Source organism: Anaerorhabdus furcosa (genome assembly GCF_900167375.1).
GTDB lineage: Bacteria > Bacillota_I > Bacilli_A > Erysipelotrichales > Erysipelotrichaceae > Anaerorhabdus > Anaerorhabdus furcosa.
On sequence record NZ_FUWY01000004.1, the window covers coordinates 1 to 115,343 of the forward strand.

At 32.8% G+C, this 115,343-nt stretch carries 113 protein-coding genes, 2 riboswitches and 1 other annotated feature (1 of these 116 running past the window's edge); of the genes, 17 read left to right on the plus strand and 96 right to left on the minus strand.

The features are described 5' to 3' along the window. A partial coding sequence (locus B5D14_RS12250; RefSeq protein ID WP_078711861.1) for an IS3 family transposase occupies window positions 1-266 on the plus strand: 266 nt, incomplete at its 5' end. Between the two features lie 83 nt (window positions 267-349). On the opposite strand, the gene rlmD is transcribed toward B5D14_RS12250, so the two are convergent. From rlmD to B5D14_RS06965, 22 genes are all read right to left on the minus strand, one after another. Next, window positions 350-1,486: a 23S rRNA (uracil(1939)-C(5))-methyltransferase RlmD gene (gene rlmD / locus B5D14_RS06865; RefSeq protein ID WP_078711862.1), complete on the minus strand. Its 1,137-nt coding sequence runs from the start codon at window positions 1,484-1,486 to the stop codon at window positions 350-352. Beyond that, window positions 1,483-3,321: an NAD(+) synthase gene (nadE, locus tag B5D14_RS06870; RefSeq protein WP_159443750.1), complete on the minus strand. Its 1,839-nt coding sequence runs from the start codon at window positions 3,319-3,321 to the stop codon at window positions 1,483-1,485. Before nadE ends, rlmD begins: the two co-directional genes overlap by 4 nt. Before the next feature lie 458 nt (window positions 3,322-3,779). Then, window positions 3,780-4,322, minus strand: coding sequence for a nucleoside/nucleotide kinase family protein (locus B5D14_RS06875; RefSeq protein WP_078711864.1), 543 nt, complete (start codon window positions 4,320-4,322; stop codon window positions 3,780-3,782). A 3-nt stretch (window positions 4,323-4,325) separates the two neighbouring features. Next, complete coding sequence (locus B5D14_RS12150; RefSeq protein WP_159443751.1) at window positions 4,326-4,499, minus strand: hypothetical protein; 174 nt, start codon at window positions 4,497-4,499, stop codon at window positions 4,326-4,328. Window positions 4,500-4,592: 93 nt separating this feature from the next. After that, window positions 4,593-5,846: a phosphoribosylamine--glycine ligase gene (gene purD, locus B5D14_RS06880; RefSeq protein ID WP_078711865.1), complete on the minus strand. Its 1,254-nt coding sequence runs from the start codon at window positions 5,844-5,846 to the stop codon at window positions 4,593-4,595. Then, the gene (gene purH / locus B5D14_RS06885; RefSeq protein ID WP_078711866.1) at window positions 5,846-7,378 is read right to left on the minus strand and encodes a bifunctional phosphoribosylaminoimidazolecarboxamide formyltransferase/IMP cyclohydrolase; all 1,533 of its coding nucleotides are present in this window, start codon (window positions 7,376-7,378) and stop codon (window positions 5,846-5,848) included. The genes purD and purH overlap by 1 nt, the downstream gene beginning before the upstream one ends. Next, a complete protein-coding gene (gene purN, locus B5D14_RS06890; protein WP_078711867.1) occupies window positions 7,359-7,949 on the minus strand; it encodes a phosphoribosylglycinamide formyltransferase in 591 nt (196 codons plus the stop codon). The genes purH and purN overlap by 20 nt, the downstream gene beginning before the upstream one ends. Next, the gene (purM, locus tag B5D14_RS06895) at window positions 7,946-8,971 is read right to left on the minus strand and encodes a phosphoribosylformylglycinamidine cyclo-ligase (protein ID WP_078711868.1); all 1,026 of its coding nucleotides are present in this window, start codon (window positions 8,969-8,971) and stop codon (window positions 7,946-7,948) included. The genes purN and purM overlap by 4 nt, the downstream gene beginning before the upstream one ends. A gap of 1 nt (window position 8,972) precedes the next feature. Continuing rightward, window positions 8,973-12,680, minus strand: a complete 3,708-nt coding sequence (locus B5D14_RS06900) for a phosphoribosylformylglycinamidine synthase (protein ID WP_078711869.1) — start codon at window positions 12,678-12,680, stop codon at window positions 8,973-8,975. 8 nt (window positions 12,681-12,688) lie between these two features. Further along, window positions 12,689-13,171 carry a 5-(carboxyamino)imidazole ribonucleotide mutase gene (gene purE, locus B5D14_RS06905; protein ID WP_078711870.1) on the minus strand — a complete coding sequence of 161 codons (483 nt, stop codon included), beginning with the start codon at window positions 13,169-13,171 and terminating at the stop codon, window positions 12,689-12,691. 55 nt (window positions 13,172-13,226) lie between these two features. Then, window positions 13,227-13,326, minus strand: a riboswitch (purine riboswitch). A gap of 151 nt (window positions 13,327-13,477) precedes the next feature. Beyond that, on the minus strand, window positions 13,478-13,897 hold the full coding sequence (locus tag B5D14_RS06910; RefSeq protein WP_078711871.1) for a hypothetical protein: 420 nt from the start codon (window positions 13,895-13,897) through the stop codon (window positions 13,478-13,480). A 132-nt stretch (window positions 13,898-14,029) separates the two neighbouring features. Further along, the gene (locus B5D14_RS06915; RefSeq protein ID WP_078711872.1) at window positions 14,030-14,515 is read right to left on the minus strand and encodes a DUF5673 domain-containing protein; all 486 of its coding nucleotides are present in this window, start codon (window positions 14,513-14,515) and stop codon (window positions 14,030-14,032) included. Between the two features lie 13 nt (window positions 14,516-14,528). Then, on the minus strand, window positions 14,529-15,161 hold the full coding sequence (locus tag B5D14_RS06920; RefSeq protein WP_078711873.1) for a lactate utilization protein: 633 nt from the start codon (window positions 15,159-15,161) through the stop codon (window positions 14,529-14,531). 17 nt (window positions 15,162-15,178) lie between these two features. Further along, window positions 15,179-15,865, minus strand: a complete 687-nt coding sequence (locus tag B5D14_RS06925; RefSeq protein ID WP_078711874.1) for a dihydrofolate reductase family protein — start codon at window positions 15,863-15,865, stop codon at window positions 15,179-15,181. A gap of 115 nt (window positions 15,866-15,980) precedes the next feature. Further along, window positions 15,981-16,517, minus strand: coding sequence for an ECF transporter S component (locus B5D14_RS06930; protein ID WP_078711875.1), 537 nt, complete (start codon window positions 16,515-16,517; stop codon window positions 15,981-15,983). A 73-nt stretch (window positions 16,518-16,590) separates the two neighbouring features. Continuing rightward, window positions 16,591-16,703: riboswitch (FMN riboswitch) on the minus strand. Between the two features lie 53 nt (window positions 16,704-16,756). Next, window positions 16,757-19,309 carry an ATP-dependent Clp protease ATP-binding subunit gene (locus B5D14_RS06935; RefSeq protein ID WP_078711876.1) on the minus strand — a complete coding sequence of 851 codons (2,553 nt, stop codon included), beginning with the start codon at window positions 19,307-19,309 and terminating at the stop codon, window positions 16,757-16,759. A gap of 72 nt (window positions 19,310-19,381) precedes the next feature. Further along, entirely contained in the window at window positions 19,382-20,512 is a 1,131-nt protein-coding gene (gene dnaJ, locus B5D14_RS06940) for a molecular chaperone DnaJ (RefSeq protein ID WP_078711877.1), read from the minus strand. 13 nt (window positions 20,513-20,525) lie between these two features. Further along, window positions 20,526-21,821, minus strand: a complete 1,296-nt coding sequence (locus B5D14_RS06945) for a polysaccharide deacetylase family protein (protein WP_078711878.1) — start codon at window positions 21,819-21,821, stop codon at window positions 20,526-20,528. Then, complete coding sequence (gene dnaK / locus B5D14_RS06950; protein ID WP_078711879.1) at window positions 21,781-23,601, minus strand: molecular chaperone DnaK; 1,821 nt, start codon at window positions 23,599-23,601, stop codon at window positions 21,781-21,783. The genes B5D14_RS06945 and dnaK overlap by 41 nt, the downstream gene beginning before the upstream one ends. 13 nt (window positions 23,602-23,614) lie before the next feature. Continuing rightward, the gene (grpE, locus tag B5D14_RS06955) at window positions 23,615-24,259 is read right to left on the minus strand and encodes a nucleotide exchange factor GrpE (protein WP_200804775.1); all 645 of its coding nucleotides are present in this window, start codon (window positions 24,257-24,259) and stop codon (window positions 23,615-23,617) included. Continuing rightward, entirely contained in the window at window positions 24,249-25,274 is a 1,026-nt protein-coding gene (hrcA, locus tag B5D14_RS06960; RefSeq protein WP_078711880.1) for a heat-inducible transcriptional repressor HrcA, read from the minus strand. The genes grpE and hrcA overlap by 11 nt, the downstream gene beginning before the upstream one ends. A 137-nt stretch (window positions 25,275-25,411) precedes the next feature. Further along, on the minus strand, window positions 25,412-25,858 hold the full coding sequence (locus B5D14_RS06965) for a hypothetical protein (protein WP_078711881.1): 447 nt from the start codon (window positions 25,856-25,858) through the stop codon (window positions 25,412-25,414). Window positions 25,859-25,982: 124 nt separating this feature from the next. Here B5D14_RS06965 and B5D14_RS06970 point away from each other — a divergent pair, with 124 nt between their 5' ends. Together B5D14_RS06970 and B5D14_RS06975 are read left to right on the plus strand one after the other, a co-directional pair. Continuing rightward, window positions 25,983-26,627, plus strand: a complete 645-nt coding sequence (locus B5D14_RS06970; RefSeq protein WP_078711882.1) for a DUF2178 domain-containing protein — start codon at window positions 25,983-25,985, stop codon at window positions 26,625-26,627. A gap of 3 nt (window positions 26,628-26,630) precedes the next feature. Beyond that, the gene (locus tag B5D14_RS06975; protein WP_078711883.1) at window positions 26,631-26,834 is read left to right on the plus strand and encodes a helix-turn-helix transcriptional regulator; all 204 of its coding nucleotides are present in this window, start codon (window positions 26,631-26,633) and stop codon (window positions 26,832-26,834) included. Between the two features lie 47 nt (window positions 26,835-26,881). On the opposite strand, the gene B5D14_RS06980 is transcribed toward B5D14_RS06975, so the two are convergent. From B5D14_RS06980 to B5D14_RS07025, 10 genes are all read right to left on the minus strand, one after another. Continuing rightward, window positions 26,882-27,352, minus strand: coding sequence for a GNAT family N-acetyltransferase (locus B5D14_RS06980; RefSeq protein ID WP_078711884.1), 471 nt, complete (start codon window positions 27,350-27,352; stop codon window positions 26,882-26,884). A gap of 35 nt (window positions 27,353-27,387) precedes the next feature. After that, window positions 27,388-28,080: a flavodoxin family protein gene (locus tag B5D14_RS06985; protein WP_078711885.1), complete on the minus strand. Its 693-nt coding sequence runs from the start codon at window positions 28,078-28,080 to the stop codon at window positions 27,388-27,390. Window positions 28,081-28,318: 238 nt separating this feature from the next. After that, entirely contained in the window at window positions 28,319-28,972 is a 654-nt protein-coding gene (locus B5D14_RS06990; RefSeq protein ID WP_078711886.1) for a hypothetical protein, read from the minus strand. A gap of 94 nt (window positions 28,973-29,066) precedes the next feature. Continuing rightward, window positions 29,067-30,257 carry a glycosyltransferase gene (locus B5D14_RS06995; protein ID WP_078711887.1) on the minus strand — a complete coding sequence of 397 codons (1,191 nt, stop codon included), beginning with the start codon at window positions 30,255-30,257 and terminating at the stop codon, window positions 29,067-29,069. 26 nt (window positions 30,258-30,283) lie between these two features. After that, window positions 30,284-31,045, minus strand: a complete 762-nt coding sequence (locus B5D14_RS07000) for an EFR1 family ferrodoxin (protein WP_078711888.1) — start codon at window positions 31,043-31,045, stop codon at window positions 30,284-30,286. A 41-nt stretch (window positions 31,046-31,086) separates the two neighbouring features. Beyond that, complete coding sequence (locus B5D14_RS07005; RefSeq protein ID WP_078711889.1) at window positions 31,087-32,568, minus strand: phytoene desaturase family protein; 1,482 nt, start codon at window positions 32,566-32,568, stop codon at window positions 31,087-31,089. 2 nt (window positions 32,569-32,570) lie between these two features. Beyond that, the gene (locus B5D14_RS07010; RefSeq protein ID WP_078711890.1) at window positions 32,571-33,140 is read right to left on the minus strand and encodes a TetR/AcrR family transcriptional regulator; all 570 of its coding nucleotides are present in this window, start codon (window positions 33,138-33,140) and stop codon (window positions 32,571-32,573) included. A gap of 96 nt (window positions 33,141-33,236) precedes the next feature. Continuing rightward, a complete protein-coding gene (gene coaD, locus B5D14_RS07015; RefSeq protein WP_078711891.1) occupies window positions 33,237-33,713 on the minus strand; it encodes a pantetheine-phosphate adenylyltransferase in 477 nt (158 codons plus the stop codon). After that, window positions 33,710-34,273 (minus strand): 16S rRNA (guanine(966)-N(2))-methyltransferase RsmD, encoded by a 564-nt coding sequence (gene rsmD / locus B5D14_RS07020; RefSeq protein WP_078711892.1) that lies wholly within the window; start codon window positions 34,271-34,273, stop codon window positions 33,710-33,712. The genes coaD and rsmD overlap by 4 nt, the downstream gene beginning before the upstream one ends. Next, window positions 34,270-35,472 carry an FtsW/RodA/SpoVE family cell cycle protein gene (locus tag B5D14_RS07025; RefSeq protein ID WP_078711893.1) on the minus strand — a complete coding sequence of 401 codons (1,203 nt, stop codon included), beginning with the start codon at window positions 35,470-35,472 and terminating at the stop codon, window positions 34,270-34,272. The genes rsmD and B5D14_RS07025 overlap by 4 nt, the downstream gene beginning before the upstream one ends. Window positions 35,473-35,567: 95 nt before the next feature. On the opposite strand from B5D14_RS07025, the gene def reads away from it, so the two are divergent. After that, window positions 35,568-36,134 carry a peptide deformylase gene (def, locus tag B5D14_RS07030; protein WP_078711894.1) on the plus strand — a complete coding sequence of 189 codons (567 nt, stop codon included), beginning with the start codon at window positions 35,568-35,570 and terminating at the stop codon, window positions 36,132-36,134. A 14-nt stretch (window positions 36,135-36,148) separates the two neighbouring features. Then, a complete protein-coding gene (gene rnjA, locus B5D14_RS07035) occupies window positions 36,149-37,957 on the plus strand; it encodes a ribonuclease J1 (protein ID WP_078711895.1) in 1,809 nt (602 codons plus the stop codon). Window positions 37,958-38,054: 97 nt separating this feature from the next. Here rnjA and B5D14_RS07040 read toward each other — a convergent pair whose 3' ends face one another. The 12 genes from B5D14_RS07040 to B5D14_RS07095 all read right to left on the minus strand — a co-directional run bounded on the left by B5D14_RS07040 (window position 38,055) and on the right by B5D14_RS07095 (window position 49,024). Further along, window positions 38,055-38,357, minus strand: coding sequence for a hypothetical protein (locus B5D14_RS07040; protein ID WP_159443752.1), 303 nt, complete (start codon window positions 38,355-38,357; stop codon window positions 38,055-38,057). 687 nt (window positions 38,358-39,044) lie between these two features. Then, entirely contained in the window at window positions 39,045-39,716 is a 672-nt protein-coding gene (locus B5D14_RS07045) for a tRNA (adenine(22)-N(1))-methyltransferase (protein ID WP_078711897.1), read from the minus strand. A gap of 3 nt (window positions 39,717-39,719) precedes the next feature. Further along, complete coding sequence (gene rpoD / locus B5D14_RS07050; protein WP_425351959.1) at window positions 39,720-40,892, minus strand: RNA polymerase sigma factor RpoD; 1,173 nt, start codon at window positions 40,890-40,892, stop codon at window positions 39,720-39,722. Window positions 40,893-41,613: 721 nt separating this feature from the next. Further along, window positions 41,614-43,401, minus strand: coding sequence for a DNA primase (gene dnaG, locus B5D14_RS07055; protein WP_078711898.1), 1,788 nt, complete (start codon window positions 43,399-43,401; stop codon window positions 41,614-41,616). Window positions 43,402-43,415: 14 nt separating this feature from the next. Then, window positions 43,416-44,795 carry a glycine--tRNA ligase gene (locus B5D14_RS07060; RefSeq protein WP_078711899.1) on the minus strand — a complete coding sequence of 460 codons (1,380 nt, stop codon included), beginning with the start codon at window positions 44,793-44,795 and terminating at the stop codon, window positions 43,416-43,418. A 66-nt stretch (window positions 44,796-44,861) separates the two neighbouring features. After that, a complete protein-coding gene (locus tag B5D14_RS07065) occupies window positions 44,862-45,200 on the minus strand; it encodes a hypothetical protein (RefSeq protein WP_078711900.1) in 339 nt (112 codons plus the stop codon). Between the two features lies 1 nt (window position 45,201). After that, a complete protein-coding gene (gene recO, locus B5D14_RS07070) occupies window positions 45,202-45,954 on the minus strand; it encodes a DNA repair protein RecO (RefSeq protein ID WP_159443753.1) in 753 nt (250 codons plus the stop codon). Beyond that, a complete protein-coding gene (gene era, locus B5D14_RS07075; RefSeq protein ID WP_078711902.1) occupies window positions 45,947-46,843 on the minus strand; it encodes a GTPase Era in 897 nt (298 codons plus the stop codon). The genes recO and era overlap by 8 nt, the downstream gene beginning before the upstream one ends. Then, window positions 46,840-47,238: a cytidine deaminase gene (cdd, locus tag B5D14_RS07080; RefSeq protein WP_078711903.1), complete on the minus strand. Its 399-nt coding sequence runs from the start codon at window positions 47,236-47,238 to the stop codon at window positions 46,840-46,842. The genes era and cdd overlap by 4 nt, the downstream gene beginning before the upstream one ends. A gap of 5 nt (window positions 47,239-47,243) precedes the next feature. Further along, window positions 47,244-47,579 carry a diacylglycerol kinase family protein gene (locus tag B5D14_RS07085; RefSeq protein ID WP_078711904.1) on the minus strand — a complete coding sequence of 112 codons (336 nt, stop codon included), beginning with the start codon at window positions 47,577-47,579 and terminating at the stop codon, window positions 47,244-47,246. Then, complete coding sequence (ybeY, locus tag B5D14_RS07090) at window positions 47,576-48,031, minus strand: rRNA maturation RNase YbeY (RefSeq protein WP_078711905.1); 456 nt, start codon at window positions 48,029-48,031, stop codon at window positions 47,576-47,578. Before ybeY ends, B5D14_RS07085 begins: the two co-directional genes overlap by 4 nt. A 30-nt stretch (window positions 48,032-48,061) precedes the next feature. After that, a complete protein-coding gene (locus tag B5D14_RS07095) occupies window positions 48,062-49,024 on the minus strand; it encodes a PhoH family protein (RefSeq protein WP_078711906.1) in 963 nt (320 codons plus the stop codon). 149 nt (window positions 49,025-49,173) lie between these two features. Between B5D14_RS07095 and B5D14_RS07100 the strand changes: the two genes are divergently transcribed. After that, window positions 49,174-49,917, plus strand: a complete 744-nt coding sequence (locus tag B5D14_RS07100) for a prepilin-type N-terminal cleavage/methylation domain-containing protein (protein WP_078711907.1) — start codon at window positions 49,174-49,176, stop codon at window positions 49,915-49,917. A 63-nt stretch (window positions 49,918-49,980) separates the two neighbouring features. Beyond that, window positions 49,981-50,781 (plus strand): tyrosine-protein phosphatase, encoded by an 801-nt coding sequence (locus B5D14_RS07105; protein ID WP_078711908.1) that lies wholly within the window; start codon window positions 49,981-49,983, stop codon window positions 50,779-50,781. A gap of 95 nt (window positions 50,782-50,876) precedes the next feature. Here B5D14_RS07105 and rpsU read toward each other — a convergent pair whose 3' ends face one another. From rpsU to B5D14_RS07150, 9 genes are all read right to left on the minus strand, one after another. Continuing rightward, entirely contained in the window at window positions 50,877-51,056 is a 180-nt protein-coding gene (gene rpsU / locus B5D14_RS07110) for a 30S ribosomal protein S21 (RefSeq protein WP_078711909.1), read from the minus strand. Window positions 51,057-51,119: 63 nt separating this feature from the next. Continuing rightward, a complete protein-coding gene (gene deoC / locus B5D14_RS07115; protein ID WP_078711910.1) occupies window positions 51,120-51,785 on the minus strand; it encodes a deoxyribose-phosphate aldolase in 666 nt (221 codons plus the stop codon). Next, a complete protein-coding gene (locus B5D14_RS07120) occupies window positions 51,772-53,241 on the minus strand; it encodes a UDP-N-acetylmuramoyl-L-alanyl-D-glutamate--2,6-diaminopimelate ligase (RefSeq protein ID WP_078711911.1) in 1,470 nt (489 codons plus the stop codon). The genes deoC and B5D14_RS07120 overlap by 14 nt, the downstream gene beginning before the upstream one ends. Before the next feature lie 8 nt (window positions 53,242-53,249). Further along, a complete protein-coding gene (gene mtaB, locus B5D14_RS07125; protein ID WP_078711912.1) occupies window positions 53,250-54,554 on the minus strand; it encodes a tRNA (N(6)-L-threonylcarbamoyladenosine(37)-C(2))-methylthiotransferase MtaB in 1,305 nt (434 codons plus the stop codon). Next, window positions 54,555-55,274, minus strand: a complete 720-nt coding sequence (locus B5D14_RS07130) for an RsmE family RNA methyltransferase (RefSeq protein ID WP_078711913.1) — start codon at window positions 55,272-55,274, stop codon at window positions 54,555-54,557. A gap of 80 nt (window positions 55,275-55,354) precedes the next feature. Then, window positions 55,355-56,635, minus strand: coding sequence for a uracil-xanthine permease family protein (locus tag B5D14_RS07135; RefSeq protein ID WP_078711914.1), 1,281 nt, complete (start codon window positions 56,633-56,635; stop codon window positions 55,355-55,357). Window positions 56,636-56,793: 158 nt separating this feature from the next. After that, window positions 56,794-58,071 carry an HlyC/CorC family transporter gene (locus tag B5D14_RS07140; RefSeq protein WP_078711915.1) on the minus strand — a complete coding sequence of 426 codons (1,278 nt, stop codon included), beginning with the start codon at window positions 58,069-58,071 and terminating at the stop codon, window positions 56,794-56,796. A gap of 232 nt (window positions 58,072-58,303) precedes the next feature. Beyond that, on the minus strand, window positions 58,304-59,353 hold the full coding sequence (locus B5D14_RS07145; RefSeq protein ID WP_078711916.1) for a helix-turn-helix domain-containing protein: 1,050 nt from the start codon (window positions 59,351-59,353) through the stop codon (window positions 58,304-58,306). A 139-nt stretch (window positions 59,354-59,492) separates the two neighbouring features. Beyond that, window positions 59,493-61,250, minus strand: coding sequence for a diguanylate cyclase domain-containing protein (locus B5D14_RS07150; protein ID WP_078711917.1), 1,758 nt, complete (start codon window positions 61,248-61,250; stop codon window positions 59,493-59,495). 244 nt (window positions 61,251-61,494) lie between these two features. Here B5D14_RS07150 and B5D14_RS07155 point away from each other — a divergent pair, with 244 nt between their 5' ends. Both B5D14_RS07155 and B5D14_RS07160 read left to right on the plus strand, forming a co-directional pair. Further along, window positions 61,495-62,103 (plus strand): TetR/AcrR family transcriptional regulator, encoded by a 609-nt coding sequence (locus tag B5D14_RS07155; RefSeq protein ID WP_078711918.1) that lies wholly within the window; start codon window positions 61,495-61,497, stop codon window positions 62,101-62,103. After that, window positions 62,081-62,749 carry a CatA-like O-acetyltransferase gene (locus B5D14_RS07160; protein WP_078711919.1) on the plus strand — a complete coding sequence of 223 codons (669 nt, stop codon included), beginning with the start codon at window positions 62,081-62,083 and terminating at the stop codon, window positions 62,747-62,749. Before B5D14_RS07155 ends, B5D14_RS07160 begins: the two co-directional genes overlap by 23 nt. 171 nt (window positions 62,750-62,920) lie before the next feature. Here the strand turns inward: B5D14_RS07160 and B5D14_RS07165 are convergent, their stop codons facing one another. The 4 genes from B5D14_RS07165 to B5D14_RS07180 all read right to left on the minus strand — a co-directional run bounded on the left by B5D14_RS07165 (window position 62,921) and on the right by B5D14_RS07180 (window position 66,510). Beyond that, window positions 62,921-63,775, minus strand: coding sequence for a MetQ/NlpA family ABC transporter substrate-binding protein (locus tag B5D14_RS07165; protein WP_078711920.1), 855 nt, complete (start codon window positions 63,773-63,775; stop codon window positions 62,921-62,923). 16 nt (window positions 63,776-63,791) lie between these two features. After that, window positions 63,792-64,457 carry a methionine ABC transporter permease gene (locus B5D14_RS07170; RefSeq protein ID WP_078711921.1) on the minus strand — a complete coding sequence of 222 codons (666 nt, stop codon included), beginning with the start codon at window positions 64,455-64,457 and terminating at the stop codon, window positions 63,792-63,794. Beyond that, complete coding sequence (locus B5D14_RS07175; protein WP_078711922.1) at window positions 64,454-65,470, minus strand: methionine ABC transporter ATP-binding protein; 1,017 nt, start codon at window positions 65,468-65,470, stop codon at window positions 64,454-64,456. The genes B5D14_RS07170 and B5D14_RS07175 overlap by 4 nt, the downstream gene beginning before the upstream one ends. Window positions 65,471-65,507: 37 nt before the next feature. After that, window positions 65,508-65,744 (minus strand) — a binding site (T-box leader). A 49-nt stretch (window positions 65,745-65,793) separates the two neighbouring features. After that, window positions 65,794-66,510 (minus strand): phosphatase, encoded by a 717-nt coding sequence (locus tag B5D14_RS07180; protein WP_078711923.1) that lies wholly within the window; start codon window positions 66,508-66,510, stop codon window positions 65,794-65,796. A 104-nt stretch (window positions 66,511-66,614) separates the two neighbouring features. On the opposite strand from B5D14_RS07180, the gene B5D14_RS07185 reads away from it, so the two are divergent. After that, window positions 66,615-67,835, plus strand: a complete 1,221-nt coding sequence (locus B5D14_RS07185; RefSeq protein WP_078711924.1) for a lipid II:glycine glycyltransferase FemX — start codon at window positions 66,615-66,617, stop codon at window positions 67,833-67,835. 114 nt (window positions 67,836-67,949) lie between these two features. Beyond that, window positions 67,950-69,194: a lipid II:glycine glycyltransferase FemX gene (locus B5D14_RS07190; RefSeq protein ID WP_078711925.1), complete on the plus strand. Its 1,245-nt coding sequence runs from the start codon at window positions 67,950-67,952 to the stop codon at window positions 69,192-69,194. Window positions 69,195-69,204: 10 nt separating this feature from the next. On the opposite strand, the gene ftsZ is transcribed toward B5D14_RS07190, so the two are convergent. Then, entirely contained in the window at window positions 69,205-70,263 is a 1,059-nt protein-coding gene (gene ftsZ, locus B5D14_RS07195) for a cell division protein FtsZ (protein ID WP_078711926.1), read from the minus strand. 12 nt (window positions 70,264-70,275) lie between these two features. Then, window positions 70,276-71,532 carry a cell division protein FtsA gene (locus B5D14_RS07200; protein ID WP_078711927.1) on the minus strand — a complete coding sequence of 419 codons (1,257 nt, stop codon included), beginning with the start codon at window positions 71,530-71,532 and terminating at the stop codon, window positions 70,276-70,278. Window positions 71,533-71,718: 186 nt separating this feature from the next. Between B5D14_RS07200 and rpmB the strand changes: the two genes are divergently transcribed. Continuing rightward, complete coding sequence (gene rpmB, locus B5D14_RS07205; protein ID WP_078711928.1) at window positions 71,719-71,913, plus strand: 50S ribosomal protein L28; 195 nt, start codon at window positions 71,719-71,721, stop codon at window positions 71,911-71,913. 31 nt (window positions 71,914-71,944) lie between these two features. On the opposite strand, the gene B5D14_RS07210 is transcribed toward rpmB, so the two are convergent. The 21 genes from B5D14_RS07210 to sufC all read right to left on the minus strand — a co-directional run bounded on the left by B5D14_RS07210 (window position 71,945) and on the right by sufC (window position 94,250). Then, window positions 71,945-72,553: a thiamine diphosphokinase gene (locus tag B5D14_RS07210; RefSeq protein WP_078711929.1), complete on the minus strand. Its 609-nt coding sequence runs from the start codon at window positions 72,551-72,553 to the stop codon at window positions 71,945-71,947. Then, window positions 72,547-73,191: a ribulose-phosphate 3-epimerase gene (gene rpe / locus B5D14_RS07215; protein WP_078712121.1), complete on the minus strand. Its 645-nt coding sequence runs from the start codon at window positions 73,189-73,191 to the stop codon at window positions 72,547-72,549. Before rpe ends, B5D14_RS07210 begins: the two co-directional genes overlap by 7 nt. Window positions 73,192-73,202: 11 nt before the next feature. Then, window positions 73,203-74,051: a ribosome small subunit-dependent GTPase A gene (rsgA, locus tag B5D14_RS07220; RefSeq protein WP_078711930.1), complete on the minus strand. Its 849-nt coding sequence runs from the start codon at window positions 74,049-74,051 to the stop codon at window positions 73,203-73,205. A 9-nt stretch (window positions 74,052-74,060) separates the two neighbouring features. Then, entirely contained in the window at window positions 74,061-75,749 is a 1,689-nt protein-coding gene (pknB, locus tag B5D14_RS07225) for a Stk1 family PASTA domain-containing Ser/Thr kinase (protein ID WP_078711931.1), read from the minus strand. Next, on the minus strand, window positions 75,746-76,495 hold the full coding sequence (locus tag B5D14_RS07230; protein ID WP_078711932.1) for a Stp1/IreP family PP2C-type Ser/Thr phosphatase: 750 nt from the start codon (window positions 76,493-76,495) through the stop codon (window positions 75,746-75,748). Before B5D14_RS07230 ends, pknB begins: the two co-directional genes overlap by 4 nt. 7 nt (window positions 76,496-76,502) lie before the next feature. Continuing rightward, window positions 76,503-77,537: a dual-specificity RNA methyltransferase RlmN gene (gene rlmN, locus B5D14_RS07235; protein ID WP_078711933.1), complete on the minus strand. Its 1,035-nt coding sequence runs from the start codon at window positions 77,535-77,537 to the stop codon at window positions 76,503-76,505. Window positions 77,538-77,567: 30 nt separating this feature from the next. Next, entirely contained in the window at window positions 77,568-78,782 is a 1,215-nt protein-coding gene (gene rsmB, locus B5D14_RS07240) for a 16S rRNA (cytosine(967)-C(5))-methyltransferase RsmB (RefSeq protein WP_078711934.1), read from the minus strand. A gap of 12 nt (window positions 78,783-78,794) precedes the next feature. Continuing rightward, complete coding sequence (priA, locus tag B5D14_RS07245) at window positions 78,795-80,963, minus strand: replication restart helicase PriA (RefSeq protein ID WP_078711935.1); 2,169 nt, start codon at window positions 80,961-80,963, stop codon at window positions 78,795-78,797. A gap of 106 nt (window positions 80,964-81,069) precedes the next feature. Beyond that, window positions 81,070-82,872: a M56 family metallopeptidase gene (locus B5D14_RS07250; RefSeq protein WP_143254410.1), complete on the minus strand. Its 1,803-nt coding sequence runs from the start codon at window positions 82,870-82,872 to the stop codon at window positions 81,070-81,072. Between the two features lie 12 nt (window positions 82,873-82,884). After that, window positions 82,885-83,331, minus strand: coding sequence for a hypothetical protein (locus B5D14_RS07255; RefSeq protein WP_078711936.1), 447 nt, complete (start codon window positions 83,329-83,331; stop codon window positions 82,885-82,887). Between the two features lie 14 nt (window positions 83,332-83,345). Further along, window positions 83,346-84,374 carry a hypothetical protein gene (locus B5D14_RS07260; RefSeq protein ID WP_143254411.1) on the minus strand — a complete coding sequence of 343 codons (1,029 nt, stop codon included), beginning with the start codon at window positions 84,372-84,374 and terminating at the stop codon, window positions 83,346-83,348. Between the two features lie 8 nt (window positions 84,375-84,382). After that, entirely contained in the window at window positions 84,383-85,162 is a 780-nt protein-coding gene (locus B5D14_RS07265; RefSeq protein WP_078711938.1) for a M56 family metallopeptidase, read from the minus strand. A gap of 11 nt (window positions 85,163-85,173) precedes the next feature. Further along, window positions 85,174-87,417, minus strand: a complete 2,244-nt coding sequence (locus B5D14_RS07270) for a M56 family metallopeptidase (protein ID WP_078711939.1) — start codon at window positions 87,415-87,417, stop codon at window positions 85,174-85,176. Window positions 87,418-87,419: 2 nt separating this feature from the next. Then, a complete protein-coding gene (locus tag B5D14_RS07275) occupies window positions 87,420-87,785 on the minus strand; it encodes a BlaI/MecI/CopY family transcriptional regulator (RefSeq protein ID WP_078711940.1) in 366 nt (121 codons plus the stop codon). 503 nt (window positions 87,786-88,288) lie between these two features. Beyond that, complete coding sequence (locus tag B5D14_RS07280; protein ID WP_078711941.1) at window positions 88,289-88,954, minus strand: YoaK family protein; 666 nt, start codon at window positions 88,952-88,954, stop codon at window positions 88,289-88,291. A gap of 12 nt (window positions 88,955-88,966) precedes the next feature. Further along, the gene (locus B5D14_RS07285) at window positions 88,967-89,503 is read right to left on the minus strand and encodes a 5-formyltetrahydrofolate cyclo-ligase (protein WP_078711942.1); all 537 of its coding nucleotides are present in this window, start codon (window positions 89,501-89,503) and stop codon (window positions 88,967-88,969) included. A 48-nt stretch (window positions 89,504-89,551) separates the two neighbouring features. After that, complete coding sequence (sufB, locus tag B5D14_RS07290; protein WP_078711943.1) at window positions 89,552-90,955, minus strand: Fe-S cluster assembly protein SufB; 1,404 nt, start codon at window positions 90,953-90,955, stop codon at window positions 89,552-89,554. After that, a complete protein-coding gene (gene sufU, locus B5D14_RS07295) occupies window positions 90,952-91,398 on the minus strand; it encodes a Fe-S cluster assembly sulfur transfer protein SufU (protein ID WP_078711944.1) in 447 nt (148 codons plus the stop codon). The genes sufB and sufU overlap by 4 nt, the downstream gene beginning before the upstream one ends. A 10-nt stretch (window positions 91,399-91,408) precedes the next feature. After that, window positions 91,409-92,626 (minus strand): aminotransferase class V-fold PLP-dependent enzyme, encoded by a 1,218-nt coding sequence (locus tag B5D14_RS07300; protein ID WP_078711945.1) that lies wholly within the window; start codon window positions 92,624-92,626, stop codon window positions 91,409-91,411. Continuing rightward, entirely contained in the window at window positions 92,614-93,426 is an 813-nt protein-coding gene (locus B5D14_RS07305; RefSeq protein WP_078711946.1) for a SufD family Fe-S cluster assembly protein, read from the minus strand. The genes B5D14_RS07300 and B5D14_RS07305 overlap by 13 nt, the downstream gene beginning before the upstream one ends. Next, entirely contained in the window at window positions 93,423-94,250 is an 828-nt protein-coding gene (gene sufC / locus B5D14_RS07310; RefSeq protein ID WP_078711947.1) for a Fe-S cluster assembly ATPase SufC, read from the minus strand. The genes B5D14_RS07305 and sufC overlap by 4 nt, the downstream gene beginning before the upstream one ends. 174 nt (window positions 94,251-94,424) lie before the next feature. On the opposite strand from sufC, the gene B5D14_RS07315 reads away from it, so the two are divergent. From B5D14_RS07315 to B5D14_RS07330, 4 genes are all read left to right on the plus strand, one after another. Then, on the plus strand, window positions 94,425-95,396 hold the full coding sequence (locus B5D14_RS07315) for a peptidylprolyl isomerase (protein ID WP_078711948.1): 972 nt from the start codon (window positions 94,425-94,427) through the stop codon (window positions 95,394-95,396). 11 nt (window positions 95,397-95,407) lie between these two features. Beyond that, window positions 95,408-96,259 carry a hypothetical protein gene (locus B5D14_RS07320; protein ID WP_078711949.1) on the plus strand — a complete coding sequence of 284 codons (852 nt, stop codon included), beginning with the start codon at window positions 95,408-95,410 and terminating at the stop codon, window positions 96,257-96,259. A gap of 66 nt (window positions 96,260-96,325) precedes the next feature. Then, a complete protein-coding gene (locus B5D14_RS07325) occupies window positions 96,326-97,435 on the plus strand; it encodes a DUF362 domain-containing protein (protein WP_078711950.1) in 1,110 nt (369 codons plus the stop codon). Between the two features lie 9 nt (window positions 97,436-97,444). After that, complete coding sequence (locus tag B5D14_RS07330) at window positions 97,445-97,840, plus strand: HIT family protein (protein ID WP_078711951.1); 396 nt, start codon at window positions 97,445-97,447, stop codon at window positions 97,838-97,840. 48 nt (window positions 97,841-97,888) lie between these two features. Here B5D14_RS07330 and B5D14_RS07335 read toward each other — a convergent pair whose 3' ends face one another. From B5D14_RS07335 to nifJ, 10 genes are all read right to left on the minus strand, one after another. Then, the gene (locus tag B5D14_RS07335; protein WP_078711952.1) at window positions 97,889-98,566 is read right to left on the minus strand and encodes an ATP-binding cassette domain-containing protein; all 678 of its coding nucleotides are present in this window, start codon (window positions 98,564-98,566) and stop codon (window positions 97,889-97,891) included. A 9-nt stretch (window positions 98,567-98,575) separates the two neighbouring features. After that, the gene (locus B5D14_RS07340; RefSeq protein WP_078711953.1) at window positions 98,576-100,138 is read right to left on the minus strand and encodes an FtsX-like permease family protein; all 1,563 of its coding nucleotides are present in this window, start codon (window positions 100,136-100,138) and stop codon (window positions 98,576-98,578) included. Window positions 100,139-100,243: 105 nt separating this feature from the next. Further along, window positions 100,244-100,987: a tyrosine-protein phosphatase gene (locus B5D14_RS07345; RefSeq protein ID WP_078711954.1), complete on the minus strand. Its 744-nt coding sequence runs from the start codon at window positions 100,985-100,987 to the stop codon at window positions 100,244-100,246. After that, on the minus strand, window positions 100,980-101,921 hold the full coding sequence (locus B5D14_RS07350) for a 3'-5' exoribonuclease YhaM family protein (protein ID WP_078711955.1): 942 nt from the start codon (window positions 101,919-101,921) through the stop codon (window positions 100,980-100,982). Before B5D14_RS07350 ends, B5D14_RS07345 begins: the two co-directional genes overlap by 8 nt. Continuing rightward, window positions 101,914-103,899 (minus strand): glycosyltransferase, encoded by a 1,986-nt coding sequence (locus tag B5D14_RS07355; protein WP_078711956.1) that lies wholly within the window; start codon window positions 103,897-103,899, stop codon window positions 101,914-101,916. The genes B5D14_RS07350 and B5D14_RS07355 overlap by 8 nt, the downstream gene beginning before the upstream one ends. Window positions 103,900-103,912: 13 nt before the next feature. Continuing rightward, window positions 103,913-104,950 carry a lysylphosphatidylglycerol synthase transmembrane domain-containing protein gene (locus B5D14_RS07360; protein WP_078711957.1) on the minus strand — a complete coding sequence of 346 codons (1,038 nt, stop codon included), beginning with the start codon at window positions 104,948-104,950 and terminating at the stop codon, window positions 103,913-103,915. 113 nt (window positions 104,951-105,063) lie between these two features. Next, the gene (locus tag B5D14_RS12255) at window positions 105,064-105,852 is read right to left on the minus strand and encodes a prepilin-type N-terminal cleavage/methylation domain-containing protein (RefSeq protein ID WP_078711958.1); all 789 of its coding nucleotides are present in this window, start codon (window positions 105,850-105,852) and stop codon (window positions 105,064-105,066) included. A gap of 23 nt (window positions 105,853-105,875) precedes the next feature. After that, window positions 105,876-106,883: an LTA glycolipid anchor biosynthesis glycosyltransferase, IagA/BgsA family gene (locus B5D14_RS07370; protein ID WP_078711959.1), complete on the minus strand. Its 1,008-nt coding sequence runs from the start codon at window positions 106,881-106,883 to the stop codon at window positions 105,876-105,878. Between the two features lie 105 nt (window positions 106,884-106,988). After that, on the minus strand, window positions 106,989-107,387 hold the full coding sequence (locus tag B5D14_RS07375; RefSeq protein ID WP_078711960.1) for a hypothetical protein: 399 nt from the start codon (window positions 107,385-107,387) through the stop codon (window positions 106,989-106,991). 87 nt (window positions 107,388-107,474) lie between these two features. Then, window positions 107,475-110,993: a pyruvate:ferredoxin (flavodoxin) oxidoreductase gene (gene nifJ, locus B5D14_RS07380; protein WP_078711961.1), complete on the minus strand. Its 3,519-nt coding sequence runs from the start codon at window positions 110,991-110,993 to the stop codon at window positions 107,475-107,477. Between the two features lie 206 nt (window positions 110,994-111,199). Between nifJ and B5D14_RS07385 the strand changes: the two genes are divergently transcribed. Continuing rightward, window positions 111,200-111,523, plus strand: a complete 324-nt coding sequence (locus tag B5D14_RS07385; protein ID WP_078711962.1) for a hypothetical protein — start codon at window positions 111,200-111,202, stop codon at window positions 111,521-111,523. A 38-nt stretch (window positions 111,524-111,561) separates the two neighbouring features. Here the strand turns inward: B5D14_RS07385 and B5D14_RS07390 are convergent, their stop codons facing one another. The 6 genes in view from B5D14_RS07390 to B5D14_RS07415 are tightly spaced (at most 15 nt apart) and all read right to left on the minus strand, a layout consistent with a single transcriptional unit that may run on beyond the window. Beyond that, complete coding sequence (locus tag B5D14_RS07390; protein WP_078711963.1) at window positions 111,562-111,864, minus strand: PTS sugar transporter subunit IIA; 303 nt, start codon at window positions 111,862-111,864, stop codon at window positions 111,562-111,564. Then, a complete protein-coding gene (locus B5D14_RS07395) occupies window positions 111,854-112,165 on the minus strand; it encodes a PTS sugar transporter subunit IIB (protein WP_078711964.1) in 312 nt (103 codons plus the stop codon). The genes B5D14_RS07390 and B5D14_RS07395 overlap by 11 nt, the downstream gene beginning before the upstream one ends. 3 nt (window positions 112,166-112,168) lie before the next feature. Continuing rightward, entirely contained in the window at window positions 112,169-112,894 is a 726-nt protein-coding gene (locus B5D14_RS07400; RefSeq protein WP_159443754.1) for a MurR/RpiR family transcriptional regulator, read from the minus strand. Window positions 112,895-112,898: 4 nt separating this feature from the next. Beyond that, window positions 112,899-113,435: an RDD family protein gene (locus B5D14_RS07405; RefSeq protein ID WP_078711966.1), complete on the minus strand. Its 537-nt coding sequence runs from the start codon at window positions 113,433-113,435 to the stop codon at window positions 112,899-112,901. Then, a complete protein-coding gene (locus B5D14_RS07410) occupies window positions 113,425-114,732 on the minus strand; it encodes a PTS sugar transporter subunit IIC (RefSeq protein WP_078711967.1) in 1,308 nt (435 codons plus the stop codon). The genes B5D14_RS07405 and B5D14_RS07410 overlap by 11 nt, the downstream gene beginning before the upstream one ends. Window positions 114,733-114,747: 15 nt before the next feature. Beyond that, on the minus strand, window positions 114,748-115,343 hold the final stretch of the coding sequence (locus B5D14_RS07415; RefSeq protein WP_078711968.1) for a family 4 glycosyl hydrolase. Its footprint extends 811 nt past the window's final position; only the last 596 of its 1,407 coding nucleotides appear in the window; its start codon lies beyond the right edge, outside the window; it ends in the stop codon at window positions 114,748-114,750.

Below are 115,343 nucleotides of genomic sequence, written 5' to 3' on the forward strand. Positions count from 1 at the left end.
CGATGTCTAGAAGAGGTAATTGTTGGGATAATGCACCACAAGAATCATTCTTTGCGATATTAAAAACAGAAATGGATTTAAAGAAGTATAGGACTTATGAGGAAATGGCTTTTGCGATAACTGATTATATCAATTACTATAATTACGATCGACCACAGAAACGACTTCATAAGAAGACTCCTTATGAAGTTGATCAGTATCTGACAGATAAAACATTGGTGAAATATCTGCCTGTGATTGTTCCTCAATCAATCATTTATTTATAGTAAAAGCAGATGATTTTTATTCACCTGCTTCATATCTTTTATTCTTGTGTCCTTGACAAGGGGTATAGTTTATTGAATATCTTTTATTTTCTAACCATCAGAACAATGTTTTCGATATGTTCAGTAAATGGAAACATATCTACTGGTTGAATTGTTGATATCACATAACCTCTTTTCTCAAGTACTTTTATATCTCTTACTTGTGTTATTGGATTACAAGATACATACACAATGGTTTTTGCTTTTAAGCTTGCTAGAAGAGTAAGAAAGTTTTCATCAGATCCACTACGTGGCGGATCAATAATTGCTACATCCACATCTTTCATCTCTTGAACATAATCACGCATGAAATATGATACATCTTCTGCATAGAATTTGGCATTCTTAATTTGATTTAGTTTTGCATTGATCATAGCATCTTTAATCGCTACTTTGTTTAGCTCTACTCCTACTACTTCTTTTGCAGAATTAGCAACAATTAGTGAAATGGTTCCAATACCACAATAAGCATCCAAAACAATATCATTCTTATTTATATTAGCAAGTTCAATTGCTTTTGAATAAAGTTTTTCAGTTTGTTCAGGATTAACTTGATAGAATGACTTACTTGAAATTTGAAATTTAACCCCACAGAGTACATCTTCAATATATCCTTTTCCAAAAAGAATTTTCTCTTTCTCTCCCAATACAACACTTGTACGTCTGGCATTAACTTGCGTACAAATTGTTGTGATTTCTGGATGTTTTTGACGAAGCAATTTCATAAACTCTTTACTACCAGGAAACACTTGTTGACCTAAAACAAAAACCAACAAGATTTGATTTGTGTGGTAACCAACCCTTAAGTAAGCATGGCGTAAAACGCCAGTTCCTCGGTCTTCATTAAACGGTTGTATTCTTAACTTACTTGCAATCTCACAAATAGATTTAAGGATATCATTTGCTTTCTCATTTTGAATTAAACAATCCTCAATCGGAACAATACGATGACTATTTTCTTCATAAATCCCACACGTAACTTTTTTTGTCTTACTAAGTGAAAATGTTGCAAATACCTTATGACGATAATAATAAGGATTATCCATACCAATAATTGGCAATACAGTATGTGGTTTAAACAAAGATTTAATTTTTTCTTGTTTGTTTTCAAGTTGTTTTACATATTCTATTCCTTGATATTGACATCCACCGCATTTCTTTGCATATGTACAAATTTTCATTTTTGACCATCCATGTTAAGAATTTTATTTCTTAATTCTATATAACGATTTGAGGGTTGGAATTGAACTTGCGATTCTCTAAAATCATTTCCAAAACTTCCTCTACTAACTACAACAGCTGGTGGAAGTTGCAATCTTTTAAATACTGCTTTTTGCATTGTTTTTATCACCCACTCTAAATCATCAATAAACAACTTTGGATTGTCTAAACCATAATACTTCATCCATTTTCCTATTTCAGTTTGCAATAGATTTCCTTCAAGATAAGATGACATAATTTCTTCTACTTGATAACCTGGATATTCAATGAGTTTTGAGATTAACCAGTCATGGTAAAACCATTTCATAGGATCTAGCTGTGCATCTTTTAATTCAGCAGATGGTGGCATATCCCATTTGATTGACTCACCCTCTATCTGAGGTAATAAATTTAGTGGAACAACTTCTTTACCAAAGTATTTATTTAAACTATATCCTAACTCAAACAACTGAACTTTTGTGCAATCTCCTATTGGAGAAAAAGCACCAATTGAATCACCATACATAGTGCAATACCCTAAAGCAACTTCCACTTTATTTCCATTGTTAATGACAACTCCTCCAACAAGTGATGCAAATGTTGAAAGTAAGTGCCCACGAATTCTAGCTTGTATGTTCTCAAGTGTTAATCCTTGATTTGCACCTTCGTAACCATAATCATGCATTGTATCAATTGTTGCATTCACAACTTTTTCAATCGCACCTTCTCTTATTTCTATACCAAGTCTTTCCGCCATATCTCTAGCGTTATTCTTAGTCATATCGCTATTATATTTAGAAGCCATATTGTATCCAAGAATACGTTCTGGACCTAAGGCATGTACTAAAAGACAAGCATTAATTGTACTATCAAGTCCTCCCGATAAACCAATAACCCATTTAACTTGTGCATTAAACATTTGTTGATCCACTTCTTTTATTGCAGTAGATAATGCTTTAAGAAGTTTATCTTCTGTATGCTGACACTCTTCACTTTGACTTAAATCAACTATTTTACATTCTTCTATAAATGCATCATTGCATCCACCAATACAATTTCCATTTTCATCATAAATCTTACTATTTCCATCAAGTACGCAAATAGATTTGCCCGTATTTTGCATTCCACAGGCATTGGTATAAATAAATGGCACAAACTTACCATGAGTTTTAATGTGTGCTTGAATTTGTTTATCACGAGAACTTTCCTTGTTAATTGTCCAAGGACTTGCAGATAGATTAAAGATAAGATCAACATTTTGTTTTAAATATTCACCCGTAACATCAAATGAATAATCTAAACTCCAAAGGTCTTCACAAATTTCAATTCCAATCTTTACTTCTTTACCACGGATTGTTGTTACAAATGGTGCACAAGTTTTATCATTCAATGCTAATGCACTTTGAAAATATCTTTCTTCATCAAACATGCGATAATTTGGTAATAAATGTTTAATATAGTACATTTGTCCCGCTGTCGACTTTACCCATTCATTGTCCTTACAAAAATAAGCAGCATTATAACGTACAATTCGACCATCTCTACCCTTTTCGCTTGAATTTAAAGCAACATTTCCAAACACAATTCCAATTCCATTTGATAATGCCTTAATACGATCATTATATGAAATACAAGTTTCCATAAATTGATTATCCGTCCACTTATCTTGAAGACAATAACCACCTATACACATTTCTGGAAATACTATAAAATCAGCATGTCGCTCTTTTGCATAAGCAATCATAGAAGCCATCTTTATAAAGTTTTGTTCACATTGTCCTACAACAACATTCATTTGACCTAAAGCTATTTTCATACACCACACCTCCACTCTATTATACATGATTATTAAGTGAAATACTCCACGAATAGTAAGAAGTAAAATCAATTAAATTTCCCTTGTATTTAAGCGTTAAACGCTTATTCTTCCTATGCACTTTACTCGAATTTCCTAAATAATTTTGCTGCAAAAGTTTCACCTAATCGATAGAATCATCAGTGTGAATATGTTAAATTATTTACACGATTACTTGGTACTTCCACTGTATGCCAGAGGAGGTGATGGTATGGACGAAGTTACTAGTTTTTTGGTAGCTATCTTAGTAGGTGTATGTACTCGATACATATGTCTTTGGCTTTATAAGTTCACCAAAAAGTAATCGTGAATGTATTAGAAAAGCAAGGTTGGCAGACCTTGCTTTTCCTTTGTTCAGTATGAACAGTTACTAGTTTTATAAGATTATTATACTTAAATATTATTAGAAGTCAATTACTTTAAACTAACAAATTTATTTCATTTTCAATTATAGTTTTTACAATTGCATCTACTGTTTGATTGCCATCTACAATTAAATCCGCCCCATCAATTCCTAAGCGTCTTGCTTCTTCATATAGAAAATTATTTTTTAAAATTGTATCTAACAAAGTGCTCAAACTTATCTCTTCATTTGGATTATCTCTTTGAATTTTTCTTTCGATACTTAAATCACTTGGTGTATCAATATAAATTGCTGTATCAATATATTTCTTTATTAAATCATGACGATAATCAAAGGGATAATCCAAAAACAAATAATCATAACCCTTCTCTAATTCAAAATTTATTTTCTTCTCAAGTTCAGATAAGTCAAATTCATTTGCATTGGATCCACGACTTACCCATTCTTCAATATCCATGATTTCACTTTTTACATCATAATTACCATCATCAAAATAAATTGCCGCTGATTTTGGAACTTTTTTATATAATTCTTTTGTCACAGTAGTTTTTCCACCACCTGAAACAGAATTAATTGCAATTACTTTTGTTTTTCTCATATTCTATTCGCTCTTAAAATCTTCAATATCCATCCCATTGAAGTGTTCTATAAGATGTTTTAGCTCATCATTTTTCTCAATTATTGATTCTTCTAATAATTTTTCTTTCTTCATTTTTTCTACATCATTCAGTACTTGTTTTGTCATATCAAATTGAACCTTTGGAATATGTTTCATATGATTATCTCCACTTCTAACTACATTATAATACAAATACCTCACATAATAAAAGGTTCAATGTAAACAAAGGGTTGACTCATTGAGCCAACCCTACTTAATACCTTTATTTCCGATATCATGACGATAAAATAATGAATCACATTTTATCTTCTTTATTTCTTCATAAACACAATCTTGTGCATCTTTTAATGTGGCTCCACTTTTTAAAACGAATAGAACTCTTCCACCAGTTGCAATGAGTTGATTCCCTTCACTTGATGTACCCATGTGGAATACGGTTGCATCACATTGATCCAAGCCTTCAATGATTGCTCCTTTTTTATAACTTTCAGGATATCCTTTGTTTGCCATAACAACGCCACAAAAATGCTCATTGCTCCACTCAAGCTTAGTAGGTATACCCTTCATTGTATTGCTCACTACTTCAAACAAATCATTTTGTAAAGCTGGTAATACAACTTCTGTTTCAGGATCGCCAAATCGAACATTGTATTCAATTGTTTTTACTCCATCTTTTGTTAACATACACCCACCATAGAGTATACCTAAGAATGGTTTTCCTTCTAAAACCATAGCATCCGCCATAGCTTGCACTATTTTTTCTACAGCATCATTGTATGCAGATTCAGGGATATGATGAACAGGTGTATATGCACCCATACCACCAGTATTTAATCCTTCATCATGATCAAAAGCACGTTTATGATCTTGAGCAATTTGCATAGGTACTACTAAATTGCCATTTACAAATGCTAATAGTGAGAATTCCTCACCTTCTAAAAATTCTTCAATAACAACACTGCTTCCAGCTTGATCAAATAATTGATTGCACATCATTTCTTCAAGTGATGCACATGCTTCTTCCATTGTTGTTGCAATAATAACCCCTTTACCTGCTGCTAAACCATCTGCTTTTAATACAATTGGCATTTCTTGACGAAGTAAATAAGCTTTCGCATCCTCAAAGTTATCAAAACTTTCATATTTTGCAGTAGGAATATTGTATTTTTTCATCATTGCCTTTGAAAATACTTTTGACCCTTCTAATTCTGCCGCAGCTTTAGTTGGACCAAATATTTCTAGACCTGCTTCATGAAAAGCATCTGTGATCCCTGCACACAGTGGAATTTCTGGTCCCACAAAAGTTAAATCAATTTCATTTTCTTTTACAAATTCAATTAACTCTTCAAAATCATTCGTTTGCAGAGGAACAAGAGTAGCAACATCGCTCATCCCAGGATTACCTGGTGCTACAAATACTTCTTCTACTTGTGGTGATTGTTTAAACTTATAACAAATCGCATGTTCTCTTCCACCACTTCCAATTACGAGTACTTTTTTCATTAGTGTTTAAAATGACGCTTTCCTGTAAAGAGCATTGCGATGTTTGTCTCATTACATTTATCAATCGAATCTTGGTCTTTAATTGAACCACCTGGTTGAATAATACATTCAATTCCATATGTACTTGCTAGTTCCACTGTATCATTCATTGGAAAGAATGCATCTGATGCAAGTGTAGAACCTTTAGCTTTATCACCAGCTTGCTCACATGCTATTTTAGCTGCACCTACACGATTCATTTGGCCTGCACCTACACCCAAAGTTTGACCATCCTTTACAAGTACAATTGCATTAGATTTCACATGCTTCACAATTTTCATACCAAATAAGGCATCAGTAATTTGATTTGCAGTAGGTTGTTTCACAGTTACCACTTGTAAATCTTCTTTAGTTTCAAGTACATCATCTTCACCTTGAATGAGTAATCCACCTGTAACACTTACCATTTTATTTTTTGCATCTTCACCCTCTGTTACAAATGTCATTAAACGAATATTTTTCTTTTGACTTAATATTTCAAATGCTTCTTTAGAAAAACTTGGAGCAAGAATAATTTCCAAGAACATTTGGCTCATATCCTTAGCGCAATCAACATTTACTTCTTCATTAAATGCAACGATACCACCAAAAATACTTACAGGATCTGCCGCATATGCCTTCTTCCATGCATCAGTAATATGATCTGAAATCGCTACTCCACATGGATTCATATGTTTTACTGCTACCACAGCTGGTGTTCCTACAAATTCCTTAAGGATTTGTAAAGTTGCATTTGCATCTTGAATGTTATTGTAAGACAATTCTTTACCATGCAATTGTATTGCAGATGTCATTGCATAACGCAACTTACTTCCATCCGTATAGAAAGATGCACTTTGATGTGGATTTTCTCCATAACGCAATGTTTGTACTAAATCATATCCAAAGATAACCTTTTCTGGATTCTCATCTTCAAATTTATCAGTTAAATATTGTTGAATCATGGCATCATATGCTGCAGTTGTACGGAATGCTTTCGCAGCCAATTTTTGACGAGTATCCAAAGTCGTATCACCTTGATTTGCAATTTCATCGAGTACAGTTTGATAATCATTTACATCAGTTACAACTGTTACAAATTTATGATTTTTTGCAGCACTACGAATCATACTTGGACCACCAATATCAATATTTTCAATTGCTTCCTCATGTGTGAAATTAGGTTTTGAAATTGTTTCTTTAAACGGATACAAATTAACACAAACTAAATCAATTGTTTCAATACCATATTCTTTCATTTGATTTACATGTGATTCTTTATCACGTACACCTAAAAGTCCTCCATGAATTAATGGATGTAATGTTTTTACACGTCCATCTAGCATTTCAGGAAAATGCGTAACTTCATCTATAGCTATTGTTAAAATACCTTCTTCATCAAGAGCTTTTTTTGTTCCACCCGTTGAAATAATTTGATATCCACATTGTACCAATCCTTTTACAAATGGAATCAATCCTTCTTTATTTGATACACTAACTAACGCTCTTTTCATCTTCATTTTCCTCCAACAATTTTCTTAATGTTTCTGGATACAATTGATGTTCGATTTTATGTATTTCACGCTCTGCATCTTCATGAGTCATACCATCTAGAACATCAAAACATTTTTGGGCGATGATTTTACCACCATCCATCTCCGCATTTACATAGTGAATACTCACACCCATAAGTTTCACTCCATAATGGAATGCTTGCCCAATTGCATCTTTACCTTTAAATGCAGGTAACAATGAGGGGTGAATATTAACAATACGATTTGGATAAGCTTCTAACAAACAATCAGCTAGGATACGCATATATCCTGCAAGTACAATCCACTCTACATTTCTTTTCTTGCATTCACTTACGATTTCTCTTTCATAATCATTTTTAGTTGCATAACTTTTTGGATTAAAAACAAAAGTATCAATGTGCTTCGCTTTTGCTTTTTCAATAACTAGCGCATCACTTTTATCCACAACCACTAGTTCAATTGAAGCATTCAGTTTCCCTTCTTCAATACTAGCTTGTATAGCATCAAAATTGGTACCAGTACCTGATGCAAATACGGCTATTTTTCTCATTTGAAAGTTACTCCTTCACCTTCAATAATCTTACCTATTACACTTGGACTTTCTCCATTAACTTTTAGAATTTCCATTGTCTTATCAACATCACTTGGATTAACGACTAAAATCATACCAACACCCATATTGAAGACGTTGTACATTTCATGCTCATCCATATTTGATAATTTTTTTAAGACATTAAATATCGGAAGCACAGTGTATGAACCTTTTTGAATTTCGATTCCTTGACCATTGTTTAAGCAGCGAGGCATATTTTCATAGAATCCACCACCCGTAATATGGGCAATACCATGAACATCGATTTCATCTAACACTGCCTTCACTGGTTTTACATAAATTCTTGTAGGTGTTAATAATGTCTCACCAATTGATTTATCTAATCCTTCGAAAGTACTGTTTAAATCCACTGCATTATCTTTTAAAACAATCTTTCTTACTAATGAGAATCCATTTGAATGAACTCCACTTGATGGAAGTGCTATCACTACATCACCAATTTGTACTTTTTCAGGAGTTATGATCTTAGATTTTTCTACTGCACCTACAGTAAATCCAGCAATATCATAATCATCCTCACCATACATATCTGGCATTTCGGCAGTTTCACCACCAACAAGTGCACAATCAGCTAATACACATCCATCACAAACACCTTTTACGATTTCTTCAATTTGTTCAGGATGATTTTTTCCTACTGCAATATAATCCAAGAAGAATAAAGGAACAGCGCCTTGTGCTAACACATCATTCACACACATCGCAACTACATCTTGACCAATTGTGTCATGTTTATTCATTAACATTGCAAGTTTTAATTTAGTACCAACACCATCAGTTCCACTTACTAGTACTGGTTCTTTAATCTTTAAACTTGATAAATCAAATAAGCCACCAAAGGCACCAATACCACCCATTACACCTAAACGTTCCGTACGCTTGATGTGTTTTTTAATTCTTTCTACTGATTCATACCCTGCTTCTAAATTTACACCTGCATCTTTATATGACTTTGACATCTTAGTCCTCCTTTTTGAAGTAGTTGACACCACTTGCGAAAATATTTTGCTTTTTGTTACCAGGAATATTTTGGAATACACCCTCTACATAACGCTCTGAATGCCCCATTTTTCCTAAAATCTTTCCATCTCTTGAAACAATACCTTCTATTGCATATGTACTACCATTGATATTATAACGAGGATCATTGCTTGCATTACCTTGGTCATCACAATACTGGAATGCAATTTGTCCATAACGAATTAATTCTTCAAGTTTGTCATCACTACAAACAAATTTTCCTTCACCATGACTAAACGCAATCATATGATCACTGTTTACTTCTAAGTCTTGTAACCAAGGTGAGTTATTTGAAGCAACCTGCGTATGTGCCATAAGTGAGATATGACGATTGATATCATTACGATAGAGTGTAGCATCTTCTTTTGTAAGTTGTTGGATTTCACCATAAGGTAATAAACCAGATTTCAACAATGCTTGGAAACCATTACAGATTCCAATTATTAATCCATCTCTATCTAATAAACGATGTACCGCCGCTTTGACTTTATCATTTTGTAAAACATTCACAATGAATTTTGCACTTCCATCAGGTTCATCACCACTAGAGAATCCCCCTGGAATGGCCATGATATGGCAGTGATCTAAAACTTCAACTAAATGCTCTATTGATTGATTAATATCTTTCTCTGTTAGATTTCTAAATACAACAAATTCTCCAATCGCTCCTTCATCTTCAAAGGCACGTTTGATGTCATACTCACAATTGTTTCCAGGGAAGACAGTAATACAAACTCGTGGCTTATCTACTGTTTCTTTTGCTTTAAAACGATTCTTTGTTTCATAGCAATTTGTTCTAACTAATTTTTCATTTCCTTTTGCAAGGCGTGGGTAATATGGATCCATCATGGATGTCCATGCACTTACCACCTCATCATGAGTTAATTCAACTCCATTGATTTTGTATCCTTCCTCAATTGTTTTACCAATAACTTGGTAACGAGAATCCATCAAAGGTTCACATGTTTCAACAACAATTGCTCCTGGTATCATTTTTAAACCATTATGTTTTGTATTCAATTCAAATCCAATCTTATTTCCAAAACTCATTTTCAAACAAGAAGCGATAAATCCACCTTCTTCAACAACATAACTAGAAAGTATTTTTCCTTGTTCAATTTGTTTTGTTATATCATGAAAGATTTCATCGTAACTACTTAAATCAGGATATCCAGTTGAATCAATTGTAGGAAGGTAAATTCCTAGCGTATGATTACTATCTTTAAGTTCACTAGAAACAATGTGATTCATATCTGCTTTAGTACATGCAAATGAAATAAGAGTTGGTGGAACGGTAAGTTCATTAAATGTTCCTGACATACTGTCTTTTCCACCAATTGCTGCTTTATTAAAATAATCTTGAACACTCATTGCTCCTAGTAGTGCCTCAGTAACTCTACCCCACTTACTAGGTTCAAAATTCAAACGTTCAAAATATTCTTGGAATGAGAAATATGTATTCTTGATATGACCTCCAACAGCAACTGTTTTAGCCAATGACTCTAGCACACTATACATTGCACCTGTAAAACAAGAATATTCCATTAAACGAGGGTTAAATCCATAAGTCAAAATTGAACAAGTATTTGTTTTACCATCAAGTACTGGTATTTTTTGTATCGATGCTTGAGTTGGTGTCATTTGATATTTACCACCAAAAGGCATATGAATTGTTGTAGCACCAATTGATGCATCAAACATTTCAACTAAACCTTTTTGACACGCAACATTGCGATCACTTATCGCTTTCAAAATATTTTCTTTTGTACATTCTACATCCACCATTGGATTTTCTTTATCTGCTGTTTGGATGAGTACTTTTGTATTTTGTCTAGCCCCTGCTGAATCAACAAAACTACGCGCAATATTAACAACTTCAGTTTGGTTTAATTTCATAATTAATCGAGGATCTTCAGTTACTTCTGCAACTTCATAAGCCTCTAGATTTTCTTCTTCAGCAAATTGAATAAACTTATCTTTATTTTCTTTCGATACAACAACAGCCATTCTTTCTTGGCTTTCACTAATAGCAATTTCTGTTGCATTTAAGCCTGCATATTTAGTACGAACTTGATCCAAATGAATGACTAATCCATCTGCCAGCTCACCAATTGCAACACATACTCCTCCAGCCCCAAAATCATTGCATTTCTTAATTAATTGTGTGCATTCAGGATTTCTGAATAAGCGTTGTATTTTTCTTTCTTCTGGTGCATTTCCTTTTTGCACTTCACTTGCACAAGTATCCAATGAAGCTTGCGTGTGTTGTTTGCTAGAACCAGTTGCCCCACCAATTCCATCACGACCCGTTCTTCCACCTAGTAGAATAATAATATCACCAGCTACTGGTTTTTCACGCACAACTGCATCCGCTTTTACTGCACCGACAACTGCACCAACTTCTAAATGTTTCGCAACATAATTATCATGATAGATTTCACGAACATATGTCGTAGGTAATCCAATTTGATTTCCATAACTTGAATTACCATGTGCTGATTTCTTACTAATCACTTGTTGTGGTAGTTTACCTTTAATTGTTTTATCCAATGGTAAAGTAATATCACCAGAACCTGTAATACGCATTGCTTGATAAACATAACTTCTACCACTAAGAGGATCACGAATAGCGCCACCAATACATGTAGATGCTCCACCATAAGGTTCTATCTCTGTTGGGTGGTTATGTGTTTCATTCTTAAACTGTAATAACCATTTCTCAGTCTCTCCACCATGATCAACATCAATGAAAACAGAACATGCATTAATTTCATCTGATATTTCTACATCTGGTAATAACCCTTTCAACCGTAAATAACGACTATTAATTGTCGCTAAATCCATTAATGTTTGTGGTTTTTCATCTCTACCACAATGGTGTCTTAACTCCAAATAGCGATTATATGCATTTTGAATCGCATCTTGAAAACGACTTGTTTCAATTTTAACTTCAGTTAAACAAGTTTCAAATGTTGTATGACGACAATGATCAGACCAATAGGTATCTAATACTTTTATTTCAGTTTCTTTAGGATCTCTATTTTCAGATTTAAAATAATCTTGTACTAATTTTAAGTCTTCAAATGACATAGCGAGACCCTTACTCTTTACAAAATCCTTTAATTGGTTTTCATCAAGTTGAATAAATCCACTAAAATCCTCAAGTGGTTTAATCTCTACATTTTGATCAATCGCTAAAATATCCAATTGTTTTTCTCTTGCTTCAATTGGATTAATTAAGTATTCCTTTATTCTTTGTAGTTCACTCTCTGAAAGATCACTCTTTAAAATAACAATTCTTCCTGTTGTGATTTGACAAGTTGATGATGGATTTAATAACTTAACACATTGCACTGCACTATCTGCTCTTTGATCATATTGACCTGGTAATGTTTCTATTGCTATATACTTCATTCCTTTTAAATCAATTACTTCACTTACTTCATCCACCATTACTTCTGAAAACACTGATTTTTTTGCTTTTTCTAAATCATTTTCTTCAATTTGAAATACATCATAAGTAAGAATGATGCGAACCTCATCTACATTAATTTTTAAATTTTCATTGATACTTTTGCAAAGATCAATTGCTTCAACCCTAAACCCTGGTTGTTTTTCTACAAATATACGTCGATTTATCAAAGTCATAATTTTACCTAATCAATCGTACTTTCTAGTACTTTATTTTTCATATCTTCTTTATACTTAACAATCTTATCATGCATGCTTTGATCAAATGCACCAATGATTGTAGCTGCAAGAACAGCAGCATTTTTACACCCTGCTTTACCTACTGCTACAGTAGCCACTGGAACCCCTGCTGGCATTTGCACAATTGATAATAAACTATCTAAACCATCTAATGTTTTTGTTTTCATTGGTATTCCAATTACTGGCAATGTTTGACAACCCGCAATAACACCTGCTAAATGTGCTGCACCACCTGCTGCGGCAATAATTACTTTTAATCCACGTTCATATGCAGCTCTTGCATAGGCAATTGTTTCATCTGGAGTACGATGAGCACTCAAAATTTTAGCCTCATACTCAATCCCAAAATCCTCTAAAATTTGAAGAGTTTCCTTTACATCATCTAAATCGCTTTTTGAACCCATAACTACAGCTACTTGTACACTCATCTTAGTTTCCTCCCTTAACAAGTAAAAAGACATTGAAGTCTACCTCAATGTCTACAAAACAAAAAAACTGTTTTGTAGTCTCACCATTACGGTAGTGAGGTAGAAACTTGTGGACCAATTACCACATTTATACAAAAACAAAAAGAGTTCATGGAAAAAATCCACGAATCAATTAATTGTACTTGAAAGAGAAACAGTATATTTAGATAACAATGTCATCTGCTTACCTCCCCTTCAACACCAAAATCATAACAAATAAACCAATCTTTTTAAAGGAAAATTTGCTTTTTTTCGCATTTTACTAAATCACGCCAATGCTTCTCGATATTTCCAAGCATTTACCCCAAAAAGGATTCCGGCAAGAAATAGTGCAGCCCCTAGTCCTGTATAGAAAAAGGCAATAAATGAATCTGGTGCAAGGTTAAAAGTTCGAATCAATATACCAAAGGTCATCATAAATGCCATAATTAAAAATGATTTTAAATCAAAGAATTTATAAAATAGTTGGTATTTCTCTTCATAATTGATAATTCTATTTGTATGTTTAACAACAAGTTTAGAAAAAATAAGAAACCAAAAGATTAAAAATACACCAATTGATAAGAGTATATTCAATACAGTGATGTGATTAACATAAGTAATCAAACCTATTCTTACAATATTAAAACCTGCAGCCATCCATACAATACTTGCGATAACAAGCAATGTTTGTTTTTTGACTTTCATATCATATCTCCATAATTACAGTGTTTTTCTAATATGAACACTGTTCACTATGAAGTTTACTACCCTATTTATTCACTGTCAAATAGAATGCTCTTAACAATATAAAAAGCCAAATCTTTTTGATTTGACTTATTATTTTTTCATTCTTCTGTATTTTTTACCAATTTTTTCTTTTAATGTTTTTTCTACTAAATCCGCTCTTTTCAAATCAAATACAACTTCAGTTTGAAAATTACCTGATTTTTGTTTTCCATCCTTATAAGAAAAGAAAACAATAAATTTATTTTTTTCTTTTTTATAGTCGTAATCAATCACATCATTAAACGATACATAGTTTCCAATTAAGAAAAATCCATCATCGGTAATTCCATCTTGTAAGAAAATGAACATTGAAATTGCAAAACACATGATAACTGAACGAATCATTTCACCAATATTTCCCCAATAGATAAATATCGTAACAATCGCAAAGATGAGAGCAACAAAGAACATAATTCTTGTGGCTGTAACAAATTTGCCATAAATTCTAACTGTTTTTTGCATACGAACTAATTTGAAACTCAACCAAAATGCAATTGCTAAGAATACACCTGTTAACACTAAATTCATGAAATCCATAAGTACCTACTTTCTAATAACCAAAATCTTCCTTAACAATTATAACATGAATTCTTTCTCTTAGGTGAGATTCTGTTGTGATTACTTTACTACCACATATTCTTTGATGATGAGCACAATCTACACAATGTCCTAGTGTTACACAGGGTGTTGATTTATTTAATCGAACACAGTTAGCAGGTGCTGCAATTTGTTCAACACGTTCGATTGCACTAGGAATATCCTTCACTATTTTATTCCATCCAACAATGACTAAAACACGATCTGGACCAAATGTTAATGCCGCAACACGATTACCATTACCATCAACATTGTATAATTGACCATCCATTGTGATTGCATTTGAACTCATTAAATAGGTATCACAAGTTAAAGCTTGATGAAATATTTCGAAGGCATCTTCAGCATGATAGCGATCAAGATATGTAATCCGATTGTTTTGTTCAAGATAATCAATGATACCCATCTCAAAGAGTGTCATTGAACCACCAACACTTACAACTTCACCATCTTGAATTAACTCATCCACCAAAGTTAGACACTCACTCCCATTTTCAACAACATCTACTTTGAATTTATGACTCTCTAACTTTTCTTTGCACAGTGTTACATGATTTTCTAGTGTTGCCCTTAAATTTTTATCCATTGTTATCACCTCTTTCTCTATTTTAATACTTCATAGCGTAATCTTACAAATGAATTTTCTAATGTTTGTGCTTCAATCAATCGACAACTACTCAACAAATGTAACTGATTACTTGAAGTTATTGACTCACCATCAATTAGCGATGTTGTATCTTTTCCACCTACTAATAATGGAGCAATCACAATATCAAGATAATCAAAGCATTTATGTCTTAAGAAATATCCATTCATTGATCCACCAGATTGAATCGTTAATCGATCTACCTTGTAGTTACTTGCTAATTCATCTAACAGTTTTTCACCATCAAATTTTTCTTGATAGAGTATTGATAAATTATCTAGGTTCATTGCATAAGCAGGATGATTTTTATTTGTTGTAACAATTACTAACTGCTTTAACCAACTGCAAAGGTGAAGAATACCCTTTTCATTCAAATGTGGTTTATTATCGATAATTACAAATGAAACTGGAGATTTAAATTGTGCAACTGCCTTATCATTCATTCCCACTTTTTCCATAACACGACCACTATTTAATGACCACAAATCAGTGCATTGTTCCAAATCATAATACTGCCCAATTCCTTCTTTTACACCCACTATTGTTTTCCAATCTTTGTCAGAATCTAATTCATCACTGTCACCACTTGTAATCTTTCCATCAATCGACATTAACATAAACAAAGTTGTAATTGGTCTTTTCATAACATCACCTCAAGACTATGGTAACAAGATATTTTCAAATTGCAATCATCATTTAAATTATCACAAGCAAAATAAAAATATGCACTCACTTTACATGAATGCATATTCATTCAACTTAACTATTTTTTTCTAGTTTCAATATTCTTAACACTGGTTTATATAAAAGTAATACAAAGATTAAATTCATACATCCTTTAAATAAATTGAATGGTAAAAATGCTGGAATTAACAACTTTACAACCGCTTCCCTTGCAATACCCATATAAAGTGGTGTAATCAAATAATTCCATATCATCATTCCAAGAGTCATCGTAAATACACCAATCACCAACCCAATAATTGCACTTTTAAATGATGGATTTCTTTTGTAAATAAATGCTGCAACACATGCAAAACTACAGCTTGATATTATATTCATGATACATCCAATTACCCCAGTACCACTAACTGTAATCATTTCAATAATAGATACAATTGATGAAATCGCAAGTGCTGCTAAAGGACCATACATAAATCCTCCCAGCGTAATAATTACATCTTTTGGATCATACTTTAAGAATAAAACGATGGGTATCCTTCCTACTACCATCACAACATAAGCAATAGCACAAAGCATCGCCAGTACTGCAAGTTTTTTAACTCTTGAATTCATACATTCTCTCCTCCTAATAGAAAACACCTGAAAAACGATTGTCTTTCAGGTGTTTTATCAAAAGGGTTGATAAACACATCTTCTTTCATCCAGACTTTACTGTCGCCACTGGAATTACACCAGTTCCTGCATATGCTCGCGGGGTTTACCGCCGATTGGGAATTTCACCCTACCCTGAAGACGTTTTGTATTCAAATGTTAATTATAAGATAACGTATAACCAACATCTTTTCAAGCCCTTATTTTTGTTTTATTACATACTCATCATTTTCAACATCAACAAGAAGCGTCTTTCCCGCAAGTGATTGTTCTTTTAAAATTTCTTTTGCAAGCAATGTTTCAATTGAACGTTGAATGTGACGTTTCATTGGTCGAGCACCAAAGACAGGATCAACACCACATTCGATGATTTTCGCTTTACATGCAGTACTAAATTCAACTGCAATATCTTTGTTTTGTAAACGGTGTGCTAATTCTTTCAAGAATTTATCGGCTATTTGTACAAGTACCGTATCACCTAATGCATTGAATACAACTAATTCATCAATACGATTAACAAACTCAGGTTTAAAATACTTACCTACCTCTGTAATATAGTGATTATTTCTAAGTGCTTTATCTGCTTCAAATGCATATTGCGCACCTAGATTGCTTGTCATAATAATTAAAGTATTCTTAAAATCTACCGTTACTCCTTTAGAATCAGTAATACGTCCATCATCTAAAATTTGTAACAAGATATTAAATACATCAGGATGAGCTTTTTCAACTTCATCAAGTAATACAATAGAATATGGCTTACGTCGTACTGCTTCAGTTAGTTGCCCACCTTCTTCATAGCCTACATATCCAGGAGGAGCACCAATTAAACGAGATACACTGAATTTTTCCATATACTCACTCATATCGATACGCACAATCTTTGATTCATCATCAAATAATTGTTGAGCCAATGCTTTTGCCACCTCAGTCTTACCAACACCTGTAGGTCCTAAGAAGAGGAATGATCCTATTGGTCTATTCTCATCTTGAATTTGAGCTTTAGAGCGAAGAATTGCTTCTGTAACAAGTTTTAGTGCTTCATCTTGTCCCATGACTCTTTCTCTTAAAATATCTTCTAAATGTAATAGTTTTTCTCTTTGAGTTGTCATCAGTTTACTTACTTCAATATGCGTCCAACGTGCTACGATTTTCGCAATCATTTCTTCATCAACTATCTCTTTTAACATACGATCGTTATCAATGATTGATGCTTGTTTTATCTTTTCTTCCAATGCTGGAATTTCTGAATACTTCAATTTACCTGCAAGTTCAAAATTACCATCATTTTCAGCATTTTGTAATTCACGTTTTTTACGTTCTAATTCTTCTTTAGCATTTTTAGCATCATCCAAACGTTTCTTTTCATCTTTCCATTTTTCTTCTAAGATTGCATATTCTTCTTTAATCGTAGATAACTCTTTCTTTAATTCTTCCAAACGTTGTTTCGACTTATCACTTTTTTCTTTCTTCAATGTTGTCGCTTCAATTTCAAGTTGCATTTTCTTACGATTTAATTCATCGAGTTCAGTAGGCATCGAATCAATTTCAACACGAATCGATGCACATGCTTCATCAATCAAATCTATTGCTTTATCAGGTAAAAAACGATCTGTAATATAACGGTGTGATAAAGAGGCTGAAGCAATGATAGCTTCATCTAGGATTTGTACACCATGATGCGCTTCAAATCTTTCCTTTAATCCACGTAATATTGAAACTGTATCCTCTACTGATGGCTCATCCACTTGAATTTTTTGAAAACGTCTTTCCAAAGCAGCATCTTTTTCAATGTATTGACGATATTCATCAAATGTTGTAGCACCGATACATTTTAATTCACCACGAGCTAACATTGGCTTCAATAAATTTGCAGCATCCATAGACCCTTCCGTTTTACCAGCTCCAACTAGATTATGAATTTCATCGATGAATAAAATGATATTCCCATCTGCTTTCTTTACTTCATTTAAAACTGCTTTCAATCTTTCTTCAAACTCACCACGATATTTTGCACCTGCAATAAGTGAACCCATATCAAGCTCTATTACTTTCTTATCCTTTAACCCAAAAGGAACATCATTCCCTGCAATACGATGCGCTAAACCTTCAACAATTGCCGTTTTACCAACACCAGGCTCACCAATTAAAACTGGATTATTTTTTGTTTTTCTTGATAAGATTTGAATAATTCTACGAATTTCTTCATCGCGTCCAATTACTGGATCAATCTTACCTGATTTTACATCTTCAACCAAATCTCGCCCATATTTCTCAAGTGCATCCATTTGATTTTCCATACTCATTTCAGTCATCCTCATTCCACCTCGTCTTTCTAATTCTACTTTCTCTATTTGTTTTTCTGTTAATTTTGTTTTGTCGATAATTGCTTTTGAAACTTCAGAGCCATTAAATAACATACCAATAAGAAATGCAACAGTACTCATATAAGTTTCATCTTGCTTCTTACTCCATTTTAGTGCTTCATTATATCCATTGACAATGTATCTGCTCATCATTGGTTGTGGTACTTGGTCAACCTTAGGTAAACGCTCCATATAGGTATCAACTAATGAAAGAAGCGGTTCTTTATTAACTTCTAATCTTTTCCATAAACCATCTAACCCATCATCAAGAAACATTTCATGAAGGATATGTTCAGTTGCAATCTCACTATTCTTTAATTCTTGACTTAACTTTGCTGCTTGCATCAAAATTCGTTGAAGTCGTTCCGTCATTTTTTCAAAATCCATGTGTTCCCTCCTTTAGCACTTATTGATACAGAGTGCTAATTCTATTGTTTTAGAAAAGGGTCCCTAGGACCCTTATTTAAATGCTTTCTTAAACTTATCAAAGACAGATTCTTTGCCACTCTTCTTTTGTAAGTCTTGAAGCTTTTTATAAAGCTCTTTCTCTTCTTTTGATAACTTTTTATTGATTTCAACATCTACAATAACATATTGATCTCCAGCACCACGAGAATCTTTAACACCTTTTTCTTTCAATCTAAACTTCGTTCCTGTTTGCGTACCCGCTGGTATTGTAAGTTCTACATCACCATAAACAGTAGGTACATCTACTTGACATCCAAGTGTTGCATCAACACTTGAAATTGGAATACTAATTGAAATATTTTTACCATCACGTGTGAAGAAATCATGTTTCTTTACTAGTACTTCAATGTATAAATCACCATTAGGTCCACCATTCTCTCCACGCTCACCTTTTCCTTGAACTCGAAGTTGTTGACCCGATTGGATACCAGCAGGAATTTTCACATCAACGCTAACACGCTTATGTTCATATCCTTTACCACCACATTTGCTACATTTACGCTTGATACTTTTACCAGTACCATTACATGTAGGACAAACTGATTGACTTTGGAATACTCCAAATGGTGTTCTTTGTTGTGTTACTACTGTTCCAGAACCACCACATGTAGGACAAACTGTAATATCATCTTTACTGTGTGCACCAGTTCCTAAACATTCACTACATTGTTCATCAACACCTAAGTTGATCGTTTCTGTTTTACCGAAAATGGCATCCATGAATTCCACTTTCATTTGCATAAAGCGATCTTGACCTTTGCGTGGTCCATTACGTCTTGCTTGACCTTGTTGTCCGCCAAAACCTCCAAAACCACCTCCAAAGAATGATCCAAAGATATCATTTAAATCATCAAATCCACCACCAGAGAATCCTCCAGCACCACCAAATCCTGCGCCTTCCATTCCTGCATGTCCAAATTGATCATATGAAGCTTTCTTTTGAGGATCACTTAATACCTCATAAGCTTCACTTATTTCTTTGAACTTATCTTCTGCTCCTGCATCTTTATTCATATCGGGATGGTATTTTTTTGCAAGTGTACGGTAAGCCTTTTTAATATCTGCTTCACTTGCACCTTTTGCTAGACCCAACACCTCATAATAGTCTCTTTTATTCGCCATAGTTCATCCCTCCTTAATTTAAGTGATTGATATATTGATTCATACCTGCACCACCAGTAACACGAATTCTTGGTAATCTTAGTACATCCATACCAGGATGTATTTTACCAAACTCTGTCGTAAATGCAAGTTTTGTTCCTGAATCTTTCATAATAGTAATCGCATTTTCATTTACATCACCAAAAGGATAACAATAAACAAATCCACCATCAACATATTCATAAGACTGAATTGTATCAGCCACTCCATCATCATACCCTACACACATAAGGCGACCACCATGTCCCATACCAGAACACCCACCTTGATGCATTAAGAAACTATGACTTTGAAGTTCAATACCTTCTTCTCGCATTTCCCAAAGTTCATAAGGTAATGTTGGATCCATCCAACCACCAATAATAAACATTGTCGCATTGATTCCATATTCTTTTAGAATTGGATATGCATATTTATAAACAGACTCATGACCATCATCCATTGTAAATCCATAGCTTTTAGCAGGAACTTGTGCACGGTCTTCCATAAAATATTGTATCTCACGCATTGTTAATGAAGTGAATCCATTATTCACTAAATACTCTGCTTGTTCTCTTAATTCATTAACTTCAACATAATTCACATCAAGTCGCGTTTCACCAAGTGATTCATCATAGAAGAAGTGATACATCATCACCGGAACTTCAGTTGCAAGTTCTTTTTGATTCTCTTCAACCGCTCTTTCCATTACTTCTTTTACATCACTTTCTGGAATATAATAAATTCCGTTTTGAATGAGTACACCATATCTTGGGTCATCACTACTTGGTTTTACATAAACTTGATAAATATCTGCTAGTGAACTATTGGCTTGTAACTGACCATAACTATCTTCAATACGGTACGTATCATTCGTAGTTAAAGCTAATGCATAAGGTACTAGGTGAGTTTGATTTTTAAACCATCTTTCACTATTTGCTACATCACTTTGTTTTACATACCAATCTGTTCCTTGTACTGGAATCACATCTGCAACAGCATCTTGATCAGCAATATCCAAATAAGTATTAGCTTCAAAGACTCCTGCCTCTGTCAATTTTCCATCAGTAAGTTTAAAAATTGGAGTTTGACTTGTAGTTTTAACTTTAATATTTTTGTACTCATTGCTTACGGATTGTACATCTTTATTTATTGGTTGATTTGGCTCATCTTTATTTTCTTTTGATGAACATCCCGCCATACTAATGAGGCAACAAAACCCTAGAGTAAGACCTAGGATTTTGATGATGTTAATTCTTTTCAGTGAAGTCAGCATCGACAACATTGTCATCGTTAGCACTTGTATTTGCTTGTCCTTGATCTGGACCTGCTTGTCCTTGTGCTTGTTGTTGATACATTGCTTGAGCCATATCATTTGCTGCTTTTTCTAATTGTTCCATTTTTGATTTCAATGTTTCAATATCATTTGCATCAATTGCAGCTTGTAATTCATCACGTAATTTCTTTACTTCTTCTTTTTGTTGTTCTGTAACATTTGCATTATCAGTCTTTAATGTTTCATCGATTTGATTAATGAATTGTTCAGCTTTATTTTTAATTTCTATTTCTTCTTTACGTTTTTCATCTTCAGCCTTGTGTTCTTCAGCTTCTTTTACCATCTTTTCAATTTCAGCATCACTTAATCCATTAGAACCAGAAATCGTAATTGATTGTTTTTGGTTATTACCTTTATCTAATGCAGAGACATGAACAATACCATTTACGTCAATATCAAATGTAACTTCGATTTGAGGTACACCACGACGAGCTGGTGCAATTCCACTTAATTGGAAATTACCAAGTGTCTTGTTGTCATTAGCCATTGGTCTTTCACCTTGTAATACATGAATATCAACAGCTGGTTGGTTATCTGCAGCAGTAGAGAATACTTGTGATTTTGATGTAGGAATTGTTGTATTTCTAGGAATAAGAACAGTCATAACTCCACCCATTGTTTCAATACCTAATGATAATGGTGTAACGTCAAGTAATAAGATATCCTTAACATCTCCCGAAATAACTCCACCTTGAATTGCAGCACCCATTGCAACTACTTCATCTGGGTTAACTGATTTGTTTGGTTCTTTACCAAGTTCTTGACGAACAACTTCTTGTACAGCTGGAATACGTGTAGATCCTCCAACTAATAGAACTTGATGAATATCATTCTTTGTTAAACCTGCATCACTTAGTGCTTGACGAACAGGTCCTACTGTACGATCAACAAGTGATTTAGTCATTTGATCAAATTGAGCACGTGTTAATGTTGTTTCAAAGTGTAATGGTCCATTAGCTCCTGCACTAATAAATGGTAAACTAATTTGAGTTTGTACTACACCTGATAAATCTTTCTTCGCTTTTTCAGCAGCTTCTTTCATTCTTTGTAAAGCCATACGATCTTGTTTTAAATCAATTCCGTTTTCTTTCTTGAATTCAGCAGCCATCCAATCAACGATAACATTATCAAAGTCATCTCCACCAAGTTTGTTGTCACCTGCTGTTGATAATACTTCAAATGTACCATCAGCTAAGTCTAGGATAGAAACGTCGAATGTTCCTCCACCTAAGTCAAAGACTAATACTTTTTGTTCTGTTTCTGTTTTATCAATACCAAATGCTAAAGCTGCAGCAGTTGGTTCATTAATAATACGTTCAACTTCTAAACCTGCAATTTTACCTGCATCTTTTGTTGCTTGACGTTGTGCATCATTGAAATAAGCAGGAACTGTAATAACAGCTTTATCTACTTTTTCTCCTAAATATGCTTCTGCATATGTCTTCATGTATTGAAGAATCATTGCACTAATTTCTTGTGGTGTATATTCTTTACCTTCAAGTGTTACTTTTTCATTTGTACCAATTAAACGCTTAATAGAACTTACTGTATCTTTGTTTGTAACTACTTGACGTTTTGCAGCATCCCCAACGATTCTTTCACCGTTTTTAAATGCCACTACTGATGGAGTTGTACGATTTCCTTCAGGGTTTGTTATAACTTTTACTTCTTTTCCTTCCATAACTGCTACGCAGCTATTTGTTGTACCTAAGTCAATACCAATAATTTTTGCCATATAATTTTTCCTCCTATTCGCTAACCTTTACCATGCTAGCACGCAATATGCGATCTTTTAATTTATAACCTTTTTGTAATACTTGTGTAACCATTCCTGGCTCAACTCCATCTACATGCTCAGCCATTAGAGCTTGATGGAAGTTTGCATCAAATGGTTGTCCTTCAGCCTCAATTTCTTCAACGCCTTCTTTTTGTAAGGCATGAATCAATTGATTGTAAATCATTTCAACACCTTTACGATAACTTTCTATTTCTTCTGTAGATGGCGTTTCTAACGCTCTTTCCAAGTTATCAATTACAGGTAATATATCCAACGCAAAACTTTGAATACGATATTTCTTCGCTTGATCAAATTCGCTTTGAAGACGTTTTCTCATATTCTCCGTATCTGCATAAGCTTTTGCATAATCATTTTTTAGAACATCAATTTCTTCTTTTAATTTCTCTACTAATTGATGTGCCTCTTCATGTTTTTTATGTTTGTCATGAGGATGTCCTTCATGTTTTGGATCATGATCATGTTTTGGTTCAACTTCACACTCACATCCTTCATGTTTTGGTCCATGTCCACACCCTTCGTGTTTTTTGTCATGTTCACATTCACAATGCTCCTCGTGAATTTCATGCTCCATTTCGTCTTTTTTCTTATCTTCCATGTTTTCCTCCATTTCCATAGAATTTTTCAATCGTACTTGATACATATTCCAACAGTGATGCGACTTTATCATAATCCATTCTTGTAGGACCTACGACCATAAGTTCGCCTTCTTCACTATCACTAACTCTAAATTTACTTGATACAACAGCTACATCATCAACCCAAACCATTTTAGAACCTTCTTGTGTTTTAACCACTAACTCTTGTGATTGCTTACCAAGTTGGCGCCATAAGGAACGATTATCCAACATTGTCATAAGTTGTTTTAGTTTCTCAATATCTGCAAATTCTGGTTGATACAATAGATTGTTCTTTCCTGAGAAGTAAACATTTTCACTCGCAAATTTCATGAATGCTTTTACAAATGCTTGGAATAACATTTCATGTCTTACAACATTTTCAGCCAAGATTGGCTTTAATGCTTGCATACGTTCAACCACATCATGTATGTATGTTCCTTTTAAACGATCATTCAATATTGAACAACATTGTTCAATATCTTGAATCGAAACATCATCATTGAAATTAAATGTTCTATTCTCTGTATGTCCATTATCAGTAATAAATACACACACAGCACTTCTTTCATTAATTGGAAATATTTTTATATGTTCTAACCGCTGCATTGATGCATCAGGTCCTAGAACTCCGGTTGTTAGATTTGTCATTTGTGACAAGATGTTACAACTTTGCATAATCACTTCATCTAAATTAAGATGATGATTCACAAATAAATCTTGAATAGCTAATTCCATTTTAGGATCTATTTTTGCTTCCAATAGATTTTCACAATAGAACTTATACCCAAGTGTACTTGGTATTCTTCCACTTGATGTATGTGTTTTTTCCAAGTATCCTAATTCCTCTAGAAATTGCATATCATTACGAATTGTTGCACTAGAATATGGTAAATCATACTTTTCCATTAATGTCTTAGAACCAACTGGTTCAGCTGATTGAATAAACTCATCGACAATTGCTCTAAATATATCAATTCTACGTTGTGTCAGCACTTTTTACCACCTCCATTTAGCACTCATTCTTAATGTCTGCTAATACAATAACACACTCTTTTAGCACTGTCAACAAATGTGTGCTAATTTTTTTCATGATTTAATGTTAATATAAAAAAGCCTTTTTTAAAAGGCTTTTACTCTTCTCCTTGTCTTATTTTGTTTGCTGCAGTTTTACGGTCACGATAGATTAAACTTTGCATACTATCTTGATAAATACGATCAAACGTTTCAAGTGCAACCATGATTTTAGCACTCAATTCAGGCTTTGCTTTGGCAATAAGCACAGAATCTTGAATACATCCCCTTGATATAATCGGCTTATCATCTTCAAAATGTGATAAATACTCATCGATACACTCATTGATCTTATTTGATTTATCCCATTTCGCATTATAAGCAAGTAATCTTAACCCTCGTCCTCGAACATATGAATTCTCATCATGCATCATTTCGATAAAATCATTTACATAGGTGTAAACTTCATTTGAACTCTTACTTACCTCAATTAGTTCTTTTAGTGCTTTATATGCAATGTTTGCATCTTTATCTCTTAGTAATTCGATGTTTTCGCTAATTCTCATTTACTTATCCTCATACAAATATCATACTTCTTTTGTAATCATCGCTCAATGGATATTGACTTTAAATCTCAATGTGATATATTTGTATCATAAAGTGATAAATATATCACATCGGGAGGTTTCTATGTCAAAGAAAACGATTAAATACTTCGTATTGGGTGGAATTGCAGTTGTACTCATGCTTCTTTGTTCTATCGGTTATTCTGTACTATTTAATCAAAGTCGCTTAGTTGAACCTACTGATTTTAATACGTACCATTTTATCATTCAAGATACACCCATGGTTCTTTCTGGTCTCTTCTTATTCCTTTATGTCATTGTGCTTATTTATCAAATTGTAAAAGCGATAGCATCTAAAAAAACAAACGACAATCAACATACACGAACTATTTCACCTAAACTTGGTTATTTAGGTTTTGCAGGATTTATGGGATTTTCTGGATTTTTAACTTATTCTATTGATCATACCTTATTTCCTTTTATCTTCTTTACCTTCTTTGGTTTCTTTGGCTTCTTTTACGAAGGAAAACTGTCAAATATTTTAAGAGATGAACTATTCATATTAAATGAAAAAAAAGCTGAATTATCAGCATACAAGATAGGGTTTATTATTTTATTCTTTATGATTTGGTTAATTGGCATGGGCTTATTTAGAAATAATACAGAATGGATTGCAATCTTCATGGTGATTACTGTTTCCTGTATTTACGCCTTAGTTTTATTCTTAAGTAAATATTTACTCTATAGATATGAAACAAAGGAGTATTAAATCATGGATAATGAATTTACTTGCAATCTAAAAACATATCGCACCCTTGCAGGATTAACACAAGAACAACTTGCAGATTGTGTTGGTGTGCGTAGAGAAACCATCATGCGCCTTGAAAAAGCACAGTACAATCCATCTTTAAAACTTGCGATAGACATATCCAGAGCTGTTAATGCACCTATTGAAGATATTTTTATATTTAAATAAAATTCCTTGCAAAGCACATACTTGCAAGGAATCTTTTTACGTATATCTCATTTAAATTCAAATTGATACAACTCATTTTTATCATCAAACAAATAGCCACACGACTCAAATGTTTTACATGATGGTAGATTTTTCAAATTTGGAAGTGCTAAAACACGTTGTGCATTTGGAAGCGATTCAATCATCTTCGTTAATCCTTGAATAATTTGTTTTCCATATCCCTTACTTAAGAATTGTGTTTCTCCAATTAAATAATCTAAGCTATATGTCCCTTCCAAACTTGTATCACCATGCCATGTCTCACCACTATTTTTTAATTCGTAATATTGGCAAAATCCAATCGGTACATCATCAACTTCTACAATAAAATGATGTAACCAATTATATTTTCCATTTCTTTTTTCAACTTCCTCAATCCAATCTTCAGGATCTTCATACCATGCAGCTACATGTGGTTCTTTTAACCATTTTTTAAATAAATTTATATCTTTATCTTCTAATTTTATATACTTTATCATATCTATTTTTCCAATCTTTATTTAATTTAAATTTGCTATCTCCAAGGTTTTTTAGAATCCAACCAACCTTGCTCTTTCCAATGTTTCGATTCATCAGAAAAGTAGTCTTCTTTTTGTTTTGCTTTTACCATTAAATTAAACATAAACTTAATATATAAGCTGGGTTGTTTTACTTTCGAATCTTTAACTTTCTCTGATAATCTTTTCATATCCTTTTCAATCTTAATTTTATTCTTTTCACTTACTTCTTCCCAATTACCCGCTTGAATGCCAAGAGCATACGTGTAGACATTAGGAACTCCCCAATATTTAAGCGTTCTCTTTACTGGTTCAATCGCTTTTGACATCCCAGCCCCAGCTGCCGTTGAAACAACGATGGCTTTTTTTAAGAACATACTTTTCCTTGGGCGATGTGGTATCCAATATTGATAAAACAAGTCAATGAAAGCTTTCATTGGGGCAGATGGCGCCATGCAATACGTAGGTGTTGTTAAAATTAATATCTCTGCTTCTTCCATTGCATCCATAATGACCTTCTTTTGATTATAAAAAGGACATTTTGATTCATCTTGTATACAAGCTAAACAACCCGTACAAAAATGATTTAAATCTTTGGGTAAGAAAAACTCTGTTATTTCATTTTCTTGCGTTATTTTTTCACACAGTATTTTCCCAATATGATATGTAGATCCTTTATGATTTTGACCGTTAATCATTACAACTTTCATGCTATTTCTCTCCCTTAATAATGAATCAATTTCTCTTATCCCTTTTTCTAATTTATCACAATACATTTATATCATTAAATTCATATTTAAAAAAGAGTTCTATAAAAAACTTACAATTTACTCTATCCATTGTCATACGACTTAAGGTATTTGTCAAAAATGATTTCTTTTAGTAATAGAAAAATGTATGCAATAGATTCTTGGTACTATCTGCATGTAGAGTAAGAATTTTTCTCAACTAAATAATAAACGCCAATAAAATCAAAAGATACGTCCACAACGTATTCTTTTTCATATTTGTATAAATCAATCCAAAAAGGATTGAATAAATCATAACTGCCATTGCTGTAGATAACGATCCTTTTGATAAGTAATGAACAATCCCCCAAGTAAAACAAAGAACAAGTCCACCATAAGGAACACCCTCTCTTTGTTGAAAGTTTTCTTCAAAGAAAGCTTGTCCACATATTAATATAAGTAAAACTAAACCAATTTCCACAAAGTAATATAGATATTGAAACAGAAATAGAATAAAACTCTTACTTTGAAATTCTGCCATGATTTTTAATGTGTGCCAATCATAATAATTCATTCCAATACAGATAATCACCAAAATTATACTTACTACAATCCCTTTATAACTAGGTTTTGTGTAATTGAATACATCGAATTTTTTTACCTTCTTCAAATCAACAATGATATATACAATCATACCTACCCACAAAAACATCGTAGCTACCCAATGAATAATTTTTTGAAGCGAAGAGTATTGACTCGTGATCGTCCCACTAAAAATAAAGGGTTCAACAAAAAGTAATAATCCCATTTCTAAGCCCAGCCCCAAGAATGCAAGCATAGCATAATTTAAATAATCCCATTTGATTCCTTTCATATTTCCTCCAACACTATTTTTAAACTTTATATTTTAGATAGCTTTTTTATCTGCCTAAATATTTACTTTAATAAATATTACTGACTTAGTAAGATTACTTTTCAATAATCTGTTCAATGAGTTCAATTGTTTTATTCAATCCATCCTCTTCTTTAATTTCCTTAGAAATTCGAATGCAATTTTCTACATACTTTCCGTAGTTTTCATCCAAATCATTGATTCTTTGTACAAGATTTTCTTTTGTAAGATCGCCAATCAAAATTGGTTTTGGCGTAACATTCAATTTAACTAGTTTTTGTGCGAATCCAACTTGATCTAATACATGAGGAATACAAATCGATGGAATTCCATAAATAAGACTTGATGCTGATGTACCAAAGCCACAATGATGAATGACTGCATATCCTTGTTTAAATAACCAACTATGTGGTACTGACTCTATCGCAAGCATTGTTTCAGGAAGAGAAATATGTTGTAGTGACTTCTTAAACCCTTGAATGATTGCTCGTTTATTAGTAGTCGTAAATGCCTCTATAAAACAATTCAGTTTATCCACTTCTTCTTTACTCTCAAATGACATAGCACCTAGAGCTAATATAATTGGTTTATCTCCATTATTTAAAAAGTGCTCTAAATCTTTCGATGGTGTAAATAACTCATCATCTAAAAACCAATAACCAACTACTTTATTGCTACTAGCCCAATAAGGATTTGTTTCTTGCATTAAGTGACTAATTGGAATTAAATTTAACTCTTTAGACATTACTTGATCCATTGATTTTACTTTCTTTAAATTATACTTTTTTCTTATTTTATTATAAGGCTTTGCCATGACAGGATTAATTATCAATGCAATTAATTTTTCTTTCATTGTTTTTTCTTTTTTTACTTCTGGTAGCATTTCAGTTTGAAGTGTTACATTGATTGTGTTAATACCTAGTGCTTCTGCTTCCGCTGCTCCCATTTGACTATGCGTAACAACAATTAAATCCTTCTCTTTACAACACTCATAAATCTCATTTGATGATTGCTCAATAAGTTTAAATACAAAATTCATTGTCTTTAACATACTCATCATTGGATTTTTACTATTGCCTCTTATTTTAGATGCCTCAATTTCAATATCGACATCAAGTCCTATCGATACAAATGTAACTCCTTGTTTTTCAACAAGTTCCTTCCAACAAGGATGTGTACCTAATGTAACACTCATCCCCTGCTTCATAAGTGCCTTTGATAATATAAGATAAGGTTGAACATCTCCCCTTGTCCCCATTGTAAACATAGCAATTTTTTTTCATGTAAATTCCTCTACTCTTCGGTTGTATGCTGGTGAAATACTTGTTTACCTAGCAAAGTAATTGCCTGCTTTGGACATTGATTTATACAACGATAACACATTGTACATTGATTTGAAGCAATTGCTTTATTATTCTCTAGACTGATATTTTTCATAGGGCATAACGCAACACATAAACCACATCCAATACAATCATCACTTATTTTTAATTTACTTGAATATGATTTTGTCTTACTCAAAAAGTAAAGCCGTTGACCAAAACAACCTAGCATTGTTGAACCAAAACTCATTCCTTGTTGTGGATAGTGGTTTTCTTTAATTTGTTCTGCTATTCTGTTTACTTTTGTTGTCGCTTCATTTATTATTTTTTCAATTTCTTTTGGTGTATGTTTTAATAATTTTTCATCACTTATGCAATCTGGCATTTTAAAATGAACACCACCTATAGGAATTGCACCATAACTTTTTAGAAAACGTGTTAATCTACCACTACCATCACCACTAAACAATCCCATGGTCGCAATAACAAATACTTTTTTACAATTCCATATTCCTGAATTGTTATGAATAAAATCAACTAGAATTTTTGGTATATTGCTATATTGAACTGGATAACTTATATAAATGGTTTCTGCTCCTTGAATTTCAAGTATGGACTTAGGATCTTCAATAGAAAACATTTCTATTTTAGGACTTATTTTATACAATAATTTTTCTAAACAATATTTTGAATTACCCGTCCCACTAAAATAAATACCCACACTTGTCTTCATGCATTTTCCTCTTTCTAAACATCATTAATATTGAAATACCTTTAATTATTTTTTTTACTCTCCAATGCTTGAATTGTTTGGATAGCAAATTTACCTTGAACAACTGCAACAGGAGTACCTCCTGGTGTCATTTGCCATTGACTAGCAAGGATGATGTTTTTTATTGGCAATTCATTATTCATAATCATCATTTGTTTGTTGTTGGGTGTCATCGCATAGGCCATAAATGATCCTTTATATGCATTAACATAATTCACATAGGTTTTTGGCGTTACAACATCCAAATCCTCTAATTCTTCCATTTCAGGAATGAGATTCACTATAATTTCTTTGAACTTATCTGATATTTCTTGTTTAAACGCTTTGTATTCTTCTTTGCTCATTTTTTCTATTTGATTGTATTGGTCTTCATTTGTAATAAGATTTACTTGTACGACTGTTTTTCCATTTTGAATAAGAGTTGGTTCATAACCAAAGTGTTTTATTCCAATACTTGTGTAAGATTCATTTAAAACAGTATATTCGTTTGTCTTATAAAATGAAGTTTGAGCTATTCTACTTAAATCAGCATTTGTTCGATAAATTGCTGTTATTAAACTGCAAGTAGGATTCTTTATTTTATCTTGATCACGTTTCATCATTTCACTAATTTCATACTTATTTTTTAGAAGATGCTTAGTTAGATAATGAAGATCTAAAGCACTGACAATATAATCCGCATTGTATACAGTTCCATCGCTCAATTGAACTCCACTTGCTACATCATTTTCTACTAAAATTTCATCAACATTGCAGTTCAAATTTAGTTTTCCACCCAATGCTTCATATTTTTTAGTAACTCTTTCAATCAGTGGTTTTGATCCCCCTGATGGTACACCACTATTTTTGATCATTAACCCACCTAAAGTAGCGAGTAAAGAGGAAGTACTGTAGTTACTTGGAATCATTGAATTAGTAAAAAAGAATTTTAATTCTTCACTTTCAAACTGTTGTCCAAATTCTTCAATAGAAAGTGTTCCATACTCCTTCATCACTTTGATAAGAGGAAGCATTTTCATTCCATAACTTAAACCTTCCATCATTGTCCATAAATGAAAAGGTTTCTTAGAAGGAACAGATCCACAATTCATAGACTTCTTAATATTTTTTATAAATTTCTTTAGTATTTTTTTATCATTTGGTGTTGCGTATTGATCAAGTTCTTTCTCCAATTTAACTAAATCTGTCCACATGTTAATTTTGTGACCATTGATATTTACTTCATAGAAAGTATCACCATCATATATTGTAACCGTATCATCTAATGCGCCTATTTCGTGCCAGATTTTATTTAGATCACCTTTCTTGGATTCAGTTAACCAATGAATACACCCTTCGATATAACTACCTTTTCGTGTCCATCCTGTACATAGACCTCCTGCATAATTATTTTTTTCAACTATTTCTACTTCATATCCAGCTTTTCTTGCATAGATTCCTGCAGATAATCCTGCAAGTCCTGCTCCAATAATAATTATTTTCATAACTAACACCCCTGTTCCTTTTTATATAAAGACATTAATGCATTAAATTGATTGGTAAGTCGATTCGCAACTTCATCTTCATCAATGTGTACAAGATCAAGATTTAAGGCACAAGCTAAACCATAAGTATAGATTGCCATTTCCAAATGATATTCAGCTGCTTGTTTTTCTGTGAGTTGATATACATCCGTTAAAATGTATCGAATTTGATCAGAGTTTACATCTTCGAATCTGAGTCCTTGTTGATTTTGAGCTTGCATATATAGAAAATTAAAAAGTCCCTTATGTTCTTTTGCAAACTTAACATAGCCCATCCCTACACTTAAATAAGAAGAATACTTACTATTATTAAGATAATAACTCACACAGTCTTTGTATGTATTTTCAGCTTCTACCTTTAGAGCAATTTTTAAATCATCCATACTTTTAAACTCAGAATAAATGGGTTGAGTTGAGCAACTTAAATAATTTGCTATTTTACGAGCATTCAAACTATCAATTCCCTCTGTTTGTACAATGAAAAGCGATGTTTCTAGAATTTTTTCTTTACCAACATGTTTCAATCTAGGCATAATATCTCCTTATATAACATCCGTTATATAACATATGTTATATTATGTGCAAAAAAAATGCAATAAAAAAAGGAAATAACTTCCTCTCTTTGTTTTCTATTTGAATTTTTTCATTACATAATCATTAATTGCTTCAGGTATGAATTTAGAGATATCTCCACCATTAAACGCTATTTCTTTAGCAACAGAGCTACTTAAGAATGAAAATTCTGGACGCGCAACAAAAAATAATGTTTCAATGTGATCATTAAGCATCATATTTGCTGTTGCTTGTTGAAGTTCATATTCGTAGTCTGCTACTGCTCTTATCCCTCGAATAAGTGCTGTTGCATTTAGTTTTGTTGCAAAATCTACAGTTAACCCTTCTCCAACCACAACTTTTACATTGGGCAAATCCTTAGTACACTTCTCAATCATCTCTTTACGTTCTTGTTGATCAAATGTGACTTTCTTCTTTGGATTTACCATAATAGTTACAATAACTTCATCAAACATCTTACTTGCACGTTTAATAATATCTAAATGACCATTTGTTATTGGGTCAAAACTCCCTGGATAACATGCTATTTTCATTGATTTTCCTCATTTCCTTTATAAATACATATTTTAGTAATACCATAAATTGTTTCTTTTTTTTGTTTAAATGAATGATAATGATCTAAAAATTCATCTTCTTTTAATCCTTCACAGATGATATAACCCTCTTTGGTTAATAAATGATGTTTATCAATGAAGTTTAATATCTCATCATATGCAATTTTTCCATAGGGAGGATCAATGTAGATAAAACTAAAAGTCTTTTGATTGCTTACACATTCTTGTAAAGCTCGTTTGTAGTCCATTTTAAGACACGTACAGCATGTTTCTTCTTTTAATGAGGCAATGTTCTCCTTGATGATTTTCATTGCTTCAAAGCTTGCATCTACAAACAAACACGTATCCACCCCTCGTGATATACATTCTAAACCGATTGCTCCTGATCCTGCAAACAAATCAAGTGCATCACCACCATTAAAATAAGGTCCAATTGATGAGAAAATGGATTCTTTTACTTTATCTAATGTAGGTCGTGTATCTTGTCCTGGTCTTGTTTTTAAGATTCGTGAACGATGTTTTCCAGCCACTATTCTCATTCAAAATCACCTTGCCTGTATCTTGAAATAACTGCTTGAGAGACACCAATAGCAACCATGGCAGCCATTGTACTTGATCCTCCATAAGAAATCATAAGTAGTGGAACACCCGTAAGTGGAATCAACCCTGTAACTCCTCCTACATTAAAGATAAAGTGAATCAAAATATACATTGCTGTTCCTATTAGGATAACTCTACCCTTTTCACTCTTCATTTTAAACGCATATTTAAAGAGTCTCATAATAATTAATCCATAGCATACAAAAATAACCATGAATCCCAAAAAACCTAATTCCTCAACCACAATTGCTAAAATAAAGTCCGTATTAGCAGCTGGAAAGTTTGTATATTTTCGAACAGAGTTACCAAACCCTACACCAAAAAATCCTCCAGAAGCAAATGATACTAAACCATTAACAAGTTGATATCCCGCTCCATACTTATCAACGAATGGATTTACTGCAGATAGGATACGTGATTTTTGATATTCAGCTAAAGGCAAATGTTCAACAAAATTTATCCCTATTGGTGATATTAAAAAGACAACTCCTACAATACCCGCGACAATAAGTAAAAAGACAATCTTTTGATACTTTGTCAATTGAGGATGTTGTGGTATTAAAAAGATAATAATTGCAATTGCAAGCATAACTACTGCAGAACCAAAGTCAGATTGAAGAATCGCTACAATCAATACAAATGATCCAATAAGAATTGCTGGTGTTTTAATTAATTCCCAATTGGTTGGTTTTTTCATTTTCAAGTCGCATAAATAAGCAGCCATAACTAACATAATCGATATCTTTGCAAACTCTGATGGTTGAATTGTAACCTCTCCCCCTGGCATTGGAATACGAATCCACGCCTTAGCACCCCCTACCGATGGGAAAGCTAGTGCTAATAATAGAAAGACGAATGTTGCAATAACAATCAAAGAAATATTGTCTCTTAATCTTTGAAACGTAAATACTTTAGCAACCATTAACATAGCAATATACCCAACAATTGAGAATATAATTTGCTTTGCAACTACGTTAACTAAAGATATTGTATTACCAGCTGCCAACCCCATGGATGCACTGGTTATCATGACAAGACCAAAAAACACTAATACGATTGTAGCGAAATGAATATATCGGTCATATAAATAAGGCATTCTAAGTGCGCCAGACTTTCGCTTCTTCTCCAAATAATTCACCTCTTTAGGTATTTTATCATAAATCCTGATACTTTTTAGAACATTTGTCTTTAAAAATTTGGAAAATTTGGTATCATTATAGATGAGGTTTTAATATGGAAATAAATAATAATACAATTGTTAAGGACACTGATCCTAAAATCAGAGAAAAATCTTTTCCTGTTGATCTACCTTTGAGTCATGAAGATAGAGAAATTTTGAAAAATATGTTAAACTACGTTAAAGAGTCAATTATACCCGAAATTGCTGAGGCAAAAAATCTAAGACCTGCTGTCGGTATATCTGCAATCCAAATTGGTATACCAAAACAACTAACTGCAATTTCACTAACTGATTATGATAAAAATGATAATGAAATTCATTATGAATACGCTTTGGTAAATCCAAAGATTGTTTCTTATTCAGTTCAAATGTCTTATCTTGAAAATGGCGAGGGTTGTTTATCAGTGGAAGATCCACACCAAGGTTTCGTACCACGTCATGCAAGAATTAAAGTAGAAGCATTTGATATGTTACAAAATAAAAATGTTACGATTAAAGCACAAGGTTATTTTGCAATCGTACTTCAGCATGAAATTGATCATTTCTCAGGCACATTGTTTTATGATCGCATTGATCAAGAAAATCCTTTCAAGCCAATTGAAGGGGCACAAGTTATATAAAGAAAGAGGAAAATATGAAAGAAGTAAATTCTACAGGGGCTAAAGCTCGTAAAGTTAAAAAAAGCGAGGTTCCTGTAACGAAAGAACATAAAATGAACCCACGCACCGATACTCAAATTTATGCATTAGGAGGTTTAGGTGAAGTTGGAAAAAATATGTATTGCATTGAACATGATAATGAAATAATTATTATTGACTCAGGAGTACGTTTTCCAGAAGAAAACTTACTTGGTGTTGACTATGTAATACCAGATTATAGTTACATTACAAAAAATCAAGCAAAGATAAAGGCGTTAATTATTACCCATGGTCATGAAGATCATATCGGTGGTATTCCTTTTCTTCTACAAACATTACGTTTTGATAAAATCTATGCACCAAGATTTGCTTGTGCATTAATTAATAAAAAACTAGAAGAAAGAAAATTAACGAAAGCATGTAAACTAGTAGAAATAAATGATGAAACTCGCATTTCTACTAAAAACTTTTCTGTTGGATTCTTTAATACTGTTCACAGTATTCCAGATTCATTGGGAGTTTTAATTAATACACCGAATGGAAGAATTGTACATACTGGAGATTTTAAGTTTGACTTAACTCCAATTGGTTCTAATTCAGATTATCAAAAGATGGCTTATATTGGTCAAATTGGAGTTACTGTTTTATTAAGTGATTCAACAAACTCTGGTGTTGCTGGCTTCTCAATTTCTGAAAAGAAAGTAGCCCAAGCAATTCTTGAACAAACTCGTAAAACACCAGGTCGTTTACTTGTATCAACATTCGCAAGTAATGTACTACGTGTAGGACAAATTTTAGAGGCTGCAGTTGCTTGTGGACGTAAAGTTGCAGTATTTGGTCGTTCAATGGAAAACGTTGTTGAGATAGGCCAAAAACTAGGTACAATCAAGATTGATAAGAGTCATTTCATTACGCCAGCTGAACTAAATACATTACCTGCAAATAAAGTATGTATTGTTTGTACTGGATCACAAGGAGAACCACTTGCTGCTTTAAGTAGAATTGCCAATGGTACTCATCGTTTTATTAAAATTATACCTGGAGATACAGTCATCTTCTCAAGTAGTCCAATTCCTGGTAATACTAATAGTGTTGGTGCAGTTGTTAATCAATTGACTCGTGTTGGAGCTAACGTATTAGTTAACTCACCACTTACATCACTACATACAACAGGACATGCTTCTCAAGAAGAACAAAAACTTATGCTCCAATTAATCAAACCAAAATACTTCATGCCAATTCATGGTGAGTATAAAATGTTAGTACAACATACAGAAACTGCTGTTGAAACTGGTGTTCCTAGAGAAAACTGTTTCATATGTAGTAATGGTGATGTGCTTGTTATGAGAAATGGTGAATGTTTCTTAAGTGATGAACGTATTCAAACTGATGACATTTATGTTGATGGAAATGATATTTCTGGTTTATCAACTTCAGTTATTAAGGATAGACAACTACTTGCGGATAATGGTTTAGTAGCTGTTATTGTTACAATCGATTCTCGCTACAATAAAATCTTATGTCGCCCTAATATTGTAAGTAGAGGCTTTGTATTCATCAAAGAAAGTCAAACTTTACTTAAAGAAGCTGAAGTCGTCGTTTATGAATCATTAAAGAAAAAAATGGAAGAACGTACAACATTTGGAGAACTAAAGAATTGTATTAGAAGTTCACTAGAACCATTCTTGTATAAGAAAACAAATCGTAATCCAATCGTTATCCCCGTTATCTTGAATCAAAAAGCAGCAATGCAAGCGATGCAAGCTAACGCTAAAAAGCGAATCTCAAAAACAAAAGAAGCGTAAGCTTCTTCTGTCTATTGATAAAATGGTATATCTAAGAAGATGTATCATTTTTTTATGAAATTTTTCAATTTGGCGCAGTAATTTTAGTATTATCTTGTTATGATTCAACCGCAATTATGTAAAGTCGAGTTATTGTAAAAGGAATTAGAATACAAAGACCAAGTGGAAAGAAGAAATCACCAAAGGGTTTGATGAATAGCCATGCAACAAAGATAACAATATATGCAATAGTAATCTCGAATTTTGCATGAATTAAGTAGTTCTTTAAACCTTGTCCTAATTTGTTGCCATTTTTCTTGTATGTTCTATAAAGAAAAATTCCAGCAGTTAGACAAGCAATTAGAATCGAGAAAATACTATAAAAATCTGAAAAGAGTAATGCAAAAACTATTTCAAGCAAATTGAATGGCACTCCAAAAAAGCCTTTAGATGAAAGTACAGTTAGAATTAATGTATTCACAATTGAAACAATGATGAAGATGAATAGCGGATATACTTTATAACGTGCAAACATCAGATGAATACGAGTATTCTAAACATGCATTGGTTTGTAACCCACATGCGATAACAACTCCTTTCCTCAAAGAATGCATTAGAATTTATTTTGGCTTGGCATCCTAGAAAGGAAAAGGTGATTATTAGTACAATAAATATTTTCTTGCATATTTTCATTATCTATAGTCACTCACACTTTCATTAACTATATTATTCTCTTCAATATCTCCATTTTTATGTCTACCCATATTTTCATTTCCTTTGCTAACCTCATATTAACACAAAATGAATTTGAAATTTGTTCGAGATAAAAAATTTATTGCACAGTTAAAGTACACTTTTTAAAATTTTTCTCTAACATTTTTCATTAAAATCATCTATTTTCTTATATAATCGCTTATTTCTGTAACATTTCATAAATAGTTATTTAGCTTATTGTCTTCCTAATAATCTTATTTATCGTTTCTTTTTCATAATCATTCACTTACCTTGCTAATGTGACTTTTCACTCATCCATATAGTGAATATACCCGGTAAAAAAAAGCTAAACCCTTTTTCTCTTGGTTTAGCTTTCAATCTCACTTTGACCCCACTAAAGTTCAGAGGGCTTGTTTAATAATGCTGTAAATATTTGTATCTTTTGAGAAAGTTCTGGATAACGTGCATCCGTTTTAGGTAATACTTCTTCAATCATTTTGTAAGTATTTAAACTATCCTTCAAGTAATCAATGAATAGTTCACTTCTCTCTTTCATCAAAAACGGACCAAAGGTAACATGAAGGTCACTGTATTCTGAATGATAGTTCGTATTAAATACAACAATTTGATAGAAGCGATCATCATATACAAGCTTTTCAGCAGTAATTGTAAAGTGATGATTTGATATCCACCTTCTCAAATCTATAATGTCTTTATTTACTTGCACGATAATTTGTTTACACTTATATAAGTGTTCCATCCCATCTTCAAGTATTTCTCTTGCAGTTCCAAATCCCATACCTGCTATAATAGCACAATCGATATCTAAAGGAACATGTTCAAATCCATTTGATTTAATCACTTCAATTTGACTTGATAACCCTTCTTCTTCAATATTTGTCTTTGCAATTTGACAGGGTCCATCAATTACATCACAAGCATAACATTTTGGTGAAAGTCCTTCTTTAATACACGCAATAGGAACAAAAGCATGATCTGTTCCAATATCCGCTACAACACTTCCTGGTTCAACAAGATTCTTAATTGCTTCTAATCTTTTATTCAAAGCTTATCCTTTATCGACAAAGTCACGTAAGCGTTTTGAACGAGTTGGATGTTTTAGTTTACGTAAAGCTTTCGCTTCAATTTGTCGAATTCTTTCACGTGTTACATTGAACTCTTTACCTACTTCTTCAAGTGTTCTTGTACGACCATCATACAATCCAAAACGTAAACGTAATACTTTTTCTTCTCTTTCAGTTAAACCTTGTAAAACCATGTTGATTTCATCTTTAAGCAATTGATTGTTTGCGTATTGATCCGGACTCATTGCATCTTTATCTTCAATGAAATCACCTAAGTGAGAATCATCTTCTTCACCAATAGGTGTTTCAAGTGATACTGGTTCCAATGCTATTTTTTGAATTTCTCTAACTTTTTCAGGTGAGATACCATCCATTTTTGCCGAAATTTCTTCTGCAGTTGGCTCTCTTCCTAAATCTTGTACAAGTTGTCGTTGAATACGTGTTAACTTGTTGATTGTTTCAACCATATGTACTGGAATACGAATTGTTCTCGCTTGGTCAGCGATAGCACGAGTAATTGCTTGACGAATCCACCAAGTCGCATAAGTACTAAATTTAAACCCTTTTGTATAGTCAAACTTTTCAACCGCTTTAACAAGCCCCATGTTACCTTCTTGAATAAGATCAAGGAATAACATACCACGGCCAACATATTTCTTCGCAATTGATACAACTAAACGTAAGTTGGCAGAGATTAGAATGCGCTTTGCTTCCTCATCCCCTTCTTCAATACGTTTTGCAATTTCAGGTTCATCTTCTGCTTTTAATAGAGGAACCCGTCCAATTTCTTTCAAATACATTTTAACTGGATCATTAATTCTTACATTAGCTGATTCAGCATAATTAATTTCTAATATTGGTTTTTCAATTGTTTCAACTTCATCTTCAATTTCTTCAGCATCATCTGCTAAGAAGTCAATATCATCATCACTAACCAGTTCTTCTGCGATATCCTCATCTTCAGAAATCGCAATCTCTTCATTAGCAAACCATTCATATAAGTCTTCCATTGAAGTATCATCTAAATCTAAATGATCTAGTGCATTCATAATGACATTTTGATAAATTACTTTATCTTTTTTAAATACTTCTTTAAAATCCTCTTTCAATTCATCTAAGGTTTTTAATTGTTTCGTTTTGCCTTTACCTTTATAAATTTCAATCTTTGTTTGCTTATCCTTCTTTGATACTTTTGGTGTATCAGCTGGGGCTTTTACATTCTCAATAACAGTTTCCAATTTAATCTTTTCATCCTTTTCTTGCGAATTCTTCTTCACGCTTTTCTTATTAACCTTATCGTCACTTAAAATAGGGTTCTTTACCTCTACATCTTTTTTTATTACTGTAGGTTGAACTTTTTTTTCAACTACTTTTGGTGCTACTTTCTTGGAAACAGTCTTCTTTTCTACAACAGCCTTTTTAGCTAAAGGTTTTGGTTGTACCTTTTTTGTTTCCACCTTTTTCGTTATCGGTTTAGCTTTTTGTGCTACAACCTTTTTAACAGGTTTAGCCACAATAGCTTTCTTTGCAGATACATTCTTTGAAACAGCCTTTTTTGGCGCAACTTTAGCTACTACTTTTTTAGCAGGTGCTTTCACTACAGCTTTTTTAGCAATAATCTTCTTTGCTTCTACTTTTTTAGTGACTACCTTTTTTGTAGAATCTTTAGCCACCACTTTCTTTGTAACTACTTTTTTAGAAACAGGTTTTGCAGTTTCTTTCTTAGCTACTACTTTTTTCACTGGTGCTTTAGCTACTACTTTCTTTGTAACTACTTTTTTGGCTTCAACTTTTTTTGTTGGTGTCTTTTTTGTAGCTACTTTCTTCGGTTCTACTTTTTTTGCAGGAGCTTTTTTTGTAGCAGTTTTACTTACTGTTTTAGTTGCTACTGTTTTGCTTTTTACGACTTTCTTCATCGATATACCTCCTAAGTTCAACTAAACTATTACTATATTCTTGCATTAGTGCGTTTCTACTTTCCTCATTGGTAATGGTTCTGATTTGTTTTTTAAGGTTTTGCACCTTCTCTTCCAGCAACCATTTCTTAATGCGGTCAATTGACCCAATCACTATTTCTTTCGAATAACTTTGTGGCATCGCTTCCGATGTTGTTAAATCAATTAAGTATTTCTTTAACTCATCACCTTGAAGTGAGTCCATAAAGTCTGCAAGAAAAATTTTGTCGGTTTTACGATACTCATCTAAAATCATCATCGCAACTTTTTGTTGCTTATCACTGGTTAGAAATCCTAGTTTTTCTTTATAGATTTCCGCAGCATCAATGCTTAGTAACATTTGTGCTATGAGAATATCTTCTGCCTTATTTCTACCATCGATTGCTTGAGTAATCGGTTGTACCTTCTTTTTAGGTGTGATTTCCTTTGGTTTAGAAACTTGCGTCTCATTCAACATGGATTGAAAATTAAATCCCGTCATTGTTGACAATTGATGAGTAAAGTTCTGCCTGTCAAAATCATCACTTAATAGTTTAATTTCACTCATCACTTCCTGTGCAAAATCTTTTTTGCTTGAGTAATTATCCAAATCATATTTGCTACTTAAGTACTCAAAGACAAATTCCATCCATGTGATTGGTTTTTTAATCATGTCTTGTAGTCGTTCAATACCAAATTCTTTGATAATCTCATCAGGGTCTTTATCTGTTTTATTTGAAACGATTTCAACTTTGCACCCTAATTCTAACGCCATCTTACCAGCGCGATAGGTTGCTGCTTGTCCAGCCCTGTCTCCATCGTAGCAAAATCTTATCGTAGAGCTACATTGCTTCAACAATTTCAATTGATTTGTTGTGCATGCAGTTCCAAGTGTTGCACACACATTGCTAATCCCAGCACGTGCAAATGCAATCACATCTGTAACACCTTCTACCACGAGGATAAATCCCATTTTCCTTGCATCGTTTTTAGAGCGATGATAGTTATAAACAGTATTTCCTTTTACATAAAACTCTGTCTCAGTTGTATTGATATATTTACTTGGATTGCTTGGATCCATTGTTCTAGCACTAAAGCCAATTGGATTTCCATCCACATCATGAATGGGGAAGGTAATCCTTGAAGTAAATACATCATGTATTCCTGATTCAGTAATTTTTGTAACATTGGTAGCGATACAATCACTATCTTTGTATCCTTTTGCTTTGAGAAACTTAGCTAAATTGTCTGCTTCATCATTGTATCCAATTTGAAACTGTTGAATAATTTTTTCATCTAAGCCTCGTTTATGTAAATATTCTTTTGCAAGTGAGCCTGTTGCTGAATTTAGCGTATACATCATGTATTGAATTGCTTCATTCATGACTTTATAACCAGCTTCTTTATGTGGGTCAACTTGCTTCACAAAATCTGATGTCGTCACTTGTAGTGGTTGTCCTATAAGTTCTGCAACTTTAACAACTGCCTCTGGAAATGTAATATGTTCATAGTCTTGAACAAAGGTGAAAACATTTCCACCAGCTCCACATACAAAGCATTTAAATATTTGTTTATCTTGAGAGATAGACAAGGATGGATCATGATCATCATGAAACGGACACACAGCGGTAAACGATTTTCCCTTTTTAACTAACGGAATAAATCGACCAATAATATCCGCGATGTCTGCGCTACTACGAACTTTTGCAATATCATCATCATTTAAGCGCATAAGCAATCCCTCCTTTAGAATTTAATTGCTTTTGAAATATAATCCTTAACTTCAGTTAATGGTATTCTTTCTTGCTCCATTGAGTCACGATGACGTATTGTCACACATTGATCTTGTTCTGTTTCAAAATCAACTGTAATACAGAAAGGTGTACCAATTGCATCTTGTCTGCGATAACGTTTACCAATACTTCCTGCATCATCAAAGTCACATGTAAATTCACTAGCCAACTCTGCATATAACAGACGTGCTGTATCACCTAACTGTTTAGACAAAGGTAAGATACAAGCCTTAATTGGTGCTAAAGCTGGAGAGAAATGCATTACGATTCGTGAATCATCTTCACTAAGTTTCTCTTCATCATATGCTTCACAAAAGAACATCAAGAACAAACGTTCAACACCAACAGCTGGTTCTACACAATAAGGAATATATTTTTCATTTGTTGTTGGATCTAAATATTCCATTGAAGTTTTAGAATGTTCCATATGGCGAGACAAATCATAATTAGTACGATCTGCAATTCCCCATAGTTCACCCCACCCAAATGGGTATTCATATTCAATATCACAAGTTCCTACTGAATAGAAACTCAATTCTTCTTTCGCATGCTCACGGAAACGTAAATTAGAATCACTTCCACCATTTAAAGATAAAATCCAATCCATACAGAATTTCTTCCAATACTCATACCATTCCAAATCAGTACCAGGTTGGCAGAAGAATTCCATTTCCATTTGTTCAAATTCACGAACACGGAAGATGAAATTTCCAGGAGTAATTTCATTTCTAAATGATTTTCCAACTTGCCCAATACCGAAAGGTAATTTCTTACGCATTGTACGTTGAACATTTTTGAAATTCACAAACATCCCTTGTGCAGTTTCAGGACGAAGATAAATCGTATTCTTTGCATCTTCAAGTGTACCTTGGAATGTTTTAAACATTAAATTAAATTGACGGATATCTGTAAAATCATGTGCTCCACAATCAGGGCAACCAATATGATTGTCTTTTATGTATTGCATCATCTCATCATTTGACCAACCCTCAGGATTTACTTCACCCTTCGAAAACTCTTCAATCAAGTGATCTGCACGATGACGTGTTTTACATTGTCTACAATCCATTAATGGATCACTAAATCCAGTTAAATGCCCTGTAGCTTCCCATACTTTTGGATTCATCAAAATTGCAGACTGAATTCCAACATTGTAAGGACTCTCTTGAATGAATTTCTTCCACCAAGCATGTTTAATATTCTTTTTTAATTCTGCTCCCAATGGACCAAAATCCCACGTATTACTCAAACCACCATAAATTTCAGAGCCTTGAAACACAAACCCTGAATTCTTTGCGTGATTTACTATTTTTTCAAATGTTTTTTCAGCCATATTTTCTCCTTTTTAGACATTTTATTCTAATGTATAATATACCATATTTAAAGGGTTTCAGTCAATTTAAGTACGGCTTAAGTTTTTGCTTAAAAAGAGATTCTTTGCAATAATTCCTATTAAGCATCCTACGACAAACGCAAGGAAGTGAATCATTGCGAAAATAATCGCCGACAAATTGTAGTAAAGAAACATTGTCGGTATAAACAAGACACCCACAAGTACTGGATAAACCCAATGTGGTTGATTCATTGAAGTATAGAAAGTTCCTAAGATAATTGTGATTAAAGGCATTACCAACAACATTAAAATGGTTTCATTGGCATTACCTCTAAATAGTAAAGGTAAAACATAGAAATTAAGAATGACACATACTAGATTAATAAGTAAACTTTTATTTTTCATCTTAAACCTCCACGATTTCCTTAAGAAATTTCCATGATGTTGAATCGATTCCACTATGTACTTGCAAGAATTCAAACATTGAACTACAATCTTGAAAACTCCAAGGTCCATAATTTTTTAATACGTCATAATTTTCTATACCTGCTTTATTAATTAATCGAAAGCGTTTTAAATCCATTTGCGTATCGATACTACTGTCTAATTCACTCATACATTCACTGCAAACAAAACCACCCTCTTCAATGCTAATACGATTTACTTTGGTATTACCACAGAGTACACATTCATCAACAATTGGTGGTATACCAAGGTAATTTAACATTTGTGCTAAAAATAAACAAAGAAGTAACGGATGTTGTTTTTCTTGATTTAATTTATCCAAACTGAAAACAAGTAAATCAAAATAATTGTCATTTACATCTTCATCCAGTACACCTTGAGGTAAACTTTTATCAATCAGTTCACAGAATATTGCAGCAATATTCATTTTTTCTAAATCTTCTTGTAGGAAACGATTTGAGGATTTAATTGAAGCATTCTTTATTGTAAACATTGATTTATCTTCAACATAATCAAATACAAATTCACTTAAGACATATGGTAAACAAGAAGTACTTGATTTACTATTCATTTTCTTTACACCACGTGCAGTGAGTGTTAACTTACCATATTCCTTTGTAAGAACTGTCAAAAGAGCATCATTTTCACGATACTCACTTTGCTTCAATACTATCCCTAATACTTTCTCATTCATCATCAACCTCGATTTGGATATATCCTAATTGTTGAAGTTTACTCTTACGATTTCGCCAATCTTTTTCAACACGAACAAAACATTCTAGATAAATGGTTTCACCCAAAATACCTTCAATTTCTTTGCGTGCTTGAGTTCCAATTTCTTTAATCATTGATCCTTGTTTTCCAATAATAATCCCTTTTTGACTATTTCTTTCAACAAGTATCATTGCGTTAATCAACAATTTACCTTTTTTCCTACCCATTCTTTCAATCACAACTGCAACTGAATGAGGAATTTCTTCTTCTGTTAAAAGAAGTACTTTCTCACGAATTAATTCAGAAATAATAAATTGTTCTGGATAATCACAGACTTGATCTTCTGGATAATATTGAATTCCATCTTCCATATATGTTTTTGTAATAGTAATTAGTTCTGCAAGATTTGTATTTTCTTTTGCAGAAATTGGAAATATCTCCGCAAAATCATGTCGCTTTGACCACTCAATTAATAAATCCATGATTTTATCTCTACTCAACAAATCAATTTTATTCAAAATTAAGAACACTGGGATTTTCTTTTCTTTAAGTGATGCCAATACAAACTCATCGCCACTACCAAAAGGTACACTGCCATCCACTAATAAATAGATACAATCTACCCCACTTGCAGCCGCAAAAGCTTCTTTATTCATTTGTGCCCCTAATTCATGATGTGGTTTATGGATGCCTGGAGTATCAACAAAAATAAGTTGAGAATCTTCATCCGTACGTATTCCTCGAATTTGATTTCTTGTTGTTTGAGGTTTTGGTGAGATGATCGCAACCTTTTGTTGAATAAGTGCATTTAATAATGTACTCTTCCCTGCATTGGGTCTGCCTACTAAAGCAATAAAACCTGATTTCATTTCAAATCCTCAGGTCCAAATTGCATAGGTAGTAATTCCCTAATTGTTTTCTCCATTGTTTCAATACCATTTGAAAGAAGAATTGGCGTATCTTGATTTAATAACTCAGCCAATACTTGTCTACAAATACCACATGGTGCTCCAATACGACCACCATCAGTAACAATCGCAATTGCTTCGATATCATCTTTACGATATCCATATGAATAAGCCCCAAAGATAGCACTACGTTCTCCACAATTTGCAGCACCATAAGCAGCATTTTCAATATTAGCTCCTTTAAATGTTCTACCATCTTTACATAAAACACATGCCCCTACGTGATAATTAGAATAAGGTGCATAGGCATTCTTCATTGCTTCAAAAGCTTCATCTAATACATGTTGATATTTCATCGTTTTTACCCTCCTATATGGTTTAATACCATTACAATACCGATTATTAATGAGATAGACGCTGAAAATAATACAGCACCTGCCGACATATCTTTAATTGATTTAATTCTTGGATCTGTTTCAGTAGAGCAAAAATCACACACTTTTTCAATGCATGTATTGATCATCTCGATAGAGATAACCAAACCACAACATAATCCCAAGATTAACCATTCCATCATTGTAAACTTTAATACAAAAGCGACAATCACAGCTCCAATCATAAAAATGAATTGAATTAAAACACTACGATGCGAAAGAGCTTCTGCTAGTCCTGAAAATGCTACTTTAAATTTATTCATCGTGGCACCACTGGATCTAGAATTTTATGTTGTAAGTTAAACATTTTCTTCTCATCCTTTGCATTCATATGATCATATCCCAAACAATGCAATAAGCCATGAATAAATAGAAAACAAAATTCTCTTTCTTCACTATGACCATATGCTTGCGCTTGTTCAATCACCGCATCAACATTTAGGAATACATCACCTAATTCCTTAACATCACTTACTAAATCATACTCATCTTCACTATCACAAATCGCAAAACTAATTACATCTGTAGGACGATCAATTTGGCGATACATTAAGTTCACCTCATGTATTTTTTTAGATTTGACTAAAATAACCGAAATGGACATTTCATCATTTAACTTCAAAACACTCAATGTGCGATTAGCCAATTCCTCTAAACGCGAATAATATTTTTTCCAATAGGTACTTCTTGTTTTATTTATCATCGTTACAATCATCGTACTATCCTCGCTTAAACATTATAACACTCAAATCCCTTTAGATGCATATCGGTCAATAATTTTTTGTACAAGTGGGTGACGAACGACATCATCACTTGTTAGATGCAAAATCTTTATTTCCTCAATACCTTCCAATAACTTCGCTGAATCCACTAATCCCGATACCATACCACGGTGCAAATCAATCTGTGTGATATCGCCAGTAATTACCATTTTAGAATTAAATCCTAGTCGAGTTAAGAACATTTTCATTTGTGAAGCAGTTGTATTTTGAGCTTCATCTAAAATTACAAAAGCATCTTCTAAGGTACGACCACGCATATAAGCGAGTGGTGCAATTTCAATTGTTCCTTTTTCAATGTATTTTTCTGTTTGCTCAGCTCCTAGCATCACATGCAGTGCATCATACAAGGGCGTAAGGTATGGATCCACCTTTTCTTTTAAGTCGCCTGGCAGAAACCCCAAACTCTCCCCCGCCTCAACAGCAGGACGAGTCAGTACAATACGTTTAACTTCACCTTTTTTAAGCATTCCTACTGCTTCAATCACTGCCAAGTACGTTTTACCAGTACCCGCAGGCCCAATCGCAAAAACAATATCATATTTTTCAATTGCCTCAACAAAACGATACTGTCCTATTGTTTTAGGAGAAATCAATTTCCCATTCATTGTTTTGCCTATCACTTTTTTATGCAAATCAACCCAAGTTTCTGTTTCATTTTTACTCACTAAGCGATAACTATACAAAACATCTCTCTCTGTGATTTCTTGATTTTTCTTCACTATTTCTACTAAAGCTTCTAAAACTTCCGTTATTTTAGCTAATGTCTTTTCATCACATTCGTCAATTGTAAATTCATGATTTCGAAATACAATTTGTTTTTCAAAGCATTTTGATAAAACCTCTAAATTACGATCTTGTGGACCAACCAATCGAGTCGCTTCATCTGCACTTAAATCTTCAATGCTGAATATTTTTTCATTTGTCAAAGGATAATCCCCCTCTTTGTATCTATTTTATCAAAAAACAGACATAAAATCATTCTTCATATTAAATAAGTGGAATTTCTTTTCATATTCTTTTAAACTTGACCATTCACACTAAAAGTGCTATTTAATAAGTACAAGGAGCGTGTGAAATGAATAAAGTAACTAAAAAAGGGTTCACACTCATTGAACTCATTGTAGTCATTGCTGTCTTAGCAGTACTAGGCTTATTATTAGTGCCTCAAATTTCTGGCTATATCGACGCAAGTCAGGCAACAACTTGCCTAAATAATAGAAAACTTGTTGAAAGAGCCATCACCGTTGCAGAAGCACAATCAGGTAAAAAGCAAACCTTTACAAAGCCAGAAGATGTGGCAGCAATACCAGGAAGTTTATATGATGGCGGTAAAATCTGTCCAAAGGATGGCACAATCACCATCATGGATGGCAAAGTTAATTGTAGTATTCATAAAGAATCAACTGGTGGCGGAGGTTCTAGTTTCATTAAAGATGGAACAATTTTAGACCAGAGAGAAAATGCTGTCGATTATACCAATCAAGCAAGAATAAATTTTAATGATGTCATCAAGCAATTACAACCCGATGGAACCTATCGTTATGTCAAATGCATAAGTTCAACTGGATGTGCAGTTGATGCCTTTCCTTCATTACCATTTTCTGGCCCCGACGCAGCTCGATTCAAGGAAGTTTCTCTTGAATTTTATTATTGGAATAATTATAACAAAGGCGATATCATTACGTACAATGGGGAGTATTATATGTGGAATAGTAATAATTCATATCCAACATCACCTAACTTCAAGGATCCATCGAAATCAAATGAATTTACAAAGATGGTTAAGGATGCCAGTGGAAATTGGGCGCCAGCAAATTAAATTGCACACATCTTGATTAAATACACCTCAAATCTTTACAATAGAGATAGGAGGTGTTTTCTTATGAGATTATCTGGTTTTGAAAAACTATCTAATACAAGGGACTTAGGGGGATTACATACCCAAGATGGTAAAGTGATTAAATACAATAAATTACTACGTAGTGGTCGATTATATTTCGCATCAGAGAATGATATAGATAAATTAAAGAATGAATATTATCTCAAGCGTATTATTGATTTTAGAAATGAAAATGAAATAGCACGTACTCCCGATCCAATCATCGAAGGTGTACAACACATCACTTGCTCTATACTGAAAAATCATGTACAAACAATTACAAAAGAAAAAAGTATCAGTGAAATAGATTTTGACTACATGAAGCATGTGATTGAATTAATGGACTTCAACGTTGAGCAAGCAACTATCCACGAATATCCACAACTCATAGAAGATGAGTATTCTATTAAACAATATAAAAAGTTCTTTGAGTATCTCTTAGAGGAAGTAGATGGTTCAACACTTTATCATTGCAGTGCGGGTAAAGATCGTGTAGGAGTTGGTACATTATTACTTTTAGGATCACTTGGAGTTAGCAAGACTGATATAATTGAAGACTATTTAAAAACAAACTATTATTTATCTACACGGCTTGAGTATTATACAAAAAAAGCACTTGAACTTCATCTTGATACTAAATATCTAGATCAATTCCCAGCACTATGTTGTGTTAAAGAAAGTTATATTCAATCCATATTCGATGTTATTGACGCAAAATATGGAAGTATTGAGCACTACTTAATTCAATGTCTCGGACTTTCTTTCCAAGACATTAAACAACTTAAATCAATATATTTAGAATAAGATACTAATCTTATTCTTTTTATATGACATTGCAATAAAATTAATAGAAGATCTCAGCGACACATCAACAAATAAAAAAATAAGGAATTTCTTCCTTATTTTGAGCGACGTGCTTTTCTTGCAGCTTCCGATTTTAATTTACGACGGACGCCTGGTTTTACATAAAACTCTCTTTTGCGAGCCTCAGCAAGGGTTCCGTTGCGAGAAACTTGACGTTTAAAACGACGTAGTGCGTCATCCAGTCCTTCGTTCTCTTTAAGTACAACTCTTGGCATTTATTAACCCCCCTTCTGATGCATGCATTGATATTTTAGCAAATCATAGGCTAAATTGCAATATTAATACGTATTATTTTGAACTTTTTCGCCTTGTAGTAAGCTTACACCACTACTTGTACCAATACGATCAGCTCCAACTTCAATCATCTTTAACAAATCATCATGGCTGCGTACACCACCTGCTGCTTTAACTTTGCAAGCATTCTTCACAGTTTCCTTCATGAGTTTTACATCTTCAATGGTTGCTCCTGATGTTGAAAATCCTGTAGATGTTTTTACAAAATCTGCACCTGCTTCAACAACAGCTTTGCATGCTCTTACTTTTTCTTCATCAGTTAATAAACATGTTTCAATAATTACTTTTAAGCAATGAGTTCCTACAGCTTCTTTAATTGCTTTAATCTCATTGATAACATAATCCATCTTATTATCTTTTAATGCACCAATATTTAATACCATATCTACTTCATCTGCACCCATTTCAATAGCATTCTTTGCTTCAAATACTTTTGATGCTGAAGTCATAGCACCTAATGGAAATCCAATAACTGTACAAACGCCTACATCCGTACCTTCTAATTCTTTTTTACACAATTCAATCCAACATGGATTTACACAAACTGTAGCAAAATCAAATTCCTTTGCTTCTTTACATAATTGAATTAGTTGTGCTTCTGTACTATTTTGTTTCAATAGTGTGTGATCAATTGTTTTATTCAGTTTCATCTATATTTTCTCCTTTATTTAAATAATACTTGCGAATCATTTCTCTTGCGACACGATGATCTCCTAAATATGGCTCTCTTCCAAATTCACCATACATGAAGATTTCATCACCTTTACCTAAAATTAAGATAGTGTCATTTTCATTTGCCATCTCAATCGCTTGTCGTATTGCATCAAAGCGACTTTCAATGATGATGTAATTTGTTTTCTTAATACCCGACGCAATCTCTTGAGCAATATCGTATACACGTTCATCACGTGGGTCATCTTCAGTTAGGATAATCATATCACAATACTTGTCTGCAATCTCTCCAAATATAGGTCTTTTCTTAATATCACGCTTCCCTGCTGAACCAAAGACTGCAATAATACGATTTTCTTTTGGAGTAATTCTTGCCCCATATTCCATTACTTGCATAATACCATCTGGTGTATGGGCAAAATCAACGATTACGTTGTAAGGTTGACCCTCATCAATACGTTCCATCCTACCTTCAATCTGTTCAAAACGATTCAGTTTAGGAAGTATAGATTCCATCGCTAATCCTTTTGAGTGAAGTGCTGCGATTGCTGCTAATAGATTGTAGATATTAAATGTAGCAACAAGATTTGTTTCTACGCGATATTCTTCATCAAAACATTTCAATGTAAAGATAGTACCATTTCTTAGTATTTGAATATCCACTGCTTGATAATCAGCAGGATTCTTTATACCATATGTAATTACTTTTCCTTTGGTATCCTCTACGATGGCTAAACCATAAGGATCATCACTGTTTGTAACTGCAAATGCCGATGGTTTGATTTTATCAAAGAAACTCTTCTTAGCTGCAAAATAATTTTCCATTGTTCCATGATAATCCAAATGATCATGTGTTAAGTTTGTAAATATCGCAACATCAAAATCAATAGTATCTACACGTCGTTGTTCAAGTCCAATACTACTAACTTCCAAAGCGCATGCTTTCATACCTGCATCCACCATATCATGCAATACACCATGCAAATCATCAATTTCTGGTGTGGTTAGAAGTGGTGGTAATTTTACATTTCCATATTCAATTGAAATCGTACCAACATAACCTGTAGGTATAGAATCATTAAGAATATTCTTAATCAAACTTGCTACAGAACTTTTACCATTTGTCCCAGTAACTCCAAAAAGAACTAATTTATCTGATGGTCGATCATAAAATAAATTTGCGATTTGATTGTATGCAGTGAGTACATCTTTTACTCGAACATATGTCACTGTTGGATCCATTGTTTCAATTGGATCACTATATACAATACAAACAGCTCCATTTTTAATTGCTTGATCAATAAAACGATGTCCATCATTCATCATTCCTTTTACACAAAAGAAGATTGAATTTGGTCGTCTCTTTCTACTATCGGACATTAGTCCTTGTATTTCTAATTCTGGTGCATTTTCAAATATTGAATTTAATTTCATGCAACAGTTCACCCCTTTACTTTCCCAATTAATTCATCATCAATCATTGATGAAATACTTACAGTAATCATTTTATTTCTCTCGTGTATACCATCCACTGTGACTGGTAAATATTCACTTGAGTGTCCAAATGATTGATTTCCCCTATGCTCCTCAATTAGTACAGAAACATCTTTGTTAATAAATGATGACTTATACCCATAGTATAAGTTTTTTGATAGCGTACTACAAGTTTGTACTCTTTCTTTTTTTATCTTATCTGTGATTTGTCCTGACATCTTCTCGGCAACAGTTCCCGTTTTACTTGAAAATGGGAAGACATGAATAAATGAAAATGCACAGTCTTGTATAGTTTGAAGAGTTTCACAAAACTCTTCTTCACTCTCTTGTGGAAAGCCCACAATTAAATCAGTACTAATTGAAATTTGTGGTAGTGCTTCTCGTATTTCTTGAACACGAGCAATGAATTCTTCTTTTGTATAAGGTCGATTCATTCGTTTTAAGGTTGCATTACATCCAGATTGAATCGGTATATGCAAGTGACGAGCTATGCGATGAGTCGACTTCATAAGTTCAATTAACTCATCTGTGATTTCTGTAATTTCAATTGAAGAAATACGGATACGCTCTATGTTAGAAACTGCGCTTAATACTTCTTTCATACAGGTAGCTAATGTTAAGTTTAAATCATGACCATATCGTCCTGTATGAATACCTGCTAAAACAATTTCTGAATGACTCATTGATAACGATTTCGCTGTTTCAATCACTTGTTCCAGTGGATAAGAACGCTCTTTTCCTCTAGCATAAGGAATAATGCAATAACTACAAAACTGATTACAGCCATCTTGTATCTTCATATATGCTCTTGTTTGATGTTCAAAATGACTTAAACTCAATGTTTCAAATGCTGCTTCTTTTCTTACATCCTCAACAAGGACTTTCTTTTCACGTTTTTCAACAACTTCTTGAATAAGACGAGGAATATCTTGTTTGTGACTTGAACCCACTAAAATATCAATGCGTTCATTTTCTTTCATATTTTCTGCATTGATTTGAACATAACAACCCACCACACAAATTACTGCTTCCTCATTTTGACGAATTGCTTGATTTATTTTTTGTCTTGATTTACTTGCCGCAGTATTTGTTACCGCACAAGTAAAAACTAGATAGACATCTGCTTCTTCTTTAAAATCAACTTCTTGGTATCCCATCATTCTTAATGATTGACCAATACTTTCTGCTTCATATGTATTTACCTTACATCCAAGGCATGAAATTGCATATCTCATGGATTTAATTTCCTCCATTTATTCCACCAATGCATCAATCGCACTCAACACATAGGTTGTTGCCGTTTCCGCACGTAATATTCTTTTACCTAATGTGATACAATGAAAATTGTTTTCTAAAAGGTATTCCACTTCACAGGGATCAAATCCCCCCTCAGGTCCAACTACAATCGTAATTGAGGTTGGTTGTTTTACAATATCTCGAAGTTTTTCACCAATGTATTTCACATCTTCATAAGCAACACAATTTATTTCTGATTTGTATTGTGTAATCTCTTTGAATCCTATCGGTTCAACTAGATTTGGACATGAATTTCGTTTGCATTGCTCTGCAGCTTCAAGCAGGATTTTATGCCAACGTTCTAACTTCTTTGATACCTTTTCATCTTTCGCTTTTACAATCGTTCTACTTGATTCAAAAGGTACAATTTCACTAACCCCTAACTCTGTACATTTTTGAAGTAAATAATCCCACTTTTCTTTTTTTATCAACCCTACACAAAGTGTAATCTTACATTTCATATCATTTGAATTTTGATCCAATTCATTTATATGTGCAACTACGTCTTTACCACGATAAAAAATAGAGGCAAATCCTGCTTCTTTTTCTTGATTTACAAGGCGAATACACGTTCCTTCTTTCATTCTAAGAACATCTTTTATGTGATGAGTTTGTTCTTTATCGAAACTGATTTCAGCTCCTTGTTCAATTTTGTTATTTATAAAGTATTGTTGCATCTTTTATCACCTTGTATAGTGTACCAAATTTAAGGCAAAATAAAAAGCACAAGGTTTCCCCTGTGCTATTGGTAGTTTTATTAATCCTTTGGTAATACAAGATTTAATACAATACCAATTGTTGCTGATAATGCCGTACCACTAAGTGTTACAAAGCGACCTAAAGGCAATAATGCTCCTCCAAGACCAATAACTAGCATTGCACTTGCAATAATTAGATTTCTTTGTTTTGTAAAATCAACATTGTTATCAATTAATACACGTAATCCATTTGATGCAATTACACCATAAAGTAGAATACTCATACCCCCTAATACAGCATTGGGTATTGTTTGAATAAATGCTGCAACAATTGTACAACATGATAGTAACATCGCAATACACGCTGCCCCCACAGTAACATATACTGAAGCAACTTTAGTCATACCAATAACACCTGTATTTTCACCATAGGTTGTATTGGCTGGACCTCCCATAAATGCAGATACTGCTGTGGCAATACCATCTCCCATCAATGTTTTATCCAGTCCTGGATCTTTTAAGAAGTTACGTCCACAAATTTTCCCCAATACAGTATGATCGCCAATATGCTCAGCAATTGTTACAAGTGCTACTGGTAAAATTGCGAAAGTTTCTGGTCCAAAATACAAATTATATGTTTGGAAGTTTCCAAGTTTAAATGGAAGAATAAATTGAGGTAATGCAAAGAATTGACCTGATTCTAACACAGCTGTAACTTGTGAAAAATCAACAATTCCCAAGAAACAAGCAATTACATACCCAATTATAATTCCACAAAGGAAAGGAATAATCTTGAAGAATCCTTTTGCTTTTGTACTAATTAGAGCTGTAATCATGAATGTTAAGATAGCAACTGTCATTGATTGCCAAGCTCCACCTTCTACAAAACCTGCATTTCCTACTGCATTAGCCGCTAAGCCTAACCCGATAACCGCAATCATAGGTCCAATAATAACTGGAGGTAATAATTTATCAATCCATTCTTTTCCTATGAACTTAATTACAATTGCAACAACCACATAGATTAGCCCAATAAGCATTAATCCTGTTTGGGATGCATCTACACTACCTCCCATTGCTTCAACTGCAATAACAACTGCACTGATATAGGCAAAACTTGAACCTAAATATACTGGTACTTTGAACTTAGTAATTACTGAATAAATAATTGTTCCAAGTCCTGAAGCAAATAGTGCAACAGAGATTGGAAATCCTGTTAAGATAGGAACTAAAATTGTTGCTCCAAACATTGCAAAGACATGTTGAAAACTTAATAGAGCCCATTGTCCAAGCTTTGGTTTTTCATTGACATCTAGTGTCATTTCTACTTTTTGTGACATCATCGTCTCCCCTTTCGACTAGGTCTTTTCATGAAAAAAAGACCCCTAAGGATCTTTAGATTGTGCAAAATTTCGCTATATCTTTCTGACATCTCGTGTCAATTTAAAGAATCCTTGAATGTATTATAGCATAGCTTTTCAAGATGAAAAAGAATTTCTTACTTCTTTTTCTTATCCTTTTCATCTTCATCAACTACTGCATTCACAATGACTTTAATCTCATTTACTTTACGAGCATCCGATTTAGTGACTTCAATATCCATATTCTTATAGCTAAACTTCTCACCAACACACGGAATATGGTCTAACTTATGAATTACCCAACCACTTACAGTGATCATCTCAAACTCTTCATCTGTTTTGATATCAAAGCGTTCAAACATATCTTCAAGTTCAGCATCACATTCAACTAAATAGATGTTTTCTTCTAATTGTTTATAGTATTCCACTACAATATCATGCTCATCCCAAATATCCCCTACAAGTTCTTCTAAGATGTCTTCTAATGTAATGATACCCGATGTACCACCATATTCATCCAAAACAATTGCCATGTGTGTCTTAGAACTTTGAAGTTGTTTTAATAAACTTGATATTTTTACATGCAAGTTTGTAAAAATCAATGTCTTAATTATTGATTTTAAAGGACCCTTTTCATTGTAATATAGATTATAGAAATCTTTTTCGTGAATAAAGCCAACAATGTTATCAATCGAATTTTCATACACGGGTAATCTTGAGAATGAATTAAAACGGAATACTTTTTCTATATCGATGAGAGGACTCTTAATATCCACCGCAATTAAATCAACCCGTGGAGTTAAGATATCTTTAACATCCAAGTCATTAAATTCAATGGCTGCACTAATTAAGTCACTCTCATGTGCTTCTAAATTACCTTCATTTTCTGCTTCTTCTACCATTGTAAGTAATTCATCTTGGGTATCAGTATCCTCTTGTTTAAACTTAAATATTTTCTTAATTATATTTTTCCAAAAAGAAAATAAGATATTGAGTGGTACAAAAATAATTGTAAGTACTTGGATAAATCTTGAACTAAACATCGCAAACTGTTCAGGACTTTCTTTTGCCATGCTTTTTGGTGTTATCTCACCAAAGACTAATACAACAAGTGTCATGACTAAAGTAGAGATAGATGCCCCTGCATCCCCATAAATCTTTGTAAAAATGACAGTGGCAATCGTGGCACTTCCAATATTAACAATATTATTTCCAATTAAAATGGTTGAAATCAGGTCGTCATAGTTATCTAACAGTTTTAATACTCTTCCTGCTGTTTTGTTGCCATTATTCAACATATTCTTTAGTCGAATACGATTTGAACATGAAAAAGCTGTTTCCGTAGCACTAAAATACGCTGAAAACAAGATTAAAACACATAATATGATAACTAAAAATTGTACATTACTATTCATAATTTTCTCCTTTATTAAACTACAATATTAAACAGTGTATCGAATTAAGCACGCATAAAATGCAGCCTTTGTTTGACATTGAGTTTTTCAAGGGAAATTATTTCATAGTTTTCCCTAAGCCTAATGGGTATAGGTGAATCGTCCAATTTTCACACATCCTTTCAAAATACTGGGATTATTATAACATTCTCCCCATTTTAGTGCAAATTTTTGAATAAGCAAAAGAAAAGCATCACTTGGATGCTTCATCATATTTAGCTAATAATTCTAAGAATTGGGGTTCTTCTAAAAGAAATTTAGTTTTCTCTTCTTGTGTTGCTTGCAATAATATATTTTGAATCATCGCCTTAGAAAACTTTTCATTTGGATCCTTAATTTCTAAGTGATCATAAACTTTCTTTATCGATACACCAATTGGTTTTTCAAGTTCTATTGCCATTTCGCAAATTGAATTTATTATTCCTTGACGATTATCTATTTCAAAACATTCTCTAAATTCAATAGCTTTACTCATATATTCATTAATTCCAAACAACGTATTGAATTGAATTAATAAGTCTTTGTAATACGTTCTATCTTCGATATTCTTATTTAGTGCTGCAATCTCAAACGCTGAGAATAAATACCTTTCAATTTTAGCTGTAAAAGAATACACTTCTCTTTGAATTAGTTTTAACGCTTCATCAAGTTTATTCTCCGCCATGTATGCAGTTAATTCTAATGGCTTTTTATCAAATTTATTTTCAGGAATTTTATCTAAATATCTATATGCATCTTCAAAGTTTTTCTCTTGCAATGCATTTGCAACTAACAACTGTGCAGCATAGGATTGTGTTTGAACTTGATCACTTTCAATAAGTAACATTAAAAGTTCATTGATTTTTTGATTCACCTTATCAATATTCTCCACTGGTACCATGATTGATAGACCTTTGAGTACTGCAACAATAGATACCGCTAATTCATCATTGTTTGGATATTCATACAATGCATCCATCGCTTCTTCATAAGCTTTCTCAAAATCTTGATATCCTAATTCCCCAATACGATTTACAATTTCACCCATTTCTTCTCTGCTTAATTCTTTCTTGAAATCAAGTAGTGTATTCATATCGACCTTTAATAAACGAGCAAGTGAAGGTAATTGTGTAATATCAGGATATGAATTTCCACTCTCCCACTTATTTACTGCTGGTGTTGATACATGAAGAGCAGTTGCAATCTCTTCTTGTGTTAACCCTAACTCTTTTCTTTTTGTTTTAATAACTTCGTTTATTTTCATATAATCTCCTTCAATTTTCTTGATCTTTTGATAATTCTATTCTAACGAAGAATAAGAGGTAACACAATTGAGCTAAAATTAAGTTATTCTTATCATTTATTAACCTGCAGTTAAGAAAAGACAATCTTTTCATGATTGTCTAAGATTTAATACTATTGATATCCGATATGACACCATAGTGAATTTTTTTATCTCTTATATTTTCTGATAATGTTGTACGAATTCGAACTTTTTTATATTCACCACTCTTACTCAATAATCGATAATCCAAAAGTGTTGCATCATCACCTTGTTTCATTTGTTCTAAAAGTTGATTAATTGAATTTCTATCCTCTGGATGAACTAAGAAATATGGACTTTGTTTATCTAATAATGATAATTCATTTTCAGAATAACCTAAAAATTTAGAAATCCAACGATTTTGATATTCCAATTTTACTTGTTCTTCACTAAATTCTATAGTTAAAACTCCACCTGGAATAGCGTCCAATAAATTTTTAAGTTCATCATGTGCTTTTTCATTTTCAAGTTTTAATTGATATAATTCTTCAACATCCGTTTCAATTCCAAGAAAGATAATTTCTTTTTGCGTTCTTTCTGTCATAGATGCATCAATTTGGACATGTCCATAGGTACCATCTTTCCTTATAGCTCTAAACACTGCATGAACCTCATCTAATCCATCGTACATATTTTGAATTATTTTTTTTAGTTTATCACGATCATCAGGATGAGCGTATGAAGTTATATCATCATTCTCTATTTCACTTAATTCTTCTTTTGTAAATCCTGTATAACGTTGAGTCCAATCATTCGCATGAGTTACACGTATACGATCAGTTAAAGAAAATACCAAAACACTACCTGGCATATTTCCTATAAGTGCTTCATAGGGTGAGCATCCTTCTACTTGTGCTTTACCACTTCTGTTTAGTTTACTAGTTCCCTCTTCATTGACATTCTCAAAAGAAATTTGCTCAAAGTTTGTATCAACACTAATCATGTGATAACAGTTTTTCCCATTCTTCTTTGAACGATACAATGCTTTATCCGCAGTATGATATAACTTATCAAAAGTCACATGACTTTTTCCATAAGCAACTCCAACACTAAGTGATATAGGGATTTCTTTGCCATCAACTTCAATCTTCACTGAAGTTAATAACTCACTTGCCTTTTTCTCAATAAGGTTTGGGTTAAAACTACCTACAAGCATAACCATGAACTCATCGCCACCCATTCTTCCAACTGCATCACTATTTCGAAACATGTTCTTTAAAGTAACCGCAACCTTCTTCAATGCTTCATCTCCAATGGGATGACCATAGGTATCATTAACTAATTTAAAGTCATCAATATCCAAGATAAAGAGTGCTGTAATACATTTGGGATCATATTCCCTTAGTAATTGATTGGATAAAGATTCAAACCCCTCGCGATTTAAAACATCCGTTAAGCCATCACTAAATAAGCGATAGGTTATTTTATTAAAACTATCTTCATAATTCTCTATCACTTTCTTTTCAATATTAGTAAATGTTAAAGGAGCTATGGAAGAAAATAAAACATTCCAAGTAGATCCATTGTGATATGTAATTATTGTTTGATTAATATTATATCTTTGTAAAACTTCATATTCATCCAAAAAGAATAATTCGATTTGTCCTGTAAGTAATACAGATAAATCATTAAGCACACTTGATTTAAAATTAATTACATTGTAGTTCAACAAACCACTTGATGTTTCATGATAATCATTATTTACCAAAATTAAATCATCTTTACGATTATTCTTAAAAAAGTCATTTATTATTTCGAGTACTTGATCTTTGTTACTTCTTAAATTTCCCTCTAAAACTTCTTTAAATAAAATCATAAAAACTTCTTGATTTTTCATATTATAAACTCCTCCCTTAGAATCTATAAAATCTATATTAAAGTATAATTATTTATTGGATAACTAAACATCAATACTATTTGTATCCATATTACCTATTATAAAAATACACTAACTGTATCTTTTATTCAATCTAATCCTATCCTAGAGGAGATCAGTAATCAGTGAAATTGTGTATTGACAAAGCGACACTGATGTCGCATTATTTAAAAGACAACAATGTCGTTTTGATAGAAGGAGTTATATGATGACTAACAAAGGCGAGCAAACAAAGGCAGAAATTTTAACGATATCGAAACAAATATTTTCCAAGAACGGTTTTTCATCAGTTACCATGAGTGATTTGTGCGAAGCAACAGGATTAAGTCGAGGTGGATTATATCGACATTTTTCATCAACAAAAGAAGTTTTTACTGTTTTATTTGAATCAGATAAAGATAATTGGCAAACTGAAATGGATAACGCAATGCAAAAAGGTATTCCTGCTCTACAAATGCTTGAGGTTTATCTCAATCAAATTCAAAAAGAGATTCATGATGGTGCCGGAGGATTATCTCTTGCCCTCTATGATTTTGTACAAAGCAAGCAAGAGTCGAATAGTTTCCTTGATGCTAGATATGATTTAGGAGTGAATATGATGAAATCATTACTTCACTATGGCCAACAACGTGGAGAATTCAAATCTTTCAACCTTCAAACAGAAGCAGAACATATCGTCATCTTTTTAGAAGGATTAAAAACTGCCAGTGCTGTTATTCCTTTTTCTGATGAAGTCATTTCAAGACAACTTAATCATATTTTAGAAAGAATAAAAACAGAAGGAGTTCACAATGAAAAAAAATCCTGTATTTAATCCCATCGATAGAAACTCATACCCAAGATCTCAGCAGTTTTATTATTATACTGAAATGGCACCGACTACCTACTCAGTCAATGTGACACTAGATGTTACAATCTTAAGAAAAACATGCAAAGATAACCATATCAAGTTTTTTCCTACTTATCTTTATTTGGTTACACGTGCTATTGGAAAACAACAAGAACTACGCATGTGCATACACAATGGGGTACTAGGATATTGGGATAATCTAACACCCACCTACCCCCAATTTCACGATGATGATAAAACAACCTCTTTGCTGTGGACTGAATATGATGATAGTTTTCAAGCATTTTATACATGTTATTTAGAAGACATTGCAAAACATAAAGCGAGTCATGGTGTTTTATCATCAAAGGGTACTCCTTTATCAAATTCCTATATTATTTCATGTATTCCTTGGTTCACCTTTAATAGTTTTTCATTGCATAATCATGGAATCAAGGATTATTTTGTTCCAAGTTTTGAAGCTGGTGGATTTGTAGAAAACAATGGGAAAATTACAATGCCTCTCTCGATTACAGTACACCATGCAACAACAGATGGATATCACCTCAATGTCTTTTTTAATGAACTACAAAGAACAATGAATCATCCTGATGAGTGGTTCTACCAATAATTTAAACATATTTTCATGCTCATTAGATGCTTTGTTATCCATAGTGTTGGTATCATGAAGTGCTTTAGTCTATTTACAGCTACTGGATTCAACACCATTCTTGATCTTTATTTATACAATGATTTTTTGAAGAAAAAAAGTTCTACCAAACTATGGCAGAACTTTAATTATTTATTCAGCAGGAATTACTGAACCATCGCTATAAGTATCAAGAATGAATTGTTTAACTTCATCAGACTTTAATACTTCAATTAATGTTTTAATTGCAGGATCATTTTCTTTTCCTTCTTGTACAGCAACAATATTTACATATGGATTTGTTGCATCAGCTTGTTCAAGAATAACTGCATCTGTAGTAGGATTTAATCCTGCTTGGATTGCATAGTTACCATTGATAGCGACTAAATCACCTTCACCTTGTTCAAATACTGTTGTTAATAATTCTGGTTTTACTTCTTGGAATACTAAGTTTTTTGGATTTTCTTTAATATCTTTTGTTGTTGCATTTTGAGCATCAACACCATCAGCTAATGTAATAACACCAGCTTTTGCAAGAATTGATAAGATACGTCCATGGTCAGCTACAGAGTTTGAAATAATCACTGTTGCGCCATCTTTAATATCATCAACTGATTTTACTGTTTTAGAATAGAAACCAAATGGTTCAATGTGAATACCTGCAGCATTTACAATTTTATAACCATTTGCTTCTACTTCACCTTCGAAGAAAGGAACATGTTGGAAATAGTTTGCATCTACTTCACCATCATTTAATGCTTTATTGAAGATATAATAATCATCTAATACTGTAATTTCTAAATCGATTCCTTTTTCAGCTAAGATTGGCTTAGCGAATTCTAGAATTTTTGCATGTGGATCAAGTGTTGCAGAAACTTTTAATTTAGTTGTTTCACCTGTTGTAGGTTCAGTCGATGTTGGTGTTGCTTCTGGTGCTGGTTTGCTTGTACAAGCAGCTAGTCCTAAGACTAATAATCCAGCTAAACATGTTTTTAATAATTTTTTCATTTTCTTTTCCTCCAATTTATCGTTTGTCAATTCGTTTGACGATGTAGTCACCAATTCCTTGTATTACAAATACAATGATGATGACCAGTACTGTTGAACTAAAGAGTACAACATTATCTCTTCTAGCAAAGCCATAGAGATAAGCAAGATTTCCAAGTCCTCCAGCACCAATAGCACCTGCCATTGCCGTGTAGCCTACTAAGGAAATCCCTGTTACACAAATACCTGAAACTAAAGCGGGTAATGCTTCTGGAATAAGTACTTTGGTTATAATTTCAAATCTACTTGCTCCCATCGCTTTACTTGCTTCAATCGTTCCTTTATCAACTTCCGTAAATGCAATGACTGCAAGTCTTGCATAAAAGGGAGTCGCCGCAATGACGAGAGATGGAATGGCAGCTTTGGCCCCAAGCATTGTTCCAACTAACATCTTTGTAAACGGTATAACTAAAATCAATATAATAATAAACGGTATTGCTCTAAGAACATTAATAATAAAATCTGTACCTGCATTTAATATTTTGTTTTTATACAAACCTTCTGATTGAGTACTAAATAAGAGAACACCTATAATTAATCCAAATACGACCGAAAGTGCTAAAGAAGTAAATGTCATAAATAAGGTTTCATTGAGCGCTATAATCATTTGATCAACGTTAATCTGTTCTAATAATTGATTCATAGAATATCCACCTTAACCCCTTCTTTTTCAAGCAAATCAGAAAACTCACGATATTCTGCTTCACTTCCATCTGATACATGAGCATAGATAACACCCATGGGTCCAATTTGAGAATGTGTAATGTTGGAATTTACGATACTTACAGGCAATGTTGTTTTACGAATCACATCCGCGATAATTGCCTTGTTGCTTATATCTCCTGTAAATCCAAGTCGCATGACTTGTCCATATGGATAGAGTTTCTTCAGTTCTTTTTTTATAACTTCAATGTTTTTACCTTCCACCGTTTGAACAAATCTTTTTGTTACTTCATTTTGTGGATGTTCAAAGATATCTTTGACTGTACCCTCCTCAACCACTTTACCATCACTCATTACCGCTACCTTATGACATAACTTTTGTACTACTTCCATTTGGTGAGTAATGATAATCATTGTGATGTTGTATTCACGATTAATACGATCTAATAATTCAAGAATCGAATCTGTTGTTTCAGGATCTAGTGCTGAAGTTGCTTCATCACAAAGTAGAATACTTGGATTATTCGCTAATGCTCTAGCGATTCCAACTCTTTGCTTTTGACCCCCAGATAATTCACTTGGGTAAGCATTTTCTCTTCCTTCAAGCCCAACCAATCGAATTAATTTTTGCACACGTTCTTTTCTTTCTTCTTTTGAAACACCTGCAATTTCTAATGGAAATTCAATGTTCTTTTCAACAGTTCTTGACCATAGAAGATTGAAATGTTGGAATATCATACCAATTTTTTGTCGTTTTTTTCTTAACTGACTTGAACTGAATTTTTCAATTTCCTCACCATCGATAATCACTTTTCCACTGCTTTGTTTCTCTAGTTGATTGATGATTCTTACAAGTGTTGATTTACCAGCTCCTGAGTAGCCAATAATTCCAAAGATTTCACCATCCTGTATTTCTAGATTAGCTCCTCTTACCGCATGAATATCTTCACCTTTTGTAGAAAATGTCTTTACGATGTCTTGTATTTGTATCATAACTGACCTCCTGTATAAATAAAAAACCCGTCCTATAATCAAGGACGAGTGCTATTACCCGTGTTACCACCTTTGTTTATAATTACTTCACAGTAATTACCTTATCAAGTACATCCATACTTTATCACGTTAACGGGTGAATCCGTCATAGCCTTAGTTTCCCTCGGTATGCAACTCCAAGACCATTTTCATCTTGACTTCCTTTATCCCTTTTCAGCAACTGGGACTCTCTAAGAAATTCCATCAACATTACTTTTCTCTTCAATGTCTTTAACAGTACTTTACTCTTTTGAATGTAAGATGTCAATATCTTTTTCTGAAAATTATTTCAAAGTAATAAAGTCTTTTAATTTTTCTTCGTTATAGTTAAGAATTAACTCCTTAGGAAAGTTCAATTCTTCAATTAATTCATCAGCATAATTTGATTTACCCACATCAAATGAAATATGAGCATCACTATTTAGTACAATCATGCACCCTACTTTCTTACATGCTTGCAAAATCTTGCGACAATTTTCAGGTCCATTAATTCGACTCGCATTTGGACGAAGTGATGAATTATTAAGTTCAATCAACGTATTTGTTTCTTTTGCCATAAGGGCTAATTTTTCATAATCACATGGATATCTACCATCATCAGGGTGTCCAATAATTTGAACATATGGATTCTTACATACTGCTTCATAGGCTTTCATATTGTCTTCTAATGAATGATCCGCGCTATAACAAGGAGAATGAAATGAAGCAATACAATAATCCAATGTCTTTAATATCTTCTTTTCTAAATCTACAGTCCCATTTTCATCAATTATATTTAACTCACAACCCCTTAAAACTCTAACTCCATCGATTTCTGTTGGAATTACCTCTAAGTTCTTAAAATGAAAAAAATGAGTTCCACCAGGGATTCCTGGTGCATGATCACTCATGCCATAATATTTTAAACCCTTACGTTTAGCTTCTTGAACATTCTCTTGTAATGTACTATAAGCATGACCACTACTAATTGTATGGGTATGTAAATCAAGTATATTTTTCATCATTATTCTCCAATCAACTTCACTATTATAAGACTTTCAATGTGTAAATACAAGAATACGCCTCCCCACTTTGTGCTATAATAATCAAGAAAGGTTGGTTGTTTATGTACTTAAATTCAAATTGTAAAATATCTGATTTTGATGAATTTGTAAAAAATCATGAGTTTTCTCATTATATGAATACATCCATGTGGGCTAAGACTTGTGATACCAATACAAAACCTTTTTATGTTGGATTTTATGAAGATGATGAACTTATTGGAACTGCATTAGTATTAAAGAAGAAATGGTTAAATAAAACATACCTCTATATCCCATGGGGACCCTGTTTGGATTATACAAATCAAAAAGAACTCCAAGAAGCACTAAACTTACTTAAAAAATTTACTCTCAATGAAAAATGTTTTATGCTTCGAATTGATTTTAATGTCGTTCGTGTTAGTAGAGATATTGATGGCAATATGATTGATGGAGTAAATAACGAACACATTACACAGATCCTATTAGAAAATGGATTTAAGCATAAAGGATATGGTTATGCCTATAATGGCAGTTGGACAAATCGTTACACGCTAATTAAAGACATTTCTATACCCTATGATGAATTAGTCCTAACCTATGCAAAACCTCGTCAAACCGCTTTAAAACGTCATCAAATCATTGGAGTCAGTACAAGAGTGGGTACAATCGATGAGTTAGACTCACTATGTGAATTTGAAAAAGAACTTGCTGAAATTCAAGGATTCAAACCTCATCCAAAATCATATTTTCAAAAAATCATAACATCATATCAAGATCATGCAAGATTCTATATTACTGAAATCAACTTAAAACAAATGATACAAGGTTTAGATGATGAAATACACTCTAAGAAATATGCAAAAGACAAAGAAGCTCTAACTTCAAAACAAAAAGAATACCAAGAAGCCATTCTTCTACAAAAACAATATGGCGATGTAGTAAAAATCGCTGCAGGCTTATTTCTTTATGTTGGAAATAAATCCTATGATTTATATACTTACAACAAGAAAGCCTTTGGTTTCGTAAAACCCGTTGATAATTTGCATTTGTTCGCTATGCAAGATATGAAGAATCTAGGTGTAGTCCATTATGATATGTGTGGATTTTCTGGATCTACTGATAAAAATGATCCCTATTATGGTCTATATAGTTATAAGAAATCATTTGGTAGTAACTTTACTGAATACATAGGTGAATTCGATTATGTTGCATCAAATAAAGATTACACAAATTTCATTAAGCAATATCGTCTTGTTAGTAAAGTAAAACGAAAATTAAATTCCATTTTGAATAAGAAAAAATAAACAACTCCTCGTCATATGACACAGAGTTGTTTTTTATTGTATATAAAAAAAGTCTAAAACTATTGACACTCTTGGTCTACGTGTGTAGACTATATACAGAGAGGTCACTAAACTATGGAATTTCTTACACATATTCAATGCGATCAATTTGATACCTTTGTAAGTCATCACCCTTATAGCCATTATATGAAATTATCATCATGGGCTAAATACAAGTCACAAACTGAAGGAGCAATTATTCATTATGTGGGCTTACAAGAACATCATACACTGATTGCAACTGCATTGCTACTGGAAAAACAAGAAAAAGATATCTCTTATTTCTATTGTCCTTGGGGATTGTGCACTGATTACAACAGTGAACTTGTTACCCGTTTCTTTTTACAAAAAATTAAAGAATATGCACATACATGTGAAATCGATTTTGTACGTATTGATTTAAATGTTGAAAGAAAACATCATGATTTATTAGGAAATGATCTTGATGATGGTTTCAATAATGAATTTGTGACGGACTATTTCCTTGAAGAAGGTTTTAAACATAAAGGATATGGTTACGCCTATAATGGTAGTTGGGTGAATCGATTTACGCTGGTTATTGATATTGATAAATCACTCGAGGATATAAAGTCTAGCTTTGATAAACCACGAAAAGCAAGAGTAAATAATTTATCAAATCAAGGTTTATCAACAAAGATTGGAACTAGAAGTGATTTAATTTATATCGCACTTTTTGAAAAACAATTATCCATTCAAAAGGGATTTAAACCAAAGCCACTTTCTCATTTTGAAGAACTCATGGATAACTTGAAAGATTCTATTGTTTATTATGTCACTGAGTTCAATATCAAACACTACATCGAAAACATCGATCACTTGCTTCAAACAAAAAAATATAAAACAGATTTAAAAGCTGCATACTTCAAAAGGGAAAAACAGAAAGAAGCACGAATCTGGTTGAACAAATTTGGCGAAACTGTGGTGGTAGCGGCAGGTATGTTTGTTCGTGTGGAATCAAAGTGTTGGAATTTATACACTTATAACAATAAAAATTTTCCAACTATCCATTCTTCCGATTCATTGCATATGTTTGCGATAGAAGATATGAAGAATCATGGTGTTAAAGCTTACGACATGGTTGGTTTCTCTGGTTGCACCAACAAGTCCGACCCCTATTATGGTTTATATGAATATAAAAGTAGTTTTGGTCCCCGCTTTGTTGAGTATTTAGGCGAATTTGATTACATAATTAACGAAAAACGTTTTCAGAACTATTTCAAGAAAAAGAAGTTAATAAAAAGATTAAAAAATAAATTCTATGCAATCAAATGTAGAATAAAAAAAACTCCTCTTCAATGAGGAGTTTTTATTAACGTAATTTGAAGAAACCAGGAATTTGGTTATCTTCTTCTTCCACGATGACTTCTTCTTCATAGTCACGTGCATAATTTGCTTGTGTTACAGGTTTACCTTGTGTAGGTATTTTTGCTTTTGGCAAATCAAATCCTGTTGCAATGACAGTAACGATGATTGCATCACCAATTTTTTCATTGATTGCTACCCCGAAGATGATATCAATATCATTTCCTGCAGCTTCACGAATAAATTCAACAGCTTCACTTGCATCATATACAGAAATTGATGCACCACCAGTAACATTAACAATTGCATTCTTAGCACCAGTAATTTGTGCTTCCAATAATGGTGATTGGATTGCTTTTTGAGCAGCCTCTTGTGCTTTGTTATCGCCTTGAGACATACCAATACCAATTAATGCAGATCCTTGACCTTCCATAATTGAACGAACATCTGCAAAGTCTAAGTTCATTAATGCTGGAACAGCAATTAAGTCAGTAATTGTTTGTACCCCTTGACGAAGTACATTGTCTGCTTCTTTAAATGCTTCTTCAAATGGAATATGTCCAATAACTTCTAATACTCTATTGTTTGATACGATGATTAAACTATCTACGTATTCTTTTAATTGTTCAAGACCTTCTTCAGCTTGAATCATACGACGTTTACCTTCAAAACTAAAAGGCTTTGTAACGATACCCACAGTTAAAGCACCCATTTCTTTTGCAACTTTTGCAAATAATGGAGCAGCTCCAGTACCAGTTCCTCCACCAAGTCCAGCAGTAAGGAAAATCATATCAGCGCCTTCCATTGCTTTCTTGATGTCTTCTTGGCTTTCTTCTGCTGCTTTACGTCCATTAAGAGGATTTCCACCAGCTCCTAAACCATCTTTACCTAATACAATTTTATTTTCAACAGGCGAAACTTCCAATACTTGAAGATCAGTGTTTGCAATAAAGAACTCAACGCCTTGAACTCCTTCTTGAACCATACGGTTTACCGCATTATTCCCTGCACCACCAATACCAAATACTTTAATTTTTGCAACTTGATTATAAGCTAAATCTGCCATCTCTTATTCCTCTTACTTTCTTGCTTCAAAAAGCATACCTTTCAAACGTTTTGTAATTGATTCTTCTTCTGAATCAGGATTTTGTTCTTTATATTGAACCGTCTTGCTAAATTGTTCCATATCAATACTATTTTCATTCTGTCCATTTATTGGAAGTTGATCTTTATATGCAAAGAATAAACCTAAGCAAGTTGATAAACCACTATAACGTACACCCAATGTTTCTGGGGTATAATTTTTCACATCAACACCTAATTCTTTTGATAATAATGTTGATAAACCTTGTAGTTCTCCACCCTCACCCGTAATCATAACAGTCGTTTTATTTGAATTCAAGATAGGAAGACAAATTGCTTTCATATCAGCTAACCATTTTCTTACATTTGGTTCAATGCAACCACACAATTCTTTTTCAGACATTGTAAAGGTTTCACCATGATTTGCCCAAATATAGATTGGAGAATTTGTATAACTCGTTTCATCCAAACGAGCATTGTATTTTAATAAACGAGAAAGCGTATCTATAGGTAAATCAAATTTTTCATTAATTGATTCAATCCATTGATCCAATCCTTGATCAAAGATATCACTATTTACAAGTTTACCCTTAGTAAGCAATCCCAATGTTGTTGATTGTCTCTCTAATTTTATAATAATTACATTTTGATCCATTGTTTGTTCAAAGAGAGCTGCTTCTTTCGCTATAGCGTAAGTATCAAGATAAATATCCATGACATTTAATCCTGCTTCCTCAACACAACGAACATAATCAAATGCAACCTCACGATCAACACATAACAAATCAATATCTACTGTTAAATCAGTACATTTTTCATTTAAAGGCATACGTCTTGTTGAAATACCATTGCACGTATATTTTACACATACTGCTTGAATCATTGCTAATGAATCATCTATTTTTGTAGCCATAGCTTTCTTAACTGATCGACGAATGTCTTGAATTGTAACAACATTATCAATTGATTCTACCTTCGTATTCACTTTTAGTGGATAACGATGCATATTAACTGAAGGAATACACAACAAAACGCGCTCAATTTTTGCTCCTACTGTACGAGCAGCATTATCAACCGCTTTCTTAATTGATTCTTGAATTGCTTCTGAATCAGTTATTCTGTTATTGCTTATCCCAAATGCTGGAACTCTTTCGACCTTGATTATATTAAAGCGAGTATTAAAAAATTCACCTAAAATTAACCTAATTTCGTGATCTGCTATTTCTAGGGCAGCAAAGATTTGTTTGTCCATGTCCTTAGAAGACCCCCTTTTCAAATTCACAATGTTATAATAACACATTTATTCTATTATAAAAAGAGAATAGTCAATAAATTCACTAATTTTCACAAGAAATTATTGTTCAGGGACTTGCAAAGAAATAATAGATATGTTATAGTTTACAAGCGAATTACGAAAATTAGAGAGGGGGTCTACGGTATGTCAAGAGTTTGTGCCGTATCCGGTAAAAAAGCATTATCAGGAAATAGACGTTCACATTCATTACGTGCAACTCGTCGTAAATGGAATGTAAATTTACAAAAAGTTAGAGTGATGATTGATGGGAAACCACAAAGAATCCGTATTTCCGCTCGTGCATTAAAAACTTTAAAAGCTGAACAAGCAGCAAAATAAAAGAGTCTAACGACTCTTTTTTTGTTTGTTATTAATCATTTGTTTGCATACACAATAATTTTCCTGAATGAACAACTATCTTCGCTACTTCACCTTCAATCTCATTGGATAGCCCGATGAGATTTTTTGTACTCATAAAATACTCATGCAGAGGATACTTCACATCACTAAAGGTAACAACTGCATCTTCAATTGCAAATAATGATAAATATCGATAACCCTTCTTTTCTACAACGTGTTCTCCTTTGTTTAATACAAACATAAGGTTACACTCATCAATTAATTTTAAATTTAATTCTTCATTCATAAGTAAACCAACATTTACATAATGATGATCATATCGTTTACCTAAACCACCATAGAAAATTATTTCTTGATATCCTCTTTTTTTACATTCTTCAATTGCTGCTTGACTGTCACTAAAATCTTTCATTGGTTTTAGCTGTATTACTTCATTACTCATTTTATAAACCAGATGTTTTTCTTCTTCCATAATAGAATCAAAATCACCTATAGCTACAACCATGGGAATGTTTAATTTTGCCAAATGAAGTGCACCTTTATCAATACCAATATAATCTGCTTCTTCTTGCTTTATTTCAGTTTTAATATTCGCAACCAAAATTGCTTTGCTTAACATAAACTTGCTACAGCTTTCTCAATATCATTTTTAAATACGTAACTTCCTGCAACTAAAACATCAACACCTGCTTCTTTGCATAGATTTGCAGTATCTTGATTAATACCACCATCCACTTGAATTAATGTACTGTAGTTGTTTTCTACAATGATTTGCTTTAATGCTTTGATTTTATCAATTGCACTCATCATAAATGATTGTCCACCAAATCCAGGTTCAACTGACATAACAAGTACTAAATCAAATTCCCCTACGATTTCTTTTAAAACTTGAACATCTGTATTGGGCTTAATACTAATCCCTGCTTTAACACCACGCTCATGAATATGGTGTGCGATGCGTAAGCATTCCTCAACATCTTTACACACTTCATAGTGATATGTAATCATCTCAGCACCTGCATCAATAAAAACATCAGAGAAAAATAATGGATCACTTACCATGATATGCACATCTAAAAAAAGTGGACTTAATTTTCTAAATGCCTTTAATATATCTGGCCCAAAAGTTAGATTTGGTACAAAATGGCCATCCATGACATCAAAATGTAACCACTCTGCTTTTGACTCATTTAATGCATTTGTTTGTTCATTTATTTTTGTAAAATCCAATGATAATACTGATGGTGAAATAATCATATTTTCTCCTCCTATTTTTTCATAAGTGGTAAACATTGTAGGTAGTTCTCATATCTTATCTTTGATACTTCCTGCTTCTCTACCGCCTCTTTAATTGCACATCCAGGTTCATTTACATGAATGCAATCTCTAAACTTGCATTTACCAATATAAGGCTTAAATTCAAACAATGAATTTGCACACTCAATTGGTGTTGTCTTTGTAAAGTCAAGAGATGAAAACCCAGGTGTATCAGCAACCCATCCACCAGCTACCTCATGAAGCTCGGTATGACGTGTTGTATGTTTTCCTCGTCCAAGTGCTTTTGATGTCTCTTGGGTTCTTAGTTCAAAACTTGGATCTAATGAGTTGAGTAAAGTTGACTTTCCTACTCCACTTTGTCCTGTTAATACTGTTATTTTATCACACAAAACAGATGCAAGCTCGTCATCTACACTGTCTTTACCACAAAGTAAACATGTATAACCTGATTTTATATAATCATCAATTATTTTGTATAACTCATCATTTTGTTTTACTAAATCCATTTTTGTAATACATAAAATGGGTTGAATGTTTGCAATTTGTATCAAGAAAGATAATCGATCCACCAGTGTGGTACTAAAGTCTGGATCTTTACTAGACATTACAATAATCGCTTGATCAACATTTGCAATAGCAGGACGCACTAAAACATTCTTTCTTTCAAGAATTTTTTCAATGCCTACTTTATCGCCATATCTTTCTATTTCAACTAAATCACCAACAAAAGGCGTTGTTTGTAGTCGAACTTTTCCCATTGCAACACACAATAAACGCGTCTTATCTTCAGTTAAAACAGTATATTGATTAGAAATTATTTTAATAATTCTAGCTTTCATCGAGCCTCCTTAATAATAGTAAAGAATAATATAACTTCCTTCTTCTTGAGTATAAGCACTACCTAGTGCAGGTGATGTATCTATCACCACACCCCATGATAAGTTTGCTCTTTCTTCATCACTCATACTACTTGTATCCATTGTACTTAATCTTACATCAGCACCAAGTTCTTCTAGTGCATATTTGGCATCTTCAATTGGCATTCCTTTAATTGAATGAGGAATCACAATACTTGGATAACTTGAATAAACTAATCGCACCTCAGTTGCTGCTTCTGGATTAAATTCAGTATTCGGCAATAACAATTCTTGGCGAATAATTTGACCTGCAGGTACATCTGGATTTTCTTCAGAAACAGTGTAAATTCTCATATTCTTATATTGGCTTAATTCTGCTTTTGCTTCTTTTTGATTAGAACCAGTATAATCTTTCATTTTTATACCAATACCACTTGAAACTGTTACTTGAATTCGTGATCCTTTATCCACATTAGTTCCTACCATTGGATTAACTTCAACAATCTGTCCCTTTGGTGTATTCTCAGTTAATTTATAAGTAACATTGGATGTATCTAACATTACATTGTTCTCTGTACATACATCTTTTGCTTCTGTAATGGTTAGACCAATAATATTAGGTACTTCATATCGTCGTGTTATTGGATCTAAAATTCCCGATAAAGAAATTAACATATATCCAACTCCTACAGTAAGTATTAGAATTAACGCTGTAATTACCTTAGGAAGAATTGATTTTTTCTGTTTTACAGGCACCTTTTTCTTTTTTGTCTTTGGTGCATCTTGTTCTTCAATTTGATTAAACATAACCGTTTTATTGTCATTTGCTTTTGATGTAAACACAAGCTTTTTATCATTTGCATGAGTTGGCAACAAACATTGATTTAAATCATTTAACATTTCTAAACAAGATTGATAACGGTACGCTTTATTTTTTACAGTTGATTTTATAATAATGTTTTCAATTGATTGTGGTAGAGATGGATTAAATTCTCTTACCGAAGGAATTTCATTGCGCATGTGCTTTAATGCAACTTGCACTGGTGCATCTGCTTGAAATGGTAATTCTCCCGTTAATAATTCAAAGAAAACAATACCCAATGAATAAATATCACTTTGGTTGGTTGCTGATTCTCCACGGGCTAATTCTGGTGCCAAATAATGCACTGAACCCATAACAGAATCAGATTGTGTAAGTTGTAGTGAACCTTGTGCTAAGGCAATACCAAAGTCCAACATCTTAATTGTTCCATCTGCTTTAACAATTACGTTTTGAGATTTAATATCGCGATGGATAATCCCCTTACGATGTGCTTCCGCAGTTGCACTAATTAATTGCTTCATGATATCGATTGCTTCTTCTTTGCACAAAGCACCACGTTGATTAATTAATTGTTTTAATGTCTTTCCTCTAATGTACTCCATAACGATAAAATGTTTGCCATTTTCTTCGCCTACATCATAGATATCTACAATATTGGGATGTGTTAGAGCCGTTGAGGCACTTGCTTCACGTTGAAAACGCAATAAATTGACTGGATCACTACTGAGTTCTCCACGAAGTATTTTTATTGCTACTTCACGATTTAGGATAATATCAACCGCAACATACACATCAGCCATTCCACCTTGTCCAATGTGTTTTGTTAGTATATATCGATTTGCTATAGTTTCATTCATCGGTTGTCATTCGCCTCCAGTTCTATCAAAATAATTGTTACATTATCATAGCCCCCTACTTTTAAAGACTTATTAAGGAGGTTTCTTACTTTTAATGTTGTACTTAATTCTTTACTCATCATAATTTTTTGTATCACTTCATGTTCCACATAGCCATACAATCCATCACTACAAATAAGGAATGAATTGATTCTTTCGGGATGTGGATCAATATCGATTCTCACATTATCCCAAACACCCAATGCGTTTGTTAAAACATTCTTCTTTGGATGAAATTCTGCTTCTTCAATACTAATTTCTCCTGTTTTAACCAAATCATTGACGAGTGTATGATCTTTTGTAATTGGTATAAATCGTCCATCTGGATAGGTGCAATAAACACGGCTATCTCCTATATTCACAACAAAACGACCTACTTTACAAATAAGAACCCCTACAAATGTTGTTCCCATACCACGATAAACATTGGAAGTTGTTGATTTAGTAAAAATAATATCATTTGCCTTTAACAAATGGAATCGAATCCAACGTATTGCATCCTCTTCATCTTTAAAACCAGCATTCTCACTAAAAACTTCAGAGAAATAGTCAATCGCAATCTTGGAAGCAACATCACCAGCACGACCTCCACCAATACCATCACAAACAATAGCGAAAACGTCACCTACTTCATTTGAAGCGATGACATAATTATCTTGATTTGTTTTTCGGATGAGTCCCTTATCAGTTACTCCATAATAACGCATTGAGAAACTATCCCCTTTCGTGTTTTGCTCTTAATTGACCACAAGCCGCATCAATATCATCGCCATGTTTGGCACGCAAAGTAGCTTTAACCTTATTCTTCATCAAACAATCATAAAAGCGTAAAGCTGATTTAGAATCACATGTCTTGTAACCATGCTCATCTACTTGATTGTATGGAATTAAATTAACATAGGCATTCATACCTCGAATCAAATTCGCAAGATTTCTTGCATCTTGATCTGAATCATTAACACCTTTTAGTAGAACATATTCAAAAGTTAAACGACGATTGTTTTCTTCGCTATATTTTCGTAATGCTGCCATGAGTTGATTCAATGGATAAGCATGATTAATCGGCATAATTTGATCACGCAATTCATCCGTTGGTGCATGCAATGAAATTGCTAAATTGTATTGTACATGTTCTTTAGAGAACTTTTCAATCATTGGTACAATGCCACAAGTACTTATTGTAATGTGACGAGCACCCAAAGCTAATCCTTTATCATGATTAATTGTCCTACAGAAATTCATGACATTGTCATAATTATCAAATGGTTCTCCTGTTCCCATGATAACCAAGTTTGATATTCTTTTTTCTTCTTTATCTAACTCTTTTTGTACATACAGTATTTGTGCAACAATTTCACCACTTGTTAAGTCACGTTGCTTCTTCAATAATCCTGATGCACAAAACTTGCACCCCATATTACATCCAACTTGTGATGTAACACAAATACTTTCTCCAAACTCATAATGCATTAACACAGTTTCTATTAAGGATCCATCTTGTAGTTTAAATAAATACTTTGCAGTTTGATCTTTTGCAACTTGTTTATCTACTAATTCAAGTGGATTAATACAATATTCATTTGACAACTTTTCAATTGCTTCTTTGCTCATATCACTCATCTCATTAAAACTTGAAACGCGCTTGCGATAAAGCCATTGAAAGCATTGATCCGCTCTAAATTTTTTCCAACCCCAACCTAGAAACAAAGCCTCTAGTTCGGCATAACTATAATCATATATTGTCTTCATTTTTTCACCACTGTACTATTTTACCACAAATTACCCTTTTTTTAACAACTTCGCCATATAGAAGCCATCTTTTGTCGAATCTATAGGAAAAATAGTATTTTCATAACATAATTCGTATTCTGGATGACTGTTTATAAAATTTTGAATCTGTTTTTCGTTTTCTTTCTTATTAATTGTACATGTACTATAAACTAAAACACCCTCATTCTTCAAGAGTGACTGTACAGAATTTAGAATATTCTTCTGAAGTTCAACAATTTCATCAATATTTTCTGGTTGTATTTTCATTTTAATTTCAGGTTTACGACGTAATACACCTAGTCCTGAACAAGGTGCATCCACTAAAATAGCATCAAATGATTCCTGCTCAAGAATTGTATTTAGTAAAATTGCATCTTCATTAATTACTTTTGTGTTTGTTACACCCAGTTTATCCATTGCTTCACTTACTAACTTTGCTCGATGCTCATGCAATTCATTCGCAATGATTTCACCTGTATTATTTAGCATCATTGCGATTTGTGAAGTTTTTGTTCCAGGCGCACTACAGCAATCTAAAACTCTTGATTCTTCTTTTAAATTCATTATCTTTACAACTTGTTGACTTGATTCATCTTGAATGACAATTTTGCCTTCTTGAAATATTTCACTTTGAACAAGATTGAAATCAGCTACAAAAGCAAGTTCATCTAAAAAATGAATTCCTTCTATTTTTTCTAGTTCTTCTTTAGAACTTTTTAGTGTATTAATTCTACCTACAACCTGTGCATCCAAGTTATTTCCTTCAATAATCTCTAACATCTTTTCTTGACCATAATGTGCTTTCCACAAATTAATCAACCACTCTGGATGGCTTGTTTGTATCCCAATATCATCTGAATGCATCTTGCCTCTTGCTTCAACTTTTCTAAGTATTGCATTTACAAAACCTTTGTTTGAGTTTGGTGCACAATCTACCGCTTCATTAATAATCGCATAAGTCGGTACTTTATCCATAAAAAACAACTGATACACACTCATATCAAGAAGAATTGCTATTTGCTTTGAACAAGGCTTATCTACCAAATCATTCCATTGATAGCGACACAAACGATAATTACGTAGTGTACCATAAACAATTTGAGTAACTAATCCTTTATCTTTATCACTTACTTTATCTAGTGCTTTACGCATCATTAAATTTGCATATTGACCCTCAAGTATAATCTTGCATAAGCAATCATACGCTACAAATCGTGCATTCATGTTGTATCTCCTCTATTCTAAAATCATTGGATTCACATCAACTTTAATCGTTGGACATCCACTAACTGAGCTTTTCTTTCTTACGACAAGACGAACACTTTCTTTCATCATCTCTAAATCTTTTCCTTTAATTAGAACGCGATAACGGTAGGTATCCTTCAGTTTTAATAAAGTAGAAGGTCCAAGTATTTTATAATCACCATTTAACTCATCACGAATCTCTTTGGCAACTCGTTTTGCTTTTTCTGTGTTTTTATCTTGAACTAAAATTGAAATCATATAGTTATATGGAGGATATCCTCCTGCATGTCTAAATTTCATTTCATGTTGAAAAAATGAGTCATAATCCTGCTTAATCGCTGTTTGAATCGCGTAATGTTCTTCATCAAATACCTGCAGCACAACTTCTCCTGGTAAGTCGCTTCTTCCACTTCTTCCTGATGCTTGGACAATCAAATCAAACGTAGTTTCAATACTACGATAATCCGTTCTACTTAAGCCAGCATCTGCATTGAGTACACCAACAAGTGTTACACGAGGATAATCCAATCCTTTCGCAATCATCTGTGTACCGACTAATATATCTGCTTTACCCTCTTCAAACTGTTTTAATAAATTCTCATGACTATTTTTCTTTGAGGTTGTATCTGCATCCATCCTTATGATGCGACTAGTTGGAAAACGATGTTGTAGTTCTTCTTCCAATCGTTGCGTACCAAAACCAAATGTTGAAAATCCGGCATTTGATTTGCATGCTGGACAACTTTGGATATGACGAATTACTTCACCACATGTGTGACATTTTAATGTTTTATCACTTGCATGATATGACATTGCTAAATCACAATGAGGACACATGATGACTTCTTGGCAAGCATTACAACGAAGCGTTGTACTATAACCTCTACGATTTAGTAGTAAGATAACTTGTTCTTTACGGTTTAAACATGCTTCAATTTTATCCTGTAAGAAATTACTCAAAATGTAAGACTCACCTTTTTTTACTGTTTCTTTTAAGTTTACACAATGAACCTTTGGTAATGTTTCATTAATTCTTTGATCCATCTTTACAAGTTGATAAACACCCTTCATCGCTCTTGCATAAGATTCTAAAGAAGGTGTAGCACTTCCTAAAATGACTTTACAGCCATATGTGTTTGCACGGTGAATCGCAATATCTCGGCAATGATATTGTGGTGTATTATCCTGTTTATAGGATGAATCATGTTCTTCATCAAGGATGATTAGCCCTAAATTTTGAAAAGGCATAAATACAGCAGAACGAGTACCTACTACGACATTAACTACCCCTTCTTTAACCAATTTATACTGCTCATACTTTTCTTGTGGATTTAAGCCAGAGTGATAAATCGCAACATGGCTTCCAAAACGACTTTTAACACGATTAACCATTTGTGGTGTAAGACTTATTTCTGGAACTAAAAATAAAACTTGTTTTCCTTCTGTACATACATCTTGAGCAAGTTGTAAATAAATCTCCGTCTTTCCACTACCTGTTAATCCATGAAGCAAAATCACATTCTTATCTGCATTTCTAATTTTATCAATGGCTTCTTGTTGGCACTTGGATAAATCCAAATTAGGACTTAGTTCTTGGTTATCACTTAGTGTTGCATTGGCTTCTTTCTCTATTTCAAGTAATGCCCCTTTATCAACACAGTTCTTAACATGCACTCCAAACTTTTCTCTTGCCTCACTGTATCGAACCCACTCATGACTTGAAACATACTCATAGACTTCAAGTTGCTTCGGTGTCAACAAGACTTCAAGGTGACTAACTTGTAACCATCTTTCCATTTTAATCGCTTGATTATTTGATGTTGGCTTTACTTTTGATGGAAGCATTGTTTTAAAACAACTAATTGTAGGTGAAACGGTATCTTTTGCCATCCATTTCGCAAGACTTACTAATTCTGGTGTTAAATATGACTCTTCATCCAACACACTTAAAATAGGTTTACATTCAAACCCTTTACTTTTATTTATTTCTTCTAGTGATTCATAAGGTGTTACCGATTCCACAAACCCTATTATCTCTTTATGATTAAAATTGATAAGTACTCTTACACCAGGGACAATTGAATCATCATCTGTCACATAAGAATATGTTTTATCAAGTTGTAATAATGGATGTTCAATCCAACATTCGATTAGATTCATAGCTTCCCTCCTGTTTCATAATTTTAACATAGAGCCTCACATTTGATAAGAAAAAGAAAAGGATGAACTCTTAGTTCATCCTTGGCACAACCATAACTATGTAATCTCACTTATTTGATATTTTATCAACTACTTGAAGATATTCATCAACCACAATAATATCATCAAAGTAGAAACCATCATATATTTTCCCAAATGGTCCTACTGGTTGAACACGAGTTCCTTTAATCGTTTGTAGAATATTATTCTCATCCTCTCGATCATATAAATAAACACTTCCACTTATACCACTATTTTGATTCGTCATTGTATCACATTCTTGATATACCACATTGTTTGATCCACTGCGATCATCGGGTGTTGTATCTAGAGGAATATTATTTAAGGGAATATCAACGTGGACATTATCCATATTTTGTTCAAGCTTATTTTGGGTATAATACTCAAGATAAATTAAATCCTCACCATAACGACGAATCAAAGCACAAGAATTAAGTGAAGTGTTGTATACATCCTCTGTTAGATACATCTCATCATGCAATATAACATAATCTTGAACGATTTCATTAACATTCTCACTTTGATAATTAAATGAATACAGTTTCTTTTGACCATTTGCATATTCCCTTGTTATTTCGTAATGATCATTGGTCGAATAAATAAGATCCATCAAAATCTCACCTGATGTTTTATCCACAAAACTAAATGCAATATCACCTTTTAGATATTTACCACCATCTTCTTGAATGATTTCTGGTTTACTCATTTTAAATGGTGCTTCATTTAATACTTTTACTCCAAATTCTTGATTATAAATTGTAAAATAATACTCTGTTCCCTCCGTTGTGTCCAATCGATCTATTTTACGATTCGCAACGTTATTCTTAATTCCTGAACTTGAGCACGAAACTAACATTGAACTTATTAATACGATACCAATTGTACCCACAATGAAATTTCTACTAAGTTTCTTTACATTTGTATTAAGCAAACCCACGATTCTCTCTTTTACTACAAACTTATTCGAATTGAAATTTGTCGTCAATGACATATTAAACTTTTCATTTTGATTCTTTAATACATCCAATATCGTGAATCCATATTCTTTTCTATATTCCAATGATTTTTCTCTAAGTATCATTTCATCACATGATAATTCTATATCTTTATCCGCTTCCTTATACAATAAAATCATAACTGGATTAAACCAGTAAAGCGAACGAACAAACATAAGAATCCATTTGAATAGAACATCTTTTCTTTTATAATGCATTAACTCATGCATACAAATCATTGCGACCTGATCATGTGTCAATGGAATATTAGGAATTACAACAAATGGCTTTATTATTCCTACTAGCATTGGTGTGCCTAAGTTTTCAATCACATAGATAGGAATTCTTTTCTTAATCCCCATAGAGTCTTGTAGATTATTGAACAAATTTATCAACGCTATGCTTGGTTTTTTATAATTTCTCTTCAACTTCTTTATATCATAATAATACGTCCCTATTCGAATTATAATTAATAATCCAGAAATAATTAAGCTAATGATTAAACCAATTTCAATAAAGCTAATTTCTCTCCCACTTTTCGCTAATGTATCCGCATCTTCAAAAGAATTAACAACTTCATATTTTGTAGAAATCCTATTATCTAATTTAACTTGATTAAATTCATTTGTTTCACCAATATAGATTACTGGTAAATTGGGTTGTTCAATTTTAATGGAAGTAGGTAAAGAAAAATTGAATGGTATGATTAAACGTATTGCGATAGCATACCACAATAAATATCTAACATTAAATCCATATTTATTTTTCGTAATTTTTTTAATTACACTTAAAACTACAATGCATAGTGACATTGTAAGCATAACCTCTAAAATCATCTTTACCATACTTTCCATAAATTTCTCCAACTATTTAATCTTGATATCTAATCTATCCAATAAATCACTTCTTCTTTGATCTGTCCCTGGAAGTGTCATATACCCTATTTTATATTCTCCAACCTCTTTATACAACTCATGATATTTTGGAAGTTCTTGTTTGGTAATTGTTACATTAGCTCCTAAGGATTTATCCTCGTCATCAATAATAAAGAGTACTAAATCACCCGCTTGTGCCAATGTAAACATGCTATTTTCATTGTACTCCGATATTTCAAGGATATTATCTAAATGAATTGAATCATCATTTCTTATCGTAATCACCACTTCACTCTCATTGAAGTCATATACAACTCTATCATTGTATGTTCTCATTTTCAAATTATCACTAAATACTTCGGTTACATATTTTTCTTTTGTACAGCCAGTAAGTAATAGCAAAGTAATAACACAAATAAATATGTTTCTTATTCTCATAAACTCCTCTTAATCTATTGCACTTCATCCAAATAATTCAAATATTTTTCAGGAAGCATACTTTTATCATCATTAATGTGAATTTCATTAATGGTAACACCCTCAATTAAAATATCAAATGGACCTAACAAACTATACTCTTGTGCCACAATCATTGATTTTATTTCATCAATGGAATGTCCATTCTTGTAGATTGCACTAACTGTACTTTGATAGCTTGTACCAGGATCATCTAAAGAGAACATTTTCATAAACTTCATATGGGATTTTTGATCACCAAAAACGATTTTCATCGTTTCTTCACTATCATCAAACACATAACTAGTTAATCCTCTACTCTCTAAATTCTTCGAGATATTTGTATAAGTGTAAGGATAGATTGAAGAAGTATAAACTCTTATATCCGCAAACTCTTGATTTACATCAGTTAAAACGATACATACGTTAATCTTTGACAACAACTCATTATCCGTTAGATCGTTGATAATCATAGAATCTTTTAGTTGTTGGTTGATTTGAGTTGAAGTCGTTTTAAGTAGTAAAGTTATACCCTGATTATAATCACTATAAATTGGCGTGTAGTTCTCATAATTGGACACATCTGATTTTGGGAAAACAATCTCGTTAACTACTTCCTTTGAACTCGAATCTAAAACAGGAATAACAATATCTCCCTTAATATAGGGCTTACTATCTTCTTGAACAACCCAAGGTGTATCAAATGATACAGGCGAATTATCAAGTAACTTAATTTTTATTTCTTTCGTATAAATTTGAAAAATATATTCTACTCCATCCTCTACAGAAACGATATCAATCTTTCGATTAGGAACTTTATTCAAAACTAAATTACTATTTACTGTGCAGGATACAAGTGTAGATGATAGTAAAATCGTCAATAATGAAATGATAAATATTTTTGAATCTGATTTCTTATTTGTAATGTCGAAAAGTTTATTGAATCTTTCATTTAATCCTGATCTTCTTGTACTAAACTCAGTAGTTAATGAGCTTTGATTATTAATCGATTTTCTTTTAATCATACTTAACATCACCTCTCCATTTTTTTTCTATATTCGATTGTTGTATTATTCAATAACATTTCATCACATGATATTTCCATATCATTGCACGCTCTTTTGTTCATATACCACAATAACGGATTAAACCAATAAATACTTCTACATAGCATAAGTAACCATTTCGCAAGAATATCTTTACGCTTGTAATGAATAAGTTCATGTTTGAGAACCATATACAATGCCTCATCATCTAATTCAATGTTAGGAATAAGTATCATCGGGTGAAATAGTCCTACTAGCATTGGCGAATCAAGTTCATCTACAACGTAAATTTCAATTTGCTGATAACCTTCCTGAATTACAATATCATTCAAGTATGACTGAATTTGATTATCATGAAATCTAAGACTTTTAACTTTTCTCAAGAAGTTGAAGTAAGTAATAAAACTATAGCCTATTAAACTACAACCGATGATAATCCAAGCCCCAAATATAAATAACATTGGATTTGTTGAATTATTTTGCGGGATAATTGTTATTTCACTACCATTTTCCTGTGGTATTACATATGCCCCAGACATTTCATAAACAGGATACTTTTGTTCTTGATAAATGGATTTCACTTCAACTGGATGACTAATATTGAAATTAATTGGAATCAGAATTCGAATAGCAACAGCTACCCAAAGAAAATAAATAAACCGTGTACTATATTTTCTTTTTAAATATGGACTAACAAATATGACAAGAATAATAACAATTGACATCGTAATCATAATTTCCGAAATAACCATTACTAACTCGTCCATGTTTGCACCCTCTATCTTTCTCTAAATTCTATTTTGTCCTTTAAGAATTCTTGTTGTGAATAATATTCATTCCGTTCATTCTCACCTAAAACGATACTCATATCACCCCTACTTTCAATAATTCTATATCCATTGGAAAATTCTTTTACTAAATTGGAATCATAGTGATCAGAATCACAACACGAATAACCTTCATTAAAACCTTTTGATATGATAAATTCATAAATATCTTCATCATTACCAGGATATTCAACACCTTTGAAGTAAACTCCAAATATGCCATTTTTTCCATATTGCCCAACTAAAATTCTATCAGTTACATCATCTGGAATAATGATTTCTATGAAGTCATAATCACCTTGTAAGCGATATACTCTTTTACCTTCATCATTAAGTACATAATCTAAATATTGATTATTTGGATATCCTGGCCATTTTTCAAATTCACTTGGTTGATTAAACTCTGAATCTATATAGACATTGTCAACTTTAATATTTTGTTTCTCATGCAATTGATTAAATATTTCAAATTCCATGTTTTCTATTGTTTCTTTCACTTTTTCTAAACTATCACCATTTAGTGTAACAAATGACCTTAAAGATTGTGCATTTCTTCCATTAGCATTTAAATTACATTTTTTAAACAAATCTCCTTCAAAATCAAAATATTGTTCGAATGGTGCACGCTCATATACTGTATTTAAAGCATCAAAACTAAAATTAAAATCAACATTTTTGGTACGAAAATCACTTGGGTAACTGTATAAAATACTAATATACGCATTATCCTTATCTCCAGGTACAATAACTGCACAGCTTTCAATTTCTTTTATCGCACGATTTAGTGAAATATCTTCACCTTGAGCTTTAAATATAATATTTCCAAATACTTTATCTACATTTTCTTGTGTCATTTCGTAGCTTTTATAACTACTTATACTTCCGTTATCACCATAAATAAGACCATCATAATCTTGTATATAGTCAAATGTTTTAGCTACTATAAAACTTGTAATTTCTTCTTTGGACTCGCTATCAACTATACTAATAAATTGACTTCCAATTGCTTCTGATTCTTCGATTCCATGTAGATTATCATTCGTTATTTCTTCTACAAGTGCAAATTCAATGGGTCCATCTTTTCGATAGCTTAATGTCAACGTATTATCATAAAATTCATAAATCATTTCTTGTTCTGTTTCGATTAAAGTAACTGATTCATTGATGGCTGTGGTTGTTTCTTTATATACACTTTTACTACAAGAGACTAATGTAGAAGCAATGATTGTAAGTATCAATGATACTAGTACTATTTTCTTACCACTTGATTTCTTTTTCATATCAATCAAGTTCAATAATCTTTCTTTCACTGTTTTCTTTTCCTGGTTAAAACGAGTTGAAAGTACAGTACTACTTTTAATCGCTTGATTTTGTAATACTTGAAGTATTGTATATCCATATTCTTTACGATATTCTAGATTCTTGTTTCTCAATACAATTTCATCACAAGAGAATTCTATGTCTTTATCTGCATCACGCATCATGACATAAACAAATGGATTAAACCAATGGATACAACTTGCGACCATTAATAACCACTTGAACAAAATATCATGCCTTTGAAAATGAACGACTTCATGTTTTAAAATCATTTTCAATTGAGTATCACTTAATTCTAATGTATTCAAAACTATCTTAGGATGGATGAGTCCAATCAATAATGGACTGGATAAACACTTACTTTCCATAATTTGCAATCGTTCATCTTTAAATAATGAATTAAATATTGATTCCGTATGAGCATTTACAGGTTGTTGGCTTCTTTTTATCAAACGAGAAAATTTAAAGTAATTAACTAATTGATGGATAAGTGAAGTACTGCATCCAATTAGCCAAACAATGAAAAGAATTGTATAAATAGATACTTCTTTATTAACACTGGCTTCTTCCGTTTTAACACTAACATATTTTGTATATTCTGAACTAGTTTCAGCAACTGGATTACTTTGATTATTAAGATTCGGATTAAATACTGGGGTATAGTTTATATTTTGGTTGGGTAACTCTATTGTTACGGAGTTGGGAAGTGAGATGTTAAATGGTAAGATTAATCGAATGGCAATAAATAACCACATAACATATCGAACAGTAGTTGCATATCTTTTCTTTGCTAGAGGTTTTGTTAGCATCATGAGAATGATAAGCACAGCCATTGTTACTGATACTTCAAATAATGTTAATATCCCCTTCTCCATTTTTACTTACCTGCTTTCTTTAAAATTTCCTCAAGTTCATCAATATCTGATTTAGTTAGTTTTGTTGAATCAATTAATGATGTAACTAAACTTTTCATTGAATTATTATGTACTTTGTTTAAAAACCATACAGTTTCTTGAGATTTATATTCATTTTCCTTAACAAGTGGTTGATAGTATTTAATTCTTCCATCTTTTTCCAAAGTTACAAATTTTCTTTCAAGTAGCCTTGCTAAAAGTGCCTGAATCGTAGACATAGTCCAATTGTTTTGTTTGCAAAACTCTGCAATTTCACTTGTCTTTAATGGTCTATCCTCTCGCCACAATACATTCATTATTTCTAATTCTGCCTCTGGTAATTTTTTCATCGTTATGCCTCTCCTATATTTACATTTGTCAATTTCATTATATCGTTATATCTACAATTGTCAATAATCAATTTAAAGTCATTCCATATCTCACTTACTTCTTATATTTTTTTATTCTCTTATAGCGGAAATATCATTATTTCGATAGTTCTAAGAAGTCCCTATACTTAGTTTTTTATTATGCTATATATATCTATTACTAGTCCATCTCTGTTAATGCGAAGGAAGTGAAACACTATGGGGATGCTTGTAATATTGCATACTATCGTAGCAGGTATAATTCCTTATTATATTTGCAAATAGCTAGATAGACATGTTGATTAGTAATTAGCATAAATGAAAAGGCAAGAGCAGCCCTCTTGCCTTTTCTTCTCCTATGGAGATGCTTGATAACATTATATTACCGATTTTTTATTTTAAAGTCAATACGCTATTCACATTTCTCTAGAGTCGATATTTATTCATTTTCTAGCGTTAAGAGAGTATTTAATATTTTTTAATTATCAGTTATTTTCATTATTGTAAAACATAAATATAAAAGCAAAAAATAACAAAATAGAGCATATCAGTATTGATGCTTGTCCTAAGACACGAATTGAAACACTACCAAAGATTGCACCAATCACAAAGAATAGAATAACAAGTAGATAAAGAAGTCCCTTCTTTAGATCTTCTATATTCTTTGTATAAATATAATCACTAATGAATGAAGTTGCTGCTCTTAAATTTCCAACACACATTGTTGTTGATGCACCTAAGCCATGTATCTTTTTAAAACTTTCAATTTGGATACCACAACCTAATGAAATTAAACTGTTCGCAAACAAATTTAAATCTTGTGGAATAAAAGCTACAACAAACAATACAATTGCTTCAATTAAAATCGCAATTTGTCGCCAATGATATTTTCTTTGATGCATTAATTTCCGATGAATTGAAGTTGCTAAAAAGACACCTACCATGAATGCCATAATTGGAACTAAGTATTTAATACAATTGCTCCATTCTTTTTCTAATATACTTAGACCAAGTAAAAGCAAATTTCCTGTTTGAGCATTTGCAAATACTTTTGCTCTAAACAAATAAGAATAAGCGTCCATAAAACCACCACTTATTGCAAGTAGTAGTCCCAATCGAATTGAATCAGAAATTTGCGAAGATTGTTTCATAAAACACCTAATTTAAAATTCTGAATATTCTGTAATTATTTTATCCATTGCTACATCATGTGCAGAACAGATGAAGTTTTCAACTTGTTGCATTGCATATGCAATTCCAATATGAGGACATGATACTTTATCTAGAATTGAATCATAATACCCTTTTCCATATCCAATTCTATGTTTTAATGAATCAAATGCGACCATAGGTACAACCATATATTCTATTTTATTTAAATCGAATTCTTCATTTGAAATTGGCTCTAATAATCCAAATACACCATCTTCTAAATCATCAAATGATTTAATTTCTACAAAAATCAATGACTTTTTCACTACTTTAGGTACAACAATTGTTTTTCCCTCTTCAAGAAATTCTTTAATTAAATTTTGGGTATCTACTTCATCACCCTTACTTACATAAATACCGATAATTTGTTTATCAATACACTCTTTTTTTATCTCTTTCGCAATGATTTCACTTTTTTCTTTTCTATCTTCATTTGTTAGTTCACTACGTTTTTTTAGTGCTATTTCTCTTAGTGTATGTTTTTCCATTATATGTCCCTCACTTGCCTCTATTATAGCACATAAAAAGGTTCAATCTTAACCGATTGAACCTTCCATATCTAATTTTAATAATTGATTTAACTCAACTGCATATTCCATTGGTAATTCTCTTGTAAATGGTTCTAAGAATCCCATAACAATCATTTCTGTTGCTTGTGATTTTGTAAGACCCCTTGACATCAAATAAAACAATTGTTCCTCTGAAATCTTTGATACTGTCGCTTCATGTTCCAGTGTACTTGTATGATTACTACTTACATTGGTTGGTATCGTATCACTTGAAGATATCTTGTCCAAAATTAGTGTATCACACTCAATTTTAGATTTTGCATAAGCAGCTTTAGGACCATGTGAAACAAGTCCACGATAATTAACTGCACCGCCACGTCTTGCAACTGATTTTGAAATAATTGTACTTGATGTATAGGGTGCTAAGTGAATCATTTTAGCTCCTGCATCTTGTATTTGGTTTTCACTTGCAACTGCAATTGATATAGTCATACCTCTAGCATATTCTCCATTTAGAATACATGCAGGATATTTCATTGTAATTTGTGAACCAATGTTTCCATCAATCCATTCCATAGCACCATGTGCTTCTACTTTTGCACGTTTTGTTACTAGATTCAAAATATTGCTTGACCAGTTTTGAACTGTAGAATAGCGACACTTTGCACCCTCTTCTACAAAGATTTCAACAACTGCTGCATGCAATGAATCTTTTGAATAATTAGGAGCTGTGCATCCTTCAACATAATGAAGATCTGCACCTTTATCTACGATGATGCAAGTTCTTTCGAATTGCCCCATACGTTCAGAATTAATTCTAAAATAAGATTGCAATGGCTTATCTAAAACTACTCCTGGTGGTACATAAATAAATGATCCACCTGACCATACTGCAGAGTTAAGAGCTGCAAACTTATTATCAGCACTCGATACAATTTTGCTAAAGTATTTTTTAAATAAATCTGGATACTCTCGTAAAGCACTATCTGTATCTAAAAAGATAACCCCTTTGTCTTCCACCTCTTGTAACATATTATGATAGACAACTTCTGATTCATATTGCGTTGATACACCAGCTAAAAACTTTTGTTCAGCTTCAGGTATACCGAGTCGATCAAATGTATTTTTTATCGTTTCGGGAACATCATCCCAGTTATTTTCTGTTTCATTGTTTGAACGAATATAGTATGTATAATCATCAAAGTCCAATTCTTCTAGATTTGGTCCCCATGATGGCATTGGCATTTTCTCAAAAAGATGAAATGCTTTTAATCGAAATTCTAACATCCACTCTGGTTCATTTTTAATCTTAGATATTTCTCTAATTGTATCTTCAGTTAAACCTTTTTTTGTTCTAAAGATACTCACATCTTCATCTTTAAAGCCATACTTATACTCATCTTGTGTTTTTAGTACATCATTGTGGCTCATTTCGCATTCTCTCTTTCATCAATCATTTGGCGAATAGCTTTCCATCCTATGGTTGCACATTTAATACGATTAGCTTGTTTAGAAACACCTTTTAAAGCAATAGCTTCTTGAAGTATTTCTGGATCATATTCTTTTTCATCAATCATAGCGTAGTAATTATCAATGATTAAATTTGCTTCATCAATTGTTTTACCTACTAAAAGCTCTGTCATCATTGAAGTGGATGCAGTTGCGATTGTACAAGCTACACCATCAAAACAGATATCTTGAATAAGATCTCCTTCAATCTTTGATTGGACAGTAATATCATCAATACATGAGTCAGAAGCCATATGCACAGATGCATAGGATGTATCTTCTTTTAATGCATGATGACGTGGATATTGATAGTGATCCATAATGAGTTCACGAAGAACTTGTGGATCATTAAGTAAACTTGTCATAACGACCTCCTTAGAAAAAGATGCCTACACAGTTTTCTACTGTTGTTTCTTTACATGCTTCTATAAACTGATCTACTTCTTCTTTTGTATTATAGAAATACAAAGAACAACGAATTGTTTCAGAAGCTTCAATTAATTCAATTAATATTTTAGCGCAATGGTTACCTGAGCGAACTGCTATGCCCTTTGTGTTTAAAAAACTTGCAGCATCTTGAGCAAACACACCATTTACATTGAATGTAAGAATTCCTGTTGATGCATTTGGATTATAGAATGTGATGTTATCTAATTCTTGTAGTTTCTTTGATGCATAAACACGCAATTCATGTTCATATTCATAGATATTTTTCATACCTATTGATCGAAGATATTCAACTGCTGCTTTTAATCCTAAGACTGCTTCAATTGCAGGAGTTCCTGCTTCAAATTTATAAGGTGCATCTTTTAATAAGATGTTTCCGCAAATATCAAAACGTGCATTACTTCCGCCACCTAGCATAAATGGATCCATTTGTTGAAGTAAATCAAAACGTCCGTAAAGTACCCCAACACCTGTTGGGCCACACATCTTATGACCACTAAAGCCTAAGAAATCAACACCTGAATCTTTTACATCAATTGGTACATGCGGTACAGATTGAGCACCATCGCAAACAACCAACGCACCATATTCATGGGCAATTTGACATATTTCTTTCATTGGTTGAATATACCCCATGACATTGGAAACCTCTGCCATCGCAACAATTTTAACTTTATCATGCATTGCACCCTTAAAAGCTTCAATTGTCATTTCACCTTCATTTGATAAAGGAATATATTCAATTACTGCACCAACTTCTTCACAAACCTTAAACCAAGGTAAAATATTAGAAGCATGTTCAGCTTCAGTAGACAAAATAACATCACCCTTTTTTAAAAACTTACGACCATAGCCATAAGCTACTAAATTCAATGACATGCTTGCACCAGAAGTAAATATAATTTCTTTTGGTTCTGCATGAATAAATTCTGCTACCGCTACTCTTGCATCTTCATATTCTTTTGATACTTGGTAGGATAAATCATAATCACCACGATGAACATTAGATGTTTGATGTGTGTAGTAATTTGTTACTGCATCAATAACACATTGGGGCTTGAATGTTGTTGCTGCATTATCCATATAAGCAACTTTGGCATTTTGAATCATAGGAAAGTCTGCTCTTATTTTATTTATATCGAACATGACTCGACCACCTTACTTTCTATTTCTTTTCTTAATATTTGTTGAAGTTCTTCATTTTCTATAAAATCTGCAATTGGCATTAAATAACCAACTGTTATTAAACTTAAAACTTGATTGTGCGTTAATCCTCTTGATTGTAAATAAATCATTTGATTCTCATCAATTTGACCAACACTTGTGGCATGGCTTGCCTCTACATCATTCTCATCAATTAATAATTGTGGAATAATCGTAGCTTTTTGCTTTTCATTAAATGTTAATGCGCGCGATGTTTGGTGTGATCTAGAGTCATAAGCACCCTTTACAATCTTCCCCGTCGCATCCATTTTATACTCGCCATCTTCTAAAACAACACTGTAGTTTTCCATATTACCAACTGTGTGTGGTGCTAAAGACTCACAAGTAATTGATGAAATTTTCTTACTTTTGCATAGCGTAGCACTTTTGATAATTGCACTTGCTCCCGCTCCCATTAACGATACTTTTGAATTTCGATTTGTATCACTGACATTGCATTCACCATATGCTAAGTTTAGATAACTGCTCTTCTCTACAACATATGTTTCATCAAATTCAACCTTGGTTTCTGTGTTATTCCATATTAATAATGTACAACCTGCATTTTCAAGCACCGTCATTTTAATTTTTAGATTTGATGCTCTTTTTACATTCATAAAAACACTAGATACCCCATCACATGTTAAATCCAATGTTAATGGGTCTAATGTATCAATAATCCATTCTTGATAGCCATCAGCAATAATTACATTATTTCTTCCACCAACATCAATTAATTTCATACCTGTTTACCTTTTGAAGAAGCAGCGCATGAACCCAGTGATAAAGGTGCCAATTTTTTCTCTTCTTGGATAGGAACAATATTGAATTCTTTATAAATCCAATCATATCCCTCTGTATCTATTTTTGTAACAAGTTCTTCATTTCCTTCAACTACAATTTTACCATCAACAAGCACATGAGCATGTGTTGGTTTTAATAATTGATAGAATCTTTCATAGTGAGATACAGCTAAAATACCACAACCTATTTCTTTTTGTAGTTCAACTACACTGCTTGCGACAATTTTAAGTGCATCTACATCCAAGCCACTATCGATTTCATCCAACATAGCCATACTTGGTTTTAACATCTTCATTTGAACGATTTCATTACGTTTCTTTTCACCACCAGAAAAGCCTTCATTTAAAAAGCGATGTGCTAAATCTGGTTTCATTTCTAAATCTTTGACTGTTTTTTCCATTTCTTTAATAAATGAAAACAAAGGAATTGGTGTTTCTCTACGAGCATTCATAGCTGCACGTAGAAAGTCACTGTTTGTTACACCTGGTACTTCTTGGGGATATTGCATTGCTAAAAAAAGACCTGCACGGCTTCTTTCATCAACACTCATCGATAAAACATCAACCCCATCTAAAGTAATACTACCACTTGTAACCATATATTTTGGATGCCCCATAATTGCAGACAACAATGTACTCTTACCATTTCCATTCGGTCCCATTAGAGCATGGATCTCGTTTGATTTTATTGCTAGAGAAACCCCTTTAAGGATTTCTTTATCTTCAATACTTACATGAAGATCTTGTATAATTAGTTCTTTCATATCCTCATAAACCTCCTAAAAGATTATAGCATATTATGGCTTTTTTGCGAAAATAACGCATTTTTTTCACATTTATTCCTTGTTCACACAAAATTCAGACATCGAATGGCATAAGAAATTGCAAAAAATATAGAAATACCCTATAATTAGTAAGCGTTTCAAAGGAGGAAAGACATGAAAGACATGTTCAAAAAGTACGGAGTCGTAATTCTTATTAGTGTATTCTTTGTAGGAATTATCGCTTACTTCGGCTATGATCAAACAAAAAATATTGTTCAAGGTAAAAAAGCAAATGGTGAAGATGTTATATTCACAATTAACAATGAGGATGTAACAGCAAATGAATTTTACGACATCTTATATAAAGATTTAGGAATTCAAACAGCATACACACAATTTGAAAAAGCAGTTGTTAACGGTAGCGTTGAAGTTACTGATGAAATGAAAGCAACCGCTGATGAGTATGCTGCAAATATCGTAAGTAGTTTCCAATCTCAATATGGAGCAACTTATGAACAAGAATTAGTGAAAATTCTTAAAACACTTGGTTATGAAAATGCCAGTGACTTAAACTTATACATGTTAGACGGTTTAAAGAAGAACACATTAATCGAAAACTATGTATTAGAAAATAAGGATACAGTATATACTCCATATGCTGAAGCTAAGAAACCTCGTGTTGTTAGCCACATCTTAATTAAGATGGTAGATCCTACAAATCCTACTGAAGAAGAAAAAGCAAAAATGGATGCAGTTAATGCTGCATTAGCTGAAGGTAAACCTTTTGCAGATGTTGCTACTGAATTCTCAGAAGATACTGGAAGTGCAGTACAAGGTGGAAGCTTAGGCTTTATGGATGCTGATACACAATTTGTACCAACATTCTTAGAAGGTGCATTAGCACTTGAAGCTGGGCAACGAAGTGAGTGGATACAATCTGATTATGGATATCACTTAATTGTATGTGATGCTACTGATTTTGATACCTTAGCAACATACCCTGATTTCTATACTCAATTAACTACATTTACTCCAGAAATTCAACCTAAAGCAGTATGGGCTAGTGCTCAAAACCTAGGTCTTGATTTTAAAGAAAACGAAGAATTCAAAACAGCTTTATTAAGCTATATGGGAATTAGTGAATAGGAGAGAAAACAATGAAGAAAATTTTATTAAGTTTATGTGCTTTACTCCTATTAACAGGATGTAGTGATGCATATGGTAAATTAACTGATGGTAATACAGTATTGTTTACAATTGGTGATACACAAGTTACAAAAGATGATTTATTTAAAACAATGAAAGCTCAAGCATCTGGTTATGCTGCCATTTCTGAAGCAACACGTGTTATTTTAGAAAATGAAGTTCCAGTTACACCAGAAATTGAAGAAGCTGCAAAAGCAAGTTTAGAAACATATCGTGCAACTTATGGTGAATCATTCCCATTAATGTTACAAAGTTATGGCTATGCTGATGAAGATGATTTTTATACCAACTCATTATTAGTTAATGCTCAATTAACTGAACTTACTAAAAAGTATGTTACAGATAACTTTGATCAACTTGTAAAAACACATGATCCAAAAGAAGCAATTATTCTTACATTTGCAACTGAAGCAGATGCATTAGCTGCAAAAGCTGACTTGGAAAGTGGTATTGATGGTATTACTGTTGGTAGTACTTATAACTCGTCATCTGCTGGTGCTGAAAGAATTATAACAACTTCTACCGATTTAGATACAAATGTAAAATCATTTATTCAAAATGCAACTGAAAATACAATTTCGGATGTAATTGTTGGTTCTGAAAATGAAACTTACTCAATTGTACAAATTACAGAAGTAGATCCTAATAATCTTAAAGATGAAATCACAACTGTATTAGCTAACCTTGATACTACAGCTTCTGAAAGTGATGTATTCTATTTCAAGAAATACGGATTCAAAATTTACGACAAAGATTTATTTGATAACATTCAAACAAATTATCCAAGTTATATTCTTGACTAGGTGCAAATTGCACCTTTTCTTTTGTCTTCTTAAACCTTATAATAAAGGACATAAGGAGAAAACTGTATGACAAAATCAAAAGTATATTTCACAGATTTCAAAGCTAATGTTGGCGATAGTCACTTAATGAAGCTAGCACGCCTTGTTAAACAAGCAGGTATTGAAACAATTGACATGAAGGACAAATATGTTGCGATTAAGATTCACTTTGGAGAACCTGGTAATCTTGCATTCCTTCGCCCTAATTACGCAAAAACAATCGTAGATATCATCAAAGATAATGGTGGTAAACCTTACCTTACAGATTGCAATACACTTTATGTAGGAGGAAGAAAGAACGCACTTGATCATATTGAAAGTGCTTATACAAATGGATATAGTCCATTTAGTACTGGATGTCATATTTTAATCGGTGATGGATTAAAAGGAGCTGATGAATCCATTATTCCAATTAATCAAGAATGTGTAAAAGAAGCTAAAATTGGACGTGCTGTTATGGATAGCGATATCTTTATCTCACTAACTCACTTCAAAGGACATGAATCTACTGGTTTTGGAGGAGCATTGAAGAATATTGGTATGGGATGTGGTTCTCGTGCTGGTAAATTTGAAATGCATAGTAATGGAAAACCGGTAGTTGATGAAGAGGTATGTAAATCATGTGGTATGTGTATTAAACAATGTGCTCATGATGCCCTACACTTCAACGAAAACAAAAAAGCACACATCGATGTAAACAAATGTGCAGGATGTGGACGTTGTATTGGTGCATGTGGATTTGATGCCATCTCAACAATGGATTGGGAAGCAAATGATATTCTAAACAAGAAGATTGCTGAATACACACTTGCTGTAGTAGACAACAAACCATGTTTCCACATTAGTATTGTATGTGATGTTTCACCATGTTGTGATTGTCACTCTGAGAATGATATTCCTATTATTGCTGATGTTGGTATGTTTGCATCATTTGATCCAGTAGCACTAGATCAAGCATGTGCAGATGCATGTTTAAAATCACCTATCATTGATGGTAGTGTTCTCTCTCATAAAGAACATCACCACCATGATCCATTCAAAGATACTCATCCTGATACAAATTGGGAAGTATGTGTTGAACATGCTGAAAAAATTGGATTGGGTACTAGAGAATACGAAATCGTTGTGGTTAAATAAGGAGACTTTATGTGTATATTTTGTAAAATTATTGAAGGTGAATTACCTTCATCTAAAGTATATGAGGATGAACACATTGTTGCTATTTTAGACATTGCACAAGTTACATATGGACATACTTTGGTTATTCCTAAAAAACATTGCAGTGATATCCTAGATGCTGATGAAGAAACAATGATTCATATCGCTAAAGTATTACCTAAATTAACAAATCAAATTGTTTGTAATTGCAAAGCTTGTGGATCGCATATCATTAGCAATCAAGGTGCTATTTCAGGGCAAACAGTTGACCATCTACACTTTCACATCATTCCTCGCTATAGCGAAGACGATGCCATCATTGTTAAATTCAATGAAACTGAAAAACCTGAATTAAGTGAAGTATTAAAAACAATTCAAGGATAATAAAATGGAGTATCTCAAATGAGATGCTCCATTTTTCTAATCATTGATCTATCCAATATCAATTAATTTACCTTCTTGTAAAAAGACACGATAATCTGATAATTTAGAAACTTCATTGCTATGTGTTACAACAATAACTGTTTTATTAAACTTTTCAGTTAACATTCTAAAGATTTGAATAATTTCTCTCTCTGTTGCAGTATCCAAGTTTCCTGTTGGCTCATCCGCAAAGATTAAGTCTACGTTTGCCGCAAGTGCCCTAGCAATTGCGATACGTTGTTGTTCACCACCAGATAAATGAGTAACAAGTCGATTTGCTTTGGATTTGGTAATCCCAAACTTTTCAAGTAATGCATAACCAACTTCCTTTTGATTCTCTGGAATTTCATTATCTGTTTCAGCCATTGCTAGTTCAATATTCTCAATTCCTGTTAAATATTGAACTAAATTATATGCTTGAAAAACTACACCTATTTTATTTCTACGATACTTATATAATCCAATTTCTTTCAAATCCTTATTTTGAAAATAAATTGTCCCACTCTCTTGTGTATCGAGTCCAGCAAGAATACTAAGTAATGTTGTTTTTCCACTACCTGAGGGTCCTAAAATTGTATAGAACTTCCCTTCTTTAAACTCATAACTTAAATCAGTTAATATTTCTCTTCTAAATCCACCATCAACATAGCCATAATTGATATGTTCAATTTTTAATATTGTGTTCATCATTACCTCCTATGAAAGCATAATTCGCTTCGGGCTAAGCTTCATAATCATATAAGTTGGTACAAGAATACTAATAAACACGATACCTATTCCAAACAAATATATTTGTAGTATTAGTATTGGATTAATTATAACTTTGTATCGACTTAGCATATCTTCTTGCGTTATCTCGGTGAAGTATTCTTTATAACCAACCCAATTTGGTTTAAAATTCTCTTCTTGTACAATTTCAGGTTCAATTGCAACTTGATTTTCCAAGACTTGTTGACCCACTTTTCCAGCTACCATGCTTCCAGTAACCACCGCACAAGTAAAGGATACAAGCAAAATTATCAATAGTTCAACGAAGAACTGCAATACAATTTTTATACGGCTTACACCTAATGATAAGAGAACACCAATCTCAAATTCACGTGACTTTAATGTAAGTGCTGTGATGAGTGTAATAATAAATATTGCAGTTATTGAAATAATCAATAAGATAACATCTGCAAAATAAGTTAAGTTATCTAGCGGTCTTGAAAATTGATCAAACTGTTTATTATTAGCATCGAAATAAATATATTCTGTTTCAATATTTTTATAATCATCCATAAAACTCTCAATTTTTAAAGGATCGTCTAATAAGATGTTTACCTTACTCGTATTCAACATTTGTTGCTTTATATCTTCAAGTGGAATTTCATTTACATTAGTGCCCATCCCACTATTTCCGTATTGATTAAATAATTCATACTGCACTAATTCTCCTTCGATTAGAGTTATTAGTGGTACATAAACATTATTTTTAGGATTTTCACTCCCTGTTATATAGGCAATACGTACACTTGTCATATCGACTTCTTCAATGGTCGTATAGATTCCAATAATTTCAAATTCTCTGTTTAAATCATCTCGCTTTAGTCCATTTAACTCCATGCTTTGAATGATTTCTTCTGTTCCTGCTCGAAACGAAATTTTATCACCTAAAGTAAATCCATTGATGTCAGCAACATCTTTTGAAATTACAGCTACAAGATTTGCATTCTCAATATCATTTTGATTAAAAAATCTACCTTCTACCAGTGTACATGTACCATCATGAAACTCAATCATTTCTGGGTACAAATTACCGATCAACATAAAATTTGGTTGAAGGTAACTATTTTCTATTGAGGCACCATTGGGATTAAAAGAATCTTCTCTAAATTCTTCATTTCCAATTAATACGCTATCAAATCCCAAGGAGAATGTTTGTCTTGAAGACAAATAATTAGCTGCTTTGATTCTTTTATCCTTTAATACATCCTTCACTGTATCAATACCAATTACTGGTGAATTTTCATAGGCAGCATTTTTTTCCTCTTCTGATTCTAAACTATCTATATATGCTGAGTGTTTCTGATAATCGACATTTAAGTTTACCACTGCTTTCATACTAAGACGTGTCATCGTTTTAGCATTTGACGCTGCTTGTGTAATACCTAATCCAATTAATACAAGATTTCCTATTGCAAAAAAAGTTAATCCTAATAAGATTGATTTGGATAGTTTTCTAGTAACATACAACCATGCTCTTCTAATATAGTTCATAGTTTATTTCCTTTCCAGTACCTTAGTCTATTAGTGTCGACTCAATCATATATCACCGCTCTACATTTGTCAACTTAGCGAATAAAAAAAAGGAGATTCATCTCCTTAAATCTTATACTCATCCCCTGTGATACTACAATTTGGATTATCAACGCAAACTCTTCTAGCAAATTCTGGTGAAATTTCTTGTTCAAGTATTTCATAAATATCATCCAAACGATTGATACGCATTCCAATATATCCGTGCGCATCACTTGCGATGACATCACAATAACCTTCTTTCACCATACGCCATGCAACATCTTGTACATGGGGAGCCTCACCATTCTTGATTAGACTTGTACGATTTACTTGAAAGAAACAGCCCATTTCTCTCCATCGCTTCAATGTAGTAAAATCTTTTTGGACACTTTCATATCGTTCAGGATGCGCTACAATAACACGATATCCTTCATCAAGTAAAAGTTGTAGGTAATATTCTTCACTATGACTTGTTTTACCACCATAGTACCAAGGCAATTCTGCTAGAACTCGATTTGTTTTATTTAGGGTAACTACTTTATGCTCTTTGATCCATTCAATTGAGTCATCTGTTGCCTGAAATTCAGAGCCTAGATAAAGTTCAATTGGATAATTACATTCTTCTATTTTAGCTTTCAAAACCTCAAAATTCTTACTTAAGTATTCTAATGTATTTCGTTGGTACCGATGCCCAGGAATTGAATGAGGCGTACATAGAATCTTTGTCATCCCATGCTTAACTGCCACATCAATCATGCGTAGAGAGTCCTCTATGCATTGTGCTCCATCATCAACACCAAATACTACATGGCAATGAGTATCAATCATTTTTCGGCTTATAGAACGCACGATTTTCCATTGCAAAGATTCGTTGCGTAAACTCTCCTGGTGTAATTGATTCTAAAGCTGATTCTAATGTATTAAGACGAGCATCCAAGTTATCAATAAAACTAAGTACTTCTGCTTCTTGAACTAAAGGAACAACTGGTGATCCATATTCAAGTTGCCCATGATGTGATAAGACACAATGACGAAGCAATATTGCTTCTTCACTATCACCAATATTTAACTCATCAGCAATTTGCATTAATCGACCATGCAATATTGAAATGTGTCCAGTTAATTTTCCCTCAAGCGTATATTCTGTTGTGATTGGTCCTGATAATTCAATCATTTTACCCAAGTCATGTGCAAGAACACCTGATACTAATAAATCACGATTAAGTTGAGGATATAGTTCACACAAAGCATTCGCTAACTTCACCATACCAACTACATGGGTTGCAAGACCACCTAGAAAACTATGATGATTCTTACTTGCTGCTGGATACTCATAAAATGCTTCTCCAGCCATTTCATACAGTCCATTAATTAGAGCTTGATAATTTTTATTTTGAATCGATGCAATTGTAGATGTAATTGCCTCTTTTAAATCATCTTTGCTTACCTTTGAAGCAATAACATATTCACTTAAATCTATTTCATTTTGATTCATTGGCTCAATTTTATGAATACGTAATTGAAGTGAGTTATTATATTTTAATACCTCACAAGAAATTTTTTCCACTTGTCCAATTGCAATTGCAGCTTCTTGCTCTGGTTTGATGTCCCATATCTTTCCATCAATTGTTCCTGTTTTATCCTGTAAGATAACAGAAGCATAAGGAGCACCTTTTTGTGTAATCCCCTTTGTAATACTTTTGATTAACAAAGGTAATTCAAGACTCTCCTTCTCTTGAAAATCACTAATATATTTATTCATCTTTCCACTCCATTTCATCTAATATGACATAGATATCTTCCATATCATAACCCATCGCTGCACAATATCGAAAGACTGTATTTCTCAGTTTAAACCCACTGTACTTTCTTTCATATCTTTTTTTTGCTTTATTTGCTACTTTTCTTAGATTATCAATCTCTGATCTTTCATCATCAACAAAATTTAAATTGTTCATAACTTGATCAATAATTGATTCACTGAAGCCTTGAATAATCAATTTTTGACGGAGTATTTTCTTCTTCATCTTCACTGATTTTTCTTTAATTGATGGTTTAACTTTTTCTGCCCATTTTATTGCATTAGTTAGTTCAGTATCATCATCTTCACTCATCACTTCTTCAATCATTTCAATAGGAATGCCTTTTTTCTTCAAGTTACGTTGAATTTTATTTTCACCTGTTAAGGTTAACTTCATGGAATAAACAGCATTCTTTGCATATTTTAAATCATCAATAAATCCATGTTCTTCCAACTTCTCAACTATTTTATTAATAATATCAATTTCTAATGTTGTATTTTGTGTTAACCAATCATAAATTTCCTTACGTGTTCGATCTTTTACTGCAATTTTTCTTATACAAGACTGATAGGCTTTTACACCCTCTTCTTCTTTTTGCAATTCTTCAATTTCTTCTTGAGATAATTTGAATCCTTTGCGGTACCCACTATTAAAATATCGATCTAAAGAAACAATAATTTTAATGCTTTCTGAACTTGGTGAATCCAAATAAATTTGTATGAAATCATTCTTTGGCTTAATTTGTTCAATCACATACATTTGACTATAGTTAGCAATTGCAGACTCATAAACATGATAAATTTTACGATAAAACTCTTGTGAATCATATGGTTTTGCTTTTTCAATAGCATTGACTACCATTTGTTTTTTATGATCATCACTATCCGCTAAATATTCTTTTAGTTTTTCTGCTAATTCTTGTGGTGTTTTAAAATAGTATCCTGTTTCATCTTCTACTACTAACTCTTCTAATACATTATCAGGACGTGCAAATAATGGAAGACCACTAGCCAAAGCTTCAATATAAGTCATTCCTTGTGTTTCCGTAATTGATGCTGAGACAAAGCAATTACTTGCATGGTAAAAACTTGGTATTTCAATTGCCGGTTTTTTTCCTGCAAACTTGACCATATCTTCTAATGCTAATTCTTTTACTTTTTGTCTCAATATTTCATCATCAGGACCTGCACCAACAATTAATAACTTACATGGTAATCCCATTTTCTTTACAAAAGTAAATCCATCAATCACAAAATCGATACTCTTCTCTTGCGCAACACGACCTACAAAGGTTACTAGTGTTTCGTTATCTTGTACTCCATATGTACTTCTAATTTCTTTGATTTTTTCTACACTTGTGCGCTTAGGATTAAAACGATCCAAATCCAGTCCTGTTGGCACCACATAAATTGTCTTCTTAATACCATATCGAAGTAACATATCTTTTGTTTTTTGGCTTGGTGCAATCATTTCAGTACTTGAATCACCATACAATCGACTCAAACTTGCAACTGCTTTTTTCGCAAGCTTATCTACTGTATCCGAATTAATGATATTGACATAATGTGTATAGTCTTCATAAGTTGTGTGGTATGTACTTACAAGTGGTAAACCTTGTAACTTCGCTACAATACGCGCAAAAATGCCCACACTGAACTCAGTATGTGCATGAACTAAATCAAGATTAATCTCTTTTATCTCATTGTATGCAGAGATATGAATAGGACTAGTTAAAACATAGCCGTATAGTTTCTTTAATTCAATCCCTGATAAACGTAGAACATAAGGATCATCCTCTACAATCCCATTTTCTGGCTTAGTTGTAATTACATAAACCTTATGACCATTCTTAACTAATTGTTCACGTAAAATATGAACACTTGATGCGACTCCATTAATCTCTGGAAGATATGTATCTGAAAACAATCCGATTCTCATTGAATAATACCCCCTAATCCACTAAATCTGGTTTTGCTTTAGCATAAATAAATGTTAAACCGCCTAAAATCATGACAAAGTAATAAGTGATAAATCGCCATAGAATCATAATACTTGAAGCACCTACACTACCAAAGATGGTAGAGAACATAAGTATAAAGGTTGCCTCTGTACCACCACTTGCTCCTGGTATGGGTATAAAACAGTTGATCATTGAAACAAATGATGATAATGCAAGAATATCCAAAATTAGATTTGCATCAACTGGAATATTTAATGCCAACGCACAGAAGTAAGGAATAATATAATAAACAAATAATCTTACGAAATTTGCTAGAATAACTAAAATAATTGTCTTTCGATGCCCTTTTAATTTCTTTGTTTCTGATGCAAACCGTTCCAATTGGATATCTAGATTCGCAAGTGCTTTTTCTCTATCTTTTACAATATGCAATTTAACTCCAATTAATATCCCTTTAGTACTTAACCAAGTATAAACTTTTGGAAATGTTACTAATGCCCATAGTCCAATAATGATTGCACCATTAATCATAAATCCTACAAGGACAAGCAGAAAGAATTGTGAGTAATGTGCATAAAAATAAGTAAATCTTAATAGAATCAAGATAAAAACGGAAGCAACCATTGTCGATTGATAAATAATGAAATCCATCCACAAAATACTTGCAGAATCACTTACACGAACTCCTTGTTTCTTAAAAATATAAATTTGCGCAAATTGACCACCTGAAGCACTTGGTGTTACACCATGAAAGAAGCTTGCTACAAACGCATTCACTACACCTTGTGACAATTTATATTTTGGATTACTTAATAATGTTAACCTCTTTAGAATCCAACCAATAATAACTTGATACAGTATAGCCAAAGCAGGTATCACAAGTAACCAACCTACATTTGCTCCTCTAATCATTGCTAAAATTTCTTGATAGTTGTCTTTTAAAGTAAGCCAAAGAACAAATCCTGTGAACCCTACTACTAAAGCTATATTAAAAGCGTAACTTTTTACTATTTTTTTCCATGTTTTCATGCGATTATTATACCATTTGTACTAACCATAAACAATGTTTCAGTTCTTTGTTAAGAGTTTCTTAAGAATTAATGGCTTATCGTATATAAAAAGGTATTGTCATTCAACAATACCTATGTTATTTTCTCAAATTTAGTTTGAAGCAACATTTTAATATCACTTGCTGTATATTTTTGGAAATTATACATTTGAACAGTTCCTTTTGTACATTTATACCAAGATCCTTCATAATAAAGTACTGGAACATCTGCCCATCCCCCACCATTGATTGCATTACTTTGATTTGCAAAAATGATTGGTTCTCCTGATTCACAATAATAGGGTCTAACATAGTAAGTGCCCGTTATTCCAGCCAATGCCTTTATATCTTCACCCAGTGTTTTCCATGCACCACCAAGTTCTTCATAGTATTTCTTGCTTGAAACGTCATTCGAGAAGAAATGAGTATTGAATAATGCTGTAAAACATTGACCTCTTTGTGTGGTATCTGTCATCAATTTACATTTCTCAATTTCAGGCTGATCTCTAAGCATCTTATCATATAATTCTTTTGCCTCTGGCGAGATAACTGTTCCTCCACCACTTTCACCAGAATTACCTTTATGCTTTGTACATACAATAACATTGTCTATAACAACATATTCGCCATCAGTTGGACACTCAGCCAAACCACCAAAGTATTTACCTGTTCTATCATTTAGGATTTCTTGTGGTGTTAATTTTTCATCCATTGCAGATGCTTGACGATAAATACGATTCAACAAATTCACATTACTGTTGCATACTACATCCTTTGATGAACTAACATAACCACTTACATTGGGTATCAAAAGCGTGCCTAAAACAGCTAATATTGCTATTACTGTAATTAGTTCTATCAATGTAAATCCACGTTTATTCATTCTCTGCCTCTTTCAAAACTAATTTAATGATTCTTTAATACACTTTCATAAATTTCCTTTAATTGTTGGCCTACAGAACTGATGCTTCTTTCTTCAGCTGTGCGCCTTCCCTCTTCACTTGTTTTTGGAAGTGTACATTCAACTATTCCTTTAATCTTCTCAATGAATTCTTCATTGGTACTTGCTTTATAACAATTCACTCCATCAACTAACCATGGATCAAATACACCAATATCTCTTAATAACACTTCTTGTCTTGCCGCTAATGCTTCAAGAACAACAATACCCTCTGTTTCCTCATAAGATGGAAAGAAGAAACAATTAGCGCCTGTATAAGCACCTTCAATAATAGGCCCTTTAACATATCCTGGAAAAATAACATTGTCTGGATAATCATCCACAACATCTCTTACAGTTTTTGGAATCATAACTCGATTTGTATAACCAAACCAAATAAACTTATATTCAGGACATTGCTTCGCAATTTCTATAAAATCCAATATTCCTTTTCTTTCAAAATATAATCCAACTGATAAAACAACTTTATCTGTATCTTTCAAACTAAAATATTTTTTAAATGCTTTTATCTTCTCTTCATTGTAGTCATATCGACTCAATTGAATACCATTAGATACTGCATAAATAGGTAATGTAATACCATACCCCTCCAGCAAAGACTTTGAATAGGGAGTTGGGGTAATAATTGCATCTGCTTGTGTATAGAGACTAACCAGCCTTTTCTTAAATATGGGTGCAATTTGATTCGATAAAATAAAAGAATTACGAAAATCCTCCTCCGTAGAATGAGCATGGTAAATTACTGGTTTCCCATCATTTCTCGTTTTCTTTATAATTGATTCACTATTCAATCCTACAGTATTAATATGCAGAATATCATAATCATCATCCCAAGGATCAGTTGTATACTCAATACCTGCAGATTCACATGCAGCTATTTGATGTTTTAAAGCTCTTCCAATGCCTGAATTTTGTAAAGCTTTTTCACTTTCAAAATATAATAGTACTTTCATTTAATCACCTAATACAATTATAGTCTAATTTACTAAAACTTCCAACACACAATCCATTTTCCCATAAGAAAACCTCAAATTAAATGGATAATTTGAGGCTACTGACTATTTTATAATTCCAAATGCTACAACTTGATTTGGTTCAATCTTAATCTTGTCATACATATCATCTACTTCAGAGAAATCTCTAACTTGATAAAATTGAATATCATTCATTGTTTTACTAGGGTCCCAACAAGCTAAGAAATCCTCAACTGCTACGCTGTGATCATGAACTCCTACGATTGTAGTATTCACTGAATTCTCATCTAAGTAATTCCATCCTTCGACAAAGTTACCCTTAGGTAATGCATCTTTGTATAAGAATAATAAATATTCAGATCCATCTCTACCATTATAGAAGAATGAATGTGCAATATGTACTATACCTTGAGCATCTTTATGTGCCAACACGATTCTTTCAAAATTATTTAAGTCTGTTACAATTTTAACTGTTTGAGTCATAACCTATCACCTCTTGTATTTATTCTAACATACTGATACTACCTATAAAAGTAAAAAGCTACCACGAATGGTAGCTTTTAGTAAACACTAGTCTTCTAGTTTTTTAACTAGTTCAGCATAACGTTTTTGAGCGTCTGCTTTTGTTTTATCGAACATCTTTTGAGCTAAGTCATCACCTTTTAACTTAGTTAATTGGCTATAACGAGTTTCGTTCATTAAGAATTCTTGGAATTTATCCCATTGAGGTTCTTTAGAATCGATTGTAAGCGGTTTTTCGTTACGAGGATCGAAACGATATAGTGCTAAATATCCACATTCAACTGCTTTAGCTTGTGTTCTTTGGTGATTAGATAATCCACCTTTGATACCATGTTCAACACATGGAGAGTAAGCAATAATTAATGATGGTCCTTTATAGCTTTCTGCTTCTTTAATTGCTTTTAATGTTTGGTTCTTATCCGCACCCATAGCAATTTGAGCTACGTATACATGACCATAAGCCATTGCAATTTGCCCTAAGTCTTTCTTAGCTGTTGGTTTACCACCAGCTGCAAACTTAGCAATAGAAGCTGCTTGAGAAGCTTTAGAAGATTGTCCACCAGTATTTGAGTAAACTTCTGTATCAAGTACTAGAACATTTACATTTAAGTCATTAGCAAGTACATGGTCTAATCCACCGTAACCGATGTCATAAGCCCATCCATCTCCACCGATGATCCATACTGATTTACCAACAAGATCTCTTTCAAGTTTAAGAAGTTCTTTCACTTCTTTACATTTACTCATCTTAACACCAGCAATGATGTCTTTTACAACTGTACGTTGGATCTCACGATCACCATCAGCTGCGATGTATGTTTCAAATGCTTTCTTTAATGGAGCTTCAACTTTATCTAAGTTTGTTTCCATTAATTCAAGAATTCTTGATTCTTTAACATTTTGAGCGATAGCCATACCGAAACCATATTCAGCATTGTCTTCGAATAAGCTATTTCCCCAAGCAACACCTTCACCGTTTTTGTCATTAACAAATGGAGAAGATGGAGTTGATGAACAGTAAATCATTGAACATCCAGTAGCATTAGCTACTAACATATCACGACCAAATAATTGTGATACTAATTTATAGTATGGAGTTTCTCCACATCCAGGACATGCCCCAGATACTTCAAAGTAAGGTCTTAGGAATTGAGAACCTTTTACTGTTGTAGTTGGGAAGAATTGAGTTTTGTATTCAACTTCATTGTATAGGTAATCTGCAAGAGGTTCTTGATCAAGCTTAGTATTTACATCAGCCATAGCAAGAGCTTTGTTACCAGCTTTACCTGGACACTCAGTAACACAAAGTCCACAACCTACACAGTTTGCAGGAGATACTTGTACACGATATTGCATCTTTTCAAGATCTTTACCCATAGCAGGAATTGTCTTGAAAGGCATTGGTGCATCTTTAACTTCTTCTTCACTTAAGATAAATGTACGGATTGTTCCATGAGGACAAACATAACTACAGAATCCACATTGGATACAGTTATTTGGATCCCATGTAGGAACTTGAGTAGCAATTGTACGTTTTTCTTTTAATGAAACGTTATTACGGATAGAACCATCAAGTAAGTTGTATTTAGTAAATGCACTTACTGGTAAATCATATCCACCCAATGCGTTAATCACAGCAACATGTTCATCAAAGTATTTATCTTTAGTGTTCTTAGCTTTGTCATTAACTTTAAGGTTTAACCATTCCTTCTTAACAGGAATTTCAACTAATCCATCTTTACCAGCATCAATTGCTTTGTAGTTTAATTGAACAACTTCATCACCCTTTTTAGAGTAAGACTTTTTAGCAGCAGTTTTCATATAACCAACTGCTTCTGCATAAGGCATGATTTGTTCATTTAACGCAAAGAATGCAGATTGTAGGATTGTATTTGTACGACGACCCATACCAATTTCTTGAGCAATCTTAGTTGCATCAATAATATAGAATTTAGCTTTCTTTTCAGCTAAGTCTCTTAACATACGGTTTGGTAAATGTTTTTCAAGTTCTTTTGCATCAAATGTTGTATTTAATAGGAATGTTCCACCTTTTTTAAGGCTTCTAACCATATCATATTTAAATACATAAGCATCTAATGAACAAGATACGAAGTCAGCACTATTTACATAGTAAGTAGAACGGATTGGAGTAGGACCGAATCTTAAGTGAGAACGAGTAACTCCTCCAGCTTTCTTAGAATCGTATGCAAAATATGCTTGAGAATATAAATCAGTGTTATCCCCGATAATCTTAATTGCATTTTTGTTTGCTGATACTGTACCATCTGATCCAAGACCATAGAATAAACATGAAGTATAATCAGGTTTGATATTTAATGTAGCTGGTTTTAGTGATAATTTAGTTACATCATCTTCAATACCAATTGTAAATTCATCTTTTGATTTAGGTTTCTTTAAATCATCATATACTGCTTTGATGTGGCTAGGATTAGTATCTTTAGATCCCATACCATAACGTCCACCTGTAATAACAAGTTTCTTATTATCCTTAAGAGCATTAAGAACATCTAAGTATAATGGTTCACGAGAACCCATTTCTTTTGTACGATCCAATACAGCAATTTTCTTCACTGTCTTAGGAAGTACTTTTGTTAAATAGTTACTAGCGAAAGGACGGTATAAATGAACTTTAACTAGACCTACTTTTTCACCTTTTTCAATTAAAGCATCAATTGTTTCTTTAATTGTTTCAGTTACTGAACCCATAGCAATAATCACGCGGTCAGCATTTTTAGCACCATAATATGTGAAAGGAGCATATTCACGCCCTGTATGAGCACTGATTTCCTTCATATATTTAGCAACTACATCTGCTACTTTGCCATAATGTTCGTTTTGAGCTTCTCTTCCTTGGAAGAAAATATCATCATTTTCAGCACCACCACGAACTACTGGGTTAGTGTGAGGGTTTAGTGCACTCTTCTTGAATGCTTCAACCTTTTTCATATCTGTTAGACTCTTTAGATAGTCATAATCCATAACTTCAATCTTTTGAATTTCATGAGATGTTCTAAATCCATCAAAGAAATGGATAAATGGAACTGAAGCATCGATTGCACTTAAATGAGCAACTCCAGCTAAATCCATACATTCTTGAACAGAATGTGAACAAATCATAGGTACACCTGTTTGACGACATGCATAAATGTCTTCATGGTCACCAAAGATGTTTAAAGCACGACCAGCTAAAGCACGAGCTGCTACGTGAATAACTCCAGGTAAAAGTTCCCCAGCCATTTTGTAAAGGTTAGGAATCATTAACAATAATCCTTGTGAAGCTGTAAATGTAGTTGCTAAAGCACCACCTTGTAATGCTCCGTGAACTGCTCCAGCTGCTCCACCTTCTGATTGCATCTCTACAACTTTAACAGTTGTATCAAAAATGTTTTTACGACCTTGTGATGCCCAAGCGTCAACTACTTCAGCCATTGGCGAAGAAGGAGTAATTGGATAGATACCAGCTACTTCACTAAATGCATAAGCAATATGTCCTGTAGCAGTATTTCCATCCATTGATTGGAATACTTTTTTTGATGTCTTACTCATCATAAACCTCCTAGTTGTTTAAACATTATCATTATAGAACAAATGAAAACGTTTTAAAAGTTTATCATCGACATTTTTTCATAAAATTTGAGATTTCAAAACAAATATGGAATAACATATTAAAAATTAATAGAATTTTCTAACTAATCCCTTCTTTTGCCTTATAAAGCTTAATAATTGGTATACTATAGAAAAGGAGGTTACCTATGGACAAGTTCGCAATTTTTGATAATTTTACAAATCCTTATCGACAAAAAGGAAGTTCATCAGTTGACTGTGCTGGAGCTATCGCACAAGATCAAAATGGTAAAACCAGTTCTTTCGAAGATGTAGTTGAAGCATTTTCAGCAGCAGGATTTCCACCTCTAGACACACTAAAAGCAAGTATTGAATTCTCCTACCTAGTTGGTGGAAAAGAAAAAGTTGTCGCAACAATCATCCTCATGAAAAAACTAAATTACCCAGAAACAGAAATTGAAGATGCTTTAACGATGTACTTTACCAAAAATGAAATTAAACAATTATTATAACAAGAAAGGATAATCTCTCGATTATCCTTTCTTATGTTTCATTTGTTTATTAGTTCAATCATCGTCATCGATAAATCTTTAATTGTTTCTGCAGAGCTTAGAATCGTTTCCGCATGAATAAGTAATAAACCAAAATCCAATTGCTCTTCCGCCTCTAATTGTAATGCTTTTGCATGAGAGCGAGCTGCATTCGTAAATGTGATATTGCCCTCATGAATTAACTCTTCAAAGGAATTACCTTCTTTTGCCGCCTCAATTGCTTCCAAATAACTACTCTTAGCAGAACCAGCTGCAGATATTATTTCAAAACAAATTGACTCATATTGTGATTTATTTCTCATTATTTAATGCCATTTCCTTTACTTTATTAAATACTGCTTCACCATCCATCATGCCATAAGTTGCCATATCTATTGCTTCAACTGGACGACCATCAGCTGCCTCAACTATTTTTTTCAGCATATATCTGATTTGTGGTCCCAATAAAATTATATCCGATTTTTCTATTTCATCATTTGCTGTAGCTAATGATGTGGCCCAAATATTGATATCATAATTTTGTTGATCCGCAGCTTTTTTAATCTTTTCGCACAATGCTCCTGTAGAAGCACCCATCGAACAGATTAGAAGTACATTTAACATAATTCAATCTCCTATCTTTTTAAAATCACTTATTATTTCAGTAATTTTCTCTGTTAATACGATTGCATTCCCAGTAAAATAACTACCCTGTTGATTTATCTTCAATTCATTTTTTTGTGTTATAACAATCGAATTTTGAACTAACTTCGATAATTTACTCTTTTCTTGTGATGTGATTGCATAGATGAGACAATTGTCATTTTTACATGATTTTACTATTTTTATAATATCTTCTGTTTCACCAGAATTACTCACAACAAGAAGAATATAATTTTCATCACTTCGATGTACATCAGAAGGATTTAAACACGCTGCAAATATACCTAATCCAATCAACTTATCTCTAAAATATTCGCATACATAATTTGAAAAACACAAGCCTTGCAGGTAAATTGTCTTATAGTTTTTAGAAGTTATGTCTTGAATCAATTGATCAATAACCTTTAAACTATTTTCTAAAATAACTACTGTTTCCAAACTATCTTTGAACTTCAACTCAACGATTTCATCTCGTTGTTTTCGAAATGAAAAGAGCATATCACTGTAACCATAAAAACCTATTTTCTTTGCGAATCGAACTATTTTAGATGGCGAACAATATGTTAGTTTGGATAATTCACGAACAGTTATATTCGTATTCCCATTCTCAATTTGTTTACCAAGAACAGTAATAATGTTTTTCTCATCATTATCAAAATTTGATTGTTTCAATATTTCATTTATGTTCATATCATCACCTAGTGGTTTGAATAACTTTAGTATTTGCAACCAAATCATGAATCATTCTATTATTCTTTATAAATCTTGCAATTACAATTGAAACTAAAGCCATCATGTACCACATCCATTGTAATTCTATAATATCACCAAATTGAATTGCAAGAAATGTTCTAAAATAACTACTTATCGGCGAAAAATACCCTTCAATAAGAATGATTCCAAGAAATTCTCGTAACAGTAATTGAACACTTCTTACTGGTTGATCATTTTTAGAAACAATTCTTAGATGAAATAATTTCTTTCCAATTGTTTGTCCCTTTAGTAATTTACATAAAACAACAAAAACAAGGAAATGAATCATGAACATGAGTGCCATGACGACATATAAATTCTGTTTATCATAAATCTCAAGCGTCATGTAATAAGTTGGCTCAATTCCATTCATTGTTGAATAAATAGTATTGAAGCTAATTAATACTACTGCGTAAAGATACCAATCTACTGCGTATGCTCCCAGTCGTTTAAAAAGAATTTTCAAATTACTTTTCATCTATACGCTCATTCATTTTAGCGTTTTCTTCTTCCTTATATTTTTTATCCAACGCTTTAATGAAAGGATAATAAATAAGACCCGATATTAGAAGTAGTACAATTTGTAAAAGTCCTCCTGTCCAACTTCCCGTCATCATCCAACCACCAAACGGTGCTGGTAAAGTCCATGGTACAGGGGTTCCTGTGGGACGAGGAACAAAGCCAAAATTCATCGCTGCATACGCAAGCGAAACACATATAACAGGTGATAATACGAATGGTATTAACATCACTGGATTCAATACGATTGGTAAACCGAAGATAACTGGTTCATTAACATTAAATATTCCTGGTATTAAAGCTGTCTTCCCTACCGCTTTAATGCGTGCAGATTTGCACATAAAGATCATTTCAATTACAAGTGGTAGTGTCAATCCCGTACCTGTTAAAAATATAACCATATCTCCAAAAGCATCTGTTACTATATACGGTCTAATTGCCGCAGCATTTTGAATATAGACTTGTAAATTAGCATCACGAGCAGCTTGCCATAATGGAGTCCAAACTGTTTGAATTACATTTGTTCCATGAATTCCAAACATCCAAATCAATGAATTAAGAATTGTACAAACAATTGTTCCCACAAATGATGTTCCCAAATTTGTTAGAGGTGCTTGTAATATTGTATAGATAATATTTGATACTGTTCCAAAATTTGAATTTGATGCAACTACACGAATTATCAAGAAGAGAACACAACAGATAGCAGCAGGTATTACTGCAGTAAATTGTTGTGATACAAATGCAGGTACTGATTCTGGCATCTTAATTGTGATGTTCTTCTTAATACAAAAATTATAAATTGCTTCTGTTCCTATCGAAATAATTAAAGCTAGAAATAAATTTCTTGCGCTAAACTCAGAAAATAAGAAACCACTTCCATCCGATGTAAATGCCATGACTAAGAAAAAACTCATCAGTGCTACGATAACAGCAGGAATAGGATTTACTTTGTCTTTTCTAGCTAATTCATAGGTTGTACCAATAATTGCTGCAATTGAACTAATTCCCATTGTTGCAACATTGATGTATCCCCAGTTCCAATTTGCCCATAATTCTTGACCAAAAACACCTGCCATAAATGTTTGATATGCTTCTAGTGGAAAATCACTGATAACACAACAGAAAGCACCCACCATCATTAATGGCATCATACACATCATTCCATATTGTATGGCTGATAAATACTTATTCGATTGTACAATCTCTACTAATGGTAGTAATTTATTTTCTATTTTATCAAAGAATTTGTTCATAATTTATACCCCCTTCTATTTGAACTCTGGCCAATAATCACCATTTGCTTCTTTGAAATCTTCAATCATTGCTTTTGCAACTTCAGCATCCCCAACTAATCTATTCTCTGTAAATGCTTGAAGTAATTTTTGATAGTTATTTTCTAAAATAGCTTCTACCAATAAACTCTCACAAGCATATTGATTTTCCAATAATCCTTTTTCAAATTGTCCTACTGTTCCATGCTTTAATGGAAGTATTTGTTCTTTCCCAATGATGGATGTAGCTTCTAACATCATGCCTGGATCTAAATTCTCTACAATCCCATTATTTTCAATCATAACTAATGCCAACTCTTTTTTATTGTTGATTATTGATAATACCAATTCAACTAAATATGCTGCATGTACATCGTTATCGGAGTAAACCGTTTCTGAATGCATCTCTCCTGTAAATTCTGTGTAAGGACTTATTTTATTTGTTATATCAAATTCAGTACCTTTCATTTTACCAAGACGAGCTACATTCTTACAAAATCCAAAAACACTCGCTTCTCTACCCTCAATAACTTCATCATATCGTGTACGGTTTAATGAATAGTGTGAATATGAAAGCTTTGGATATACATAAT

What these genes read in the sequence shown, in the direction of transcription:
- B5D14_RS06910 (WP_078711871.1), bottom strand. Translation starts at nt 13,897, where the DNA reads ATGAAAGTCAAAAAACAAACATTGCTTGTTATCGCAAGTATTGTATGG.
- grpE (WP_200804775.1), bottom strand. Translation starts at nt 24,259, where the DNA reads ATGGAAGATAAGAAAAAAGACGAAATGGAGCATGAAATTCACGAGGAG.
- B5D14_RS07325 (WP_078711950.1), top strand. Translation starts at nt 96,326, where the DNA reads ATGACAAAATCAAAAGTATATTTCACAGATTTCAAAGCTAATGTTGGC.
- B5D14_RS07005 (WP_078711889.1), bottom strand. Translation starts at nt 32,568, where the DNA reads ATGAAAATAATTATTATTGGAGCAGGACTTGCAGGATTATCTGCAGGA.
- B5D14_RS06945 (WP_078711878.1), bottom strand. Translation starts at nt 21,821, where the DNA reads ATGACAATGTTGTCGATGCTGACTTCACTGAAAAGAATTAACATCATC.
- B5D14_RS06875 (WP_078711864.1), bottom strand. Translation starts at nt 4,322, where the DNA reads ATGAGAAAAACAAAAGTAATTGCAATTAATTCTGTTTCAGGTGGTGGA.
- B5D14_RS07130 (WP_078711913.1), bottom strand. Translation starts at nt 55,274, where the DNA reads ATGCAACAATACTTTATAAATAACAAAATTGAACAAGGAGCTGAAATC.
- B5D14_RS07140 (WP_078711915.1), bottom strand. Translation starts at nt 58,071, where the DNA reads ATGAATAGTAATGTACAATTTTTAGTTATCATATTATGTGTTTTAATC.
- B5D14_RS07370 (WP_078711959.1), bottom strand. Translation starts at nt 106,883, where the DNA reads ATGAAAGTACTATTATATTTTGAAAGTGAAAAAGCTTTACAAAATTCA.
- B5D14_RS06915 (WP_078711872.1), bottom strand. Translation starts at nt 14,515, where the DNA reads ATGGATTTCATGAATTTAGTGTTAACAGGTGTATTCTTAGCAATTGCA.
- B5D14_RS07280 (WP_078711941.1), bottom strand. Translation starts at nt 88,954, where the DNA reads ATGAAACAATCTTCGCAAATTTCTGATTCAATTCGATTGGGACTACTA.
- B5D14_RS06935 (WP_078711876.1), bottom strand. Translation starts at nt 19,309, where the DNA reads ATGGATTTTGAAAAAATGACGGAACGACTTCAACGAATTTTGATGCAA.
- deoC (WP_078711910.1), bottom strand. Translation starts at nt 51,785, where the DNA reads ATGAAACTGAATAAAACAATTGATCACACACTATTGAAACAAAATAGT.
- B5D14_RS06980 (WP_078711884.1), bottom strand. Translation starts at nt 27,352, where the DNA reads ATGATAAAGTATATAAAATTAGAAGATAAAGATATAAATTTATTTAAA.
- nadE (WP_159443750.1), bottom strand. Translation starts at nt 3,321, where the DNA reads ATGAAAATAGCTTTAGGTCAAATGAATGTTGTTGTAGGACAATGTGAA.
- rpsU (WP_078711909.1), bottom strand. Translation starts at nt 51,056, where the DNA reads ATGCCAAGAGTTGTACTTAAAGAGAACGAAGGACTGGATGACGCACTA.
- B5D14_RS06985 (WP_078711885.1), bottom strand. Translation starts at nt 28,080, where the DNA reads ATGAAAGTTGTAATGATTAACGGTCAAAATCATAAAGGATCTACATAT.
- B5D14_RS07360 (WP_078711957.1), bottom strand. Translation starts at nt 104,950, where the DNA reads ATGAAAACATGGAAAAAAATAGTAAAAAGTTACGCTTTTAATATAGCT.
- B5D14_RS07315 (WP_078711948.1), top strand. Translation starts at nt 94,425, where the DNA reads ATGAAAGACATGTTCAAAAAGTACGGAGTCGTAATTCTTATTAGTGTA.
- dnaG (WP_078711898.1), bottom strand. Translation starts at nt 43,401, where the DNA reads ATGCGCTTAAATGATGATGATATTGCAAAAGTTCGTAGTAGCGCAGAC.
- cdd (WP_078711903.1), bottom strand. Translation starts at nt 47,238, where the DNA reads ATGAAATATCAACATGTATTAGATGAAGCTTTTGAAGCAATGAAGAAT.
- rsgA (WP_078711930.1), bottom strand. Translation starts at nt 74,051, where the DNA reads ATGAAAGCTAGAATTATTAAAATAATTTCTAATCAATATACTGTTTTA.
- B5D14_RS07355 (WP_078711956.1), bottom strand. Translation starts at nt 103,899, where the DNA reads ATGAGAATCGGATTGTTTTCAGATACATATCTTCCAGAGATTAATGGA.
- B5D14_RS07145 (WP_078711916.1), bottom strand. Translation starts at nt 59,353, where the DNA reads ATGAAAATAAACGAAGTTATTAAAACAAAAAGAAAAGAGTTAGGGTTA.
- B5D14_RS07385 (WP_078711962.1), top strand. Translation starts at nt 111,200, where the DNA reads ATGGACAAGTTCGCAATTTTTGATAATTTTACAAATCCTTATCGACAA.
- B5D14_RS06975 (WP_078711883.1), top strand. Translation starts at nt 26,631, where the DNA reads ATGGATAATGAATTTACTTGCAATCTAAAAACATATCGCACCCTTGCA.
- rpe (WP_078712121.1), bottom strand. Translation starts at nt 73,191, where the DNA reads ATGATTATTTCACCATCAGTATTATCATTGGATTTTACAAAAATAAAT.
- B5D14_RS07185 (WP_078711924.1), top strand. Translation starts at nt 66,615, where the DNA reads ATGTACTTAAATTCAAATTGTAAAATATCTGATTTTGATGAATTTGTA.
- rpmB (WP_078711928.1), top strand. Translation starts at nt 71,719, where the DNA reads ATGTCAAGAGTTTGTGCCGTATCCGGTAAAAAAGCATTATCAGGAAAT.
- B5D14_RS06900 (WP_078711869.1), bottom strand. Translation starts at nt 12,680, where the DNA reads ATGACTTTGATAAATCGACGTATATTTGTAGAAAAACAACCAGGGTTT.
- ftsZ (WP_078711926.1), bottom strand. Translation starts at nt 70,263, where the DNA reads ATGGCAGATTTAGCTTATAATCAAGTTGCAAAAATTAAAGTATTTGGT.
- B5D14_RS07250 (WP_143254410.1), bottom strand. Translation starts at nt 82,872, where the DNA reads ATGGAAAGTATGGTAAAGATGATTTTAGAGGTTATGCTTACAATGTCA.
- B5D14_RS07260 (WP_143254411.1), bottom strand. Translation starts at nt 84,374, where the DNA reads ATGATTAAAAGAAAATCGATTAATAATCAAAGCTCATTAACTACTGAG.
- B5D14_RS07105 (WP_078711908.1), top strand. Translation starts at nt 49,981, where the DNA reads ATGAGATTATCTGGTTTTGAAAAACTATCTAATACAAGGGACTTAGGG.
- purM (WP_078711868.1), bottom strand. Translation starts at nt 8,971, where the DNA reads ATGTCAAAGTCATATAAAGATGCAGGTGTAAATTTAGAAGCAGGGTAT.
- B5D14_RS07190 (WP_078711925.1), top strand. Translation starts at nt 67,950, where the DNA reads ATGGAATTTCTTACACATATTCAATGCGATCAATTTGATACCTTTGTA.
- B5D14_RS07175 (WP_078711922.1), bottom strand. Translation starts at nt 65,470, where the DNA reads ATGATACAAATACAAGACATCGTAAAGACATTTTCTACAAAAGGTGAA.
- B5D14_RS07390 (WP_078711963.1), bottom strand. Translation starts at nt 111,864, where the DNA reads ATGAGAAATAAATCACAATATGAGTCAATTTGTTTTGAAATAATATCT.
- purN (WP_078711867.1), bottom strand. Translation starts at nt 7,949, where the DNA reads ATGAGAAAAATAGCCGTATTTGCATCAGGTACTGGTACCAATTTTGAT.
- B5D14_RS06970 (WP_078711882.1), top strand. Translation starts at nt 25,983, where the DNA reads ATGTCAAAGAAAACGATTAAATACTTCGTATTGGGTGGAATTGCAGTT.
- rlmN (WP_078711933.1), bottom strand. Translation starts at nt 77,537, where the DNA reads ATGAAGACAATATATGATTATAGTTATGCCGAACTAGAGGCTTTGTTT.
- B5D14_RS07255 (WP_078711936.1), bottom strand. Translation starts at nt 83,331, where the DNA reads ATGAGAATAAGAAACATATTTATTTGTGTTATTACTTTGCTATTACTT.
- rsmB (WP_078711934.1), bottom strand. Translation starts at nt 78,782, where the DNA reads ATGAATGCACGATTTGTAGCGTATGATTGCTTATGCAAGATTATACTT.
- nifJ (WP_078711961.1), bottom strand. Translation starts at nt 110,993, where the DNA reads ATGAGTAAGACATCAAAAAAAGTATTCCAATCAATGGATGGAAATACT.
- B5D14_RS07165 (WP_078711920.1), bottom strand. Translation starts at nt 63,775, where the DNA reads ATGAAAAAATTATTAAAAACATGTTTAGCTGGATTATTAGTCTTAGGA.
- B5D14_RS07330 (WP_078711951.1), top strand. Translation starts at nt 97,445, where the DNA reads ATGTGTATATTTTGTAAAATTATTGAAGGTGAATTACCTTCATCTAAA.
- B5D14_RS12255 (WP_078711958.1), bottom strand. Translation starts at nt 105,852, where the DNA reads ATGAATAAACGTGGATTTACATTGATAGAACTAATTACAGTAATAGCA.
- B5D14_RS07200 (WP_078711927.1), bottom strand. Translation starts at nt 71,532, where the DNA reads ATGGACAAACAAATCTTTGCTGCCCTAGAAATAGCAGATCACGAAATT.
- B5D14_RS07265 (WP_078711938.1), bottom strand. Translation starts at nt 85,162, where the DNA reads ATGGACGAGTTAGTAATGGTTATTTCGGAAATTATGATTACGATGTCA.
- B5D14_RS07320 (WP_078711949.1), top strand. Translation starts at nt 95,408, where the DNA reads ATGAAGAAAATTTTATTAAGTTTATGTGCTTTACTCCTATTAACAGGA.
- B5D14_RS07000 (WP_078711888.1), bottom strand. Translation starts at nt 31,045, where the DNA reads ATGAAGACAAGTGTGGGTATTTATTTTAGTGGGACGGGTAATTCAAAA.
- B5D14_RS07350 (WP_078711955.1), bottom strand. Translation starts at nt 101,921, where the DNA reads ATGAATAAATATATTAGTGATTTTCAAGAGAAGGAGAGTCTTGAATTA.
- coaD (WP_078711891.1), bottom strand. Translation starts at nt 33,713, where the DNA reads ATGAAAATAGCATGTTATCCAGGGAGTTTTGACCCAATAACAAATGGT.
- B5D14_RS07135 (WP_078711914.1), bottom strand. Translation starts at nt 56,635, where the DNA reads ATGTCACAAAAAGTAGAAATGACACTAGATGTCAATGAAAAACCAAAG.
- purE (WP_078711870.1), bottom strand. Translation starts at nt 13,171, where the DNA reads ATGAGTGTACAAGTAGCTGTAGTTATGGGTTCAAAAAGCGATTTAGAT.
- dnaJ (WP_078711877.1), bottom strand. Translation starts at nt 20,512, where the DNA reads ATGGCGAATAAAAGAGACTATTATGAGGTGTTGGGTCTAGCAAAAGGT.
- recO (WP_159443753.1), bottom strand. Translation starts at nt 45,954, where the DNA reads ATGAATGAGAAAGTATTAGGGATAGTATTGAAGCAAAGTGAGTATCGT.
- B5D14_RS06930 (WP_078711875.1), bottom strand. Translation starts at nt 16,517, where the DNA reads ATGAATTCAAGAGTTAAAAAACTTGCAGTACTGGCGATGCTTTGTGCT.
- B5D14_RS07085 (WP_078711904.1), bottom strand. Translation starts at nt 47,579, where the DNA reads ATGAATAAATTTAAAGTAGCATTTTCAGGACTAGCAGAAGCTCTTTCG.
- purH (WP_078711866.1), bottom strand. Translation starts at nt 7,378, where the DNA reads ATGAAAAGAGCGTTAGTTAGTGTATCAAATAAAGAAGGATTGATTCCA.
- mtaB (WP_078711912.1), bottom strand. Translation starts at nt 54,554, where the DNA reads ATGGAGGAAATTAAATCCATGAGATATGCAATTTCATGCCTTGGATGT.
- B5D14_RS07010 (WP_078711890.1), bottom strand. Translation starts at nt 33,140, where the DNA reads ATGCCTAGATTGAAACATGTTGGTAAAGAAAAAATTCTAGAAACATCG.
- era (WP_078711902.1), bottom strand. Translation starts at nt 46,843, where the DNA reads ATGAAATCAGGTTTTATTGCTTTAGTAGGCAGACCCAATGCAGGGAAG.
- priA (WP_078711935.1), bottom strand. Translation starts at nt 80,963, where the DNA reads ATGAATCTAATCGAATGTTGGATTGAACATCCATTATTACAACTTGAT.
- B5D14_RS07405 (WP_078711966.1), bottom strand. Translation starts at nt 113,435, where the DNA reads ATGAAAAGTAATTTGAAAATTCTTTTTAAACGACTGGGAGCATACGCA.
- dnaK (WP_078711879.1), bottom strand. Translation starts at nt 23,601, where the DNA reads ATGGCAAAAATTATTGGTATTGACTTAGGTACAACAAATAGCTGCGTA.
- B5D14_RS07400 (WP_159443754.1), bottom strand. Translation starts at nt 112,894, where the DNA reads ATGAACATAAATGAAATATTGAAACAATCAAATTTTGATAATGATGAG.
- B5D14_RS07170 (WP_078711921.1), bottom strand. Translation starts at nt 64,457, where the DNA reads ATGAATCAATTATTAGAACAGATTAACGTTGATCAAATGATTATAGCG.
- B5D14_RS07410 (WP_078711967.1), bottom strand. Translation starts at nt 114,732, where the DNA reads ATGAACAAATTCTTTGATAAAATAGAAAATAAATTACTACCATTAGTA.
- B5D14_RS07375 (WP_078711960.1), bottom strand. Translation starts at nt 107,387, where the DNA reads ATGACTCAAACAGTTAAAATTGTAACAGACTTAAATAATTTTGAAAGA.
- B5D14_RS07155 (WP_078711918.1), top strand. Translation starts at nt 61,495, where the DNA reads ATGATGACTAACAAAGGCGAGCAAACAAAGGCAGAAATTTTAACGATA.
- sufC (WP_078711947.1), bottom strand. Translation starts at nt 94,250, where the DNA reads ATGAAAGAACTAATTATACAAGATCTTCATGTAAGTATTGAAGATAAA.
- B5D14_RS07345 (WP_078711954.1), bottom strand. Translation starts at nt 100,987, where the DNA reads ATGATTGATACTCATTGCCATGTAGTATTTGGTGTTGATGATGGAGCA.
- B5D14_RS07210 (WP_078711929.1), bottom strand. Translation starts at nt 72,553, where the DNA reads ATGTTAAGCAAAGCAATTTTGGTTGCGAATATTAAAACTGAAATAAAG.
- B5D14_RS06995 (WP_078711887.1), bottom strand. Translation starts at nt 30,257, where the DNA reads ATGTTTACAATGGGGACAAGGGGAGATGTTCAACCTTATCTTATATTA.
- B5D14_RS07065 (WP_078711900.1), bottom strand. Translation starts at nt 45,200, where the DNA reads ATGAAAAATAAAAGTTTACTTATTAATCTAGTATGTGTCATTCTTAAT.
- B5D14_RS07230 (WP_078711932.1), bottom strand. Translation starts at nt 76,495, where the DNA reads ATGCGTTATTATGGAGTAACTGATAAGGGACTCATCCGAAAAACAAAT.
- sufU (WP_078711944.1), bottom strand. Translation starts at nt 91,398, where the DNA reads ATGACAAGTTTACTTAATGATCCACAAGTTCTTCGTGAACTCATTATG.
- B5D14_RS12150 (WP_159443751.1), bottom strand. Translation starts at nt 4,499, where the DNA reads ATGAAACATATTCCAAAGGTTCAATTTGATATGACAAAACAAGTACTG.
- B5D14_RS07160 (WP_078711919.1), top strand. Translation starts at nt 62,081, where the DNA reads ATGAAAAAAAATCCTGTATTTAATCCCATCGATAGAAACTCATACCCA.
- B5D14_RS07300 (WP_078711945.1), bottom strand. Translation starts at nt 92,626, where the DNA reads ATGTTCGATATAAATAAAATAAGAGCAGACTTTCCTATGATTCAAAAT.
- B5D14_RS06920 (WP_078711873.1), bottom strand. Translation starts at nt 15,161, where the DNA reads ATGGATAAAAATTTAAGGGCAACACTAGAAAATCATGTAACACTGTGC.
- B5D14_RS06990 (WP_078711886.1), bottom strand. Translation starts at nt 28,972, where the DNA reads ATGAAAGGAATCAAATGGGATTATTTAAATTATGCTATGCTTGCATTC.
- B5D14_RS06965 (WP_078711881.1), bottom strand. Translation starts at nt 25,858, where the DNA reads ATGAGAATTAGCGAAAACATCGAATTACTAAGAGATAAAGATGCAAAC.
- B5D14_RS07270 (WP_078711939.1), bottom strand. Translation starts at nt 87,417, where the DNA reads ATGGAGAAGGGGATATTAACATTATTTGAAGTATCAGTAACAATGGCT.
- B5D14_RS07335 (WP_078711952.1), bottom strand. Translation starts at nt 98,566, where the DNA reads ATGAACACAATATTAAAAATTGAACATATCAATTATGGCTATGTTGAT.
- pknB (WP_078711931.1), bottom strand. Translation starts at nt 75,749, where the DNA reads ATGAATGAAACTATAGCAAATCGATATATACTAACAAAACACATTGGA.
- B5D14_RS07340 (WP_078711953.1), bottom strand. Translation starts at nt 100,138, where the DNA reads ATGAACTATATTAGAAGAGCATGGTTGTATGTTACTAGAAAACTATCC.
- rnjA (WP_078711895.1), top strand. Translation starts at nt 36,149, where the DNA reads ATGAAAGAAGTAAATTCTACAGGGGCTAAAGCTCGTAAAGTTAAAAAA.
- B5D14_RS07100 (WP_078711907.1), top strand. Translation starts at nt 49,174, where the DNA reads ATGAATAAAGTAACTAAAAAAGGGTTCACACTCATTGAACTCATTGTA.
- B5D14_RS07285 (WP_078711942.1), bottom strand. Translation starts at nt 89,503, where the DNA reads ATGGAAAAACATACACTAAGAGAAATAGCACTAAAAAAACGTAGTGAA.
- ybeY (WP_078711905.1), bottom strand. Translation starts at nt 48,031, where the DNA reads ATGATTGTAACGATGATAAATAAAACAAGAAGTACCTATTGGAAAAAA.
- B5D14_RS06925 (WP_078711874.1), bottom strand. Translation starts at nt 15,865, where the DNA reads ATGAAAAGACCAATTACAACTTTGTTTATGTTAATGTCGATTGATGGA.
- sufB (WP_078711943.1), bottom strand. Translation starts at nt 90,955, where the DNA reads ATGAGCCACAATGATGTACTAAAAACACAAGATGAGTATAAGTATGGC.
- rsmD (WP_078711892.1), bottom strand. Translation starts at nt 34,273, where the DNA reads ATGAGAATAGTGGCTGGAAAACATCGTTCACGAATCTTAAAAACAAGA.
- B5D14_RS07305 (WP_078711946.1), bottom strand. Translation starts at nt 93,426, where the DNA reads ATGAAATTAATTGATGTTGGTGGAAGAAATAATGTAATTATTGCTGAT.
- B5D14_RS07120 (WP_078711911.1), bottom strand. Translation starts at nt 53,241, where the DNA reads ATGAAATTAAATTCAATATTTGAAAATGCACCAGAATTAGAAATACAA.
- B5D14_RS07060 (WP_078711899.1), bottom strand. Translation starts at nt 44,795, where the DNA reads ATGGCTGAAAAAACATTTGAAAAAATAGTAAATCACGCAAAGAATTCA.
- B5D14_RS07150 (WP_078711917.1), bottom strand. Translation starts at nt 61,250, where the DNA reads ATGAAAAATCAAGAAGTTTTTATGATTTTATTTAAAGAAGTTTTAGAG.
- B5D14_RS07180 (WP_078711923.1), bottom strand. Translation starts at nt 66,510, where the DNA reads ATGAAAAATATACTTGATTTACATACCCATACAATTAGTAGTGGTCAT.
- B5D14_RS07275 (WP_078711940.1), bottom strand. Translation starts at nt 87,785, where the DNA reads ATGAAAAAATTACCAGAGGCAGAATTAGAAATAATGAATGTATTGTGG.
- B5D14_RS07395 (WP_078711964.1), bottom strand. Translation starts at nt 112,165, where the DNA reads ATGTTAAATGTACTTCTAATCTGTTCGATGGGTGCTTCTACAGGAGCA.
- purD (WP_078711865.1), bottom strand. Translation starts at nt 5,846, where the DNA reads ATGAAAAAAGTACTCGTAATTGGAAGTGGTGGAAGAGAACATGCGATT.
- def (WP_078711894.1), top strand. Translation starts at nt 35,568, where the DNA reads ATGGAAATAAATAATAATACAATTGTTAAGGACACTGATCCTAAAATC.
- rlmD (WP_078711862.1), bottom strand. Translation starts at nt 1,486, where the DNA reads ATGAAAATTTGTACATATGCAAAGAAATGCGGTGGATGTCAATATCAA.